The 114939-nt window shown below is 60.0% G+C and carries 106 protein-coding genes, 1 tRNA gene and 1 pseudogene; 49 read left to right on the plus strand and 59 right to left on the minus strand.

Annotated features, from left to right (window positions below; genetic code table 11):
• A partial coding sequence (locus IE127_RS07925; RefSeq protein WP_189425036.1) for a FecR domain-containing protein occupies nucleotides 1-795 on the minus strand: 795 nt, incomplete at its 3' end.
• 111 nt (nucleotides 796-906) lie between these two features.
• Nucleotides 907-2232 (minus strand): aminotransferase-like domain-containing protein, encoded by a 1326-nt coding sequence (locus tag IE127_RS07930; protein ID WP_189425038.1) that lies wholly within the window; start codon nucleotides 2230-2232, stop codon nucleotides 907-909.
• A 199-nt stretch (nucleotides 2233-2431) separates the two neighbouring features.
• On the opposite strand from IE127_RS07930, the gene IE127_RS07935 reads away from it, so the two are divergent.
• The gene (locus IE127_RS07935; RefSeq protein WP_210310459.1) at nucleotides 2432-2695 is read left to right on the plus strand and encodes a YjiS-like domain-containing protein; all 264 of its coding nucleotides are present in this window, start codon (nucleotides 2432-2434) and stop codon (nucleotides 2693-2695) included.
• On the opposite strand, the gene IE127_RS07940 is transcribed toward IE127_RS07935, so the two are convergent.
• Nucleotides 2682-3293, minus strand: coding sequence for a LysE family translocator (locus tag IE127_RS07940; protein ID WP_189425040.1), 612 nt, complete (start codon nucleotides 3291-3293; stop codon nucleotides 2682-2684). The two genes, IE127_RS07935 and IE127_RS07940, sit on opposite strands and share 14 nt — an antisense overlap.
• Nucleotides 3294-3369: 76 nt before the next feature.
• Here IE127_RS07940 and IE127_RS07945 point away from each other — a divergent pair, with 76 nt between their 5' ends.
• The 3 genes from IE127_RS07945 (at nucleotide 3370) to IE127_RS07955 (ending at nucleotide 7170) form a co-directional block, all read left to right on the plus strand.
• Nucleotides 3370-3918: an AAA family ATPase gene (locus tag IE127_RS07945; RefSeq protein ID WP_244640037.1), complete on the plus strand. Its 549-nt coding sequence runs from the start codon at nucleotides 3370-3372 to the stop codon at nucleotides 3916-3918.
• A gap of 78 nt (nucleotides 3919-3996) precedes the next feature.
• Nucleotides 3997-5262 (plus strand): diaminopimelate decarboxylase, encoded by a 1266-nt coding sequence (gene lysA, locus IE127_RS07950; RefSeq protein WP_244640039.1) that lies wholly within the window; start codon nucleotides 3997-3999, stop codon nucleotides 5260-5262.
• 72 nt (nucleotides 5263-5334) lie between these two features.
• Nucleotides 5335-7170: a DEAD/DEAH box helicase gene (locus tag IE127_RS07955; protein ID WP_189425043.1), complete on the plus strand. Its 1836-nt coding sequence runs from the start codon at nucleotides 5335-5337 to the stop codon at nucleotides 7168-7170.
• A gap of 21 nt (nucleotides 7171-7191) precedes the next feature.
• Here the strand turns inward: IE127_RS07955 and IE127_RS07960 are convergent, their stop codons facing one another.
• Together IE127_RS07960 and IE127_RS07965 are read right to left on the minus strand one after the other, a co-directional pair.
• A complete protein-coding gene (locus IE127_RS07960; RefSeq protein ID WP_189425045.1) occupies nucleotides 7192-8250 on the minus strand; it encodes a Gfo/Idh/MocA family protein in 1059 nt (352 codons plus the stop codon).
• 16 nt (nucleotides 8251-8266) lie between these two features.
• The gene (locus tag IE127_RS07965) at nucleotides 8267-9751 is read right to left on the minus strand and encodes a GMC oxidoreductase (RefSeq protein WP_189425047.1); all 1485 of its coding nucleotides are present in this window, start codon (nucleotides 9749-9751) and stop codon (nucleotides 8267-8269) included.
• Nucleotides 9752-9920: 169 nt separating this feature from the next.
• Between IE127_RS07965 and IE127_RS07970 the strand changes: the two genes are divergently transcribed.
• Nucleotides 9921-10811, plus strand: coding sequence for a sugar phosphate isomerase/epimerase family protein (locus IE127_RS07970; RefSeq protein ID WP_189425049.1), 891 nt, complete (start codon nucleotides 9921-9923; stop codon nucleotides 10809-10811).
• Here IE127_RS07970 and IE127_RS07975 read toward each other — a convergent pair.
• Nucleotides 10801-11622 (minus strand): sugar phosphate isomerase/epimerase family protein, encoded by an 822-nt coding sequence (locus IE127_RS07975; RefSeq protein ID WP_244640041.1) that lies wholly within the window; start codon nucleotides 11620-11622, stop codon nucleotides 10801-10803. The genes IE127_RS07970 and IE127_RS07975 overlap by 11 nt on opposite strands.
• A 537-nt stretch (nucleotides 11623-12159) precedes the next feature.
• Here IE127_RS07975 and IE127_RS07980 point away from each other — a divergent pair.
• The 7 genes from IE127_RS07980 to IE127_RS08010 all read left to right on the plus strand — a co-directional run bounded on the left by IE127_RS07980 (nucleotide 12160) and on the right by IE127_RS08010 (nucleotide 19447).
• Nucleotides 12160-13515 carry an extracellular solute-binding protein gene (locus IE127_RS07980; RefSeq protein WP_189425052.1) on the plus strand — a complete coding sequence of 452 codons (1356 nt, stop codon included), beginning with the start codon at nucleotides 12160-12162 and terminating at the stop codon, nucleotides 13513-13515.
• Between the two features lie 140 nt (nucleotides 13516-13655).
• Complete coding sequence (locus IE127_RS07985) at nucleotides 13656-14936, plus strand: carbohydrate ABC transporter permease (RefSeq protein WP_308430303.1); 1281 nt, start codon at nucleotides 13656-13658, stop codon at nucleotides 14934-14936.
• 12 nt (nucleotides 14937-14948) lie between these two features.
• Complete coding sequence (locus IE127_RS07990) at nucleotides 14949-15773, plus strand: carbohydrate ABC transporter permease (protein WP_189425055.1); 825 nt, start codon at nucleotides 14949-14951, stop codon at nucleotides 15771-15773.
• The gene (locus tag IE127_RS07995) at nucleotides 15773-16831 is read left to right on the plus strand and encodes an ABC transporter ATP-binding protein (RefSeq protein ID WP_189425057.1); all 1059 of its coding nucleotides are present in this window, start codon (nucleotides 15773-15775) and stop codon (nucleotides 16829-16831) included. Before IE127_RS07990 ends, IE127_RS07995 begins: the two co-directional genes overlap by 1 nt.
• Nucleotides 16828-17601, plus strand: coding sequence for a glycerophosphodiester phosphodiesterase (locus IE127_RS08000; RefSeq protein ID WP_189425059.1), 774 nt, complete (start codon nucleotides 16828-16830; stop codon nucleotides 17599-17601). The genes IE127_RS07995 and IE127_RS08000 overlap by 4 nt, the downstream gene beginning before the upstream one ends.
• Nucleotides 17598-18602: a LacI family DNA-binding transcriptional regulator gene (locus tag IE127_RS08005; protein WP_189425061.1), complete on the plus strand. Its 1005-nt coding sequence runs from the start codon at nucleotides 17598-17600 to the stop codon at nucleotides 18600-18602. The genes IE127_RS08000 and IE127_RS08005 overlap by 4 nt, the downstream gene beginning before the upstream one ends.
• Complete coding sequence (locus tag IE127_RS08010) at nucleotides 18602-19447, plus strand: inositol monophosphatase family protein (RefSeq protein ID WP_189425063.1); 846 nt, start codon at nucleotides 18602-18604, stop codon at nucleotides 19445-19447. The genes IE127_RS08005 and IE127_RS08010 overlap by 1 nt, the downstream gene beginning before the upstream one ends.
• A 9-nt stretch (nucleotides 19448-19456) precedes the next feature.
• Here the strand turns inward: IE127_RS08010 and IE127_RS08015 are convergent, their stop codons facing one another.
• Nucleotides 19457-19900, minus strand: coding sequence for an Rrf2 family transcriptional regulator (locus IE127_RS08015; protein WP_189425065.1), 444 nt, complete (start codon nucleotides 19898-19900; stop codon nucleotides 19457-19459).
• Nucleotides 19901-20134: 234 nt separating this feature from the next.
• On the opposite strand from IE127_RS08015, the gene IE127_RS08020 reads away from it, so the two are divergent.
• Nucleotides 20135-21031 carry an NAD(P)/FAD-dependent oxidoreductase gene (locus IE127_RS08020; RefSeq protein ID WP_189425066.1) on the plus strand — a complete coding sequence of 299 codons (897 nt, stop codon included), beginning with the start codon at nucleotides 20135-20137 and terminating at the stop codon, nucleotides 21029-21031.
• An 81-nt stretch (nucleotides 21032-21112) separates the two neighbouring features.
• Here IE127_RS08020 and IE127_RS08025 read toward each other — a convergent pair whose 3' ends face one another.
• Nucleotides 21113-21274, minus strand: coding sequence for a DUF1127 domain-containing protein (locus IE127_RS08025; protein ID WP_189425068.1), 162 nt, complete (start codon nucleotides 21272-21274; stop codon nucleotides 21113-21115).
• A gap of 181 nt (nucleotides 21275-21455) precedes the next feature.
• The gene (locus tag IE127_RS08030; RefSeq protein WP_189425070.1) at nucleotides 21456-21665 is read right to left on the minus strand and encodes a hypothetical protein; all 210 of its coding nucleotides are present in this window, start codon (nucleotides 21663-21665) and stop codon (nucleotides 21456-21458) included.
• A 231-nt stretch (nucleotides 21666-21896) separates the two neighbouring features.
• Between IE127_RS08030 and IE127_RS08035 the strand changes: the two genes are divergently transcribed.
• Nucleotides 21897-22937 carry a response regulator gene (locus IE127_RS08035; protein ID WP_189425072.1) on the plus strand — a complete coding sequence of 347 codons (1041 nt, stop codon included), beginning with the start codon at nucleotides 21897-21899 and terminating at the stop codon, nucleotides 22935-22937.
• 2 nt (nucleotides 22938-22939) lie between these two features.
• Here IE127_RS08035 and IE127_RS08040 read toward each other — a convergent pair whose 3' ends face one another.
• Together IE127_RS08040 and IE127_RS08045 are read right to left on the minus strand one after the other, a co-directional pair.
• Nucleotides 22940-23149: a hypothetical protein gene (locus tag IE127_RS08040; protein WP_189425074.1), complete on the minus strand. Its 210-nt coding sequence runs from the start codon at nucleotides 23147-23149 to the stop codon at nucleotides 22940-22942.
• Nucleotides 23150-23433: 284 nt separating this feature from the next.
• Complete coding sequence (locus tag IE127_RS08045) at nucleotides 23434-24837, minus strand: FAD-binding oxidoreductase (RefSeq protein WP_189425076.1); 1404 nt, start codon at nucleotides 24835-24837, stop codon at nucleotides 23434-23436.
• A gap of 232 nt (nucleotides 24838-25069) precedes the next feature.
• On the opposite strand from IE127_RS08045, the gene IE127_RS08050 reads away from it, so the two are divergent.
• Together IE127_RS08050 and IE127_RS08055 are read left to right on the plus strand one after the other, a co-directional pair.
• A complete protein-coding gene (locus IE127_RS08050) occupies nucleotides 25070-25621 on the plus strand; it encodes a putative pterin-binding protein (protein ID WP_189425078.1) in 552 nt (183 codons plus the stop codon).
• Nucleotides 25618-26985, plus strand: coding sequence for a sensor histidine kinase (locus tag IE127_RS08055; RefSeq protein WP_189425080.1), 1368 nt, complete (start codon nucleotides 25618-25620; stop codon nucleotides 26983-26985). Before IE127_RS08050 ends, IE127_RS08055 begins: the two co-directional genes overlap by 4 nt.
• 17 nt (nucleotides 26986-27002) lie before the next feature.
• On the opposite strand, the gene IE127_RS08060 is transcribed toward IE127_RS08055, so the two are convergent.
• From IE127_RS08060 to IE127_RS08100, 9 genes are all read right to left on the minus strand, one after another.
• Nucleotides 27003-28688 (minus strand): mechanosensitive ion channel family protein, encoded by a 1686-nt coding sequence (locus IE127_RS08060; protein ID WP_189425082.1) that lies wholly within the window; start codon nucleotides 28686-28688, stop codon nucleotides 27003-27005.
• Nucleotides 28689-28912: 224 nt separating this feature from the next.
• Nucleotides 28913-29113 carry a hypothetical protein gene (locus tag IE127_RS08065; protein WP_189425084.1) on the minus strand — a complete coding sequence of 67 codons (201 nt, stop codon included), beginning with the start codon at nucleotides 29111-29113 and terminating at the stop codon, nucleotides 28913-28915.
• A gap of 182 nt (nucleotides 29114-29295) precedes the next feature.
• Complete coding sequence (locus IE127_RS08070) at nucleotides 29296-31545, minus strand: glycoside hydrolase family 95 protein (RefSeq protein ID WP_244640046.1); 2250 nt, start codon at nucleotides 31543-31545, stop codon at nucleotides 29296-29298.
• Between the two features lie 12 nt (nucleotides 31546-31557).
• Nucleotides 31558-32628 (minus strand): ABC transporter ATP-binding protein, encoded by a 1071-nt coding sequence (locus IE127_RS08075; RefSeq protein WP_189425086.1) that lies wholly within the window; start codon nucleotides 32626-32628, stop codon nucleotides 31558-31560.
• A gap of 15 nt (nucleotides 32629-32643) precedes the next feature.
• Complete coding sequence (locus tag IE127_RS08080; protein ID WP_189425088.1) at nucleotides 32644-33687, minus strand: LacI family DNA-binding transcriptional regulator; 1044 nt, start codon at nucleotides 33685-33687, stop codon at nucleotides 32644-32646.
• 109 nt (nucleotides 33688-33796) lie between these two features.
• Complete coding sequence (locus IE127_RS08085) at nucleotides 33797-34618, minus strand: carbohydrate ABC transporter permease (RefSeq protein ID WP_189425090.1); 822 nt, start codon at nucleotides 34616-34618, stop codon at nucleotides 33797-33799.
• The gene (locus IE127_RS08090) at nucleotides 34615-35532 is read right to left on the minus strand and encodes a carbohydrate ABC transporter permease (RefSeq protein WP_189426055.1); all 918 of its coding nucleotides are present in this window, start codon (nucleotides 35530-35532) and stop codon (nucleotides 34615-34617) included. Before IE127_RS08090 ends, IE127_RS08085 begins: the two co-directional genes overlap by 4 nt.
• 50 nt (nucleotides 35533-35582) lie before the next feature.
• Complete coding sequence (locus IE127_RS08095) at nucleotides 35583-36881, minus strand: ABC transporter substrate-binding protein (RefSeq protein ID WP_189425092.1); 1299 nt, start codon at nucleotides 36879-36881, stop codon at nucleotides 35583-35585.
• A gap of 233 nt (nucleotides 36882-37114) precedes the next feature.
• Nucleotides 37115-38233, minus strand: a complete 1119-nt coding sequence (locus tag IE127_RS08100) for a zinc-binding alcohol dehydrogenase family protein (protein WP_189425094.1) — start codon at nucleotides 38231-38233, stop codon at nucleotides 37115-37117.
• A gap of 115 nt (nucleotides 38234-38348) precedes the next feature.
• On the opposite strand from IE127_RS08100, the gene IE127_RS08105 reads away from it, so the two are divergent.
• Nucleotides 38349-39275 (plus strand): AraC family transcriptional regulator, encoded by a 927-nt coding sequence (locus tag IE127_RS08105; protein WP_189425096.1) that lies wholly within the window; start codon nucleotides 38349-38351, stop codon nucleotides 39273-39275.
• Here the strand turns inward: IE127_RS08105 and IE127_RS08110 are convergent, their stop codons facing one another.
• From IE127_RS08110 to IE127_RS08125, 4 genes are read right to left on the minus strand one after another with little or no spacing between them, the layout of a single operon-like run.
• On the minus strand, nucleotides 39276-40589 hold the full coding sequence (locus IE127_RS08110; RefSeq protein ID WP_189425098.1) for a sensor histidine kinase: 1314 nt from the start codon (nucleotides 40587-40589) through the stop codon (nucleotides 39276-39278). It abuts the gene before it with no gap.
• On the minus strand, nucleotides 40586-41260 hold the full coding sequence (locus IE127_RS08115; protein ID WP_189425100.1) for a response regulator transcription factor: 675 nt from the start codon (nucleotides 41258-41260) through the stop codon (nucleotides 40586-40588). Before IE127_RS08115 ends, IE127_RS08110 begins: the two co-directional genes overlap by 4 nt.
• Nucleotides 41241-41819, minus strand: a complete 579-nt coding sequence (locus tag IE127_RS08120) for a cytochrome b/b6 domain-containing protein (protein ID WP_189425103.1) — start codon at nucleotides 41817-41819, stop codon at nucleotides 41241-41243. The genes IE127_RS08115 and IE127_RS08120 overlap by 20 nt, the downstream gene beginning before the upstream one ends.
• Nucleotides 41812-42084 carry a PepSY domain-containing protein gene (locus tag IE127_RS08125; protein WP_189425105.1) on the minus strand — a complete coding sequence of 91 codons (273 nt, stop codon included), beginning with the start codon at nucleotides 42082-42084 and terminating at the stop codon, nucleotides 41812-41814. Before IE127_RS08125 ends, IE127_RS08120 begins: the two co-directional genes overlap by 8 nt.
• A 189-nt stretch (nucleotides 42085-42273) precedes the next feature.
• Here IE127_RS08125 and IE127_RS08130 point away from each other — a divergent pair, with 189 nt between their 5' ends.
• Nucleotides 42274-43257: a purple acid phosphatase family protein gene (locus IE127_RS08130; protein WP_189425107.1), complete on the plus strand. Its 984-nt coding sequence runs from the start codon at nucleotides 42274-42276 to the stop codon at nucleotides 43255-43257.
• Here the strand turns inward: IE127_RS08130 and IE127_RS08135 are convergent.
• Nucleotides 43242-43415, minus strand: a complete 174-nt coding sequence (locus tag IE127_RS08135; RefSeq protein WP_189425109.1) for a hypothetical protein — start codon at nucleotides 43413-43415, stop codon at nucleotides 43242-43244. The genes IE127_RS08130 and IE127_RS08135 overlap by 16 nt on opposite strands.
• Nucleotides 43416-43606: 191 nt before the next feature.
• Here IE127_RS08135 and IE127_RS08140 point away from each other — a divergent pair, with 191 nt between their 5' ends.
• Nucleotides 43607-45895: a glycoside hydrolase family 15 protein gene (locus tag IE127_RS08140; protein ID WP_189425111.1), complete on the plus strand. Its 2289-nt coding sequence runs from the start codon at nucleotides 43607-43609 to the stop codon at nucleotides 45893-45895.
• On the opposite strand, the gene IE127_RS08145 is transcribed toward IE127_RS08140, so the two are convergent.
• The 9 genes from IE127_RS08145 to IE127_RS08185 all read right to left on the minus strand — a co-directional run bounded on the left by IE127_RS08145 (nucleotide 45892) and on the right by IE127_RS08185 (nucleotide 54522).
• Nucleotides 45892-46566 (minus strand): ROK family protein, encoded by a 675-nt coding sequence (locus IE127_RS08145; RefSeq protein ID WP_189425113.1) that lies wholly within the window; start codon nucleotides 46564-46566, stop codon nucleotides 45892-45894. The two genes, IE127_RS08140 and IE127_RS08145, sit on opposite strands and share 4 nt — an antisense overlap.
• A 2-nt stretch (nucleotides 46567-46568) precedes the next feature.
• Nucleotides 46569-47945 carry a glucose-6-phosphate dehydrogenase gene (zwf, locus tag IE127_RS08150; RefSeq protein ID WP_189425115.1) on the minus strand — a complete coding sequence of 459 codons (1377 nt, stop codon included), beginning with the start codon at nucleotides 47943-47945 and terminating at the stop codon, nucleotides 46569-46571.
• A gap of 9 nt (nucleotides 47946-47954) precedes the next feature.
• Nucleotides 47955-48953 (minus strand): phosphogluconate dehydrogenase (NAD(+)-dependent, decarboxylating), encoded by a 999-nt coding sequence (gene gnd / locus IE127_RS08155; RefSeq protein ID WP_189425117.1) that lies wholly within the window; start codon nucleotides 48951-48953, stop codon nucleotides 47955-47957.
• Between the two features lie 200 nt (nucleotides 48954-49153).
• Nucleotides 49154-50038: a polysaccharide deacetylase family protein gene (locus IE127_RS08160; RefSeq protein WP_189425119.1), complete on the minus strand. Its 885-nt coding sequence runs from the start codon at nucleotides 50036-50038 to the stop codon at nucleotides 49154-49156.
• A gap of 9 nt (nucleotides 50039-50047) precedes the next feature.
• A complete protein-coding gene (locus IE127_RS08165) occupies nucleotides 50048-51037 on the minus strand; it encodes an asparaginase (protein WP_244640050.1) in 990 nt (329 codons plus the stop codon).
• 34 nt (nucleotides 51038-51071) lie between these two features.
• Entirely contained in the window at nucleotides 51072-51935 is an 864-nt protein-coding gene (locus IE127_RS08170) for an alpha/beta hydrolase (protein ID WP_244640051.1), read from the minus strand.
• Nucleotides 51932-52711: an ABC transporter ATP-binding protein gene (locus IE127_RS08175; protein WP_189425123.1), complete on the minus strand. Its 780-nt coding sequence runs from the start codon at nucleotides 52709-52711 to the stop codon at nucleotides 51932-51934. The genes IE127_RS08170 and IE127_RS08175 overlap by 4 nt, the downstream gene beginning before the upstream one ends.
• Complete coding sequence (locus IE127_RS08180) at nucleotides 52704-53555, minus strand: ABC transporter permease (RefSeq protein WP_189425125.1); 852 nt, start codon at nucleotides 53553-53555, stop codon at nucleotides 52704-52706. Before IE127_RS08180 ends, IE127_RS08175 begins: the two co-directional genes overlap by 8 nt.
• A gap of 4 nt (nucleotides 53556-53559) precedes the next feature.
• A complete protein-coding gene (locus IE127_RS08185; protein ID WP_189425127.1) occupies nucleotides 53560-54522 on the minus strand; it encodes an ABC transporter substrate-binding protein in 963 nt (320 codons plus the stop codon).
• A 183-nt stretch (nucleotides 54523-54705) separates the two neighbouring features.
• On the opposite strand from IE127_RS08185, the gene IE127_RS08190 reads away from it, so the two are divergent.
• A complete protein-coding gene (locus tag IE127_RS08190; protein ID WP_189425129.1) occupies nucleotides 54706-55614 on the plus strand; it encodes a LysR family transcriptional regulator in 909 nt (302 codons plus the stop codon).
• A 49-nt stretch (nucleotides 55615-55663) separates the two neighbouring features.
• Here IE127_RS08190 and IE127_RS08195 read toward each other — a convergent pair whose 3' ends face one another.
• Together IE127_RS08195 and IE127_RS08200 are read right to left on the minus strand one after the other, a co-directional pair.
• Nucleotides 55664-56899, minus strand: a complete 1236-nt coding sequence (locus tag IE127_RS08195; RefSeq protein WP_189425131.1) for a spinster family MFS transporter — start codon at nucleotides 56897-56899, stop codon at nucleotides 55664-55666.
• Between the two features lie 149 nt (nucleotides 56900-57048).
• Complete coding sequence (locus tag IE127_RS08200; protein WP_189425133.1) at nucleotides 57049-57708, minus strand: DUF4386 family protein; 660 nt, start codon at nucleotides 57706-57708, stop codon at nucleotides 57049-57051.
• Nucleotides 57709-57869: 161 nt separating this feature from the next.
• Between IE127_RS08200 and IE127_RS08205 the strand changes: the two genes are divergently transcribed.
• The 6 genes from IE127_RS08205 to IE127_RS08230 all read left to right on the plus strand — a co-directional run bounded on the left by IE127_RS08205 (nucleotide 57870) and on the right by IE127_RS08230 (nucleotide 63015).
• The gene (locus tag IE127_RS08205) at nucleotides 57870-58901 is read left to right on the plus strand and encodes an AraC family transcriptional regulator (RefSeq protein WP_189425135.1); all 1032 of its coding nucleotides are present in this window, start codon (nucleotides 57870-57872) and stop codon (nucleotides 58899-58901) included.
• A 312-nt stretch (nucleotides 58902-59213) separates the two neighbouring features.
• Nucleotides 59214-60224, plus strand: a complete 1011-nt coding sequence (locus tag IE127_RS08210) for an AraC family transcriptional regulator (protein WP_189425137.1) — start codon at nucleotides 59214-59216, stop codon at nucleotides 60222-60224.
• A gap of 138 nt (nucleotides 60225-60362) precedes the next feature.
• Nucleotides 60363-61265, plus strand: a complete 903-nt coding sequence (locus IE127_RS08215) for an alpha/beta fold hydrolase (protein WP_189425139.1) — start codon at nucleotides 60363-60365, stop codon at nucleotides 61263-61265.
• A gap of 46 nt (nucleotides 61266-61311) precedes the next feature.
• Nucleotides 61312-62052 (plus strand): NAD(P)-dependent oxidoreductase, encoded by a 741-nt coding sequence (locus IE127_RS08220; RefSeq protein ID WP_189425141.1) that lies wholly within the window; start codon nucleotides 61312-61314, stop codon nucleotides 62050-62052.
• The gene (locus IE127_RS08225) at nucleotides 62049-62756 is read left to right on the plus strand and encodes a DUF4386 domain-containing protein (RefSeq protein WP_189425143.1); all 708 of its coding nucleotides are present in this window, start codon (nucleotides 62049-62051) and stop codon (nucleotides 62754-62756) included. Before IE127_RS08220 ends, IE127_RS08225 begins: the two co-directional genes overlap by 4 nt.
• A 64-nt stretch (nucleotides 62757-62820) precedes the next feature.
• Nucleotides 62821-63015 carry a hypothetical protein gene (locus tag IE127_RS08230; RefSeq protein WP_189425145.1) on the plus strand — a complete coding sequence of 65 codons (195 nt, stop codon included), beginning with the start codon at nucleotides 62821-62823 and terminating at the stop codon, nucleotides 63013-63015.
• Nucleotides 63016-63145: 130 nt separating this feature from the next.
• Here IE127_RS08230 and IE127_RS08235 read toward each other — a convergent pair whose 3' ends face one another.
• Both IE127_RS08235 and IE127_RS08240 read right to left on the minus strand, forming a co-directional pair.
• Entirely contained in the window at nucleotides 63146-64174 is a 1029-nt protein-coding gene (locus IE127_RS08235) for an FUSC family protein (RefSeq protein ID WP_189425147.1), read from the minus strand.
• Nucleotides 64175-64180: 6 nt separating this feature from the next.
• Nucleotides 64181-65173 carry an HlyD family secretion protein gene (locus IE127_RS08240; protein WP_210310461.1) on the minus strand — a complete coding sequence of 331 codons (993 nt, stop codon included), beginning with the start codon at nucleotides 65171-65173 and terminating at the stop codon, nucleotides 64181-64183.
• 321 nt (nucleotides 65174-65494) lie between these two features.
• Between IE127_RS08240 and IE127_RS08245 the strand changes: the two genes are divergently transcribed.
• Nucleotides 65495-65911 (plus strand): MarR family winged helix-turn-helix transcriptional regulator, encoded by a 417-nt coding sequence (locus IE127_RS08245; RefSeq protein ID WP_189425149.1) that lies wholly within the window; start codon nucleotides 65495-65497, stop codon nucleotides 65909-65911.
• Nucleotides 65912-65976: 65 nt separating this feature from the next.
• On the opposite strand, the gene IE127_RS08250 is transcribed toward IE127_RS08245, so the two are convergent.
• The 8 genes from IE127_RS08250 to IE127_RS08285 all read right to left on the minus strand — a co-directional run bounded on the left by IE127_RS08250 (nucleotide 65977) and on the right by IE127_RS08285 (nucleotide 75930).
• Nucleotides 65977-66333 carry a hypothetical protein gene (locus tag IE127_RS08250; RefSeq protein WP_189425151.1) on the minus strand — a complete coding sequence of 119 codons (357 nt, stop codon included), beginning with the start codon at nucleotides 66331-66333 and terminating at the stop codon, nucleotides 65977-65979.
• A 263-nt stretch (nucleotides 66334-66596) separates the two neighbouring features.
• Nucleotides 66597-67910, minus strand: coding sequence for a sensor histidine kinase (locus tag IE127_RS08255; RefSeq protein ID WP_189425153.1), 1314 nt, complete (start codon nucleotides 67908-67910; stop codon nucleotides 66597-66599).
• Between the two features lie 35 nt (nucleotides 67911-67945).
• The gene (locus IE127_RS08260; protein ID WP_189425155.1) at nucleotides 67946-68614 is read right to left on the minus strand and encodes a response regulator transcription factor; all 669 of its coding nucleotides are present in this window, start codon (nucleotides 68612-68614) and stop codon (nucleotides 67946-67948) included.
• 356 nt (nucleotides 68615-68970) lie between these two features.
• Nucleotides 68971-70056 (minus strand): ABC transporter ATP-binding protein, encoded by a 1086-nt coding sequence (locus IE127_RS08265; RefSeq protein WP_189425157.1) that lies wholly within the window; start codon nucleotides 70054-70056, stop codon nucleotides 68971-68973.
• Entirely contained in the window at nucleotides 70053-72761 is a 2709-nt protein-coding gene (locus tag IE127_RS08270; RefSeq protein ID WP_189425160.1) for a DUF8487 domain-containing protein, read from the minus strand. The genes IE127_RS08265 and IE127_RS08270 overlap by 4 nt, the downstream gene beginning before the upstream one ends.
• Nucleotides 72762-72826: 65 nt before the next feature.
• On the minus strand, nucleotides 72827-74110 hold the full coding sequence (locus IE127_RS08275) for an ABC transporter substrate-binding protein (RefSeq protein WP_189425163.1): 1284 nt from the start codon (nucleotides 74108-74110) through the stop codon (nucleotides 72827-72829).
• Nucleotides 74111-74179: 69 nt separating this feature from the next.
• Nucleotides 74180-75022, minus strand: a complete 843-nt coding sequence (locus IE127_RS08280; protein WP_189425164.1) for a carbohydrate ABC transporter permease — start codon at nucleotides 75020-75022, stop codon at nucleotides 74180-74182.
• A complete protein-coding gene (locus IE127_RS08285) occupies nucleotides 75019-75930 on the minus strand; it encodes a carbohydrate ABC transporter permease (RefSeq protein WP_210310462.1) in 912 nt (303 codons plus the stop codon). Before IE127_RS08285 ends, IE127_RS08280 begins: the two co-directional genes overlap by 4 nt.
• Nucleotides 75931-76056: 126 nt before the next feature.
• Between IE127_RS08285 and dgoD the strand changes: the two genes are divergently transcribed.
• The 6 genes from dgoD (at nucleotide 76057) to IE127_RS08315 (ending at nucleotide 81651) form a co-directional block, all read left to right on the plus strand.
• Nucleotides 76057-77229, plus strand: a complete 1173-nt coding sequence (dgoD, locus tag IE127_RS08290; RefSeq protein WP_189425167.1) for a galactonate dehydratase — start codon at nucleotides 76057-76059, stop codon at nucleotides 77227-77229.
• 1 nt (nucleotide 77230) lies between these two features.
• Nucleotides 77231-77989 carry an SDR family oxidoreductase gene (locus IE127_RS08295; protein WP_189425168.1) on the plus strand — a complete coding sequence of 253 codons (759 nt, stop codon included), beginning with the start codon at nucleotides 77231-77233 and terminating at the stop codon, nucleotides 77987-77989.
• A gap of 29 nt (nucleotides 77990-78018) precedes the next feature.
• Entirely contained in the window at nucleotides 78019-78786 is a 768-nt protein-coding gene (locus IE127_RS08300; RefSeq protein ID WP_189425170.1) for a FadR/GntR family transcriptional regulator, read from the plus strand.
• Nucleotides 78787-79031: 245 nt separating this feature from the next.
• Entirely contained in the window at nucleotides 79032-79922 is an 891-nt protein-coding gene (locus IE127_RS08305) for a LysR family transcriptional regulator (protein ID WP_189425173.1), read from the plus strand.
• 355 nt (nucleotides 79923-80277) lie between these two features.
• On the plus strand, nucleotides 80278-81030 hold the full coding sequence (locus IE127_RS08310; protein ID WP_189425175.1) for an SDR family oxidoreductase: 753 nt from the start codon (nucleotides 80278-80280) through the stop codon (nucleotides 81028-81030).
• Nucleotides 81031-81123: 93 nt separating this feature from the next.
• Nucleotides 81124-81651, plus strand: coding sequence for a cupin domain-containing protein (locus tag IE127_RS08315; RefSeq protein ID WP_189425177.1), 528 nt, complete (start codon nucleotides 81124-81126; stop codon nucleotides 81649-81651).
• A 438-nt stretch (nucleotides 81652-82089) separates the two neighbouring features.
• On the opposite strand, the gene IE127_RS08320 is transcribed toward IE127_RS08315, so the two are convergent.
• Nucleotides 82090-82974 carry a formylglycine-generating enzyme family protein gene (locus IE127_RS08320; protein WP_308430294.1) on the minus strand — a complete coding sequence of 295 codons (885 nt, stop codon included), beginning with the start codon at nucleotides 82972-82974 and terminating at the stop codon, nucleotides 82090-82092.
• A gap of 114 nt (nucleotides 82975-83088) precedes the next feature.
• On the opposite strand from IE127_RS08320, the gene IE127_RS19905 reads away from it, so the two are divergent.
• Entirely contained in the window at nucleotides 83089-83259 is a 171-nt protein-coding gene (locus tag IE127_RS19905) for a substrate-binding domain-containing protein (RefSeq protein ID WP_189426058.1), read from the plus strand.
• Nucleotides 83260-83435: 176 nt separating this feature from the next.
• On the opposite strand, the gene IE127_RS08330 is transcribed toward IE127_RS19905, so the two are convergent.
• Nucleotides 83436-84719, minus strand: coding sequence for a sulfatase family protein (locus IE127_RS08330; RefSeq protein ID WP_189425181.1), 1284 nt, complete (start codon nucleotides 84717-84719; stop codon nucleotides 83436-83438).
• 65 nt (nucleotides 84720-84784) lie between these two features.
• Nucleotides 84785-86068, minus strand: a complete 1284-nt coding sequence (locus IE127_RS08335) for an ABC transporter substrate-binding protein (RefSeq protein WP_189425184.1) — start codon at nucleotides 86066-86068, stop codon at nucleotides 84785-84787.
• 298 nt (nucleotides 86069-86366) lie between these two features.
• Between IE127_RS08335 and IE127_RS08340 the strand changes: the two genes are divergently transcribed.
• From IE127_RS08340 to IE127_RS08370, 7 genes are all read left to right on the plus strand, one after another.
• Complete coding sequence (locus IE127_RS08340; RefSeq protein ID WP_189425186.1) at nucleotides 86367-87296, plus strand: LysR family transcriptional regulator; 930 nt, start codon at nucleotides 86367-86369, stop codon at nucleotides 87294-87296.
• Between the two features lie 929 nt (nucleotides 87297-88225).
• Complete coding sequence (locus IE127_RS08345; RefSeq protein ID WP_189425188.1) at nucleotides 88226-89062, plus strand: phytanoyl-CoA dioxygenase family protein; 837 nt, start codon at nucleotides 88226-88228, stop codon at nucleotides 89060-89062.
• A gap of 123 nt (nucleotides 89063-89185) precedes the next feature.
• Nucleotides 89186-90475, plus strand: a complete 1290-nt coding sequence (locus tag IE127_RS08350) for an ABC transporter substrate-binding protein (protein WP_189425190.1) — start codon at nucleotides 89186-89188, stop codon at nucleotides 90473-90475.
• A 68-nt stretch (nucleotides 90476-90543) separates the two neighbouring features.
• Nucleotides 90544-91437, plus strand: coding sequence for a carbohydrate ABC transporter permease (locus tag IE127_RS08355; protein WP_189425192.1), 894 nt, complete (start codon nucleotides 90544-90546; stop codon nucleotides 91435-91437).
• 2 nt (nucleotides 91438-91439) lie between these two features.
• On the plus strand, nucleotides 91440-92333 hold the full coding sequence (locus IE127_RS08360) for a carbohydrate ABC transporter permease (protein WP_189425194.1): 894 nt from the start codon (nucleotides 91440-91442) through the stop codon (nucleotides 92331-92333).
• Between the two features lie 10 nt (nucleotides 92334-92343).
• Nucleotides 92344-93402: an ABC transporter ATP-binding protein gene (locus tag IE127_RS08365; RefSeq protein ID WP_189425195.1), complete on the plus strand. Its 1059-nt coding sequence runs from the start codon at nucleotides 92344-92346 to the stop codon at nucleotides 93400-93402.
• A complete protein-coding gene (locus IE127_RS08370; RefSeq protein ID WP_189425197.1) occupies nucleotides 93399-95045 on the plus strand; it encodes an MGH1-like glycoside hydrolase domain-containing protein in 1647 nt (548 codons plus the stop codon). The genes IE127_RS08365 and IE127_RS08370 overlap by 4 nt, the downstream gene beginning before the upstream one ends.
• A gap of 633 nt (nucleotides 95046-95678) precedes the next feature.
• On the opposite strand, the gene IE127_RS08375 is transcribed toward IE127_RS08370, so the two are convergent.
• From IE127_RS08375 to IE127_RS08395, 5 genes are all read right to left on the minus strand, one after another.
• Entirely contained in the window at nucleotides 95679-96764 is a 1086-nt protein-coding gene (locus tag IE127_RS08375) for an ABC transporter ATP-binding protein (RefSeq protein WP_189425199.1), read from the minus strand.
• A 19-nt stretch (nucleotides 96765-96783) separates the two neighbouring features.
• Nucleotides 96784-97611 (minus strand): carbohydrate ABC transporter permease, encoded by an 828-nt coding sequence (locus IE127_RS08380; RefSeq protein ID WP_189425201.1) that lies wholly within the window; start codon nucleotides 97609-97611, stop codon nucleotides 96784-96786.
• Complete coding sequence (locus IE127_RS08385; RefSeq protein ID WP_373297317.1) at nucleotides 97608-98453, minus strand: carbohydrate ABC transporter permease; 846 nt, start codon at nucleotides 98451-98453, stop codon at nucleotides 97608-97610. The genes IE127_RS08380 and IE127_RS08385 overlap by 4 nt, the downstream gene beginning before the upstream one ends.
• Before the next feature lie 141 nt (nucleotides 98454-98594).
• Nucleotides 98595-99884 (minus strand): ABC transporter substrate-binding protein, encoded by a 1290-nt coding sequence (locus IE127_RS08390; protein ID WP_189426059.1) that lies wholly within the window; start codon nucleotides 99882-99884, stop codon nucleotides 98595-98597.
• 65 nt (nucleotides 99885-99949) lie between these two features.
• Nucleotides 99950-102259, minus strand: coding sequence for a family 78 glycoside hydrolase catalytic domain (locus tag IE127_RS08395; protein ID WP_189426060.1), 2310 nt, complete (start codon nucleotides 102257-102259; stop codon nucleotides 99950-99952).
• 216 nt (nucleotides 102260-102475) lie between these two features.
• Here IE127_RS08395 and IE127_RS08400 point away from each other — a divergent pair, with 216 nt between their 5' ends.
• On the plus strand, nucleotides 102476-103525 hold the full coding sequence (locus IE127_RS08400; RefSeq protein ID WP_189425205.1) for a LacI family DNA-binding transcriptional regulator: 1050 nt from the start codon (nucleotides 102476-102478) through the stop codon (nucleotides 103523-103525).
• Between the two features lie 151 nt (nucleotides 103526-103676).
• Here the strand turns inward: IE127_RS08400 and IE127_RS08405 are convergent, their stop codons facing one another.
• Together IE127_RS08405 and IE127_RS19695 are read right to left on the minus strand one after the other, a co-directional pair.
• Complete coding sequence (locus IE127_RS08405; protein WP_244640157.1) at nucleotides 103677-104240, minus strand: DeoR/GlpR family DNA-binding transcription regulator; 564 nt, start codon at nucleotides 104238-104240, stop codon at nucleotides 103677-103679.
• A gap of 42 nt (nucleotides 104241-104282) precedes the next feature.
• A pseudogene (locus IE127_RS19695) lies at nucleotides 104283-104420 on the minus strand (DeoR family transcriptional regulator); the annotation flags it as partial.
• 432 nt (nucleotides 104421-104852) lie between these two features.
• Here IE127_RS19695 and IE127_RS08410 point away from each other — a divergent pair.
• From IE127_RS08410 to IE127_RS08430, 5 genes are read left to right on the plus strand one after another with little or no spacing between them, the layout of a single operon-like run.
• Nucleotides 104853-105605: a transketolase gene (locus IE127_RS08410; RefSeq protein ID WP_373297318.1), complete on the plus strand. Its 753-nt coding sequence runs from the start codon at nucleotides 104853-104855 to the stop codon at nucleotides 105603-105605.
• Nucleotides 105605-106564: a transketolase family protein gene (locus tag IE127_RS08415; protein WP_189425210.1), complete on the plus strand. Its 960-nt coding sequence runs from the start codon at nucleotides 105605-105607 to the stop codon at nucleotides 106562-106564. Before IE127_RS08410 ends, IE127_RS08415 begins: the two co-directional genes overlap by 1 nt.
• Entirely contained in the window at nucleotides 106561-108060 is a 1500-nt protein-coding gene (locus tag IE127_RS08420) for an FGGY family carbohydrate kinase (protein ID WP_189425212.1), read from the plus strand. Before IE127_RS08415 ends, IE127_RS08420 begins: the two co-directional genes overlap by 4 nt.
• Complete coding sequence (locus tag IE127_RS08425; protein ID WP_189425214.1) at nucleotides 108057-109043, plus strand: TIM barrel protein; 987 nt, start codon at nucleotides 108057-108059, stop codon at nucleotides 109041-109043. Before IE127_RS08420 ends, IE127_RS08425 begins: the two co-directional genes overlap by 4 nt.
• A gap of 6 nt (nucleotides 109044-109049) precedes the next feature.
• A complete protein-coding gene (locus IE127_RS08430) occupies nucleotides 109050-109955 on the plus strand; it encodes a nucleoside hydrolase (protein ID WP_189425216.1) in 906 nt (301 codons plus the stop codon).
• Nucleotides 109956-110852: 897 nt separating this feature from the next.
• Here IE127_RS08430 and IE127_RS08435 read toward each other — a convergent pair.
• Nucleotides 110853-110942, minus strand: a tRNA-Ser gene (locus IE127_RS08435).
• Nucleotides 110943-111187: 245 nt separating this feature from the next.
• Here IE127_RS08435 and IE127_RS08440 point away from each other — a divergent pair.
• Together IE127_RS08440 and msrA are read left to right on the plus strand one after the other, a co-directional pair.
• Entirely contained in the window at nucleotides 111188-111511 is a 324-nt protein-coding gene (locus tag IE127_RS08440) for a hypothetical protein (protein WP_189425218.1), read from the plus strand.
• 57 nt (nucleotides 111512-111568) lie between these two features.
• A complete protein-coding gene (gene msrA / locus IE127_RS08445; protein ID WP_189426061.1) occupies nucleotides 111569-112225 on the plus strand; it encodes a peptide-methionine (S)-S-oxide reductase MsrA in 657 nt (218 codons plus the stop codon).
• 55 nt (nucleotides 112226-112280) lie between these two features.
• Here msrA and IE127_RS08450 read toward each other — a convergent pair whose 3' ends face one another.
• Nucleotides 112281-114113 carry a hypothetical protein gene (locus IE127_RS08450; RefSeq protein WP_189425220.1) on the minus strand — a complete coding sequence of 611 codons (1833 nt, stop codon included), beginning with the start codon at nucleotides 114111-114113 and terminating at the stop codon, nucleotides 112281-112283.
• A 128-nt stretch (nucleotides 114114-114241) separates the two neighbouring features.
• Nucleotides 114242-114877, minus strand: a complete 636-nt coding sequence (locus tag IE127_RS08455) for a peroxiredoxin (RefSeq protein WP_189425221.1) — start codon at nucleotides 114875-114877, stop codon at nucleotides 114242-114244.
• Between the last annotated feature and the right edge of the window lie 62 nt (nucleotides 114878-114939).

Below are 114939 nucleotides of genomic sequence, written 5' to 3' on the forward strand. Positions count from 1 at the left end.
GTTACCGGAGTTTCCACCGCCATTGCCGTTGCCGCCACCATTCTCATCTGAGCCCACCGCACTGGATCCGCGCGAACCGGAGCGATCCGAGCTCGAACGGGCGACACTGGGCCGGATTTGCGTGCTTGTGCCGGAACTGTTGCTGGCGGATCCGCCCGCCGCAGACGCCTGGGAAATCTGTTCCAGCTGCGCTGGGGTCGCGGCAACACCGTCGAATGTATAAATTTGCGGGGTCTCACCGCGGCTTTCGACGCGCAGCACTTCACCTTCCGACACCCTGGCGGATTGACCGCGTGTGATGTCGACCCGCACACGGTGGACCGTATCATCGACCTGGACCCGTCCGCGCTCGACCTCGACCTCGGAGCGGCCATTGCGTGAGATCACGGTGAAGCGGGTTCCCTTGACCACGGCTGCAAGGTACGGCGTCTGGACTGCAAAGTGCTGAACGTTCTGAGCCTCGGCATCGATCGTGACCTTGCCGTAGTATTGCTGAACAGTGGTGAACTTACGCTGGCGTGCTTCGCGCACGGCGAGCTGGGTCTCACCCGCCAGTTCGATCCGCTCGGCATCACGCACCAGTTCCACACGCCCGCTTGCCAGTGTGCGGATGACCTGATCGTCAGTGATCACATCGCCAAGCTCGAGCGGTGTCCACGCGGCATCCTGATGAACGAAAACCAGCCCGCGCAGGCTATCTACCCGCCATTCGCCGGCCAAAGCGCCGCCACACAGTGCGGCGACGAACGCCGCTACGAAGACAAGGCGTGAGAGAATTGTGCGCGGAATGGACATGGGGGCCTCAATATTACTACTTGGCTCAACCCTACAGCGCATCCATTTCGCCATGATTAATCTTCGATCTGGAATTGTCGACGATCGACAGACGAGGCCTGGTGGAAGGCCCTAGGAGTTTAATTCTTCGCGCACTATCGCCATCGCCTGTTCCAGATCGGGAATTGATACGCCACCGAATGCGAGCCTGATGGCTTGCGGCACTGCCTCGCCGATGGCAAAGGCGCTGCTCGGGGATACCGCGACGCCCTTTGCTCTCAGGCGCGATACAATCGGCTCGGTACGCTGCCGGCCGGCATTCGGCAGCCAGGCAAAGCCTGCATTGCGATGCCCGATCAGTTCAGACCCAGCCAATATTTCGCGGCAAAGCGCCTGTCGTTTGGCGCCGTCCACCCGTCGCGCCTCTTCAGCACGTGAAACGGTGCCGTCTTCTATCCAGCCGGCGAGCAAACCGCTCATGACGGCCGGCGTGTTCCAGGTGGTTGCCCGCATCACTGCGACCAGCCTTTCCGCCAGTTCCTCCGGCGCGATGACATAGCCCACGCGCAGGCCGGTGCCGAGGCTCTTGGAAAAGCTGCCGACATAGATCGTGCGCTCTGGGGCAAGGTGCAAAAGGCTCGGCGGCGGATCGGGCTCGAGAAAGGCATAGGCACCATCCTCGATGATCAGCAGATCGTGCTGCCGCGCGATGTCGACGATCCGCTGTCGGGTGGTCTCGTCCATCACCGAGCCGAGCGGGTTCTGGACGGTTGGCATCAGATAGAGCGCCCGAAGTGTCCGCTCGCAGCAGATGCGCTCGAGCATCTCGGTGTCCATCACCATTTGCGGTGTTGCCGGCACCGGCACCAGCGACAACCCCTTCAGCGCCGCCACCGAGGCGAACCCGGAATAGGTCAACAGATCCGTGCCGATCTGATCGCCTCGGTCCATCACCCCAAGGACGGAAAGCGCCAGCCCATGCTGCGCACCCGAGGTGATAATCAGCCGCTCCGGATCGACTGGCCCAAGCGATCGCGCCGCGTGTCTTGCAAATAGCGATCGCTCGTGCTGGCGACCGGCATGAGGCTGGTAGCGCATCATCGCTTCCAGATCGCCCCCCGCCGCCAGCCGCTTGAGGCCCGTTCGCAACATTTCGGCATCTGCCGGGTTCGCCGGCACATTGAACACCAGATCGATCAGGCCATCGGCCGCGGCCTGCTGCATGCCGAGCTTTGCCGGAACACCCGGATCGCGCACAAACACGCCCCTGCCTGCCTCACCGACCACCAAACCTCGCGCCTCGAGCTCGCGATAGACGCGGGTCGCTGTGGCGAGGGCGATGGTGTGCTCCTCTGCAAACTGACGGTGCGTTGGCAAGCGCGTACCCGGTGGCACTCTGCCGCTGGTAATCTCTTCGGCGACGGCATCGGCGAGAACACTGAACGGCGGCTTGGGCATCTCTCCTCCGTACTTAGTACAATAAAGTAATTGTACTATTTTTGGTTTGATGTCAAACCGAATGGACCGCTCAGCAAAGGAGTACCGCCATGGCGTTTTCAGCATCACCGACTTGCATTTCGTATCCGCACGAGGCTGCCGCCCTGGCGCGCGCACGCCGGACCGCGCGCCGCGGCCTCTGGCCGAGGAGATGCCTCAGATGAGCCGGTTTCCATCTCTCGCACGTCTGGTGAAGCTCTTACGCCTAGCCCACTCGATTCAGCGTCAGCGCAGTGCCTTGCTCGATCTCGACGATCACCTTCTCGACGATATCGCAGTCAGCCGAAAAGCCGCCCGCGCCGAGGGTCGGCGCAGAGTGTGGGACCTGCCCGAGGCGGTGCGATCCCGCGATGAGGTTGGCGGCTCGGCAGAACGTTTCGGCCAAAGCGCCCCAAACACTGATCCCGCGCCTAGCGCTCGCTAAGCGCCAGCTTTGCGCCAAGGGCAACGAACGCCGCGGCAAAGCTGCGGCGCATCCACGCCATCACTGCCGGCCGCGTTATGATCTGCGTGCGCATCGCGGCCGCGAATATCCCGTAGGCGGCAAAAACCAGAAACGTCGCCAGCATGAACACGGCGCTCAATTCCAGCATGCGCAGCATGGCGTTCGGGGTTGTCGTCGGCACGAACTGCGGCAGAAACGCGAAGAAGAAGATCGACAGCTTGGGATTGAGGATGTTGATCAGGATCGATTCAACGATCACCTTGGCTGCAGGCTTTTCCGCCTGATTCGCCTCAACGCTGAGCCCGCCCGTCTCCTTTAGTGTCGCCCATGCCGTATAGAGCAGATACGCGACCCCGAGATATTTGATGATCTCGAAGGCCAGGGCGCTGGTATGCAGAATCGCCGCCAATCCGGTGATCGCGGCGAGCATGTGCGGCACGATGCCGAGTGTGCAGCCAAACGCGGCCCACAGGCTCGCCCGTCGGCCGCGTCCGAGCCCCGCCGCAATCGTGTAGATCGCGCCAGTTCCGGGCGCGGCCACCACCACCAGAGTCGTAATCAAGAATTCGATGCTCATGTCAGCCTATCGGTGTCGATCAACCGCATCTAGGGGCGAAGCAATGCAAGAATGCAAGCCGCAGGGAGACAAAGACGTGCAATCAGTTTCTGACGCGTCCCAACACATCGTGCTGTCCGGCTGCTCGGGTGGCGGAAAATCCACTTTGCTCGTCGAACTGGCACGACGCGGCTACGAAACGGTTGCGGAGCCGGGCCGCCGGATCGTCGAGGACGAGCTGAGCGGTTCAGGAGATGCGCTGCCATGGGTGGATCTTGCGGCCTTTGCAAGGCGCGCCATCGCGCTGGCCCGACATGATCGCGCGGCGCATGCGGCGCAGTACGGGCCGGTCTTTTACGACAGGAGCCTGATCGATGCCGCAGCGGCCCTTGAGTACGCAACGGGCGAGCCGGCGGTCCGCGCGCTTGGCTCAAGAGCGCAGTACCATCGGCAGGTCTTCATGGCGCCACCCTGGCCTGAGCTCTTCGCCCGTGACGACGCGCGCCGACATGACCTCGACAGCGCAGTTGCTGAATATCAGCGCCTGCTCTCCGCCTATGGCAGTCTCGGTTATCAGACGATCCTCTTGCCCAAGATTAGCGTATCGGAGCGCGCCGACTTCGTTCTGTCGCATCTCGAGCAATGAAGGGCGGTGACAGAGCTTTCCCTTGCCACGCGGATGCTCTAGACACGCGCCGCAACAGTGGCGACGAAAGACCGTAGCGTGACACGACCAACCATCCTGCAACCGGAGACGATCGAGGCGGCGCTGACCGCCGTCAGCCGCGTTGGAACACCGCTCTGGCTTTATGACGCTGAAGCCATCCGGCAACGGGTACGGAAGGTCTCGGCGTTCGAATGCGTTCGCTATGCACAAAAGGCCAATAGCAACACCCATATCCTTCGCCTTCTGCGCGAAATGGGGGTGATGGTCGATGCGGTGTCGCTGGGCGAGATCGAGCGCGCGCTGCGCGCCGGCTACGTGCCGGGCACGCCAGCGCACGAGATCGTCTTTACAGCCGACATCATCGATGAAGCGACGCTGGCCCGGGTAATCGAGCTGCGCATCCCGGTGAATTGCGGCTCGCCGGACATGGTGAAACAAATTGGCGAGGCGGCGCCCGGCCATGCGGTCTGGCTGCGGCTCAACCCCGGGTTCGGGCATGGGCACAACCGCAAGACCAACACTGGCGGCCCCTCCAGCAAGCACGGCATCTGGCATGATGAGCTCGAAGAGAGCCTGAAGCTCATCGACAAGCATGGCCTCAAGCTTGTCGGGCTTCACATGCATATCGGCTCCGGCGTTGATTATTCGCATCTGCATCGCGTCTGTGACAGCATGCTGGATGCGGTGCGGCAGGCCAATCGGCCGCTAGAGGCGATCTCGGCGGGCGGCGGGCTTTCGGTGCCCTATGCGCCCGGCGAGCCGGAAATCGATATTGCTGAGTATCATGCATCCTGGGAGAAGGCGCGCGCCGAGGCAGAACGCATCACCGGCAGCCCGATCAAGCTGGAACTCGAGCCCGGCCGCTACCTCGTCGGCAATGCCGGTGTCCTTATTGCCGAGGTTCGTGCCATCAAGCGCGTTGCCGACAAGCATTTCGTCCTGATCGATGCGGGCTTCAACGATCTGGCGCGGCCCATTCTTTATGGCAGCTACCACGAGATCTGCTTCGTCACGCCCGAGGGACACGAGGTGACGGGGCCGACGCATCCTGTCGCCGTCGCCGGGCCCTTATGTGAGGCCGGCGATGTGTTCACCCAAAAGGATGGCGGCTTCGTCGAGTTTCGCGAGCTGGCTCTGCCAAAAGTCGGAGATATCGCAATCCTGCGCGATACCGGCGCCTACGGCGCGACGATGTCCTCGAACTACAACACCCGGCCGCTTGCGGCCGAGGTGCTGCGCGACAATGGCGTGCTCACGCTGATCCGCAAGCGTCAAACGGTCGCGCAGCTGCTCGATCTCGAGGATAATGGCGGCCCGCTCTAGGCGCCCCCCCGCAAGTTATTAGGTTTCCGCACTGGTGCTGTGGTATGCGGCGCGTTCACAGAGGTCGCAGATATGGCACTACCCCCCGACGCCGGCTCGATGCCGGCTCCCGTTCATCCCGCACTTTCATCTGCGCTCGAGGCGCGCGGCTACAGCCAGCTGACGCCTGTGCAGATGGAGATGGCGCATCAGGGAGACAGCGCTGAGGATCTGTTGGTCTCGGCCCAGACTGGTTCGGGCAAGACCGTCGCCTTCGGCATCGCCATTGCCGCAACGCTGCTCGGCACGGATCAGGCGTTCGGCCCTGCCGGTGCTCCGCTGGGACTGATCATCGCGCCGACACGCGAGCTTGCCATACAGGTGCAGCGCGAACTCGATTGGCTCTATCACGATGCCAATGTGCGCACCGCAACCTGTGTCGGCGGCATGGATGCGCGCGATGAACGCCGGGCCCTCGCCCATGGCGCACATATAGTTGTCGGCACGCCAGGGCGCTTGCGTGATCATATCACCCGCGGCGCGCTCGATCTCGGTGCGGTGCGCGCCGTGGTTCTCGACGAAGCCGATGAGATGCTCGATCTCGGGTTTCGCGAAGATCTCGAATTCATCCTTGGCTCCGCTCCTGAGGAACGCCGGACGCTGATGTTTTCCGCGACGGTGCCGCGCGGCATCGCCGATCTCGCCAAGACATTCCAGAAGGACGCGCGGCGGGTCGCAGTCACCGCGGCAACCGATCAGCATGCCGATATCGAATACCAGTTGATGTTCGTTCGCCGCGACGAGCGCGAACACGCCATCATCAATACGCTGCTGAATTCCGACAGCGGCAGCGCGCTGGTTTTCTGCCACACGCGCGAAGCGGTGCGTCACCTGACAGCACGCCTCGGGAACCGTGGGTTCTCGGTCGTGTCGCTGTCCGGCGAAATGGCGCAATCGGAGCGCTCCAACGCCCTACAGGCCATGCGCGATGGGCGTGCCCATGTCTGTGTTGCGACAGACGTTGCCGCGCGCGGTATCGATCTGCCCAATCTCGACCTGGTGATCCACGCCGATGTGCCCAGCAATCCAGCGACCCTGCTGCACCGCTCCGGACGCACCGGTCGTGCTGGCCGCAAGGGCATATGCGTTCTCATCGTCCCGGAACACCGCGGCAACGCAGCACGCCGGGTGTTGTCGCTGGCCAAGCTGACAGCCACGGAACGATCGGCACCGGGCATCGCCGAAATCGAGGCGCGCTACCGCCGCGACATCATGGAGACGGCGCGCTCGACAAATGAGCCCGACGAGGATGAAGCCGTGTTCGTTCGGGAACTGCTCGGCACGGTCTCGCCCGAGAAAATCGCGGCCGCCTTCGTGCGTCAGCAATTGCTGGCCCGGCCGGTGCCGGAGGATCTCGCGCCGTTGCCGCTTGCCGAACTCAAATCCAAGCGCTCGAAACGCGAGCGCACGAACGAATTCGAGCGCGGCGCCAAGCACGATACCAAACAAGTCCGCGAGCCGCGCCCCGCCGACATGCAGGGTGGTGTCTGGTTCACGCTGTCGATCGGGCGCAAGCAGCGGGCCGATCCGAAATGGCTGCTGCCGATGATCTGCAAGGCTGGGGGCGTCACGAAGCGCGACGTCGGCTCGATCAGGATCGAGGATACGCAGACCCGGTTCGAGATTGCAGCCGACAAGGCAGCTGCCTTCACGGCAAAGGTCAGCCAGCCCGGCGTTCTTGAGCGCGGTGCCGTCATTACCCCGGAGGGTGGCGTACAGCCCGACCGTTCAACCAAGCCGAAGCCTTACAAAGGCGCAAAACCAGGTGGCAAGCCGACCGGCAAGAAGCCGCAACATCGCGGCAAGGCCGCTTCGCCGGCCGGCGAGCAGCCACGCAAGCAGAAGCCCAAGGCAAAGCGCCCGCGCTAGGCCCTGGGATTCCGCGCCTTGCTATAGCTTGACGGAGACGCCGGTTCTGACGCTTTCGTCGGCGGCCAGGCAGATGTTGAGCGAGGTCACCGCATCGTTCATGTGCCGCTCGAGGTCTATATCCTCGGTGATGGCGCGATACACGAAATCCTGTTCGCGATCACACAGGCCCTGATGATCCGGCTCGCCATGCATGTCGAGCCAGTCATCGGGCTGCGCCGGCTGGTTGTCGGCATCGAGCGCTGCGTGATGAACGCGAATGCGCGACGTCTGGGTGTGCGCGTTTATGTCGGCAGAGGCAGCACCCTCTTCCATGACGATCGAGACCGCGCCATTGGGGGACATGACATCTTTGACGAAAAAGGCCGTCTCCGAGATCATCGGCCCCCAGGCCGCCTCGTACCAACCGACGCTTCCATCATCGAACAGCACCTGGAACTGGCCGTAATTGTACATGCCTGGGGGCAGCCCCGCGGCAAGCGTTGCGCCCATGCCGCGCACTTCCACCGGCTTGGCATCGGTGATCTGGCACATCACGTCGACATAGTGCACGCCGCAATCAACGATAGGCGATGTCGTCAGCATGATCGATTGATGGATTTCCCATGCCGCCCCGCTCGACTGCTGGTTGAGATTCATGCGGAAAACATAGGGCCCGCCTAGCTTGCGCGATTCCTCGATCAGCCGCATCCAGGACGGATGGTGGCGCAGGATATAGCCGACGATCAGCTTGCGCCCGTGTTGCTGCGCCGCATCGACGACACGCCTGGCATCCTCTACCGTTGCCGCGAGCGGCTTTTCGACGAACACATGCGCGCCCGCCTCGATCGCTGCGACCGCATAGTCGGCATGGGTGTTGGTGTGCGTCGAGATCGACACCACGTCGGGCTTGAACTCCTCGAGCGCAGCGAGGAAATCGCTGCGTACCGGGTAGCCAGATAGCGCCTCAGGCAGCTTCGGGGCCGAGCGGTTGACCAGCCCAACCACTTCGAAGCCGGGATGGGTGTGATAGGCGGTGGCGTGGCTCTTGCCCATCTGGCCCAGTCCGACGACGAGCACCTTTAGCGGCGAATTGGTCATAGTTTTGCTCCCGAGTTCAAACGGTTCGGCGGGCGTGCGCGATCTCACGCGCACCGAAGGTTGCGAGGGCGACAGTGTAAAGCGTTGGATTGGTGGCGGTCATCGTGGGAATGACGCCATTGCCGGCAACATAGAGATTATCGAACCCCCAGACCCGGCTATTGCGGTCGCAAACGCTTGCACCATCGTCGGTTTCGCCCATGCGGACCGTGCCTTGATAGTGCAGCGAACTGCCCACCGGCAGCACGATGGTGGCGAACCCGGGAGCCGGCCGACCGATGATCTCGGCGATCCGCAAGCCTGTCGCCTTGGCCTTGTCCAGCCGCTCAAGATCGCCGGCGGATTGCTTCCACCTGATTGAGATCGCCGGCAGGCCGCGCCAGTCCCGTCTTGTCTCATCGAACAGCACGCGGTTCTCGGCGCTTATGTCAGAGGGGCAGAACACGCCCATACCTACCGGCTGTCCGGACAACTCGGGCGGCTTCGGCATGGTGGCAAGGCTTGTCGGCGCGATCGTTACGGAAAACGGGAACTCGTCGGTTGCGGGTATCCAACTCATCGCCTTCATCGGAGGCTCATCGTGCATCTCGGCGATCTGCGAGACGATGTAGTGGTCGTTGATATGGCGACCAAGCGCCTCGGGGCGAATACCGGATGCGTGAAGCAGTTGCGGTGTGTGCAGCGCATCGCAGGCCACCACAACTGTTGCGGCGTTGACGACCCAGCTTTCGTCGGTGCCGGCACGGCAAAGCTCGACGCCTGTTGCCTTGCCATTTTCGTGGATGATGCGGCGGCACACAGTCTCGGCCATTATGACAAAGCTGTCTTCGGGCTCACCGATCATGTCGGCGATAATCACATCGGTGCCGTGAAACGTCACGCCCTCGGCAGTCGGCGTGACCGCCATCGGCATCGGGCGGACGCGCCGCTCGGGGCTGCGGCCTTCGTTAAAGGCGGCACCGAGCCGCTCGCGCAGTTTGATCGCGGTCTGGTCGCCGGATCGCGGGTCCTTATGGACGCCAAGCAGGCCTTCGGCCTCACAAAGCGCTGCCTCAAGCGCATCGGCCGCAATGAACGGCACGCGCTCGGCCATTGAGGGGCTCGGGCAGCCGGTCGACCATTTTGTGCCCATGCCGCCAACATTGGCAGCGGAGAAGCCGGCAAACAGGCTTTCGCTCGGGTCCGCCTCGTTGGCGATGAACAAGCCTGAACGACGAAGCATCGAGGCATCGAAACCACCGGCGCGTCGTGCCTCCCACTCTTCCTTGCTGATCGAGGGACGCCGGTTGCGGTCGCCGCCCTGCGCCTTGACTTCGAGAGCGCTGCGCTCCTCTGGGTCTGCGATGTTGTCGAGATGGGCGCCCAACTCCGGCAGGATTTGTGGACCCGCTTCGACCATCAGGATGCGGGCCTCGGGCCATTCGCGGCGGATGGTGCGCGCATAAGCGCTGCCTGCGGGGCCACTGCCCACAATAACGACGTCCTTGGAGAGAGGGGGCATGATGTGTCCGGGTGTTCGAGGCTGGTCGTTAATTGGTATCAACGCCTGCCCCGGCCATCAATGCCCTGCGGCGCATATCTAATGTCCTTTCATGAGGTTGTGGTGCTCGTCACACCACCCTATGGTCTAGATTGGTATTTCCTGCTGTCATGCTTGCGGAGCAAACCTCATGAAGATTGGTGTATCCTCCTACAGTTTCCGGCCGCTGCTTGCGGACGGAAGCCTTGAGATTGAGTCGATGTTCGACTGGCTGGCTGCGCATCAGGCGGAACACCTCGAGATCGCAACCTTCTCCTTCGCCGAAACCGGCAAAGAAGCCGCTCACGAACTCACCGAAGAAGCCGCAATACTCGAGCGGCTCGAAGCAGCATCGGCGAGGACCGGCATACCTGTATCGGGCTTCTGCATGGGGGCGAGCTTCATCGGCAAGAGCGCTGCCGAGCGCGATGCCGAAATCGAACGGGTGAAGCGTTACGTCGAGCTTTGCAGCCGGTTCGGCGCGGGCTTTTTGCGACACGACGTGGTGCCGTGGTCGTATCGACTCGAGCACACCGCGGAGTTCGAGCGTGAATTTGACGGCATTGCAGATGCCTGCCGCCAGGTAGCGGAATTCGCCGCGTCACATGGCGTCGTTACCAGCGTCGAGGATCACGGCTTCTTCATGAACTCGGCGGAGCGCATCCTGCGCCTCATGCATGCTGTCGATCATCCGAGTTTCAAGCTGACCGTTGATGTCGGCAATTTCCTTTGCGTCGACGACAATCCGGAGGTTTCGACGCGCCGCACGCTGCCGCACGCGGCCTTTGTCCATCTCAAGGATTTCTATGTGCGCCAGACAGAGCCCGGACCGGGCTGGCTGAAGACCTCCGGCGGCCAGTATCTGCGCGGTTCGGTGTTCGGCTTTGGCGACCTCAACACCAAAGGCTTCATCGAAAGTGTTGTAGAATCCGGCTATGACGGCTTCGTATCGCTCGAATATGAAGGGCAAGAGCCAACGCTGGCCGCCTGCGAAACAGGCCTCGCCAATATCAGGCGCATGCTGGCCGAAGTCAGAGGCTGACAATCCGGTCCAGGCGCTCCTTGAGATCTGCGAGGTGTCGGCGATCACCAGCCGGCATCTCGACAGAGACCCAGCCTGAATAGCCGATTGCCGAAAGCGCCTGATTGACCGCTGACCAGTTGACATCGCCTTCAGACAGCGCAACGTCAAACCCCTTCCAGGGCCCTTCGGCGTTCATCTTGGCGAGGCTGAACTCCTTGATGTCGACGCGCAGGATCCGCTTGTCAAGCGCCTCGATCCAATCGGTGGGGCGGCCATAGCGCATGACGTTGCCCACGTCGAAATACCAGCCAAGGCGTGAGTTCTCGAACCCATCGATCAGGTGCGCGGCTTCCAGCGGGCTGAGCAGGAAATTGTTCCAGACATTCTCTAGCGCCAGCGAGACACCGATTTCATCGGCGTATGGCAGCAATCGGTCGATACCTTCGACGGCGCGATCATAGGCCGTGGCGTAGCTGGTATTTTCATCGACAACGCCCGGCACAAGCAGCACGGTTTCGGCCCCATAGGCCTTTGCCTGTTGCAAAGCCTCGATGGTCGCCTCGACACAGGCATCGCGCACCGCCGCGTCGGGATGGGTCAGCGGATATTTCCAGTGACGCGAATTGATGACGCCGGGCAGAGCAACACCCGTCGCGTCTCGACCCGCTAGAACTTCATCGAGCGGCAGATCGTTGGGCGCATCCAGTTCCACACCGTCAAACCCGAGATCGGCGATCAGCCGGAACGTATCCATGATCGACAGATCTTCCTTGATCATCGACCATTTGAGGCTGGTTCTGGCCATCGGGCGTGCGGATTTGTCGATCATGGGTGGCATACCTTTGTCGTGCGACGCGGCGCCATTGCTGGCGCGGCAAGTCGATATCTGAGTTTTCCGTGTCACCCTAGAGCAATAGTCGACGCGTATCGAGGCGCCGCGGAATTCTGACCAAAGCGGCTTGTTGCCAACACGATGTCTCCATCTTCGACGCGCTCGTGGGCTTCGTCGCCGGGGCGAAAGGATCAGGTCGCGCTAGCGGTCACGGCGCGCACGGAATTCTCAGCCTCTTCATTCGCATTTAAAGCGCCAGATCCGGGGCAGCGCAAATTGTCATGTACACGTGTACAAAATGTCATGTAAGCTTCATTTGGGAGGCTTAAGTCACAGCTCGCGTCCGATCGGCGACGCCTGTTTTCCCGCGTTCTCAGGGCGCGCGCGGGCGGCTGTCGCTACACCAGCATCGAAAGAAGCCGGCGCGTCCGGCTTCGATCCTGATGATGCGAAAACGACAACTTGAACAGAGCCTCTGGGGCAAAACAGAGAGGCTCCTGTTCATGATCATGAGCTCGCAAGGGAGAGACTCACATGACAATTCTTGCCAAGGCACTGCGCAGCACTGCTGCACTGGCCATCGTGGCCGCCGCTTCCGGCGCGGCTTTCGCTGAGGAATACACGATCACCGTATGGTCGGGCGGCACGGGCGATGATTCACATTATCGCGTCGATGCCATCGAAATGGCCGCGGATCTGCTCGAGCGTGAAGCTGCAGTGCGCGGCGAAGAGCTCGATATCACCGTTGAAAAGCAGGTCTGGTCCGGCTGGGACGATTTCAAGCAGGCGGTCACGCTCGCTGCTGAATCCGGCACCGCCCCCAACATCATCGTCTCAGGCCACGAAGATATCGGCCCCTGGTCGCAGGCCGGTATTCTGCGCCCGATCGAAGACTATGTCGATTTCGATGCATGGCCGCTGAACCAGCTCTATGACAACCTTGTCGACGTTTCGAGCTATGACGGGCTGATCTGGGGCGTGCCGCAGGATGCGGAATCGCGCCCGTTCTTCATGTCGAAGGCTCACCTCGCGGAAATCGGTTACTCGGAAGACGAGATCGACGCGCTGCCGGGCAAGATCCAGAGCGGCGAATATACGCTTTATGACATGCTCGACGACGTCAAGACGATGCAGGACGAGGGCGTAGTCGAAGCGGGCATGGGCTTTGCTCCGCGCGTCAACAACGGCACCGACTACTGGCAGTTCTATCAAAGCTTCGGCGGCGAGATGGTCGACGAGGAAACCGGCAAGCTGGTCTTCGACAAGCAGGCCCTGACCGACATGTACCAGTTCTTCGCCGATGCGGTTGAGATGGGCGTGACCCCGGCCACCTATCTCGGCGGCGATTGGGATGTGTGGCACGGCAATGTCGCAGCTGATGCATACGGCGCCTGGCACGGCGGCACCTGGCATAAGTCGCAGTGGGAGCGCCAGTTCGGCGTCGACGATTTCTTCGGCCAGATGACGTTCTCGCTCATTCCGGCTGGTAACGAAAACGGCGAAGCCAACACCATCACCCATCCGCTGGTTTATCTGATTTCGACCACCGGCAGCGATGACGAAGCCGCAATCTCGGCAGAACTCGTGGCCATCGCCTCCGAGCCGCGCATCAACTCGCTGCACGCCGTCGAATCCGGTCACCTGGCAATCGGCTCAGCCCAGGCTGACGTGCCGCTTTATGCCAATGACCGCTGGACCACCGAGGCTACCGAGCAGCTTCTGCCCTACGCCAATCCGATCCCGAACAATGCTGATTTCGGCATCTTCTGGGACGCGATGTACCAGGGTCTCGAGGCGGCATGGACCGGCACGTCTTCGGTCGAAGACGCGGTGAACCAGGCTCAGTCGGCGGTCGAATCCGGCCTCGGCGACGGCATCATCATCCGCTGATCGGTGTGATCGTGTCCAACACCACGTCCGCTGAAAGAGGTATCCGGTCGAGCGCGCTGACGCGCTCGACCGAGCCGGCAACCGACACCGTCCGCGCCGCACGCAAGGGACGCGCCCGCACCAGCCCGCTCGGCCTCGTCATGCTGGCGCCGGCCCTCGCTCTGCTGGTCGCGTTCTTCTTTGCGCCCGTGGTGCTGACGACGATTTTTTCGTTCACCAACATGACGAGCGCCACCGGGATCTCTGGTGGCGCTTATGTGATCACGCCCAACCTGCTGCGCGACCTCGAGTGGCAGGGGATGGCCCCCGAGGCGGCGCAAAGCCTGAGCGGCGAGACAATCAGCGTCGATGAAGCAGCGCTCGAGCGCGCAGCCGCAGCCGGTGTCGATCCGGATTTTCTCGAGGAGATCGAAGACGAACTGCTGGGCGACGAGTTCGACGATGCGCGCAGCTTCGAGCGTGAACTCAAGACACTTCCCAGCCGTCCGCGCCGGGTGCGCGACCTGAAGCTGGCGGCCGAACCATTCAGCCAGTCGATTCTCAACACACGGTTCGCCACCCGCGACGAGGCAGCCACGGCAATTGCGTCCATTGCACCAGATCTTTCCGCCGAAGACCGCAATACCGTTCTGTCTGCCGCCTATACCGGCTGGGTGTGGACGACGGATAATTTCGAAAGGCTCGCAACAACGCCCGAGACGGCGCGGCTGATAACCAATACCGCACTTTATGTCGGCTTCACGCTATCGCTGTTCAATGTCGGGCTCGGGCTGTTTCTCGCCATCGCCATCTTCTACATGCCGAAAACCAGCGGCACGATCTTCAGTGTCCTTTGGCTTCTGCCGCGCATCACACCGGTGGTTCTTTATACGGTGATGTGGAAATGGTTCACCTGGGATGACGGCTTCCTGCCTGTCGTGGCCGAGAATCTGGGGCTTCCTGCCTTCAACTACATGAAGGGCTCGGTCCCGACTGCCTGGGCGACCATCGTCTCGCTCAATGGGTTCATCGGCGCTTCGTTCGGCATGATCCTGTTCAGCGGTGCCCTACGCGCCATCCCGCAGCAGCAGCTGTGGGCCAGCGAGGTCGACGGCGCCAGCCGTTGGCAGCAGGTGCGGCGCATCATCCTGCCGCAGCTCAGGTGGCCGATCCTGTTCGTCACCTGCTATCAGTCGCTGTCGCTGCTCTCCTCTTATGAACAGATCTGGCTGACGACCAATGGCGGGCCCGGCAACACCACCAATGTGTGGGCGCTCGAAGCCTTCCGCGTCGCATTGTCCAATTACACCGGCAATCTGCAATACGGCTATGGCGCCGCCATGGCGCTGGTGCTGGTTGTTGCGGGGCTGGCGCTGTCCATCATCTTCCTGCGGCTCTTCCGGTTCAATGAACTGGTCGAAAAGCCGAAGATCGAATTCTAGGAGCCCGGCGCAATGACACGCAATTTTTCTGCCTGGCCGGTCCTGTTGGTGCTGAGCCTGATCAGCCTGCCGCTGGCGATCATGTATGCGTCGGTGTTTGTCGACAGCTTCACCAATACGCCCCCGGGCGCGATCCTGCCGAACGAGTTCACGCTCGCGCATTGGCGGTTTCTCGTCGACCCGAGCATTGCCGGCAATATCTGGGTGGCGACACTCAATACGTTCATCTTCGCGCTGTCGATGGTGGTGATCGTCACCACGATCTCGGCAATGGGCGGCTATGCAGTCTCCCGGCTCAACCTGCCCTATCGCCGCTTTTTCCTCGCCGGCATCATGGTGATGCACGCCTTTCCCTCGGTGACGCTGATCATCGGGGTGTTCCTGGTGCTGCAGTTCGCCGGGCTCTACGACACCCTTGCCGGCGTGATCATGGTCAAGGCAACGCTGATGCTGCCATTCGGCATCTGGATCATGAAAGGGTTCTACGACGCCGTTCCCTGGGAGATCGAGATGGCCGGCGTGCAGGATGGCGCTTCGCGCTTCACCGTCTGGCGGCGGCTCATCCTGCCGCAGGTCAAGCCGGGCCTCATTGCCTTGGGCGTCTTCGCTTTTCTCGATGGTTGGGGCGAGTACCTGCTGCCGCGTATTCTCGCGCCCACGTCCGAATTCCGTGTGCTGTCGGTCTACCTGCAGCAGATCTCGGTCACCGACTCGATCAACTACGACTTCAATCTCTTCAAATCGGTGGGGCTCTACTACACCCTGCCTGTCCTTATCGTGTTCATCGTCTTCCAGAACCGGCTGATGAATATCTTCGGCGGAGGCACCAAGGGCTGATGCCTATCCAGCTTCAAGATTTTACCAAACGCTTCGACAACACCACCGTCATCGAGAGAATGAATCTCGAAGTGCATGACGGCGAGATGCTCGCTCTGCTCGGCCCCTCGGGCTGCGGCAAGTCGACGACACTGCTTGCGATTTCCGGAATTCATCGGGTCAATGGAGGGCAGATCCTGTTCGGTGAAGAGGATGTCTCCGAGCAGCCCAGCCAGAAGCGCAATGTCGGCGTCGTGTTCCAGAACTACGCGCTATACCCGCACATGACGGCCTACCAGAACATCGCCTTCCCGCTCGAGGTGCGTGGCATGGGACGCGAGCAGATCGACAAGGAAGTTCGCGCGATCGCGGCACTCGTTCATATCGAACAATATCTAGAGCGCCGCCCCGGCCAGCTTTCCGGCGGCCAGCAGCAACGCGTGGCGTTGGCGCGCGCCCTTGTGCGCAAGCCGGGCGTTCTTCTGCTCGATGAACCTCTGGCCAATCTCGATGCCAAGCTGCGTCTCGAGATGCGCTCGGAAATCCGTCGCATCCAGCAGGAAACCGGCATCACCGCCATCCTCGTGACCCATGACCAGGTCGAGGCGATGTCGATGTGTGACCGTATCGCGATCATGAACGAGGGCCAGATCATCCAGATCGACACCCCCACGGAGATGTATCGCAACCCCAAGACCCAGTTCGTCGCAGGCTTTCTCGGCAATCCGCCGATCGCGTTCGTCAATGGCCGCGCTTCCGGCGAAGCGATCCGGCTGGATGCGGATGAGGTGACCCTGCCATTGCCGACCGGCGCACGCCGGCCCAAGGACGGAGAGCCGATCGTCGTCGGCATAAGGCCCGAGATTTTCGGCGTTAACGGCGGCAGCCCGATCGGCGGGCGGGTCAGCTTTGTTGAAACCCAGGGCCGCGAGAACCTTTATGACGTAGCGCTGCCTTCGGGTGCGGTTCTCAGATCGATCCAGCCGGTGCGTCATGACATCTCCGTCGGCGACCAGGTCACCTGGGGCGTCAATCCGGATGCGCTGATGGTGTTTTCTCAGGACGGGACGCGGCTATGAGCGGCGCATCGGGGCTGGCAGACTTTCAACACCGTTTCTCCTGGCCGAGGACCGGCGCCGCATTACCGCTGTGCATCGCCCATCGCGGCGCCAGCGATCATGCACGCGAAAACACACTCGCAGCCTTTCGGCTGGCCTCCCAGCTTGGCGCTGATATGTGGGAGATCGACACGCAGCTGACACGCGATGGTGTCGTCGTCATCTCGCATGATGATCATCTCTTGCGCGTGTTCGGCGTCGATGCCCGCATTTCGCAGCTTGATGCAGCAGAGCTTGCCGCCTTGAAAGACGTCGACGTGCCGACTTTCGCTGAGGTTGCCGCCCTCGCCCGCGCTTTGCGCACCGGGCTTTATATCGAACTCAAGGCGCAGGGTTCCGGTCTGAAGTGCTGGCGCGAACTACTGACTCACGATCAGACCTACGCCGCTTTCGGCTCCTTCGATACCGCCCAGGTGCGCGAACTACGCGATGCAGGGTGCCAGTGGCCTCTCGCGGTCCTCGTGCGCATCGGGTGTGGTCCGCTGGCCTTCGCCGACAAGGCCGGCGCCGATCTCGTTCATCTATGCTGGGAAAAAGATGGCGAACGTCCGCAGGATAAGGTGACAAACGATCTGTGTGACCGCATCTTCCGCAGCCAACGACATATCGTTTTATGGCATGAGGAGCGTGCGGACATCTTGAAGGACATGCTCGATCTGCCGGTCTTGGGGATCTGCACCAACCGACCGGAGATGATGCGGTCCGGCGAGGCATCTCGCGACATTGCATGACGGACCAACCTTCCTGGAAACGAGCCGTCACATCGCATGATGTGGCACGGCGCGCCGGCGTTTCGCGCGCCGCTGTTTCGCGCACCTTTACTCCCAATGCCTCGGTTTCCGAGCAGACCCGGCAAAAGGTCATGAAGGCGGCCGAGGAGCTCGGTTATCGCGTCAACTTCCTGGCACGAAGCCTCATCAACCAGCGCTCGGATCTCGTCGGCCTCGTTGCGGCAGGGCTCGATAACCCTTTCCGCACGATGCAGATCGACCAGTTGACCCGCGGACTGTTGGCGCGTGACCTGAGGCCGATCCTCCTGCCGACCTCGCGCTCGGAAGATGTCGGCCGGTTCATCGAGCATTTGCTGCAATATTCGGTCTCCGGGGTGATCATCACCTCGGACGCCCCGCCCACGCAGCTTTGCGAAGAATGCGCCAGTAACGGCATCCCCATCGTCCTCATCAACAAGGGCGAGGATATCGCAATGGTCGACCGGGTGGTGAACGATGACGCGGCAGCCGGACGCGCGGCGGCGGATTATTTCTTTGATGCAGGGCATCGCCGGCTGGCGGTCATGGCTGCACCGCATCTGTCCTATACTGGTCGGCAACGGCGCAAGGCCTTCATTGCGCGCAGTGATGAGCTGGGCGCTGCGCTCGATGTGATCGATGTGCCGATCAACGACTATCAATCCGGTTTCGAGAGCGCTGAAACCCTCGACCGGCGCGGTGTCGAGGTGTTGTTCTGCGTCAACGATTACATGGCCTGTGGTGTCGTCGACGGACTGGCGCGCCTCGGGCGCGACCGCTCCGAGGCGGGGGTGAAGATCATCGGGCACGATGATATCCCGCAGGCGGCTTGGGGTGCTTACCAATTGACGACCTTCGCCCAGCCATGTGACCTGCAGGCCAACGCGGCAATCGATTTTCTCGCCAGTCGTATCGCCGACCCGAGCGTGCCGGCGCGGCTGGCAACCACCCCAATCCATCTGATCCAGCGGGCCTCGGCATAATGACAACCCTGTCGGACACGAATATCGAGAAACGCTACATATTCGCCATGGCCCTCGCCGAACGGGCCGGAGCACATGCGCTAAAGCTCCAGCAGGCGGTGGGCGCGCAAGGCCTGTCCGTTGAGAACAAGGGTCTGCAGGATTTCGTCACCAACGCCGACCGCGAATGCGAGGATCTGATCCATCGCGCGATAAACCAGGAATTCGCAAGCGACCGGTTTATTGGCGAAGAAACAGGCGGTGAAGCGGACGGTGGGCCAGCATGGGTCATCGACCCAATCGATGGCACCAACAATTACATGCGCGGCCTGCCAAACTGGGGCGTTTCGATCGCCTTCATCGCCGATAACGCAATAGCCTGCGGCGCCATCTTCGACGCTAGCACGGGGCTGGTCTATCACGCCCGCAGCGGCGGTGGCGCCTATGCGGGAAAGCGGCAGATCTGCGCCTCGCAATGCGCGGACCCGCAAACTGCGCTGGCAATCACCGGCCATTCGCGGCGCACCCCCATTGCCCCCTATCTGGCGCTCCTGTCAGACCTGCACGAACTCGGCTTTGATCACCGCCGTCCGGGTGCTGCCGCGCTCGGGCTGTTGCGGGTGGCCGAGGGCAAGGCGGAGCTGTTCCATGAGGCGCACCTCAACAGCTGGGACGTCATGGCCGGCATTCTGATCGCCCGCGAAGCAGGAGCGGTCGTCGAACATCCGAGCCTTGATGCACTGCTCGATGCTGGCGGTCCTGTCCTCGCTTGCGCGCCCGCTCTCCACCCCTCGATAGCCCACCTGTTCGGCCCTGAGACGACGGGCGAGCCGATGGACAACGTTTCCGTTCAAACGGCGCTCTAGCCTGCTTGCTCATCCGGCCTTGCGGCAATGGCGCGACAGCGGCTCCATCTTGTCCGGCTCCAGCTGGTCGAGCGTGATGCTGGCGAAGCGCTCGACGAACAATGCCTCCGCTTGCGCCATGGTGTCGAAGAGCGCCGCGTTGACCTTCTGCTCGATCAAACAGTTCGGTCGCTCGCTGCGATTGCCGATAGCGAACAATGTCGGCCGGTTGAGGGCTTCGTAGACTGCCAGCAAGGTAATTTCGTTGAGCGGCTGGTTCAGCTGCCAGCCGCCGCCATGGCCCTTGCCGGATCGCACATATCCCGCCTCGCGCAGCCCTGCCATCGTTCGACGGAAAACGGCCGGGTTGGTGCCCATGCTCGCCGCGAGCACCTCCGAAGTGAGAGGTTCATCGAACTGGGCCATGTGCAGCAAGACATGCAGCACATCTGAAAGCCTAGTGTCCTTATTCATCCAAGCTCCCGTGAAGTGGGTGTCAGCGCTTTTGCCGCGCGTGCTTATGATCTCTGACGCAGAGCCGAAGCGATTGACGCCAAGCAACCAGTTATGTATCACTTGATGATACATATACTGCACACGACCGATTATGCAGCTCCATCTGATACATTCTTGCGCTCCCATGTCCAGTCTTGACCGGTCATTTCCCCTTCCGATGCCGGCCATCGCGCAGACCTTGAAGGACTTTCCATGCATTACGACACGATCATCATTGGCGGCAGTTTCGCCGGTCTTGCGGCGGCACTCTACCTGGCCCGAGCCCGCAAATCGGTCTGCATCCTCGATAACGGCAGGCCGCGCAATCGCTTCGCCACTCACTCTCACGGGTTTTTCGCGCATGATGGCAGCGTCCCGGGCGAGCTTCTTTCAACGATGCGCAAACAGGTGGCCGCCTACCCGAGCGTAACGTTTCTGGAAGATGCTGCGGTCGACGCCAGCCTGGATGGCGAGATCCTTTCGGTGCGTCTACAAAGTGGCGCGGTTATTACCGCCCCTCGCACACTGCTGGCCTTCGGCATCTCCGACACACTCCCGGATCTGCCGGGTGTTGCGGAGCGTTGGGGGCGCTCGGTGCTCCATTGCCCCTATTGCCACGGCTACGAGTTCAGTGACCAACAGCTCGGTGTCCTCAACCTTATGGAGATGTCGCACCATCAGGCGGCACTGATTTCGGAGTGGGGACCGACCACCTTCTATCTCAATGGCGGCACGCTGGAGCCTGAGGCGGCTGAGGCACTCGAGCGTCGCGGCGTCACCATAGAGCCCGCGCCGGTCGTTAGCCTTCATGGCGAGGGGCACAGCCTGTCGGGGATCGAGCTCGCGGACGGTCGAAGCCGAGCGCTCAATGCCTTGTTCATCGCGCCGCGCAATCACTTCAACAGCCCCATCGCCGAACAGTTGGGCTGCGAGGTCGAGGCAACGCCTCTCGGCTCCACAATCACGGTTGATGCACTGCAGATGACCAGCATCAGGCACGTCTACGCTGCAGGCGACATTACCCGGCAGGGCCACAGCATAACCTTTGCCTGTGCCGACGGCGTAATGGCCGGAACAGCGATCCACCGCTCCTTGGCGTTTGACGCTTGAACGGGTGCTTCCCGCTCCTCATGCCCCGGCCCCGGGTGAGCCCAAAGGCTTGATCCGAGGTCGAGGTCGTCGATCCGGGCACTAGAGCTGGCCGCGGCGTGGCAGTCCGTTGCGCCCGACACGCGCGATCTCGTCGCGGGTGAGGCCAATATCGTCGAGCAGCCTGTCGCTAAGTCCGTAAAGCTGCTGTTGCGTCATGCGAATGTGGCGCTTCTCGCGCCAGGTGTCGAAAGGGTTGATCATTTTTGAGCTCCATTGAGGATGCCGGCTTCTAGACCGCCGAAAGTCCTGCCGCCCCACCCGTTTGGGCGGGCTTTGCGACGCTCTTGAAAGAAAAAAGCCGCCCGGCAAATGCGCGGGCGGCAAGTGATTTGGAGGTCAGGAGCCGCATCAACGGCGCTGATATCGTGACGTTAACGTGGTGTTAACGTGAGCGCCCCACCCGTTTGCGGGGGCCGGGGCACTTGAGACGGCGCATGACCGGAGGCGCCAGCATCGAAACGATGCATGCGAGAACAGCGAAACCGATGGCCAGAAGCAATGCTGCGCGCAGATCTCCCAGCTCCTGGCCAATGGCGAGCATGCCAACAAATACATAGACGGTAATGGGAAGGTCGTGGTCGACGCTGGGCATGATCTTGATCCGCTCTTACTTGAATGCGCCTGATGACCACATCGGCCGCTGCGTCGTCGCCACCCAAACGAGTGGGTGCGCAAGTACCGAAGGCAGCAGCTTTATTGCTGCATCAGAGAAAAAGCGCCGACGCCGCACTTTTTCTTGGATTTAGCCGCCAAGCTGAGCAATACGCTATAGTGATCGGGCCAAAGCCGGGCCCTTTTGGGGGTGTGCGGACGCCGCAGGCTCATGAGCGCGAGAATACTTTGCGTCGAAGACGAAGCCGATCTTCGGGCTGATCTATGCGAAGAACTGGTCGCCAACGGGTATGTGGTGGACGAGGCCGGCAACGGGCACGACGCCCTGGCCCTGCTGCGCGCTCAGCGTTACGATCTTGTGCTGTGCGACATCACCATGCCGCGCATGTCCGGGCTTGAGCTGTTGCGGCAGGTCCGACAGGAGCAGGGCCTTGGCGAACTGCCCTTCGTCTTCCTGACCGCCCTTGCCGGGCGACAGGATATTATCGCCGGCAAGCAGGCAGGCGTTGATGACTATCTGACCAAACCCATCGACTTCGATCTGATGCTGATCACCATCGCTGCGCGGCTTGATCAGGTAGCGCGGATCAAGGGCGTTAGACAGCACGACGCGCAAGGTCCTGGCGAAGGCAAAGGCCTGCGCGCGGGTCTGCTCGGCGCCGACGAGGCCCTTAATCGCATGGCTGTCGGGGTGTTTTTGATAGATGCTGAACGGCGGGTGCTGTTCCGCAACAGGCGAGCAGATGAGCTGCTCGACGAGGCCGATGGCATCAGCCTATCGCGAGAGGGCTTGTTGCGCGGGGAAAAGCCGCAACAGACGCAGGCGCTACGTCACATCATTGAGACGGCGATCACCCGCGCCAGCGCTGGCAACCGGCAAGGCAGCGAGGCGGTGGCACTAACGCGGGACAGTGGCAGGCGACCGTTGATCGCTGTTGCCTGTCCTCTTGGCCGCGGGCCGGCAGAAGCCGGGGAACCGGTGGTCGGGCTGTTTGTGACAGACCCGGAATGGCGCTCGAGCGACGCCACGGCGGCCATAGCGCAACTCTACGGCCTGTCGCCTGCCGAGACCCGCCTGGCGCTTGCGCTGGTGCGCGGCTTGCGGCTCGATGAGATCGCTGACGAGTTCGGCCTGTCCCGCAACACGGTGAGCTATACGCTCAAGAACCTGTTCCGGAAAACCGAGACCGATCGCCAGGCCGACCTCATCAGTTTGTTCATTTCGAACCCCGTTGCGCTGGGCTCGAACTGACATCAGGCGGCCTTGCGCTGCACGCGGGTCCTGCGCAGGGCGGCACGACCCGATTTGGCGATCCGCATACGCCGCCTGTGCGCGCGTTTCGGTCTGAAAGCCGGGTCACTCGCGACAAGCGCCGCGATCCCGGCATCAATGGCAAGAAAGACATCACGGAGCTCAGGGAACTGGCGTTCGTCGACTTCGACAATTGGCGGCAGGGTGGGCATTGCTATCTCCAAGGGTGTCAGGCGGCCATGCCGTAGGGTAGGGCGATGAGGGCAAGGGCGAGCATATAAAGGCCCGCCAACAGGACGGTGCGGTGCATGATTGTGATATCCGATGATCCAGGATGCAGTGTGCATCGATGGCGCCATTAACCACTTGTTCACCCCTGCTTCGCCCCCCAAACGGGTGGGCGGGCATGGAAAAAGCTCGCTTTATGAAACCCACGCAAAGAAATGCGCCGGTACATTGCTGCACCGGCGCACGTGACCCTTTCGATCGACTGGCTTCAGGCCGGCGAAATGTTCTGGTTCAGCCGGAACAGATTGGTCGGGTCATAGGTCTTTTTGATCTTGCGCAGGCGTTCCCAGGTTTCGCCGGGATAGGCCGAACGCACCATCTCCTCGCCTTCATCTGCGAGAAAATTGACATAGGTGCCGCGCGTCGCGCCGCCCATTGCCTTGACGCAGTCGCTTGCCCAGTTGTCGTGCCGTGCTGCGGCCTCGACGCTGCCATCCATGGCAAGAAAGCCCACAAGCATCTGTGCATCGCGATGCGCATAGGCCGTGGCTGCAGCCGGAACGCGCGATGCCGCTCCCCCCAGCACCCGTATTTGCGCCATGCGCATCGGGGCATCGCAGCGCTCAAGCTGCTTGAGGATTTCAGCGGCTTCATCGCGGTTGATCTCATCCTTGAACAGCGTCCTGATCGAGATAGTCGGACGCATCGACGGATCTTCCGGCAGATACATCATGCTGTAAGGACCGGGGCGCACGAGATCTGCAATCGGCGTGGCGAGAGACCGGAACGGCTCAAGTGCACTTTGTGCATCGGCTTGCGGACCAGCATAAGCCATCATGCCCAGCAGCACCGTCTTGCCGATGAGGTCAGCTGGCAGAAACGGCAAGGGCGGCGCGGGCATGGCAAGGAGAATGGTCGTCAGTTCATCCGGCGCGGCCTTGGCGCAAGCAATGAAGCCGGCGAGAACCTCTGGCGTTGCCGGCAGGATCAGTGGTCCGCCAGTGAACTCCGGTAGCGGATTGAGGCGGTAGCAGAACCGCGTCACGATGCCGAAATTGCCGCCGCCGCCACGCAACGCCCAAAACAGATCAGCGTGGTGGGTTTCGTCCACCGTCAGGATGCTGCCCGATGCAGTGACGATTTCAGCCGCGATCAGCATGTCGATGGTAAGGCCGTGCTTGCGCGCCATATAGCCGACACCGCCACCCAGTGTGAGCCCGCCAATACCAACGGTGGCGGAATCTCCAAAGCCGACCACGACATTATGCTGGTCGAGCGCGGCACAGACTTCGCCGGCTGTCAGCCCCGCCCCTGCCCACACCGTCATGCGTTCGAGATCGATATCAAGGCTCGTCATCTCGCGCATGTCGATCACGACGCCGCCGTGGCTGGCACTGTGACCGCACACTGAATGGCCGCCGCTGCGCACCGCAATCTCGAGCTGGTTGCGCCGGGCAAAGTCGACGACGTCGGCCACGTCAGGAGCGTTCGCTACACGTGCGACGAAGATCGGATAGTGGTCCCAGTTGCTACTGGCCAGGCAGCGCAGTTCATCATAATCGGCGCTGTCGGCCGTCACCAGCCGTCCTTCCAACCGCGACGCAAGCGCTTCGATGCTCAATGCCAGTAAGGGACTTACCGTGGGGCTCCCCACGCGCAAATGGACGTTCATTTTATTGCTCCGTTGAACAGCGCCATCCGGCGCTTCTGGGGGGCGTGATAATGAACCTTCGAATTGCCTTCCCCACCCGTTTGTGGGGGCGTGGTCGAATTCAGATCTTCCGGTTTTGACGGCGCCTCACAAAGTGCTCCTCAATCGGCTGCTGTTAAAGATTCTTGATGCAGTCGGGTTTGCTACGTCGTAAATAGTCGTTCTCACCCAAACGACTGTTGAGGCGTTGGTTATGTCTTTCACGAACAGGATACGACGCCTGCTGGGGGCGCTCACCAGCAGGCGGTTGGGCATCGCCCTGGGCCTGCTCCTGGCGGCCAGTGCGCAGGCATTGGCGCAAGCGGAGCCCCTGCCCGCGCCCACTGGACCGGTGCTGCTGACGGTCAGCGGCAATATCGGCGTCACTAACAGCGAGGCCGGTGCCGTCTTCGACCGCGAAATGCTCTATGCACTCGGCATGACGGAAATCAGCACATCCACCCCGTGGACCGATGGTGTGCCGGTGTTCAATGGCGTTCTCGCCCGAACGGTTCTCGAGCGTGTTGCGGCCGAAGGAACAGTTGTCGAGGCTTCAGCACTCAACGATTACACCGTCTCGGTGCCTATCGACGATTTTCTGAATTACGACGTGCTTCTGGCCACCGAGATGAACGGGCAGGAGATGCAGGTCAGTGACAAGGGACCGATCTGGATCGTCTACCCGCGCGACGATCAGCCAGCGTTGCAGGACAGGCGTTTGCACGATCGCTGGGTTTGGCAGCTAAAGGCCCTGAACGTGCAATGAGACGCAGGCCGTGGGCGTCGCGGCCTTTTCTCGCCGCGGCATTGGCGCTGACTGTCCTTTTTGCGCTGCTGCTGGCGGCAGTGACGAGGCTGTCCCTCAATGAGAGCCGTCTGGCGGGCGAGCCGGCAGAGGGTGTGATCTGGTTCTCGAGCCAGGGTCAGTATGAGGCGATGCGCCTCGCCGATTCCGCGCTCCTGTTCGATCTTGGCCGCGCCTCGCGCGAGGACGTGGTGCTGCGTTTCGACCTGCTCGATAGTCGCCTTCGCCTCTTCGAGGAAGGCCAGATGCCAGCCCGTGTTGCCGCCATGGGGTTTGACGAGCAACTGATGGAGGCACGGCGTCAGTTCGAGGCACAGCGCCCACAACTTGCGCAATTGGGCGAACCGGGGGCCGCGAGCGCACTGCACGAGATGGGTAATTCCATTGCCCTGGTGATGCGCGACTTCGCCAATGCCGGTATGCTCGATGGTCGGGAACGGCAGGATACGGTACGCGAAACGCGTCGCCAGATATTGTTCGAACTTCTCGCCTATCTCATCGCGACGATCGCTGCAGGGATCCTCGTCGCCATAATCGTGGTGCGCGGTCTTCGCACGGCGGTTCGCGCGGAGGCGGCGCTGCAGCACGAGCGCGAAGTCTCAAGGCTTCACCGCGCTTTTACCTCGGTTGTATCGCATCAGTTCCGCACGCCGCTGTCGATCATCGACGCAAGCGCCCAGCGCATGCTCCGGCGCGGCGCTTCGATGACACAGGACGAAATCTCGGAGCGCGTCACCAAGATCCGCCGTGCCTGTCAGCGCCTGACACGCCTGATGGAGAGCACGCTGAATGCCGCGCGCCTCGATCAGGGCGAGATCAGCTTCCATTCGCGTCCGTTTGACCTGCACCAGCTCGTCACCAGCGTGCGTGAAAATCAGCCGGAGGAAGACCAGACGCGTATCGAGCTGGTACTGGCAGGCTTGCCGCGGCTCGCCAATGTGGATCCGACCTTGTTGGAACAGGCTCTTCAGAACCTTGTCTCCAATGCTCTCAAATACTCGGATGCGAGTACGCTCGTGATCATCCGGGGCGAGCATCTGGCCGGGGACGTGGCGATCAGTGTGGAGGATAGCGGCGTCGGCATTCCCGCAGACGAGATTGATTACGTCACCGAGCGGTTCTTCCGGGCCCGCACCGCCGAAGGCATACCAGGAACCGGAATCGGGCTGAATTTCGTGGCGCAGATCATGGCGCTGCATGGCGGCCGGCTGGATGTATCAAGCATCGAGGGAAAAGGCTCGACGTTCACGCTCTCGTTTCCCTTTCGCCAGACGCCACAAGCAGGCTCGCACAGTGCCAGCAGCGACCTTCTCGGGTCCAAGTGACGCAGCATTTGCCTAGATCAGGATGCACTCGAGCTCATCTGCATTTCGCGTTCGCGGGGCAGGAAGCCGGCCTCGCTCTTGCCTGCAGCCACGGCTTCATCTTCAAGCCGTGAGATTGTCTTGAGCATGAATTCGCGGGCGCGGCAGTGCAGGTTCCAGGCCTTCGTCGGATCAGCGGCGCCCATCATCAGACGTATCTGCATGGTGCGCGCGTCCTGGCTGACGACCTGAATGGCGCAGGACTCCTCATCGAGCACATCCTCATCCTCTGCCACAAACTCTTCGAAGGGCTTGCGCAGCTTGTCGACATCGGCTCGATGATCGAGGTTAAGTACCACGAGCCCCATCATGCTGGAATCTGATTTCGACCAGTTTTCGAAAGGCTCGGAGGTGAATGTGCTGACCGGGACAATAACCCTGCGACCGTCCCAGCTGCGCAACTGGACGTAGGTGAACTTGATCTTTTCGACATAGCACCAATTGCCCGCGAACAGCACGGCATCGCCGATCCGAGCAGATTTGGAGATGGCGATCTGCAGGCTTGCCATCACGTCCGCCAGGCCCTTGCGGGCGGCGAAGGCGAGGATCAGACCGATGCCGCTGGCCGATGCAATGAGGGAAAAGCCGAGCGTTTCATCGACGTTGAGCTGCAAGATGATCAGCCCCAGCCCGAACAGGAACGCGATGACAATGGCTGCCCGCCTTGCCGCCGAGATATTGGTATAAAGATCCCGCTCGTCGGCGTTCTCCTGCTCACTCATCGATTCAAGATTGCGTCGCGCCACCTGATCGAGAATGCCATCGACGATCCGGACTGCTATCAGCGCAACCGCGATGATGATCAGCACCGTCTGGATCGGACCGAGCACCGCGTTGACCGGGCCTGAGAAGGTGAATGCCGCCTCGCGTGTCACAACAAATGTCGCGACAAAGATCAGCAGCGCCATTGGAAAACGGAGCGTGTCGAGGATGACATTGGCCTGCTTGATCGTCGAGCGCGTGTGTACCGCCCCGATCGCACGATAGGTGAAAGCGGCTGCGAGCAGTGCCAGAAGGACAAGCACTGGAAGCGCAACGACCTCCCACCACGCGAGCGTCCAAAACGCCGTCTGCTGCAAAAAGCCGGGCAGCATCTGCTCAAAGCGCGTCGGCCCGTAGATCTCGTGCATTTGCGGGATGTTCTCGACGGTCTGCTGGGAGAACACCCAGGCAGGATCAGCGTTCTCCGGTTTGAGCCGGGCAACACGCACCGGCACGGCGTAGTTGTCGAGATCGATGAGGCTCAGCCTGATGCTGCGCCTCGGTTCGCCCGAAAGCGGCGCGCTTGAAGAGCTGAACGCGTCCAGCGCATCCGGACGGTCGGGCAGATTCCCCCAATCGATGACCATGCCGCGCTGCAGAATGTTGTAGAGCATTTCTGCAAGCCGCGGCCCCAGGCGCGCCTGCTGCACTTCGGGCACTGGAGAAAGATCGAGCAAATGCGCCGCATTCTGCCAGTCCTCGCGCTCGGCAAGGGCGTAAAAGGCTTCGAGGGTCGCTTGCGGGGTGTCGCGATTAAGCTGTTCCGGCGGCGGCGCAAGTCCCGCGTTCAGCTCTTCGACCTCAAAGAACCGCGTTCCGCTCCCCTCCTGCGCAACCGCCGCACCTTGGGCGCTTAGAGCCAAGAGGAACAACAGGACGAGGCGAAGCGCCGGTCGAAACATGAAGCAAGCCCTCGAAGTCAGAAACATAGATCGGTGGCCGCCGGATCGCGCACGCACCTGCTTCTAGACGCAAGGGCAAAGAATCGGTTCCCTCGACTGAATTGGCCACTCTCGTTCGGGCTAGTCTTAGCGCTTATCTATCAACAGATTCGCGTTCATCTTCGACAGGCTCAAATAACCTGCCTTACATTTATGATATACACAGCGAAAGACCGGCAGCAGCATCATGCAGCCCTGACTCGCTGCTGCCGCGCCCGCACCGGCGCATTGGAATCGACAAAGGACGGAGTGAGCGTGAACACCTCAACAGTCTGGTCGAGCAGGCTTGCCTGGGAAAGGCTGTCCTCGGCTATGGTCTTCATCAACCGCTCGCTTTCGCGGGCCCGATCCAGCAATAGCGTCAGCTTTTCGGTGGTCCCTGCCACGAGGCGTGTTCCGCCTTTCACTTCGTTGACCGACTGCTCGATGAGCTGCTTGATCTCTGTGGAAGCCTATGCGTCCGAGATGATGCCGTACGGCAGTTTCGATCAGCTCATCGAATTTGAGAGTTGAGAACGCCCGATCGCGTAACGCTCATTAGGCGACACGCCATCCCTGCCGTTTGTCCTCAACCCGCCAAACCTGCGCCGCGAATTTGATCCGAAAGATCGGTCCTGCCGGCTGTTAGTTCACACTTCAGCGTAGAGCCCGCGATAACCAGCGTAACCGATTTCTCGCTCTCGGCGTCGATGACGAGGGCTGTGGGGCGGCCATTTGCCCAGCTCATGTCGAGCGTCGCTCCGGCGCGCGTCCGCAATCCGCGAACGTGTCCTGATGGCCAGGCACTCGGCAGAGCGGGAAGAAGCTCGATCGTCTCACCATCGGATTGGACCAGCATTTCGAGGATGCCGGCGGCGCCGCCGAAATTACCATCGATCTGGAACGGCGGATGCGCGTCGAAGAGGTTGGCGTATGTCCGGTCTGGATGCAGCAGTCGTTCGACGACCTCATAAGCGTGGTCCCCGTCCAGCAGGCGCGCCCACAGATTGATCCGCCAGCCAATACCCCAGCCGGTGGCATCGTCACCGCGGATTTCGAGCGACTTGCGGGCGGCGGCGGCGAGCTCGGGGGTCTTGCGCGGGGTGATCTGACGGCCCGGATAGACGGCATACAGATGTGAGACGTGCCTGTGATGGATTTCAGGGGCCTGCATATCCCAGTCTTCCAGCCATTCCTGCAGTTGACCTTCCGCGCCGATGCGGTCTTCAGCGAGGCGGCCCCGCATTGCCTTGATCTCGTCGCTGAACTGCGCGTCGCGGCCAAGTCGGTGTGACGCGTCGCACACGGCATCGAACAGGTCGCGCAGGATCTGGGTGTCCATTGCCGGCCCGGCGCAAATGGTGGCGCCGTGCGGATGGATATTTTCCGGTGACAGCGAGGGGTTGGTCACCATCAGATCCGTGCCCGGCAGGGGCACGAGGGTATCGAGAAAGAACTCTGCCGATGCCTTCATTAATGGATAGAGCCGTTCGATCAGCGCCGGAGGGAAGCCGGCATAGGCGACATGGTCCCAGGCTTGTGCGCACAACCAGGCTCCGCCCATGGGCCAAAGGCCCCACTGTGCACCATCGATCGGGGCGGTTGCGCGCCACAGGTCGGTGTTGTGGTGCAAGACCCAGCCGCGTGCGCCGTAATGGTGTTTGGCGATTTGCTGGCCGGTCGTTGCGAGGTCTTCTATGAGCGCCAAGAGCGGCTCGAAGCACTCCGCAAGGTTGGCCGGGTCCGCCAGCCAGTAGTTCATCTCGAGGTTGATGTTGGCCGTGTACTTGCTGCCCCAGGGCGGCCGGATTTCCTTGTTCCAGATGCCCTGCAGGTTTGCCGGCTGGGTGCCCGGACGACTGCTGGTGATCATCAGATAGCGGCCATACTGGACGTAGAGCGCTGCCAGAGCAGGGTCCTGGCGCAGATGGAAGTCCTCGATGCGTTTCACGGTCGGCAGGCGCGCGGAGTCGGTTTCGCCGAGATCGATGGAAAACCGGTCGAACAGCGCCTGATGAGCGGCGAGGTGATCCTCGTAAAGGTCTTCGAACGATTTGTTGGCGGCGGCATCGAGCCGCTCTTCGATGCGCAAAACCGGATCGGCGGAGACGTCCTCATACGTCACATAACTCGTCGCGATGTCGAGCATCAGGACAACGCTGGTGGCATCGCGTACTTCAATCCGTCGCTCGCTGCAGCTGATCGTTCCGTCCTGTGCCTTGATGCGCCCCTGCAAGGCCCATTTCAGCGCGCCCGCCATGCCTTGTTCGCCACGGTTCTGGCCGGAGTAGTGGAGGCTCGTCTGGTCAGCGCGTGCTTCTCCCGGCTGTTCGCTGAAGAACTCAACGCCGAACGACAAACGCTCTGGCCCATCGCTACTGAGGCGGACGACCAGAACACCATCTGCAGCCGACACAAAGCTCTCACGGAGATAACGTGTCTCGCCGATCCTGTAGCTGGTCGTTGTTATCGCGCGCGCGATGTCGAGTTCGCGCCTGTAATCCGAGAACAGGGTGGAAGGGTAAAAATCGAACAACAGCCGGCCAGCAGGCTGGTAGGAGGTCTGCAGATATGGCCGCCCCATCGCCCGGCTGTTCGCGAGCACTTCGGCTTCAGCATAGCGCCCGCTGAAGATCAGATCCCGGATAGTCGGAAGCGCCTCGAGCGTTTCAGGGTTTACCGGCTGGTAGGGCCCCCCGGACCACAACGTGTCCTCGTTCAGCTGAAATTCTTCAGCGGCGACGCCACCAAAGACCATCGCTCCAAGACGGCCATTGCCAATGGGCAAGGCGTCCGTCCACTCCTGAGCCGGGGTGGGGTACCACAGGATATTCTGCATTATAAAGAGACCTCAAGGCTTGGCAGGTCGTGTCAGGTTCTGCCCGTGCTGGTCGAAGACGTGCAGGCGTTCGGTGGGAAACTCGAGCGGAACGGTGTCGCCCGCCTTGATGCCGGGGGTATCGCGTGCCTCAACGATCAGCGCTGTGCCGTTACTCAAGGTGCCGTAGAGGTAGCGAGTGCCCCCGAGGTTCTCGACGACGTCGACCTTTAGGTCCGCCATCTTGTTTGATGAACCTATTTGCACATGTTCAGGGCGCACGCCGAGCTGGACATCGCCCGAGTGATCCCCGAGCCCGTCGACGGAGAGTACTGTTCCGTCTCTTAGCTTTATTTGCCTGTTGGAGACCTGCGCAGACAGAAAGTTCATGCGGGGCGAGCCGATGAAGCCGGCCACGAATTCGTTGTTTGGATGATCATAGAGTTCTTCGGGCGTACCGACCTGCTCTACGACGCCGTCCCGCAGCACGACGATCTTGTCGGCCAGCGTCATCGCCTCGGTCTGATCGTGCGTGACATAGATCATTGTTGCGCCGAGGCGGCGGTGCAGCTTGGCGATTTCGAGACGCATCGAGACGCGCAGTTCCGCATCGAGGTTCGATAGCGGCTCGTCAAACAGAAACACTTCCGGATCCCGCACAATGGCGCGTCCGATCGCTACACGCTGGCGCTGCCCCCCGGATAGCTGCGCGGGTTTTCTGTCGAGCAGAGGCTCGATCTGCAGCGTGCTCGCTGCCTGGGTCACAAGCGTGTCGATCTCGTCCTTGCTGAGACCGGCCATGCGCAGGGAGAAGCCGATATTCTTGCGCACGGTCATGTGCGGATAAAGCGCATAGTTCTGGAACACCATCGCCACGCCACGCTCGATCGGGTCCTTATCATTGACGCGCACGCCATTGATATTGATGGCGCCCGCCGTGATCGGCTCGAGACCCGCGATCATGCGGAGCAGGGTCGACTTTCCGCAGCCCGAGGGTCCGACAAAAACCGTGAACGAGCCGTCGTCGATCGACAGGTTCATGTTGCTGATGACTTCAGCGCTGCCGTATTTCTTGCCGACGTCGTGAAGTTCTACCGAAGCCATAGTTTCCTCCCAAGGCTATTGCTGGACGGGGCCGGTCGATCCGCGAAGGATGATGTTGCACTCGACCTTGATCTCGCGGCGGCCCATCACGGCGGGATCCGCGAGACGGGCATCGAGCACGGAACTGAGCGTATCCGCTAAGCGCTCGATTGGCTGTTCGACCGCGGTAATCCCCGGGTTGTGCAGTTTGAAAGCAGGAACATCGTCGAAGCTCACCAAAGACAAGTCGCGCGGCAGCACGACGCCGTTTTCCTGTGCCCAGGTGAGGGCTCCGATGGTCATGTTGTAATTGGCGCTGAAGATCGCGGTGGGCGGTTCGGCAAGCTCCATCAGCGCGCGAATGCCGAAATAGCCACCGATTTCACCCCAGTTGCCGTGAACAACATATTCGGGAGGGACGACGACGCCCCGCGCATCACATGCCTGCCTGAAGCCGGCGAGACGCTCCCGGGCGGCATAGTCTCGCTCGTTGCCCCGGATGGTTGCGACCCGCCTGTGCCCCAGATCAATAAGGTGATCGACTGCACGCGCGCTCGCCCGGCGGTTGTCGACAAAGACGCGATCGACAGGAATGCCTTCGACATCGTTGTCGTAAAGGGCGACCACGAGGCCCTTTTCAATGTAGGGCAGCAGATCGGCGCGAACGACATCCTCGCCATCCATAACTACGGCGTCGACACGGTGCGAGGCGAAGAACTCCAGCCCCTCGCGCACCAGATGCGGTTTCATGTCATGGCAGAAAGAGAGCACCGCACGCCCGTTAAGGCGCATCTTGCGGGTCAACTGCTCCAGAATGCCAGCGTGGAACTCGCCAAGCGACGGCACCATGAATCCGACAATGTGCGACGTGTCGGTCTTCATCGCCACCGCAGTCGAGTTGCGACGATACCCAAGCTCGGCGATGGCGCGCTCGATCTGGTCGCGATTGGACATGCGGACCGACTGGCCGTTCAGATGCCGCGAGACCGTACCGATTGCCACCCCTGCCCTGTTGGCGACATCGACAATCGTCGGCTGGCGCTCATGTCTGTCGTCGCCTGGTTGCTGGTCTTGATACATGCACTCAGTGTCCCGTTATCCGTTGCCGGCCCGAAGGGGCCGGCAAACACAGGCGATAGCAGAACATGAAGATGCAAGAAGACTTTTGATCGGCCCAAGACCGCATGGTCTATTCCTTCGCCCCCGAACGGGTCTGCGAGCCGGCGGCGAACTGGCGCTGGAAAATCAGGAAGATAATCAGCGGAACCACCATCGTGACCACGGCCGCAACCGAGCGAAGGTCCCAGTTGATCTCATAGGTGCCGGAAACGCGCGTGAGCAGAACCGGCAATGGCACCTGTGTTCTCAGATAGAGCATGGGCAGCAACAGCGCGTTCCATGTCCACAGGAATTGCAGGATACCAACCGCGAAGACCGGGCTCAGCGAGTTTGGCAGCACCACGTGCCAGAAAGTCGACATGCTGCTGCAGCCATCGATCTTAGCCGCTTCGATCAGCTCTTTCGGGAAGTCTTCGAGGAAGTTCTTAACGAGAAAGATCGACCAGGCGAAACTCAGCCCGACATATGGGATGATGACCGACAAGAAATTGTCGATCAGCCCCAGATCGCGCCACAGCTGGAACAGCGGGATGATCACCACCTGCTGTGGCAGAACGAACGCATTGATGATGATGATCAACAGCAGCCGGCGAAACGGAAACTTCAAGAAGTGGAAGGCATACGCCGCTGCCGGGGTCATCAGCATCGTTGCAAGCGTCGAGGCGCCCGCCAGCACCGCAGTCACCAGAAAGGCCTGAGCGAGCGGATACTCGCTCCACACGCGTTGCCAGGCGCTGAGGGTGAAACTGACTTCATCGAGCCGCCACCACCCAAGCGATACTTCTGAGGGCGGCCTGATGGAGGTGACGACAATGCCGACGATCGGCATGATCCAGATAACAGCAACGATTGCGACCAGCAGCACCGGCCATAGGGGAGCGCGTCCGATCATTTCGCACCTGCTGTCCGTTGAATGATGGCAGGGATGGATATGATCAGCACGGCAATCAGCAACACCACGGTCGCGGCAGCGCCGTATCCGAGTTTGAACTGCGTCATCGACTCCCGATACATGAAATACCCGATGGTTTCGGTCGAGCGCACCGGTCCGCCGCCAGTCAGCACATAGATGATGTCGAAGGCGCGAAGTGCACCCAGAAGGTTGATGAAGATCGCAACGCGCACGCCGGGCAGGGAAAGCGGCACCATGATGTGGCGCATGATCGAGAGCGGTTTGGCGCCGTCCATATACGCCGCTTCAAGAACCGTCTTGGGGATAGCCTGAACAGAGGCGAAACAAAGCATCAGCGGCAGGCCGACCGCGCTCCACGAGGCCGCAATGATGATGGCCCACAATGCCGTGCCCGGATCTCCAAGCCATGCATGGGAGAAGCCAGGAGACACCACACCAACTATGGTGTTGAGCAACCCGCCCTCGTCCGGACGGAATATGCTGACCCACATGTAGCCACTCACCGCTTCGGATACTCCGAAAGCCGCAAAGATCATCACACGGAACGGAAGCGTTCTGCCTGGCGCGAATGCGCACAGCATGGCCAGAAACCAGCCGAGCGACACGGAAATCGCCGTGGTCGCCAGCGTGAAGACGAGCGTCGTGACGATGGTGTTTCTGAAGCCAGCGTCGAAGAACAGCTCGACGTAGTTTCCGGCACCGACATATTCGGCGGGGCGAAGCCCCTCTATGTCGAAAAAACTCAGCCTAATTGTTTCCACCAGCGGATACAGAACCGCGATGGAGAACAACACGATAACCGGCGTGATCAGTATCCAGGCGGCAGGCACGTCCTTGAGCCTTGGCCCCCTGGGGGCGAGCGATATGCGTCGCCCGCCCCCGAGACCAGCCATAGCCTGGCTATTGACCTCTGCCGCAGTACTGTGTGCAGCAGGGCGAGCCATCAGTATGAGCTCTGAGCCTGCTCTTCGAGAGCCTGAAGCACGGAGTCCACTGTGTCTTCAGTCGGGTCCTGCAGGAACCTTTGCAGCTGGACCCGGTACTCGTCGACGAAGTCGCCCGGCAGCAAGTCACCGAGAACGAACTGCACCTGCGAGCCGGAAACGGCCTCGGTTGCGATCTGCTGTGCTGGGCCAAGCAGCGAGGTATCGGCTTCGTTGCTTGGGGAGGCGTAGCCGTTCTCATGCAAGATGTCGGCTGCGGTTTCGGAGAGCATGAAGTCGAGGAACAGCTCTGCGGCTTCCGGATTGTTGCCGTTCGTCGTCAGCACCAGCTCCTTGGCGTCAACGCTTGCCGTATCGTCGTGGCCCTTGCCGAGATCCGGGAATTCAAAGAGCGAGTAATCAACGCCCTCTTCGAGCCCGTATTCACTCTTGGCACGGCCATTCATCCACATGCCGATCAGCAGGTAGTTCTTGTTGTCCGCCTGGAAGATCTGGTCGGCCTCGCCGTCCCAGTCATTGGCGAACATCTGCGAAGCCGACCCGCAGCAGCCCGCTTCGAGCATTTGCGCGTAGGTCATCAGCGTTTCTTTGACCTGCGGGTCGGTCCAGGGGACTTCGTGTACTGCGAGCTGCGCGGCAAACTCTACGCCGGCAGTACGCAACAACAGGCTTTCGAACCATTCGGCGTGCGCCCAGTACTTTGCCGGCATCGCCACCGGCGCTTCGAAGCCGGCCCCGCGCAACGCATCAAAGCTGTCGAGGAATTCCTCCCAAGTCGCTGGTGGTGCGTCGATCCCGGCCTGCTCCATATGGTCGGTTTCATACCAGATGCCTGAGCGATAGCCGTAAGTGTAGGTCAGGCCATATGTCTCGTCGTCAACGGCGCCAAGGTCCCGCCAGGACTGCGAGAGCTGCTCGTCCCACTGATATTCCTGCCAGAGGTCATCAATCGGCTGGATGATGCCGGATTCGGCGAGCTCGCGGCGGAAGGCCGGCCAGGTATTGATGATGAGATCGACGACTTCGCCGCTCAAGAGCGCGGTGCGCATCGGACCACGGGCATCGCCCTGCACGGTCACTTCAAGCTCGCGGATGGAAATTTCCGGATGCTGCTCGACAAACGCGTCTTCCAGCACCTCCCACATATCGCCTTCAGCGCCGCCCTGCCAATTGAGAATGACAAGTTCGCCACTGGCATCCTGCGCAAGGCTGGGCGTTGCGACGCCGGCAGCAAGTGCGAGCGTTGCAAGCAAATGGGTAGCGCGGCGCGACACGCCGCGTTGGCTTGTTCGGGTCATAGGTTTCTCCTCCAACCTTGATCGTCACTCCTTCGATCAAGTTATTTGAAACGATATCAACTTTGTTGCGCATTGCAAGTGGCTCGCGCCAGGAGCTTATCGAGGGCGGCTGGATCGGGGAGCCACAAGGATGGATTTAATTCTTAAGTCATCGCACCAGGCGCAGTTGACGGCCCGACGATTCTTGCCAGATTTTTCGTAGGCTTTGGCCATGCCCAGGCATGGGTCAAAGATCATAAAGTGACGACGATTTTGGCCGCTGAAACACCGCGCTTTTGCTGCTCGAATGCCATGGGAATCGCGTCCAGCCCATGGCCGGCTGTCTGCGCTAGCGGGGCAGCGATGTAAGCGCCATCGGCGAGCGCCTTCGGCAGGAAATCCCTGAAGATCATCGGTCCGACTTCGTTGGAGACGATCGCGCTTCCCCAGATGAATTTGGTGCGCACGCCGTGCCGCAGCGCATGCAGTTTCAACGCCGAATTGCCGGTTGCGACGCCGGCGAGTACGGGAATGATTTTCTGCCAATGACCAGTGCCTCTTGGAACATGGTCGAACGCGGCGGGCGGTGTCGCGAGAGCGACGAAGCGGCGACCTTTTGTGTTGCCGATGACCTCGATTGAGGGCGCCGAAGAGCCGGCGCCGATTGCGATCGCACCGGCCATCTCCTGGGCCCGAAGCGTCTCGATCATATCGGCAACGATCGTGCGGCTTCGGTAATCGAGCACGGCTTTTGCGCCAAGCTGCTTGAGGTAGGCGAAATTGTGCGGCGACGCCGTGGCGACGACCTCGTACCCCGCGGCAACAGCCAGCTGGATAGCATTCACACCCACACTGGTCGAGCCGCCCCAGACCAGGACCGTCTTTCCACTTCGCGGCGCGGCTCTCTCCGGTGCGGGCAGCGCCAGAAAGTCACGCTGGAACAACGCGCTGGCCGCAGTGCAAAGGGCCAGTGGCAGGACAGCCGCGTTTTCGCAAGACAGCTTCGGCGGGATCGGCGACGTCATGTGCTCGAGCAGCACAACGTAAAGCTGAAACGCGCCCTCGGATGCGCGATTGCGGGCTTTATCGCTGCCGGCCGCGTAGCCGACAACGCGGTCGCCGATGGCGAATCGCCTGACCCCTTCACCAACTGCCACCACGTCCCCCGCGACATCAGAGCCGATTACTGCGGGATAGCTGAGATACGGGACCATGATCTCGCCTGCGGTCTGGATCAGCCTGTCGAAGGGGTTCACCGCAACGGCGCGGACACGAATGACGATTTCACCGGCTTGAGGTTGCGGAACAGGAGCCGGGCCGACCTGCATTTCCGCTCGCTTGGCTGAGAGCCAGAGGGCCATATTCTGCGTCATTTTTGTGTCTTTCCAAGTCGTCGAATTTATCCCCTATCTCTGACGATATCGCTGCAGTTCTCGACTTTACAGCTTGTGACGTCCACAATACCGGCTCGATCGTCCACGAGTGGCTATGGATCCGCTGTCCCAGGTTTTGGCGCTGTTGAAGCCGAGTAGCTACGGCTTTCGCGGTCTTGATGCAGGTGGCGACTGGTCTTTGGCGTTTGCCCCGGCGGACGGTGTCAATTGCTTCGCGATCCAGTCCGGGCAGGCCACGATCGCCTTGAATGGCACGGAGGGGCTAACAGAACTTGGTGCCGGCGACCTGGTTCTGTTGCCGGGACGGCTGGGGTTTAGGCTCTATGGAGGCGCCGAAACGGCGTCGATCGATGCCGAGACGTTCTTCTCATCGTTTCCCATTGGTGAAACGGGAACACTGAATGGCGGTGGCAGCGCGTCTGGCGTTGGTGGTTTTTTCGGTTTCAATGGTCTTCATGCAGGACAGCTGCTCGGAATCCTGCCGCCGATCGTTCACATCCGCTCGCAACAGACCCGTGCCACGCTGAGCTGGCTGATCGACCGGCTGATGCGCGAATTGCGCGAGCCGCAACCCGGCGGCACGTTGATCGCCGGACATCTCGCACAAACCCTGTTGATCGAATCGTTGCGGCTTCACCTTGCCGAGCGCTCCGATGACAGTACCGGGTGGCTGTTCGCCCTCGCCGACACGCAGATGCGTCGTGTCATAGGGGCGATGTATGCGGACCCGGCTCGCCGCTGGACGCTGGCGGAGCTTGCTGCGATCGCAGGAATGTCGCGTTCAAGCTTTGCCGTGCGCTTCAAAGACAAGGTGGGGGAACCGGCGATGAACTTCCTTACACGGTGGCGCATGCTGATCGCGGCCGACAAGCTTGCAAACCAAGGCGCCACGGTCGCGAGGGTGGCGACTATGGTTGGCTATGACTCTGAGAGCGCTTTCCGATCAGCGTTCAAACGCATCATGGGCGAAGGTCCAAGGCAGTTCTCGGTTGGACGGAAGCTGTTCCACGACAACACCTGATCACGCCGGTGGTGGTGCCACTGGCAACTCAAGGCTTGCGCGCATTCCATCGGGATGCCGATCGACCACCAGGCGGCCGCGGTTGAGGGCGATGACGCGCTCGACGACGGCAAGGCCGATGCCGAGGCTGCCCTGATTGCTTTGCGGACGTGAAGTCGGCGGTACAAGGCCGCCATTGTCCTCGACGCGAATCTGACCGTCAGCGAGGCTGGAGACGGTAATCGTCGTGCCCGGCGGGGTGTGACGGACAGCATTTTCGATCAGATTGCGCAAAGCGTCCCGCATCAGGTTCGCGGAGACGTGAACGCTAGCGCTGCCTTGCACTTCGAGCGCAATGAAGTCTTTCTTGGCGAACACCCAGGGCGCAATCTGGGTGACGGCCTCTTCAGCGAGGGTGCTGTTGGACACCGTCGAGAACTCAGAGGCCTCGATTGCCTCAAGCCGCGCAAGAGCCGTGAGCTGGCCGATGAATTCGTTCAGCTCATCGAGGTCGGCCTCTGCCTTGCGGGCCCTCGGGTGGTCGATGTTTTCAAGTTCGAGCTTGATGATCGCCAAAGGCGTTCGTACCTCATGCGCGATCGCCGAGGTCAGAAGTTTCTGGCTTCTGATCAGATCGCCGATGCGAGAGAACGCACCGTTGACCGCGCTGGTGAGCTGCGCAATTTCGGTGGGCATGTTTGCGGTCGGCAGGGCAGCGTGGGCATCGAGCGGATCAATCGATCGCGCGGTTTCCGCTGCGGCGCGGACAGGGCGCAAGACCGTGATGATCGAGGCAATGGTGCCGCCCATGACGAAGACCAGCAGTAGCGTCATTGGAACGATCATGTGATCCAGCATCTCGTGCCGCAGTACATCCCACAGAAGCCCTTCCGGATCACCGAGCGTGGCGAACTCCACGACAATCGGTGTTTGGCCATTTTCGAATGTGGCGCCACCGGCGACGGACAACGGCTTGCCCGGCGCCAACAGCCGCGTCCAGAAATCAGGGGCACGAATTGAAGCCGGCAGAAAATGCGCGGCGCACGCATCGTCGCAGGCTGAAAACAGCACAGCGCCCGCTTCCGTGCGCACCCGTGCGTAGTAACCGGCCTCGCCATAGAGGTCTTGGCGTTCTGCCGGCATGTGGAATGTCGTGGTGCCCTGCGACGTCACGCCAGATGCGAGGATGCCGGTTTCCTGTTCGACCAGTAGCCGTGCCAGCTCCTCGTCATTCCAGTAGTAGTCTGCAAAGACGATGCCGACCTGCAGCACTGCTGCCAACAGCGCGAACAGCACGACCCGGATGGCCACAATCCGCCAGAGCGGGCCGATCATTGCGCTTCTCGCAACATGTATCCCACGCCCCTGATGGTCTCGATCGTGAAGCCAGTGGTCACGCCATCAAGGCGTTTTCGTAGCCGGGACAGGGTCAGTTCGACCGCGTTCGCACTGCTCTCGTCGCCGAATTCCGAGAACGAATGTTCGATCTTGCGTTTCGAGACGACGCTGCCGGCATTGCGCATGAGCAGTTCCAATAACTCGCGTTCGCGCGGCGACAGGTCCAGCATGATGCCGTCGCAACTGGCGGGCGTTCCACTGAGGGGAAGGACAACCGCTCCGACGCGCAGCTCCGGCATTACCGTGTTTGGCGAGCGGCGGGAGAGGGCGCGGAGCCGTGCGGTGAGTTCTCCATTGTTGAACGGCTTCACCAGATAGTCGTCTGCGCCCGCATCTAGGCCTTCGATCCGCTCGTCCACAGCGCCTCTCGCGGTCAGCACGAGCACGGGGATACGCGAACCCGACCCGCGAAGCCGGCGCAAGACCTCGAGCCCATCTGTGTCGGGGAGCCCTAGGTCGAGCACCAGCAAGTCGTATTCGGCGACAGCGAGCGCTGCCTCGCCCTCGCCACCGCTTTCGAAGCTGTCGACCTGCCACCCGGCCGCCCGCAAGGCTTCGGACACCAGTTCACGCAGGCGTTTGCTGTCTTCAATCAGGAGTATGCGCATCCGCAGCCCGTTTGCGTCCCGTGATCATCGACCAGACCAGATTTTCACGGTGACGATAGCTCTCTACAAGTGCTGCGGTGGCGTGGGCCAGAGCAACGGCAATCAGGGCATTCGAAAGCACTTCGTGAACCTGCTCAAGCCATTTGTCTCCCCAGAACGCATCCAGTCCCATCATCCAGCCGGTCAGCCCCAGCCCCAATAGCAAAAGCATCAGCGTCAGCATCACAACTGCACCGAGGGGGGAATGGCCGAGGCGTCGCTGATCGCGCCCGGACAATACCTGGCGGATATGGCGCACGACGCGGTTGGAAGACGGCACGAAATCCGCGAACCGCGCGTGGCGAGTGCCGATGAACCCCCAGATGATCCGGACCACAACCGCACCGGCAACCACATAGCCGACCACGCGATGCCAGTAGTGCCCATGTTCCAACACCCACAGGTTGAGAATGCATCCCGTCACGACGGTCCAGTGAAACAGGCGCACCAGTGGATCCCACACCCGCACCGATGCGGCGGATCGAGGATCCGCCGCTTCCGAGACCTGACGGTCAGCCATCGATTTCAGCCTCGACCACGTCGCCCGTCACGGGGTTGAAATAGACTTCGGCGCGCTTGTCGTCGGAGGTCCAGCCGTAGATTTCGTAGCAGTTGCCGGTGACCTCGAACGTCTTGATCTTGTAGCCGAGCTCTTCGATCTTGGTTTTCATGTCCTGTTTCGACATCCAGTTGTCGGACGACTCTGTCGTGCAGTTCGGGCTGGCGTAGGCAGCAACCGGCGACAGGGCGAGGGCGGCAATGGCAAGTGCGTAGCGAAGTTGCATTTTTGGTCTCCATGTTCCGACTGGCTTGTTCCAATCGATGAACATCCTCTAGCGAGCCGAAGCTGTCAGACGGCTGTCGGCGACATCAGATTTTCGACGTACTCAAAATGTCTGCCTGACAGCGTGTTGACAGGATGCAGATGCTAGCGCGGCCCTAGATCGTGCCCATGGACAAAGGCCAGATGTCAGATGCTGCAAACCAATGTGCTGGACCCACGCCGGCAATGGCGCCAAAATCGCCGGCAGGTACTGTTTTTCGGTGGTGCACTGGGCTTGAGTGTCATGGCGCGTGGTTCCCACGCCGCTGAAGCGTCGGAGGAGAGCCTCGGCATCCTCGTTGTCGGCGATTGGGGAAAGCCAGAGAATCTATCGGACCTTCAACGTGTGGCGCAGGCGATGGGCAGTGTCTATCGCCAGTCCGGCGCGGATTGCGTGTTCTCGACCGGCGACAATTTTTACGAGAACGGCGTGGTTTCGACGTCCGATCCGCTGTGGCTGAACGTCTTCGAAGATGTCTTTACCGAAATGCTTCTGCCTTTGCCCTGGTACGTGGTGCTGGGCAACCACGACCACCGCGGCAGTACGGCTGCGGAACTGAGCTACCATGAGCATGATGAACGCTGGAACCTGCCGGCGTCCTACTACACCCGCTCGTGGCCGCTGCCGGGGGGCGGGGACGCTGACGTGTTGTTCATCGACACACAGCCGCTCGTCGAGATGTCATGGTGGCGCGATGCGCTAGGTCAGGAAAGGGACGCGAGGAAACAGCTCGACTGGATCGAAGCCGAGCTGGCCGCCAGCACCGCTGAGTGGAAGATCGTCGTCGGACATCATCCCGTGTTCTCTGGTGGAGCCCATGGCGATTCACCGGCGCTCATCGCATCGCTCAAGCCTCTTTTCGAGCGTTATGGCGTCCAGCTCTACCTCAACGGCCATGACCACAACCTGGAACACGCCATCGTCGATGGGATCCACTATCTCACCAGTGGGGCCGGGGCCGAAACACGCGGGGCTACCGCTGGGGCGAACACGCAGTTCATTGCAGGCCAGACCGGATTTCTGCGTCTCCAGTTTACCGACGCTGCATTGATGATCGAATTTTTCGACAACGCAGGCGAGCGCATACACCAGCACCAGCTTGGGCGACCGGTTCGTAATCAGCTTTTTGGGTAAGCGGCCTGTCCGGGTCGCGCCATGGCACCAGACGCATATCCCATCAATGGAAACAGGATAAGCCAGGCAAGAACCACAAGCCATCCGGGCAGAGCAAGAAGCGACGACGATGGGACATCGTCGTCGAACGTCAGGCCCAGCATTGTAGGCAAGAGCATCTTTGAGACCTCGTGCGACTTTAACGCGCGACGGAATGCCCGGATCAAAATCTTCTCCGCGCACTGTCCAGGACCAGTCAGGGGGCGCTTCGCCAACGCTTGGGCCGACAATATCTGTAGCAAGAAGCTGGTGCGAAACATTGTATTGGGGCATGTTGTTCGCTGTCCGATCCCTTTGATGCAGTCTCGCGATGAGCCAGAACCTACCGCCCGGCGCACCGGGCCTTGCACCCACCTGGTCCTCCAGCGACAAGGACATGATCACGACCGGGCTCGGCGCCAGCCGCGTCTGGGCAACGCTTGGACATGGAATCGTCAACGAGGTCTACTGGCCATCTACCGGGCGCCCTCAGATCCGTGATCTCGGCTTCATCGTTGCGCACAAGGGCGGCTGGACCGAGATCAAGCGGGCCGACACCTATCTATTCTCTCTTCCAGAATCCTATATTCCGCTGCCGAGCGTGGTGCATGAAAGCGAGCATTACCGGCTCGAGCTCGAGATTCTGCCGCATCCACAGCGCGATTGCCTGCTCATTCGGTACGCTCTGGCCGGCGACGACGCGCGATTGTACGTGCTGCTTGCGCCGCACCTTGAGGGTGCTCGTGAGAATGACGCTGTGGCGGGGCAGGATCTTGCCGCCAGCCACAAAGCAACCGCTCTTTGCCTGAGGGCCGACTGCGGGTTCAGGCGCACCAGCGCCGGGTATGTCGGCACCTCCGATGGCTGGCAGGATTTCGCGAATAATAGCCGCATGACCTGGACCTACCCAGAGGCCGGTGGCGGGAATATCGCGCTGACCGGCGAACTGGCTTCGGAAAACGGCATACTGGCACTAGGCTTTTCCGAAACTGCCGAAGGCGCACGCACCCTCGCGCGGTCAAGCCTTGCTGATTCCTACGAAGAATGCCGCACCGCCTTCATCGATAGCTGGCAGGAATGGGCGCAGAACCTGCGCATTCCCTATGCCACGCCGGAACTCGAAGAAGCCGCGCGCCGCTCGGCAATGGTCATCAAATGCCATGAGGATCGCACCTATGCCGGCGCTATGGTCGCAAGCCTCTCCGTTCCCTGGGGCTCAAGCCATGATGACGCCGGGGGATACCATCTGGTCTGGACCCGCGATACGGTTGAAGCCGCCTTTGCGTTGATTACGGTAGGCCTATACGAAGATGCCGGCCGGACGCTCAATTATCTAGTAGGGACCCAGGCCGACGACGGCAGCTGGGCGCAGAACTACTTCCCCGATGGCCGCGGGTATTGGAGCGGCAAGCAGATGGACGAAGTCGCCCTGCCGGTGATGCTGGCAGCAAAACTGCGCGCTGTTGGCCACCTTACGAATTCGCCACTCGAGGAGGCCATGGTACGCAACGCCATTGGTTTCATCGTGCGGAACGGTCCGATGAGCGACCAGGACCGATGGGAAGAGAACGCTGGCGCCAGCCCCTTCACCCTGGCCATGCTAATCGTTGCACTCGTGACTTCCGCGGATTATTTCAGTGCAGAAGACCGAGACTACCTTTTGTCGCTTGCCGACTGCTGGAACGAGCGCATAGAGGACTGGACCTATTCGGTTGACGGTCACCTCTGCGCCGGGCTCGACCTGGAAGGGTACTATATCCGGCTCGGGCCCCGGCCATCTGAGGGCGGCATTGACAGCATTATCAGCCGCCGCAATGTCCTACATGGCGAGACCCCGGCCGGTGATCTTATCGGCCTCGAATTCCTGTATCTGGTCCGCACAGGGCTCCGCGCCGCTGACGACCCGCGCATTGCCGGCACCGTCAGACTGATTGACGCCAAGCTACGGGCCGAACTGCCAACCGGAATTGCCTATTATCGCTACAACGGCGACGGCTATGGAGAGCACGAGGACGGAGCACCCTTTGATGGTATCGGCATCGGTCGGCCATGGCCGCTGCTCGCGGGCGAGCGCGGGCACTATGCGGCGCTGAGCGGCGATGATCCCCTGCCCTACCTTGATTCAATGCAGCGCATGACGGGCAAGGGCGGACTCATTCCCGAGCAGGTATGGGATGGCGAAGCCATTGCGAAGCGCGGCCTTGTTCCCGGCGAACCCTCGGGCAGCGCAATGCCGCTCGTCTGGGCCCATGGTGAGCTGCTCAAGCTCCTTGCCACTCACGCCACAGGCCAGCCGGCAGAGCTTTTCGACCTCATCGCCAAGCGCTATGGCGGCAAACGACCATCGGCGGCGACCTGGCATTGGCGCGAGACAAGTCCCTTTGACAGCATCGCTTCAGGCAGGAACATTTCGATCGAAGCCAATCGAGACTTCGCCCTGCGCTTCGGGTTCGACGGATGGCAGGACGTTGGCGAACGCGAAGCCGTGGCAAATAGCTTTGGCGTGCATCGCATCGTGTTCACGGCAAGCGAGCTGGCGGATCACAAAGTGCTCAACTTCACCTTCCGCAGCAACACCGGTGAGTGGCGCGGCAAGGACTTCTCCATCGCCATCGACTAAATCACGAGCTTTTCGTCGGTCCACAAGGCAAAGCCGCCCTTGAAGGCGTTGGCGTTGTCGCCGCGTCGTGCGTTTGGCGGCAACTCCTTGAGGTGATCGACATTGCCGCCTCCAATGACGACGTAGTCCGGCTGCAGTGCGGCTGTCAGAGTGTCGACCGCGTCGAAAACGTGGTGTTTCCACTTCTTGTGCCCGCGCTTTTCAAGGCTGGCTTCGCCCAGATACTCCTCGTAGGTCCGGCCCTTCTTGAAGGGCAAATGCGCCAGCTCCATCGGTTGGGCGACATTCTCGACGATCATCGCGGCTCCAAGGCCGGTACCGAGGCCCAGAAAAAGCATTCGCCCGCCATCATAGCTGCCGATGGCCTGCATCAGCGCGTCGTTGATGATCCGTACTGGCTTGCCGAAATGTTTCTCGAAATCATAGCCCCTCCAGCCGGGCGCCAGATTATGGGGCTCGGCGAGTATCCGGTTGTGGATGACTGGGCCGGGATATCCCATTGAAATCGCGTCGAATTCAAGGCCTTCCCAAAGCTCCGGGAGAGCATTTGCCATTGTTTCGGCGGTCATCTCCGGCCCGGAAACAAACTTTCTGACCTGCCCTCCGGAATTCGCCATGATCTTCACGTGCGACCCGCCAATGTCGATGGCGATAACCTTTTTGTCTGCCATTCTCACTCCTTGGGATCTACCCAACCCCCGGGCGGCTCGAAGTCTTTCATCGCATCCTCCGGGCCCCAACTACCGGGGGCGTAACGCGGCGGTGCCTCCGGATCATCCAGTATAGGGTCGAAAACCTTCCAGGCCAGTTCCGCCGCATCCTGACGGGTGAAGAGCTGCCGCTTGCCTGCCATGGCGTCGCCGATCAGGCGCTCATAGGGCATCATGTCGTCAGAGGTATCATCGAGCGCCGTCAGTTCGACCGCCTCTCCCACCATGTCTCCGCCCGCTTTCTTGCGCCGCACGCCAATGCCGGTTTCTACCTCCGGCCCCAGCCGAAACCGAACGTAATTCGCCTGGTCCTTCGGGAAGCCGTCAAACACGGCGATCGGCGGGCGGCGGAAGCGAACGATCACCTCTGTCGCCTTTACCGGCAGATTCTTGCCGGCACGGATATAAAAGGGCACGCCCTGCCAGCGCCAGGTATCGATCGCAAAGCGCAATGCGGCAAAAGTCTCACGCGGCGAGTCTACGGCAACACCTGGCTCATCGAGATAGCCGATGAACTGACCGCGCACCACATCGTCTTTCTCAAGCGGCCTGATCGCCTTGAGCACCTGCACCTTCTCGTCGCTAAGATCGTCCGATTCACCATTGACGGGCGGCTCGACAGCAAGCAGCAGCAAGACATTGAGCAGATGGTTCTGCACGACATCGCGAATAGCTCCAACCTCGTCATAGAACCGCCCGCGGCCCTTGATGCCGAAATCTTCGGCCATCGTCACCTGCACGCTCTCTATATAGTTGCGGTTCCAGATCGGCTCGATGAAGGCATTGGCGAAGCGGATGTAAAGAAGGTTCTGTATTGCCTCCTTGCCGAGGAAATGGTCGATGCGGAACACTGCCTCTTCCTCGAAGACTTCGTGCAGCGTGGCATTGAGCGCCTTGGCCGACGCCAGATCCCGACCGAATGGCTTTTCCACCATCAGCCGGGCGCCTTGCGCAATGCCGGCAGCTTCGAGGCCTCTCGCTACCGTGCCGAAAAGCGAGGGGGGTATGGCGAGATAATAAAGCGGGTGCTTGTGAGTGCCCAGAGCATCCCGCAGGTCGCGAAAGGTCTGATCGTCCTTATAGTCGCCCGAGACGTAGTGCAGCAGGCCTAACAGCTTTGAGAAAACGGCCTCGTCTACGCTTTCGAATTGTCTCGTAACAGCATCTCGGGCGCGCTCGGCCAGTTGATCCAGGCTCCACTCATCGAGCGCCACCCCGACCACAGGCTTATCGAGATGACCGCGCCGAACCATCTGGTACAGCGAAGGCAAAATCATCTTGTGGGCTAGGTCGCCCGTGACGCCGAAGACGACGAGTGCATCAGAAGAAGCAGGCAACATGGCGCGCACTCACTTTTCCGAATGCCCGCCGAAGGCGTAGCGCATGGCCGAGATGATCTTGTTGGCGTATTCGTCACCATCGCGCGAGGCAAAGCGCCCAAACAGGGCCGAGGACAGAACCGGAGCCGGCACTCCTGTTTCAACGGCTGCACGCAGCGTCCAGCGCCCCTCGCCGGAATCGGACACCTTTCCACCAAACTCGGACAGATCCGCATCGGTTTTCAGCGCCGAGGCGGTCAGATCGAGGAGCCATGAACTGATGACGCTGCCGTGCCGCCAGACTTCGGCAACACCGCCGACATCGATGTCGAACTGATAATATTGCGGATCATGAAGAGGGGCCGTTTCGGCATCTGCCGCCCGTGCTTCGCTGCCAGCATCGGCGGCGCGCAGGATATTGAGCCCTTCGGCATAGGCCGCCATAAGGCCGTACTCGATGCCGTTGTGCACCATCTTTACGAAGTGCCCAGCACCGCTCGCGCCGCAATGCAGATAGCCGAGCGGCGCCGTGTCGCCCGTTCCTGGCTTTGCTCCACTGCCGTCCTTGCCCGGCGCGAGCGCAGCAAAAACCGGCTCAAGTCTTTCATAGCTATCCTTTGGCCCACCGACCATGAGGCAATAGCCGCGATCGAGCCCCCACACCCCGCCGCTCGTGCCCACATCGACGAAGCCTATCTGCCTGGGTTCAAACTCCCGGGAAAGGTCGACGGCGTCGCGGTAGTAAGAATTGCCCCCATCGATGATGGTGTCACCCGGCGCGAGGTGTTCGGCGACTTCGCGCGCAATCTTCGTCGTGATGGCCGCAGGCAGCATCAGCCAGACCGCGCGTGGTGTCTCGAGTTTTCCGATCATTTCGGCAAGGGATGTAGCGCCAATAGCGCCTTCTTGGACAAGAGCCGCGACATTGTCGGGGCTCAAATCATACACCACGCATTCGTGCCCAGCCTTGAGCAGACGCCGCACCATGTTGGCGCCCATGCGACCCAGCCCTACCATTGCTATCTGCATTGCCTATCCCCAATACCGACGGACGGATCCGACGCGTTCTGAAGTGAATCTCCACGCGCATGCGGTTCTTGCCGTCAGCACGCGCGAATGGAGCCGATCCAACAAAGCTATTGCCGAACGGCTTCGTCGGAAAGGCCCTTGCGGAGGTCGCATCGTCGCGGTCCCGTATTTGGCGCGCGTACGCATTGCCGGTCTGGCAGCTAATTTTGAGTGTTGAACCAGTCGAGAATTTCGGAACCGGTCATCATTGCCACGCCCTCATGGCGCAAGATGTAGTCGTAGAGCATCTCAAGGTACTTGATGCGGTGGGGCGCACCCGTCAGATACGGGTGAATGGAAATCGCCATGACGCGGGGCTGGTCCGCTCCCTCAAGATACAGCTGATCGAACTGATCGACGCCACGCCTGAAGATTTCGTCCGACCGATGCCCCTGGACAGCCGTCATTACCACATCGTTGATTTCAAGCGTGTAGGGAACCGAGACGATCGGGCCCGACTTGGTGCGTATTGCGACGGGCTGATCGTCAAAACACCAGTCACACACATATTCGATGCCTTCCGCTGCGAGCAGATCGAGGGTCTCGATCGTCTCGGTGAGACCTGGGCTTTCCCAGCCTCTCGGTGCCGCGCCCGTCAGGTCCTTGATGGCGGCCATCGTGTCGCGAATTGCCTGAGCCTGATCCTCCACCCGATGCATTGGCTGTTGGACGAAACCATGTCCGACAAAGTCCCAACCGGCAGCATGGGCGGCACGGCAGGCGGCCTCATAGACGCTGCAGGCCGAGCCATTCACCGCAAAGCTTGCGCGCAGATTGCGCTTCGACAACACCTCGAGAAACCGCCAGAAGCCGACGCGCATACCGTATTCGTGCCACGCCCAGTTCGGAACATCCGGCAGGAGCGGCTGACCCATTGGCGGCGGTAGAACGGCGCGCGGCATCGGCCCGGCAGGCGACCAGTTCTCGACATTGACGATGGTCCACACCACCACACGCTCCCCGTTCGGTAAACGCAGTTTGGGGCGGTCGACGATGGGCGAATAGTCGATCCGATCCCGGATCCGGCTTGGGTCGAACTCTGTCATGGGGTCTCTTTAGCGATATCGGCGGAACACACTGGTTATGGTGGCGTCGCTGTGCTCGTTCGCCACCAAAAACGCCAACAGCAGGCGCGCCTTGGTAGCAGTCAGCGCGCCGGCAGGAATAAGTCCTCTTTGGCGCAGATCCTTTTCGGACCCCGCAAAGCCATACGAGTTTTCAAACACCGGGCCTGCAGGCACACGCGACGTGAGGACGATCGGAATGCTGCCTGCGACCGCCTCAAGAGCAGGCAAAACCGCGGCAGGGACGTGCCCAGCGCCCATTCCCTCTATCACCAGGCCAGCGTATCCGAGGTCTATCGCACATTGAATGAGGTCGCCGTCATCGCCCAATCCCAGCTTGATGATGGCGATCCGCTTCAGTTCCGGCATCGGCCCCAGGGTTGGCAAACGGTCAGGACGCACCAGAATGCGAACCTGATTTTCAATGACTGCTCCGAGCGGGCCTGCCGAAGGGCTCGCAAAGGCCGAGGGCAAGGCTTTGTGGGATTTTTCGACAAAACGAGCGGCGTGAATTTCATCGTTGAGCACGACAAGGGTCCCGAGGCCCCGCGCCTCTTCGCTTGATGCGGTTGTGACTGCAGCGAGCAAGTTAGCAGGCCCGTCCGCGCCGGCAGCACTAGCGCCGCGCATCGCGCCGGTGACGACCAAGGGGATTTCGCCGTGGTACGCAAGCTCGAAGAGGAACGCAGTCTCGTCGATTGTGTCCGTCCCCTGAACAATGACAATGCCATCGGCGCCCTCTTCAAGGACGGCCGCGATGCGTTGCGATACAGCCCGTATATTGTCAAAGCTCAACGACGACCCGGGCACCAGGAACGGCGTCTCGACCGTCAGATCGGCAATGTCCGCAAGCGACGGAACACTTGCAATCAGATCATCACCGCTGAGGGTAGGCACAAACCCGCCCTGCGGCTCCGGCATCATGGTGATTGTGCCGCCAAGAACGATGATATGAACGCGTGGCAGTGCTTTGGACGTCAAGATGCGATTCTCTATTGGCATAAGGGGTAATTCGTCAGGTGTCCCGGGCGAGCCGGATGACTTGATCTGACAGCATGCCGCCCGGTTGAGCCAGCTGTTCGAGGATCGAAAAGTGATCTTCGTCGCTGAGCGGCAAAGCGCGCCCTGTGTTCTTGGCCTGTTGCCACGCGCGCGCATATTCTTGCGACTGGCGCTGCAGCTCGGGCAACTCGCCGGTGCCGTAGGCAACCACCAATGGTTTTGCCGAGCGTGTGATGGTGTGGATCGGGCTGAGCGCTTCGACATCGGCTTCAGTGAGGCCGAGCTTGTCATTCAGCCCTCCCAGCCGGATTGGCTCGAGATCGAAAATTCCCGAAATCGCCAGACCTGCATCGACCGCGGGAAAAGACAGCGCAGTGGCCGCCAGATGACCGCCGGCCGACCAGCCGGAAACAACAAGCCGGTTCTTGGCTACGCCGAAATTCGCGCCCTTGGTCCGCAACAAGTCGAGCGCCGTCGCGACCTCGTCCTTGATCTGGGTGAGACGCGCTTTCGGGGCCAGGGTGTAACCGATGACTGCGACGTCAATGCCTGCGGCCAGCACGCCTTCGGCCATGCAGGAGAACACCTCCTTGGAATTGCGCTGCCAGTAGCCGCCATGGATGAAGACCAGGAGCGGTGCGTTGGCGAGACCGCAGCGGAAAATGTCCACTTTGTTGCGCTCACCCGGACCATACGCCAGATCAATCAGCTCTGGCATGCGCGCACGCAGCGCTGCACTTCGTCTCGTCCAGTCTGCAATGAAGTTGCCGCTGGCGGCTACGGCGCCGGTGTTGTCGTAGGCGATGTCGAGTTCGGGTCGCCCCATTCCCCGCCAAAGCGCAGCCTTCGTCGGTTGCGCCATGTCTAGCTTTGTCACGCTGCCACCTTCGCATGATGGCTGTGCAGCTTGGTCGACAGCGAACGGCGCAATTCATTGAATTCGCCGCTAGAAACGTCCCGTGGCCGGGGCAGGTCAATTGCGATGTCGTTGTCGATCCGACCGGGGCCCGCGCTCATGACGATGACTCGCTTCGACAAAACGATCGCTTCTTCGATCGAGTGCGTGACGAACAGAACCGTCAGCTTGGTGCGCTCCCACAAATCCAGCAACTCGTCCTGCAACCGCTCGCGCGTCATAGCATCGAGCGCCCCGAAGGGCTCATCCATCAGCACCACCTCGGCCTCGTTGGCAAGCACGCGGGCAATCGCCACACGCTGCTTCATGCCGCCGGACAATTGGTGCGGATAGACATCGGCAAACCGTTTGAGACCGACGAGATCGACGAAATGATCGACCGTCTCCTTGATCTCGCGGCGCGGGCGTCCACGCGATGCCGGCCCGAACCCGATATTGTCGCGCACGGTCAGCCATGGAAACAGCCCATAATCCTGAAACACCATGCCGCGCGAGGGATCCGGCCCCTTGATTGGCTGGTTCCACATCAACACTTCGCCGGTCGTGGCGGTCTCGAACCCGGCGACGATCCGCAGCAGCGTGGACTTGCCGCAGCCCGATGCGCCGATCAGGCACACGAACTCGCCTTTATAGATTTCGAGGTTCGCATCATGCAGCGCCTCGATGCGCTGGCCCTGCATCTCGAATGTCTTGCCGACATTATTCAGCGTCAGGATCGGCGGAGTTGGTTCAGACATGGTTGGGGCTCCAGGACAGTAGCTTCCGCCCGATCATCAGGACGATCCGGTCGGAAATGAAACCTGCAACGCCGATCGCGATCATGCCGCAAATGACGATCTCGGTGCGGGAGAGCTGGCGCGCTTCCATGATGATCGCGCCGAGCCCGGTCGGCACGCCGGTCATTTCGCCGATGACAATGATCATCCACGCAAAGCCGAGACCGAGGCGCAGACCGGTAAAAATCGCAGGCAGGGCAGCCGGCAGCACTACCTTGGTGAACTGCGCCGATGGCGAACAGCCCAGCATGCTGGCGGCTTCGAACAGGCGCGGCTCAACCGAGCGCACCCCAAACACGGTATTGATCAGGATTGGATAAAAGGCGCCCAAGAACACCAGAAAGACTGCGGAGGTCGGGCCGATGCCGAAGATGATCATCGCAAGCGGCAGCCACGCGGTAACCGGAATCGGCCGCATGATCTGCAGCAATGGATCGAATGTCTGGCGTACCAGCGGGACGCGTCCGATCATCAGGCCGAGCGGCAAGGCCGCAACAACGGCGAGGAAGAATCCCCCATAGACCCGGGATACCGATGCGATCACATGGGTCAGCAGCGTGCCGCTGAAGAAATCGTTGCGGATACCGCCAACCGCGAGGTCCCAGAAGGCCAGCGCCACCTGGTGGGGCGGTGGAATGAGGCTATAGGCCTGCCATGACGTTGCGAAGTGCCATCCGATCAGCAGCAAGATCGGCAACACCAGCGCCAGAAGCGGTTGTTTGAGCCGCGTCCCATCGAAGGCGAACTGCCTTCGATGGGCCTTTGCGGCGGTCGGGTTTTGGGTCCGTTCAGCCGCAATACTCATTGGCCTAGACCTTTTGATTCAGCTCTTCGACAAAGCTGGTCGCGAACAGCTTGTCGAAATCGGGAAGAGCCTGGATCTGGTTCAGTTCGAGCATTTGCTCGGCGTAGGTCTTGGACTGCTCCAGCTCGGTTTCCCCGAAGTACCAGGTCAGCTCAACGTTCGGCACGGAGAGTTCGATCGCATCGCGCTGCTGGCCAAGCTTCATGACCGCCATTTCGGCCATCTCGTCGGGGTTGGCCATGGCGTATTCTGTAGCCTGACGGTGGATATCGAGAATGACGCTGACCAGTTCCGGACGCTCGGTCAGCGTGTCCTGATGAGCGCCGAAGATCATGTTGAGCGCGCCCATGGCCGTGCCATAGGGGTATTCCACAATCTTGCCGACGCCGGTGGCGAGGCTCACGCCGGGGGCCGGCTCGGCACCGACATAGGCGTCGACGTCGCCCCGTGCGAGCGCAAGGTGCATTTCGCTGAACGAGATACGGATGGGGGTGATGTCGGCGACCGACATGCCTTCCATGCGCAGGCGCTCGAGAATGAAGACCTCTTGCGTTGAGCCGGGCCAGATAGCGACCTTCTTGCCCTTCAAGTCGGCAATCGTGTTGATGTCGCTATCAGCGCCGGACACGACGCCCATGCCCTTGTTGCAGGCGCCACCGATCACGGCAATCGGCTCGCCGGCTGCGGCGCCGAGCGTTGCGGCCGCAATGCCGAACATGCCGAAATCGACGGATTTGGTGACGACGGCGTTCTTTCCCTCGGTCGGGCTCTCGAACGGGATGACTTCGACCCTGTATCCTTCTGGAGTGAACTGCTCATAAAAGTGCGGCGCAATGGAGTGGATCAGCTTGAGCGCGCCCATGCGGATGACCGTCTCGGACTGAGCCTTTACGAAAGGCATCGGCAAGACTGTCGCGGCGGCTGCCGTTGCGGCGGATGTAGCGAGGAATTTGCGTCTGTTCATCATGGCCCGTTCTCCTGAGCGGCTATGGTGGAAGCGTCTCCGGGCGGCTCATGCGGCGGTGCTGGTCAACAACTCGCGGCCATCGCGCTCCGATACAGAGAGCGTAGCGGCTAGAGCGTTGCCGTCTATTGCTTGTTTTTGATCGCCGTGTTGCAATATGAGCAACACCACCGAGGGTTCATCGCGATGAAACACCTTAAGACCTTGCGCTGCATCGAGGATGTCGCCAGTAGCGGGTCGATCAGAAAAAGCGCCGAGCAGCTTTCGCTCACCGCCTCGGCGCTGACGCGAAAAATCCAGGACTTCGAGACGGAGCTGGGTACACCGATCTTCGAGCGGATGCCGCAGGGCATGCGGCTTAACGCGGCAGGAGAACTCGTCCTGCGCCACATCAGGGCGCAATTATCCGACTTCGAGCGTTTGCGCTCGCAGATCGCCGACCTCTCAGGGGTCAGGCGTGGCCACGTTACCGTTGCCGTCAGCCAGGCGTTTGCGCACGGCCTAATCCCCAAAGAGATCGCAAGCTACCGGGCGCGGCATCCGCTTGTGTCGTTTTCGGTTCTCGTGCGTGACCACGTCCATGCCGTTCGAGCGGTCGCGGCATTCGAGGCGGATGTCGCGCTGGTGATCACGCCACCGCCGGCACCCGAATTTGAGCCGCTGCTTGTTATTCACCAGCCTTTGTGCGCGCTGATGAGCAAGGATCATCCGCTGGCGAAGGCAGAAACCGTACGCTTTCGGGATTGTCTGCAGTACCCCATAGCAATGCCTGGCCCCTCGCTTGCCATCAGGCACCACTTGCAAAGTGCTCTCGTGCGCGCCTCACTTCCGGTCAACACGGTAGTAGAATCGGATTCATTCGAAGTGCTGCGCAGCTATACCGGCGGCGAGCAGGTGATTTCTTTCCAGATTCGAGCCGGCATCCCTCAAGACAACAGCAATCTGGTCGCACGCGAGATCGACCACCGCGACATGCCACCGACGCAGCTCGTGCTCGGCCAGTTGCGCGGACGGTCACTTTCAGTCGCGGCATCCAAATTCGTTGATCAGATCTCGGGTAGTCTACACAGCCAATATGGCGTCAGGAGCGCGTGATCCGGCGATAAAGTGACAGGCTTTGCGGGGCGCCTCATACGAGGTCTTCTCACCGCTCAAGCGTCGCCGCGGGCAATGTGTTCATGGCAATCCAGTAGTGGAATGCACTCCACACGCCAATCAGCTGAACACTGACGATGGACCAACCAAGCGCCCGGTCTCCGGATGCAGCGAAAACCGTGTCGCTCAACACTCCAATTAGCGTTGGCCCCACACCCACGCCCACAACGGAAAAGGCGAACATGAATATCGCTGTTGCCATTGGGCGCATCGCCGGGTCCACCCGTCCATGCAGGAAGGCGAAGGTCGGCCCCCAGAATACGCTGGCCAATCCGATGGGCACCAGTAGACACAATAGTGCGGGAACGGTTGGCTCGATAATGGCGAAGGCGGCAGAAAAGGGCTTTCCAATCAAAATTGCCGCAACGACCATGCCCAAACGGAAGCGTGGGTTTTTCTGGCCAAATCTGTCCGCGAGTTGGCCGCTTGCCCAGGTGACAGCCCCGCCCAGAATTCCAGCGCTCAATGCGAGAAAGACGCCGGTCTGAATGAGCGACAGGCCGTGGGTCCGGATCATGAATGGGGCGTTCCAGGTAAGGCCGGCATGTGTCAGGACGGACGCGAGTGAAACCCCGATCAGGGCGTGGCGCAGCCCACGATCCCGCCAGATGGCATGCCAGGTTTGGAGGAAAAGGCTACCTTCCTGAACCCGCGCATCATGGTCGCGCTGCGGCTCACGAACAAAGACAAACAGGACCATCGAAAGGATGAGGCCTGGCACGCCGGCAATCAGAAAGGCTCCTCTCCATCCCAGAAGCTCGCCGGCAATGCCGCCGACCAGAAAGGCCAGCAGAACCCCGAGATTGGCACCCACGACAAAGCTCGCCATGGCCGAGGTGCGCCGCTCGGCAGGATAAAGATCAGAAATGATGGAATGGGCCGGCACGACCGCTCCGGACTCCCCGATCCCAACGCCGAAACGCGCCAGCATGAGTTGCCAGAAATTCTGTGCCGCTGCGACGGACAGCGTCAGAAGGCTCCACACAGCCGTCGTTAAGCCGATGATGTTGCGACGGCTTCCATGCGCGGACAGCTTGGCGATAGGGAAACCGAACAGGGCGTAAACGACAATCAACACGCCGCCCGACAGCAGGCCGAGTTGGGTGTTGTTCAGGCCGAACTCCTGCGAAATATCATCCAGCAGAATAGACAAGATCGTCCGGTCCATCTGGTTGACGGCGAGGATGGCGATCAGGATCAAGAGGACGGCGCGCGGGTTATTCATGTGGTTTGCCCAATTTCGAGAACACGAGCAGAACCCGCCGTCTCACTTTTTCCGCCAACCGCGTTCAGATCAACCCGCGCGCAAAAAGCGCCCCGCAGTCTGGGGCGCTTCGCACCTAATTGGGTCCGCAAAGGACGCTTGTTGCAGCGTCAGGCTTTCTGGGTCAGCAGCGCGATCCCGACCCAAACGAACCAGGCAATGTAGCCAAGTCCGAACACGGCACCGGCGGTATTATTGAGTGCCGGGATCAGGGTCAACAGACCGGATGCGCCAATCACAAGGCTGAAGTAACCGAGGGGTTTCGGCATCCTTGCGGTCCGCAGCATGGCGATACCCGCAACGAGCGCCCAAACGCCGCCAGCGATCTCATTGCCGCCGCCAAGGCCGTTTTCAACGCCCGAGAAAATCTGCCACATCAGCACGGCGCCTTCGGGGTCAGACGCATATTGTGCAGCGACGACTTCCTTGCCGACATTCGCTACCATACCTGCGCCGACCACCAGAGTTGCCCAGAGCGCACCGAAGACCTGGGTGAGGGTGGCGAGCGTTGGCGCATGTGGCTTGAAGATATCTGCGAGCGCGACAGCCAGCAGAGCAACCAGAAAGCCGTTCACCACATAGATGACAGTGTACCAGCTGGTCATAAGCGCCTGCTCACTGATCACGAAATCCACGACTGCTGCGGGATCGGCATCCGCTATGCCGTACCCGGATCCGGCTAAAACTGTGAGGAGGAGGATGAAACCGAAAATATAAGTGGCGGCTGCACCAAATCCGGCTATGGCGCCCCATTTTTGAAGAGAGAACATGTCTGTCACCTTTCTGTTTCAGGAGCGGCGAGATCGCTGTCCCCGTGTTGGAATGGTGTGTGTCTAGGCGACGGCTCTCCAGATGAGCATGACCGTTGGTTTCAACTTGTTGGCCTTGGGCGTCATGTTGACTAAGGTCCTGCCAAAACGAGGATGGTCAGGTGAAACGCGCAACAGTCGCCGCAGGATTGGTCCGCTCGCTCGCCGAATTTGCGGCACGTTCGGGATTGCACCAGACGGACATCCTTCGAGAGGTCGGACTGAGCGAGACTGACCTTGGCGATCAAGACGGCCGCATCGCCTTCGACACCTATCTCAGACTGATCGATGTGCTTATCGCGCAGACTGGCGAACCAGCTTTGTTGGCGAAGCACGCGGTTGAGACCCAACTCGAGAAGATCAGCGTCGTCGGGTTGATCGTTGGCTCCGCCGCCTCGCTGCCTGATGCAATGCAGCAGCTGAACCGCTATTCCACACTCATGGTGGATATCGACATTATGGAAAGTGGCCCGCGGTTCAGCGTGTCGCAGGAAGCCAGTGAAGTCTGGATCATCGACAACCGGCCCAATCCAAACCAAAGCCCGGCATTGACCGAGGCCGCTTTTGGACGGTTCATCGGCGAGTTCAGACGCAATCTTCCCGAACATCCGTTTGCGGTGCGGATTGAAATGACCCATGCCAAACCGGCACATGCGGACCAGTTGGAGCAATTGCTGCAATGTCCCATCACTTTTGGATGCACACGCAACGCGATGCAGATCGCACCGGAATGGCTTCTGCGCCCTTTCGAAAACACGTCTCGCTACGTGTTCGGCATTTTTGCCGATAAGGCGGATGCGCTGCTCAAGAACCTGGAAAAAGACGAGAGCATCCGTGCACGTGTCGAAGCTGGGCTGATGCCCGGACTTCACAAGGGCGAGGCCTCGATTGACGCCATCGCTTCCGAACTCGGCATGAGCCGGGCAACACTTTATCGCCGCCTCAAGCAGGAAGGCACGACCTTTGCCGAGGTCGCCGATGAACTGCGATGCCGCATGGCATCTGACTATCTGTCTGCCCGCAAGGTCTCTGTCAATGAAGCGGCTTATCTCGTGGGGTTTTCGGAGGCGTCCTCGTTTGTCCGCGCCTTCCGTCGCTGGACCGGTCAGACCCCGGCCGAGTATCGCGATCAATTGCTTACGGCTTCAGCCTGAAAGACCAGGGCCCGGCTCTATGTGTCCCAGCGACCGCAGCAACCTGACCGTGCTCACCTCCTGGGTGAACCACTCCACACACCGTTCACCGTCCGATCTGGCTCACCCCCATCGTGAGCTCAACACCTCGCGCGGGGTAGGGATGGTGTTCGACTTTCTGGCGGAGGGGCAGACGAGTGCGTGAGTTGGTTTTATCGCCTTAGAGGTCGGTATCGGTCACCGCCAGAACAGATCTGCCGAACCACAAGGTCGACCATGGGCGACCAACATGATACCGCTGTTGTTGGCGTACGTGTCCGCCTCTGATCGAGCATGGGAACCGTTACAGCAGCATTTGCGCGGGCCTTGGCGAGCGCAGCCGGGTTGAGATTGACCGAGGACGGAAGTCTGTTCGACGGCGATGAGCGTGTGCGTCAGCTTGAATGCGTCGGTGACCGGCTTACGGATACGGATTACTTCGACCTGACCGCCTGGATCGGCAGCAATCATCCCGATCGTGTTGGCCTGCCGTTCGCCTATGCCCTGGCCGTCGATATCGACAATCTGGGCGCCCTCGGCCTCGCAATGAAGACCGCGCCACGGCTAAGGGACACTTTGGAAAGGGCCGAGCGCTATTTCAGGCTGCTAACCGACACCGTGTCCTATCAGTTGGACGAAGGGGCCGAGCCAGCGCTGTTCATCCTTCGGCGGCAGACCAGCGAGCATCCTGCGCTGCACCTGCGCAACGAATGCGCCCTGTGTGGCTTTGGTCGTGTCTTCAAGCAGTTCGTCGGCCCTGATCTGTCCTACGACCTTGTGACCTTCCGACACGCAGCACCCGGGCCCATTGCGCGGTATGAAGATTTCTTCGGCGCCCCTGTCCACTTCAGCGCTGAGCGGAACTCTATTGCCATCCGTTCGGACATGCTGGACTTGCCGACACGGCTGGGTGATGCTGCCGTATCCCGCTTCCTGACCGAGCACCTGGACGCAGAGCTTGGCGCCGTGACATCCCCGGACAGTCTGGAGCGCGCCCTGGCCGAGCACCTTTCCGAAGCCCTCAGCAACGGCATACCCAAAGCCACCAATGTTGCCCGCGCCCTCGGAATGAGCGAGCGAACACTCTATCGGCGTCTGTCTGAGAGCGGACAGACCTATCAGGAGGTGCTGGAGAGCACGCAGCGTTCTCTGGCCGAACGCCTGCTGTCCCAGCCCGCCTTCTCAATTCCGGACATTGCTTTTCTCACCGGTTTTTCGGAGCAAAGCAGCTTCAATCGCGCCTTCAAGCGTTGGGTCGGCCAAACGCCCGGTGCCTATCGCAGGGCCACAAGCCCGGTCGCCTGACACCGATAAGAGACTGCCATTGCGGTCCCGTACAGTGTCTTTGGCAGGCTCGGCCAAAACCCTGGCAGTGTCGGCAAATACTGTAGACCTCGATCCGCATATTCCCTTGAACACCGCTTCAACAAGGGAGACCGAGCAATGCACACCGATCAATTCATCCTTGCAGCCACCGATCCAGTACGAGGCGGCAATCGCCTTGCCCTGATCGCGCCGTTGGCGTTGTCGCTACTGCTTTCTGCCAGCGCACTGGCCGAGGAGGGCGCGATCAGCTCAAACGGTGTTCAGATCCATTTCGTCGATGAAGGACAGGGCGAAACCGTCGTGTTCCTGCACGGCTTTGCCGGCTCCTCGGACATGTGGTCGGCCATCGGCCTGACACCAATGCCGGACTTCCGCACCATAGCCCTCGACGCGCGCGGTCACGGGAGCAGCGGCAAGCCGGACGATGCCAGTGCCTATGGCCTGACCATGGTTGACGATGTGGTGGCCGTGATGGAGGCCCGCGGCGTCACCAAGGCGCATTTTGTTGGCTATTCAATGGGTGCCGAAACTGCCCTGAAGCTTGCCGCTACCCATCCGGACCGCGTCGCGTCGCTCATCATCGCGGGATCCGGCTGGTCGGGTGACGCTGAAGCCGAAGCCTATGGCTTCGTCTCGGGTGCCTTGTCTGAAAATGAGACCTTCGGAAGCTTCATGGCAGCCATGGCGCCGCCCGACCAGGACATGCCCCCTGAAGCGCAGGCGGCAATGTTGGAATTGCTCGCCGCACACGGCATAGACCCGGAACAGCCAGCCCGGCCCCTCGCGGCTGTCGCTGCGGCGCTGCCCGAGATCATCGATCTCGATACTGCAGAACTGGCCTCCATCACCGTGCCCGTTCTCGGGCTCGCCGGCAGCGACGATCCTGAACATGACAATGTTGCCAAGCTGGCTGGACCGCTACCCGATTTCACCTTTGTCAGCATCGAAGGTGCCGACCACCTCATGGCACCGCTCAGCCCCGACTTTGCTAGCGCAGTCACTAACTTCCTCGGCAACTGACGCTCCGCGTCCGCAGCGGGCTGCCCGCACGCGGGAGACAACCATCATGAAACACATTGCAATCATCGGCATCTCCGGCAAGCTTGGCCAATTGATGGCTAAACACGCCCTGGCCCGTGGCTACCGGGTAACCGGCGTTTGCCGGCCAGAAAGCGTCAAAAAGCTCGACCCCTTCAAGGACCACATCACGGTCGTTGCCGGCGAAACGAGCGACGCCGACATCATCGCGAAGGCCATCAGGGGCTGTGACGGGGTTTTGACGGTCCTGGTGCCTTGGGGCACAGATGGCATGGCCACGAAGACGGCGCTGACTGTGCTCGAACGCGCCGACCCGAACGCCCGCCTGGTCTTCTCTGCCGGCTGGCATGTCCGTCGTGACGAGTATGACCGATACGCGCTCAGGGACCGCCTGACGACCTGGGCATTCGGCCGTCTCGCCCGTCTGACCGGCATGGCCGATATCCGTGACCATGCTCGGGCGGCGCGGCTCATTTTCGCATCCGATCTGGACTGGACCCTAGTGCGCGCCTCCGATCTCGAGGATGGCGACAGCGAAGGTTTGCCCGTCTGGTCACCGCATGTCGGTGACCCGGTCCTGCGGTCCAACCGCACCCGGCGCACCGATTTCGCCCTGTTCATGGTCAATGCCCTGACCGAAGACAGCCTGATCCACCAAGCCCCCGCACTGGTGAGCCGCGCATCTGCTTCCGCTCGCGCCGGCCACTCTGCCGTACAGCGGTCAATGGCCAGCACCCGGCCCACACCTGAAACTGGAGGACGACCATGAGAACCCAATTCACCCATGCTGACTTCAAGACGGCGCGTCTTGCGGGCCTGCTCTATCTCATCATTATCGTTTGCGGCATTTTCTCCGAAGTTGCCCTACGCGGCCCTCTGGTGGATTTTGCCAACGCAGGATCGACAGCCACCGCCATTCTTGGCGCTCTCGACGCCTACCGGCTCTCGATCGCGGCCGACATTGTCATGGCCATCGCCGATGCCGGACTTGCGATCCTGCTGTTCGTCTTGTTCCGTCCGGTGGCGCCGCGCCTAGCCCTGGCGGCGATGATCTTCAGGCTCATCCAATCGGTCATGATCGGCATCAATCTGATGAACATGCAGGCCGCGCTCTTGTTGATCGCGGGCGGCCAGGATCTGTCTGGCCTCGCATCCGGCACCGCGGAAGCACTGGCCCTGCTTTTCCTTAACATGCACGCACACGGCTATGACTTGGGCCTGATCTTCTTCGGCATCAATTCCCTGATGACCGGCGTGCTGATCTTGCGCTCAGGTCTGGTGCACAAGAGCATTGGCGTGGGCGTTGCCCTTGCCGGAGCCGTCTACCTGATGGGCAGCGGCCTGCGTTTTTTTGCACCCGAGTTCTACGACGTCTTTGCCTCGGCTTATGCCATCCCGGTGGTAACCGAAACGGCCTTCTGCGTAGCGCTCCTTTTGGTCGGCTTGCGTTCCCTTAGGACACAGGCGGCCTGATCCGCGCCCTCCGGGCCGGTCAACGACCGGCCTGATTTCACCAAACAGAAATGGAGACTTTTCGATGGCCTCACGAACGAAGCCCAGCGTCAACCGCCTTGTCGAGACGGCCATCTATTTCGACGACATCGCCACTGCCAGCGATCTCTATGACACGGTTCTTGGTTTTCCTGCCCTGGTCCGCGATAGCGCGTCGTTGCTTCGGTCTTCCTGCTATTCAAGCGGGGCGCTACCCTCTTTGGCGATCGCTGGAGCCTGATTATCCTGCGTTACGCCATGTACGGTCATGTATGAAATCGGCGGAAGACCGACATCTTCTATTCCGCATAGTTCTGCATGTCGTCAGTAATGCGAGGGCGACGGCAAAAAACCACGCGGCCCTAATTCTCTCATCGTGTGAACGATGAAGGTTCGCTATTTTCCTTGATCAACACCTCATCGAGTATCGTGACCAGCAAGGCTGCCGCAAGCGCGCCGAGAACGGTCAAGCAGGCACGCTGCATGAAAGCAAATCCCGGCTCCGATGATGCAAGGGCGCTTCCGACAAGAGCGATCACGGAGGCTGCATCTTGGTAGGCCATGGAAGGTAGACGCCCGGTCAGCATCTTGTTGCCCAGCCAGAGCGTGATCAGGAACACGAGGCCGAACAGGACAGCAAGATGACCAACCGCGTTCAAGATCGCGAGAACGCTCAGTGCCAGACAACCTCCCAACACGACCGAGAAACTGCGCTGGCCAGCTTCTACCCACAGCGATCGGCGTGTTGAATGCACGAGCACGAACATTCCCGCTACGGCCAGCATGACATTTGAAAAGTCGAGGATGGTGTAAAGATAAAGCGAGTAAGCCAGCATCACGCCGGTGCGAATTGCTGCTCTACGACCCCATCCGTAACTAAACGCTGGCGAGTAATGATCGACGTTGATTTCCTGCGTTCTGGTCGGCAGCAATGCGTAAAGAACGGGAACGACCAAGGCAGACAGTAGCGCGGCCTTCGTCATCTCGTTGCGTAGAAAAATCATGCTTGGATAGGAGCCAAGGCCCATTATCGTCATCAGTGCCGCCGCGACGATAATCAGCATGCCGAGGGCATTGCCGGTTCTCTGGATAAGATAAAATGCCAGAAAATATATGACACCCATCGTCACGACGAGAGCCAAGGGAACCCCTTGCAGCGCGATGACGACGCCCGACATCAACCACAGCATCGCGCTGAAGATTATTGGCGCGCCAAACACCCGCTTCGGGTCGAACGCTTTCCTGTTGCCAGCCAGTAGTGAGAACATCAGTGTCGGATAGACCATGGCCAGCGGTGAGCGCAGCGCCATGGCGAGTGACAGGCCAATAAGAGGCATGAACGCGACCCGCACCGCAAACAGCGGATCATCATCGATCGATGGGCGCGGAGCGATAAACATTGCCGGTCAATAAAGGTAGGAGAAGTAGGCGGAAGCCGTCTGCAAGGCACCTGCCAAAAGTGCCACAGGGCTGGAACGACCTTCAGCATAGACCAGCGCACTGGCCTTGGACCCGACTCGCACGTTGTGCGGCCAGTCTTGCCCTTCAGCCAATTCAATATGCACGGGGATGGTCCGGGCAGGCTCGAACCAACGCGCCATGGACTGGTTCTGCGGCAATCCATTGGCTGCTGTGCGACCAGGATCGATACCCCAGGCGACCCCTTGGACCCGAGCGGGAAACTTGCGACCGGGCACGCCATCGAAGACGACGTCCGCTTCGTCACCGACATCGACATTCGCAAGCTGGTTCTCGCGCATATCGACGACAATCCAAGAACTGCCGCTTTCGATAAACGTGAGTGCCGGGGTGCCGGCATTTACGAACTGGCCCACGGCAAGCCGCAGATTGGTAATCACACCATCAGCGGGGGCCACAACGGTCGCAAAGGAGCGGTTCAGTTGTGCCTGCTCAAGCTGCACTTGCGCGGCCATAAGCTGCGGGTTGGCGCCACTCACACCCGCTTTCAGACGTGCACTCTCAAGTTCCGCGGTTGCAGCGTCAAGATTTGCTTGAGCCGAGGTGAGCTGAGAGAGGGCCCCGTCGAGTTGAGATTGCGATGCAAGACCACGATCGAACAGAGTTCTCGTGCGCTCAGTCGCGGCCGTTGTGCTGTCGAGGTTTGCCTGCGCCTGGCTAACCTTTGCTTCAACGGACGTGAGCGACATTACCGATGCATCGACAGTTTGAGCCACCTGGGCCAGATTGGCCTCGGCCTGGCGTACGGCAAGCTCCAGTGGCGCCGGATCCAGAGTGAAGAGGGGCTCACCCGCCGTCACCGCCTGGTTGTCCTCGACGAACACCTCCTGCACCTGACCTGCAACACGCGGAGCAACAAGCGCGGTCAGCGCCGCTGCCGATCCCGTCGTGCTTGAAGGCGCGAGAAGATCAGTCGTCACATGCCAAGCAAGAGAGGCAACGAGAAGCAGGAGAATTACCAAGGCAACTTTTCGGGCAGGGTTGCTGCTCTCGCTAGTGGCTGGCTTCTGATTGTCGCTCGCGATCGGCTTCCGATCGTCGTCGCCGCTCCCTTGCGATGGGGACTCCGCTGGGACAGTAGTATCATGATGCCGAGAAGCGAGTTCAGTCACAGTGCCCGTTCGTCCTTGCAATAAAGCCGGAACGCTCCTAGTAAGCCAGAATGGTATATATCTCTATGATCGAGATAGTTTATGGTAGAGACACCGTCAAGAGAGTATGCCGTTCGTGAAAGGCGTCTGATGCGCATCGGCGAGGCGCTGCAAGATTTTCTGCGCAACGTCGAAGCGGCAAGGGATCAAGCGGCGCGGGAGCAGAATCTTCACCCGACCGACTTCGCTTGCATCGGGTACCTTTTTCGTGTCGGCGTGCCGGTAAGTCCCAAGCAGATTATCAGCCGCATGAACCTGAGTTCGGGGTCCGGCACAGCTCTGCTGGACCGTTTGCAGTCGCTTGGGTACACGCGCCGGCTACCCAATCCAGATGACCGGCGGAGCGTTCTGATCGAACTGGATCAGAGAGCCGCCGCCGAACCATTGAAGCGCTATCTCGAGCTGGAAGAAAGCTATCGACGCGCCACGGACCAGTTCTCAGATGAAGACCTGGAAGTAATTGCAGAGTTTGTCTCGAAGATCAGCACCCTGACTAGCGAGACGTAAGTCTGACACCGGTCAGTGTGGGAGGCGACCTGCCCTCCACAGCTGACCTGAAATCGGCGCCAGCCTTAGTCTTCGTCGCTGTAGGTAAGGCTCTGTGGCGCATTGGTAAAATCGGTGGCCGAAAAACCCGACCCGGTATTCCCGAGTTGGCTGCGATTGCCAGCAGAGATCGTGCTGAGTGGCTGAAGGGTGTCCTTGTCGACGAGCAGCACGCCGAGCGAACCATCTGCCTGACGTACATCAACGCGGATGGCTTCGCCCCATTCTTCAACCCGCTCGGCGGCAATACCGTTCTCGGCAAGTGCCGCGGTCAAGGCGAAGTCGGAACGACCGTGAACCTCGTGGTCATCGGAAGCAAAGGATGCTGCAGGGGCCAGAGAAACGGCAGCGAGGGCGGCAACAAGTGCTATTTTGATATTCATCGAAGTGTCCTTTCTTTTGAACACCCCCACTCTCGTCCGCACGGATTGCGCCAACATTGCGCGGAAAAAAAACGCTGGCACCTTTTTGGTCCTTCAGTTTTTAGCAAGGTCATTCAGTGTCTTAGCGTGATTTTTTCGGCCTCACCGGCGTCGTACTTGCCTTTCGATCGCGAGCCGACAATGGTTCAGTTTCGAACCGCATGCGCGCCAGAAGCTTCGAGGCCAGAGAACATCACGGACTAGGAAGTCTGCTATACGGGCCATCAAGCTGCGGGAGCCTGGGGAAGGCGTATTTCGAACAGGGCACCGCCTCCCTCGTTCGCCCCTGCGACGACCCTGCCATTGTGTCGATGCACAATGTCTCGTACCAGACTTAGCCCCAGACCTGCACCCTGGCGAAGGGGAGCAACACGATGAAAGGGCTCAAAAATCTCCTTCAGTTGCGAAGGATCGATCCCCGGCCCCGTATCGGCCACCTGCAATCGAGCGTCGCGACAGACACGAACGGAAATCCGCGCATGTTCGCCGCCATGCGCGATGGCATTCTGTATAACGTTCGTCAGGGCTCTCCCCAACGCTTCAGAATCCCCGAGAACTTCGATCCTGTCCGCCTCTGCCTCGAAGTCGATCTCGTCGCCGGCGGCTATCGCCAGGGGCGCAAGCTCTCCCGTAACGTTGCTGGCCAGTTCTACAAGATCCAGCTTTTGGAGGCGCATGCCGGACAGATCCATTCTTTGCAGATCAAGCAGCTGGTCCGCCATGCTGCTCAATCGCGCTACGTCAAGCAGCAACTGCTTGCCTTTCTCATCATCCGGCAGCAGCTCAAGTTTGGTGTGAAGGATGGCAATCGGGGTGCGTAGTTCGTGAGCAGCATCAGCCATGAAACGTTGTTGCCGAGCGACACCCGCATCGATCCGCTCAAGCGCATCGTTCACAGCCTGAACCATGGAGTGCAACTCGGTCGGCACGCGCTCGGCCGACAGGCGAACCCCGGGCTGGTCCACATCAATTGAGGCGGCTTCCGATGCCAGAGCTTCCACGCCACGAAGCTGGCGGCCAACGAAAACAGGTATCGTCAGCATTGTCGTCGTCGCGAGCAGCAGGATAAATCCCAAAAACCAGGGATTAGAAAACGCCATGAGCAGGACCGACGGACCGAGCGTCGGCCCGCCGGCGGTGATTATCCACAGCCTGCCCACCGGACTCGGATGATGGCGCACGATCGCGAATGGCGTGGAATCATCGCCGATATTGGAGATATTTGCCGAACTGATCCGGGTGATGTCGCTCGTCAGCGACTGGATGTGTTCCGGCACGTCACCAAGTTGCACCGTATCGCCTGCTTCATCAACAGCATAAAACCAGAAATCGGGATGATCAGCACTCACCCGTTCGAGCTCACGGGTAGACCTGACATTGAGGCCGCCCCCGATGGCAGGCCGCACCGCATCGGCGATCACCTTGATAACGCCAGAATCAAGCCGCTGCTCCTCGCTGAGGAAGTGGAACACCGGAAGCACAGCTGCAAAAGTGAAGCACAGCACCACGACCGTTTGCATAAGGATCATGCTGCGCATGAGCGCTCGTCGCAGTGACCGGGGCCTCGGGCTGCTCATCTGGATGCCTTCAAAAGGTACCCCAGGCCGCGAATACCGTGGATTTCTACAGCAGCCTCTGAGAGTTTTCGACGCAAGCGCGAAATATGCGCGTCTAACGTATTGGATGCAATCTCATCATCGAAGCCATATACAGCCTCCTCAAGAGCGCTGCGCGAAACGGTTCTCCCATTGCGTCGAGCAAGCAGTTCGAGCGCAAGCAGTTCGCGTCGTGTGAGCTCGATTGGCTCATCGGCCACATACGCGATCCGTTCGGTGAGATTGAATTTGAGCTTTCCTACAGTGACAACTGATGGTCCCATCTGTGCGGGTCGTCGCAGCACCGCCCGAAGTCGCGCCAACAATTCGTCAGTCGAGAACGGTTTAGGCAGGTAGTCGTCCGCACCAGTGTCGAGACCGTCGATGCGTTGTTCGAACGAGCCCAGCGCAGACAGCACGATGATTGGCAGGCCGGGTTGGCCGCTTCGAATGATCGGGATCAGCGACAAGCCGTCGCCGTCCGGTAGCTTTCGATCAAGCAGAACCGCGTCGTGGACGCCGCTCTTACTCGCTTCCTCGGCCAGTTCGAGCGTTGCGGCGTGGTCGACGATTATATCCTGCCGATGCAGCGCTGCAGTCAACGCCCCGGCCATGTCCAGCTCATCTTCAACCAGCAATATGCGCATCATCTACTTCCCGTTGATGCGCATAAAATAAACCGCGAACATTGCCGGTCCATTGCGGCGACCCGCAATGTTCGCGGTTAAGGGTCAGGATCCCGAGGTTGCGCACGCAGCGCGCGCCCAAGTCCGGAAGAGCGCTCGCTTGTATTGCATCGAAGTGAAGTCATGACAGTGCGTTCGCAGGATGTGGATGAACATCTAGGACACTGTGAGATACCCATTTTCAGTCTCCTTCGGCCATTATCGGCCAATCGGAGAACGATTGAGACGAACTATTCGACAGCAGGCGCCGCTCGTACGCGCCAGAATGTTCCTCGGCTCGGGCCGGACGGCTTCACACCCACCTTGGCCTCTGGACGCTATGCAATCACGCGCTGCTCTGCGTTGAAGAAGTGGCAAAGGTCCTGACGGACATAGGTCTGGATCACGTCCCCGCTCTTTGGCCGCACCTGGCCTTCCATGAGCATCGTGATTGGCTGGTCGCCGTCGAGCGATGCGTAGATGAGCGTCTGGGCGCCAAGATTCTCCACCAGCTTGACGTGCATCTTGACGAATTCGGCATAGCCTGGGCGGTCTTCGGCGCTGAGATGTTCAGGACGCACCCCGAGTTCCACCGCGCCCGTCAGATCCCCTGCGCCGGAAGGCGTCGCCCAGCGGATGGACTGCGTTCCGAGAGTGAGCTCAAGCCCGGTGTCCCCTTGCGTGACCGCATTGAGGGGCAGGAAATTCATCTTCGGACTACCGATGAAGCCCGCAACGAAGCGGTTTTCCGGATGGTTGTAAAGATCAAGCGGTTCGCCGTGCTGCTCCACCCGACCGTCGCGCAACACCACAATCCTGTCGGCCATGGTCATCGCTTCAACCTGATCATGGGTCACGTAGATCATCGTGCTGCCCAAGCGCTCGTGAAGCTGGGCGATCTCGACGCGCATCTGTACGCGAAGCTCCGCATCGAGGTTCGATAGCGGTTCGTCGAACAAGAAGGCGCGTGGGTGGCGTACGATCGCCCGGCCGATGGCGACGCGCTGGCGCTGACCGCCGGACAGTTGCGCTGGCTTGCGCTTGACCAATGGCTCCAGCTGCAGAATGCGCACAGCCTCGGCAACGCGTTCCGCGGTTTCCTGCTTGCTGGTCCCGGTCATCCGCAGGCCGAAGCTCATGTTCTGTTCGACGCTCATATGCGGGTAAAGCGCATAGGTCTGAAACACCATGGCCAAGCCGCGTCGCGCTGGCTCGATATCGTTGCACCGTTTGCCGTCGATGAGCAGATCGCCGCCCGTGATGTCCTCAAGACCCGCGATCATACGCAGCAAAGTTGACTTGCCGCACCCGGAGGGTCCGACAAACACGTAGAACTTGCCTTCCTCGACCGCCAGATCGACGCCGTGAATGACTTCGCTTGCTCCGAAAGACTTTCTAATGCCCTTGAGTTCGATCGCATTCATGCAGCAACCTTTCGCCACCAGGACTTGATCCCTTCAGCACGTGCAGAGGGGGCCAACGGTTTTTTAGAGCTGGCCGCGTAGCGCGCCAAACTCGCGCGGAGGCATCGTGCCACAGGCCTTTGGTTCAGATCCGTCGTCAAATCGATCGCACTGAGGATGAGGCGGCCCTTGCCCAGCGCCACCTCGGCGAGAAGAACAAGATCTCTATTGGCATTCCAATCATCTATGACCCGCATGAGGGCCCCGACATCGAAGCCAGCAACATCCAGCGCCCGGCGATGAAACGTCAGCTCCCAAAGATGCCAGTCTGAATGCCTGTCGATCGGGAATCCCGCGAACGCCGGGTGGTCACTGTCATTGAGCAGCCCCATAGTGTGCGGCTCCTGCCCCTGCGTCCACAACGTGTTCCAGAAGGCCGCCGTGTGACCGAGCGAGGCGTTGGGCTTCATCGCCTCGGGCCGTGGCTGGAAGACCACCGTCTCCCCGTCCTCGACAAGAGCGAGCACCTGATCATCGAGTTCATGAACGATCTTCGGGGGGGCAGGTGCTTCGTCAGCCGGCAGCACCCAGACGCCCCATCGATTGCGGTACTCGGTGCCGTCCAGCGAAATCACCAACTCATAGCGCTCGGCTGCAGGCAGATTGCTCGTATCGATTGAAATGCTGCCCACATCGTGCAGATGCCCGGTAGGCAGATTGCCCACCTCGATTGTCCCCTCGGCGGCGCATCCATGGGCCCCCAACAACTGCCAGCGAATTCGTGCGTCATGCAGGTGTTTCGGCCCGAACTGAGCGATCTGCACATCGGCTTCAAAGCCAGCACCCTGTTCAACGACAAATTTCGAAGCGCGCACCAGCGGCACGACAGGGCTACAAAACTCCGAGAATTCCTCTGCGCTCACATATGGCTTGGGATCCCAGAAAGCGTCGACGACCCCCACCAGAGCTGTCCCTTGACCTGTAAAATCCTGAAGGCCCAGCAATTGCGTACCAAGGAAATCCCTGGTGCGCAGCGCCGCCTCAATATCCTCTTTATAGAGCTGCGTTTGCAGCTTGCCGTTGTTGATGAAGTAATCGTGCCAGAGGTGCAAAAGTCCCTTCTTGTCTAGATCGTCACGAACAAGCTCGAAACTGCGCGCCTCTGTAACGCCGGTGTACTTGTCGATTTCATCAAGATTTGGAAACACGCACCACTGCCCGATCTCGTGACTGAGCAGGGGAAGTGTTTCCGCTTCCACGTAATTGCGCCAGTCGGTTCTGGTCTCGAGTGGGCGCGCATTGAGGCGAGCTTCCAGCCCTTCTTGCCAGCGTTGACTGCGAGCCTCCGGTTTGCTGGCGTAGTCTGCGCGTTGCGTGGTGGGCCAGCCGGAGCCCCCGGTATAGGCGCGGCGCTTGTCGCGGGCCTTCCATTCCCCAATAAACCGCTCCAGAAATGCGTGCAGTCCGTCGCCATGCACCTCGTTGCCGACGCAGAACATTACAAAACTTGGGTGATTGCCGTAGGCCTTGATGATGCGCTCCGCTTCGGCATGGATATACCGATCAAGATTCGGGTCCGCCCCCAGTACGGGCCAGACAGGCGTCTCCACATGCAGCAGAATGCCCATCTCGTCCGCGACATCAAAGGCGGCTTCCGGCGGGCACCAGGAATGGTAGCGCACGTGATTGAGGCCGTACGCTTTCACTGCTCCGAACACCTTGCGCCACCCTTGATGATCGGTGGGCGGATAGCCGGTGAGGGGAAAGATGGCGCAATCGAGCGTACCGCGCAAAAAGACGGGCCGGCCGTTCAAAAGAAGACGCCTGCCGTCTCGTTCGAAGCTGCGAATGCCGAAGCTCGTGGCGTGTCGATCCTGCTCGATACCGTCCCGTAGCCAGGTCACTGCCAGTCGATGCACGACGGGATCGAATTCATCCCAGCGCCGGGCATCCTCGGGAAGCGCGACTTCGATCTCTGCTTCAAGGAAGGCGCTGTCGAGCCGAAACGGATGCCGGATCTCGAGCGGCTGGGCGTCGTCGCCAAAATCAAATGAAAGCACCAACTCGTCGGTGTGTTCTTCGGTCCAGTATGTCGGCCAGCGCAGCGAAGGGTCGTAAGCTTCCAGTTCGATCTTTACCTGCGCCTCGTGGCTGCGCGCATCGATATCAAGCCGGGCGATCGATGCACGGGCGGCTTCGATTGCCATGCGGCCGACGACGCCGTTCCAGTTGGTCTGCGTGTGGTCCGATTGTGAGTGGGCAACATCAGACATCATCGAGTTTTCGCGGATGACCGCTTCGCCCACGGCCTCGTAGCGAGCATTGTCGATCATCATCACCAACCGGTGTTTGCCAGCCGAGAGCTGGCCGATCAGCAGACGGTTTGGTGTGGACAGGCTGTCGTCGCGTCCGAGCTTGTAGCCATCGACCCAGACATTGAGCTCACCATGGACACGCTCGAGAAACAGATGATGAAACAGCCCATGGGCATTTTCCGGTACTTCGAAATCCCGCGCATACCAGGCCTTGCCCACATAGGGATGCTTGCGGGACAGGAAGAACATGGTTTTTTCTGTGGTGAGGGGCGTTTTCGCTGCCTCGTCCACGCTGCCTGGCAACGCAATGGTCTCGGGGAGCGTGCCATCAAACCACTTCTCGCGTTCGCCGACGGATTCCGAATCTAGAGCGAATTCCCACTCGCCGGCCAAAGCCGTTTCAAACAACATCACATCTGTCCATTAGCTTGAGACAAAGGCGGGAGACGAGCCGCAGCCGCCTCCCGCCCCGAAGGTTACATGCGCGCCTGAACCGTTTCCTTGGCAGAAGCCAGGGCCTCGTCGACACTCATGATGTCCCGCGCGATATTGTCGACCGCTGTGCGCATCGCGTTCGCCGCAACACTATCGAGCGGATGCAGAACGAACGGGATCAGCTCTTTCTGAGCTGGCGCGAAGATCTCATTGACGTTCTGACCGTCATAATAGGGGTCTTCAAAGTTCATCCAGTCAGCGTCACCTGCCGGATTGTAGGCCGGGTACAAGTCATCACTCTGGAACTGCTGCTTAAGGCTCGCCTCGTCCGACACGATCCACTTCACAAAGGCCCACGCAGCTTCCTTGTTGTCGGAGGTCTCTAGGATGCCGATGTAGTCTCCGCCGCTGTTGAACGAACGGTTACCCTCCAGTGCCGGGGCCGACGCGACGCCCCACAAACCTTCCTGATCCGCCGCATAGGCGCGTTTCAGCAGACCGCCGAACCAGTTTCCGTACATCACAGTCGCGAGTTGACCGCGCTGGAATGCACCCTGCCACTCAGGCGTCCAGGCAGCGAATGGCGAGATCATTCCGGCATCGGCGGCAACTTCCACCTTCTCGAGCGCTTCCCGGAAGACCGGGTGATCGAACTGAAGGTTGCCCTCCTCGTCAAAATAGCTGACGCCAGCCTGAGCCATCATCGCCCGCACGATTTCCTCGCCATTGCCGATGACCCAGCGCTCGTTCGGCACGACCAGTTTCTGCCCCTCTTCGATGAAGGCATCCCAATCGCTGAACAATTCCGAGATTGCCTCGGGGTCGGTCGGCAGGCCTACTTCTTCAAAGATGTCGCGGCGATAGAACATGCCGCCGGGACCGGTGTGCTTGGGCATCGCGACGACCTTGCCGTCATCCAGGGTGACATTGTTCACCGTGAATTCGGCGAAGTCCCCCAGCATTTCGCCGGCATTATAGGGCTCTTGCGAGAGATCCACCCATTGCGGCCTGTCGCGCAGCAGTGCCATCATCCCGATTTCGATCATTGCAACGTCCGGACCACTGCCCGACAGCATCCCGCGCTGCAGCGTGTTGAGATAGGCGTCATTGGCAGTCGGGTAGCCCTGAATCTCAACATTGATGTTGGGGTAGGCTTCCGCGAACGCCGGCAACAACGCCTCGAAGGTGCGGTCGTTGTTTGGCCAGGTCCATACGCTGATGTCGCCGGAAATTTCTGTATTGGCCGTATCCTGCGCGATAGCGGGCAGCACGGTGATCAGCCCGGCTGAAAGTACAGCCATCGTCTTAAGCCAAGGTTTGGTCATTTGGGCCCTCCACTTCATGTTGTTATGCCGCTTTGGCGGCTTACCGACCCGGCGCGTTGCTGCACCGGGTCATTTGACGGCTCCTGATGTGAGACCGGCAATGAATTGCCTGCTGAGCAGGGAAAACAGGATGAAGACGGGCACCAGACCCATCAATGTCGCCAGCATCACGGCCGGCATGTCCGAATAATGCGTGGTCGACAGGGACGTCAGCGCCAGTGGCACCGTGAATTTTTCACTGGCGCCGAGAATGACCAACGGCAGCTGGAACTCGTTCCAGGTCTCGACCAGCGTCCACACCGCCAAGGCTGCCAAGCCCGGCCGGATAATCGGCACGACAACGAAGAAGAATGTCGCGATGCCCTTGGCGCCGTCCATTTCGGCGGCTTCATACAATTCGCGTGGTACGGTTGAGCCAATATAGGTGTACATCCAGACGACACCGAAGCCGGAGGCGGCCGCCGGCAGGATGAGCGGCCAATATGTGTTCAGCCAACCGATCCAGCTCATCTGCAGGAAGAACGGTATCAGCGCCAGTGACGGTGGGAAAAACAGCGTCGCAAAGCTCACTAGCAGTAGCGTCTTGTGCCCTGGCGCCCGGGTGTATCGAGATAGCCCGTACCCGGCCAGCGCACTGACGAAAACGAGCAGAATGGTCTTTGGTATCGCAACAGCCAGCGAGTTGATGATCGGCCGGAACGGCGGATAGACGCCGGCAATGTTCTCGAAGTTCTGAAAGATGTTGTCGCCGTAAAATAGCGGCGGCGGGAACTGGAATACCTCCGCCAGCGACCGTGTGGCGAAGACAGTCGTCCAGTACAGCGGCAGCACAAACAGCGCAGACAGAGCAAGGATGATCAGGGTTAGCAGCAGATTGAACCTGCGCTCGCGATTTGCCAGCAAGCGTTTCATTGCGCCCCCATCCTCGAGCGACGCAACGCTGCCTGATAGATTAGGGTGAGGGTTACGACACCTGCAAAGATGTACCAGGATACGGCCGCACCCAGTCCGAAATTGAATTGCGAAAATGCAGTGGCATACAGGTACATGCCAAGCGTCGTGGCACTGTTGTTGGTCCCGCCAGTGCCTTGGGTGAGCACAAATGGCTCATCGAACATCTGCACGCCGCCCAGCGTCGCGGTGATGACAGAGAACGCCAGGGACGGAATGAGCAACGGAACGGTAATGCGCGAGAAGATCGCCCACCGCCCGACGCCGTCCATGCGCGCCGCTTCATAAATATCGCGGGGGATCGACTGCAGCCCGGCAAGGAAGATGATCATGTGCCAGCCGGTCCAGCGCCATATTACGAGTAGCACGACCAGCGGCTTGATCCAGAACTCGGACCCCAGCCAGTCGAAGTAGCTCGGCGTGCCGGTAACGGCGCCGGTCATCAGGTTCACCAGGCCGCCATTCGACGTGAAAAACATGCGCAGGATGATTGCCGCGATGGATGGCGCGACGAGCAGCGGCAGGAGGAAGACCATGCGGAAATAGTTGCGCCCGAAAACGACATAGCTGTCGACGAGGACCGCCAGTGTCAGCGCCAGCCCCACGGTCAGCGCAGTCGACCAGAACCACAAGAAGATCGTGTTGCCCAAAGCCTTGCGAAAGATCGGATCACCGAGCGCGCGGCTGTAGTTTTCGAGGCCCACGAACACCGGCTCGCCAAATCCGTCCCAATGGTTGAAGCCCAGATAGGCCGAGAAGAACACCGGAAAGATGCTGAACAAGGCGAACAATACGAGGAACGGCGCGACGCAGATGTAAAGCGCGCTGTTCCGCTTGATATTCGCAGCAATGGAAGCCCTGTCGCTCACGACCCCTCCTCGGCAACCTATTCTTTTAATAATCAGATGATTTGTCGCGCTGTCAAGGATTGCCCTCGGCTTGACCGCACGGAATTTGCTCATTAGTCCTTTAATCATCAGATCAAAGGGCATTTCGTGAAGATTACATCCATCAAGACGAAGGTCGTGAATGCGGAGATGCGGAACTGGGTTTTCGTCAAGGTGGAGACCGACGAGCCGGGGCTGTTCGGCTGGGGCGAGGCCACGCTTGAGTGGAAAACCCGAGCCGTGGTCGGGGTCATCCAGGATCTGGCCCCTCTGCTGATCGGGCGCGACCCGCGCGACATCGAGCAGGCCGTCCGCGCCATGACCAAGCAATCCTTTTGGCGGCTTGGTGCCGTGGGCATGAGCGCCGTCTCGGGCGTCGAGCTCGCGCTATGGGACATCCTTGGCAAGCATCTGAACGTGCCGGTCTGGCGGCTTCTCGGCGGGAAAGTCCGCGACAAGGTGTCGGTTTATACCCATCTCGGTATGGGCGACATGCGTGCCGTTTACGAAACCAACGAAGCCAATGCCTTGGCCGATCGGGCGCTGGAAGTCATCGGCAATGGTTACACCGCGTTCAAGGCGGTGTTCATTCCCTACACGCACTACCATGCCCCGCTTCCCGAGATCGATCAGGTCGCACGCATGATGGAGGCTCTGCGCGGTGCTGCCGGTGATTCCGTCGAGATCATGGTCGACTTTCATGGGCGTCCGGCCTCCGCCGGCGCCGCCCAGGCCTATATCGATGCCCTCGCGCCGTTCCGCCCAATGTTCATCGAAGAACCGGTCCAGCCCGCAGATTTCAACAGCCTCAAGAAGCTGTCGCAGAAAACCCAGGTCCCGCTGGCAACCGGCGAACGTCTGATCGACAACAGCGAGTTCGATACGTTGTTGTCACTCGGTGCCATCGATATCGTTCAGCCGGACATCTGCCATTGCGGCGGGTTGCTGGAAGCCAAGAAGATTGCTGCCCGCGCAGCATCGGTTGGCGTTGGCGTTGCGCCGCACAATCCTCTCGGACCGATCGCTGGCGTTGCCGCGCTTCACTTCGCCGTCTCGACGCCCAATCATGTGATTCAGGAGGAAATGGTCGGCGCCGTGCCGTGGTATTTCGATGTGGTGCAGGGTCCAATCAAGATGATCGATGGGTTCTGGCAGGTGCCGGATGCGCCGGGCCTTGGCGTTCATGTCGACGAGGACGAGTGCGATCGTCATCCTTTCAAGCAGGAAGTCCTCCATACTCAAAACGCGGTAATGCCCGACGGCACTCTGGTGGACTGGTAGGATGCGGCTCAAGGAGAAGATCTGCATCGTCACTGGCGCCGGCCGCGGCATTGGCAAAGCGATTGCCGAAGCGTTCGTACGTGAGGGCGCATTCGTCATAGTCGCTGAACTCGACCCGGGGACCGCTGCTAGCACCGCGGAACTGCTCGGAGACAGCGCCGAGTCCTTTGTGCTGGACGTCACGGATCTGAGCAGCGTCGAGGCGCTGGCGGATCATGTTCGCACCAAACACGGTCGGCTGGATGTGCTGGTGAACAATGCCGGCATCAATGTGTTCTATGAGCCGCTTGAGACCACTGACGAAGAATGGTCCCGGTGCATGTCGGTCGACCTCGATGGCGTTTGGCGCATGTGCCGCGCCCACTTGCCGCTGATGCTCGACAAGGGCGGCGCGATCGTCAACATCGCCTCGTCCCACAGCTTCACCATCATCCCCGGCACCTTCCCATATCCAGTCGCCAAGCACGGCCTGTTGGGGCTGACCCGCGCCCTCGGGATCGAATATGCGCGCCGCAATATACGCGTGAACGCGATTTCGCCGGGCTATGTGGAAACCCAGCTCGCCGTTGAATACTGGGACGAGTTCGAAGACCCGGAGGCAGCGCGGAAAAAGACCTACGACATGCACCCGCCCGGCCGCATTTGCCAGCCCGAGGAGGTCGCAGCGACGGCGCTCTTGCTCGCCAGCGATGAGGCCCCGTTCATCAACGCACAGAACATTGTCATCGACGGCGGGCGCTCGGTTCTCTACCACGACTAGACAAGCCGGACTGGAACGGAGAGATAGCGTTGGATACGGTCGACCGCGTACTGGTCAAACCTCGCGTGCACAAGATCGTGGTGAAGGAACTTGCTGTACGCATTCTGGATCGGCGCTGGACCTCTGGCATGGCGCTGCCTACCGAACCTGAGTTGTGCGAAGAACTGAATGTCAGCCGCAGCGCCTTGCGCGAAGCCATAAAAGTTCTTGGTAGCAAGGGACTTTTGACGACCCGACCACGAGTGGGAACAGTAATTCAGCCTACCGAGAATTGGAATCTGCTCGATGAAGACCTGTTACGTTGGTCCATGGATCTTGCTCCCAGTCCTCAACTCGTGCTCAGCCTTATCGAGGCAAGGCAGGCTATAGAACCGGCAGCCGCACGTCTGGCGGCATCGCGAGCTTCGGCGAGGGATATCGACCCCATTGAGAGGGCTTTCGATGAAATGTCACGATACAAGGCAGAGCAGGATTTCGAAGCTTTCAATAATGCCGACATAGCCTTTCACACGGCATTGCTGAGAGCCAGCGGCAACGTCGTTTTTCATCAACTGGCCAACATGATAGGCACAGCCCTAGCCTACTCGTTTCGCGTTACGATGGAACGCGCGCGAGAACCGGGCGCCTCCCTTCCCAACCATGGCGAAGTGATTGAGCGCATCCGCGCCAGGGACGCCGAGGGTGCATTTGCCTCCATGTCGCGTCTTCTCAACATTGCAGTAGTGGATTTGGGTCTGGGTAGCGGTTCTTTCGGTACACGGTTTACTGACTCGGCAATCTCTCAAGAACCTACATGACATTCTGCCCAGCTGCGCCCATTTCGCGAGCCGGTTTTGCGACTTCCTCAGCCGTACTGAGTTTGCCTCCCACCGCCGGCGAAGACTTTGGGTGATCAGATATCGGTTGGTCCGCAGACAGGACGCGGGGGACACTGGGTCACCAAGGCCGGGCTTCATTGATCGCAGAAGATACTCCCGAAAAATGGTCCACAGACATACCAATAGCCGTTACACATAGAGCCACTGTCTCATAGGAGGAACGAGTGGACCTTCTTGCTCTTGCCGATTTCAATCTAGTCGCCCGCCATGGTGGCTTTGGAAGGGCGGCCCGTGCAGCAGGACGGCCCAAGGCTACGTTATCGCGCCGCGTTAGCGAACTGGAAGCCGGACTTTCGGTGCGGCTTTTCGAACGAGGAGCGCGCACCCTCAAGCTTACCGAGGAAGGTCGCGCGCTTTTTGAGCGCACGGGACAATTGCTCATAGAGCTCGACGAGGCTGCTACGTCTATCGCGTTTGGCGGAGCCAGCCCCCGTGGTCGATTGCGAATCAGCGCGCCGCTCTTATTTTCGCAGACGGCTATGGGAAAACTCGCCGCGGAATTTGGGATGAAGTATCCCGAAGTGCACCTTGAGGTGACGACCGATCGAGAAGTCGACATGATCGAAGAGGCCTATGACCTGGTCATCCGAGTTAACCCTCAACCCAATGAAGCCCTTGTTGGCCGGGCCTTCCTGCGCGACCGCCTAGTGGTCGTAGCCGGCCCGGCGCTTATCCGTCCGGCAGACAAGGTGGCTGTTCCGGCGGTCGTGCGGGGGCTTACCGATCGCGCAACCGAATGGAAAATAAAAACCTCCAACGGCAATGGTGTCATGACGGTCGAGCCAGTCCTGCAACTGTCTTCGATGATCATGGTCCGCGACGCGGTTCTGACTGGCATTGGCGCGGCGCGGCTCCCCATATCGCTTGTAAGCCATGACTTGGCCGCCGGGCGCCTTGTGCACTGGGGCGATGTCGATGCGCCGGACATCGCGTTATGGACACTTTATCCGTCGCGCCGCCTGTTGAGCGCGAGGGTCTCAGCCTTTCTTGAACATCTCAAGCAGTCCTTTCCAAAAGGCACGCCTGACGAACTATCGGCATATATCGGCCACTGAAGGCAAAATAGCCTCCGCGCTGTCTGACAGCATGGACGGCACTATTTCCTATTACCGAAATTTCCTGCGAGCGAAGGCCAAGGAACACGGGGTAGTCCTTCGAGCCTCGGGCGAATTGACGCCCGGCTCTTAGAGTCTCGACATCGCCAGGACTTGTCCGGCTCAACGCTGCACCGCCCACGAACCAGGACGACGCCTCTTCAGTCCAGCCACATCGATCCGCTGGTGAGACGCTGCGTCTAGATTTTGCGGCTATTGGCGTCAAACTTGGACAGCTACTTTCAAAGGGCACAGAGGCACAGCCACCGGCGCAAGGCGTCAGGTTCACCCAAAAGCACTTGAAAGGACAAGTTCCATGCAGACGACAGGAAATACCATTCTCATCACCGGCGGTGGCACGGGCATTGGCAAAGCGCTCGCTCACCGCTTTCATGATCTGGGCAACACAGTCATCATCGCTGGGCGAAGGATGGAGGTTCTGCAGACGGCAATCGGCGGACGGCCCAATATGCACGCTTTGACACTTGATCAGGATGATCCTGCCAGCATCGCAGCCTTTGCCGAAAAACTTGTGACGGAATTTCCCGATTTCAACGTGCTGATCAACAGCGCCGGCATCATGCGCATGGAGATGGGGATCGATAAAGCGCGCGATCTGAGTGATGCGGAAACCTCTGTCACCAGCAACCTGCTTGGGCCGATCCGGCTCACCAACGCACTGATCGAACATCTCAGCGCTCAGTCAAACGCCGTCATCGTAAACGTCACCTCAGGACTGGCTTTCGTGCCCCTGGTGATCGCCCCCACCTATTCGGCAATCAAGGCTGCCATTCACAGTTACACGATTTCGCTGAGAGCCGTGCTCAAGGGCAAGGTCGAGGTCATCGAACTGGTGCCGCCAGCGGTGCAGACGGATCTGACCCCCGGCCAGAAGACCAACGAGCGCTTCATGCCACTCGATGCCTTCGCCGATCAGGTCATGGCTCTCTTTCAGCACAAGCCGACGCCAGCCGAAATCCTTGTTGAAGGGGTCGACTTCATGCGCAATGCCGAGGCCGAGGGCCACTTCGATGCCACGCTGGCGGCGATCAACCCGTTCTTGAAATAGGTCAGGATCGTCTCCTCATCTCACCACCGAAGTCACCCAGGCGGGGTTCCTCGCGATGAATTCGGCTGGCCAAAAATCAGAAGGAAAATGCAAATGACGAACCAAACTGACGTTCTCCCCGCCGACGATCTAAGCCGCACGGCAACCATCGTTCATGCCGATGATCCCGGTCTCCTCCATCTCGGTATTGGCGCGGGTACCTACACGGTCGTGATCTCGGGAGACCTGACTGGCGGTCGCTACACCATGCTCGACATGTTCGTGCCGACCGGTGGTCCGCCGCCGCATCGACACGACTTCGAGGAGATCTTCCATATCCTGGAAGGCGAGCTTGAGATCACCTTCCGTGACGAGGTGCATCTCGTCGGGCCGGGCCAGATCATCAATATTCCCGCCAACGCTCCACATGGTTTCCGCGTTGTCTCTGCCACACCAGCCCGCTTCCTCTGCATCTGCCTGCCGTCCGGACAGGAAGAGTATTTCAAGCTGGTCGGCGAAGTCCTGCCCGCTCGCACTACCCCACCCACGCCTCCAAGCCCGGAAGTCATGACTGAAAGGCGCAGCATCATGCTGGCCAATGCGGCCCGCTTTCACAGCGAATTCTTGCCTCCTCGGGCTTGAGCCAAATACTCACACAAGGCAAATGAAAATGACGATCATCACCCATGCCCAGTACTCCGAAGACCACGCAGTTCTGGCCGCGATCTGCCATTCGTTCCCGAATGGCTTCCGGGAATTAAGAAGGGATAATTGGACGCAAACTGCTCTTTCTGGGCCATTATTGCTTGGCCGAGAGTTCCTTCTTTTCATCTCGGACGGCATTTATGCGAGCGGGGGCTGCACTGGTCGGCCAGTCTTTAATTGAACAACCATGGCCTTGGTTCAAATAAGAGGCCGAAGAGGGCCAACGGTCGAGGCCCCCGCTCACAACGATTGGGCCCACCATCGAGTGATCACCAAACTTTCAATAGAACGCCTGCTGGCGATGATCAGTCGTGAGCCAGTTAAGCAGCCGCCGCGACTTGTGGTGTCGCACCGGCTCCTGGGAAGAGAAAGCGCTTAAGTGGAGACAGAGTCGTAAGCCAGCCGGAAGCCGATGTGGCTGGTCGACGTATCCGTCGTGTTGGGATGGCGCGCCGCTATACGGTACCGATAGCAATACGAGCGGTGGCAAAGAAATGACCCACCCTTCATGACCCGTTCGTTGTGAGCCGTGGCATTGAAGTTGTCCGCCTTACTGGCTTTGGCCAAGGAGCGTACGCTCCATCGGTCCGCCGTCCATTCCCACGTATTACCAGCCATGTTGTAGAGACCGTACCCGTTTGGGGCGAAGGAGCGGGCGGGAGCTACCCAGCGGAAGCCATCTGCTCCGGTGTTACGGTTAGGAAACTGTCCTTGCCAGACATTGCAGGGCATGAAATCGACATCATCGGGCTCCTGGTCGCCCCAGGGAAACATCGGATCCGTCAGTCCACCACGGGCGGCGTGCTCCCACTCCGCCTCGGTAGGAAGTCTGCCACCGGCCCACTTGGCGAAGGCGGCCGCATCATTCCAGGTGACATGGGTGACGGGGTGATCTTCTCGGCCCTCGATCTTGGAGCCCGGCCCTTCCGGCTCCTTCCAGCAAGCGCCATCAACACAACGCCACCAATCTGTACCGACCGCGGCCAGGCTCGACATGTCAGCAGGCAGCATGTCGTAAAAGACGAACGACCAGCCAAACCGCTCTGTTTCCGTTTCGAAACCGGTTGCGTTGACAAATTCGGCGAAGCGTCTGTTCGTTACAGCGGCAGCATCCATTCTAAACGGCTTCAAACGAACCAAGCTTTGCGGCGACTCTCCGTCACCCTGGTGTATCGGTTGAGATGTGCCTAGTCTCGCCACGCCACCAGGTATCTCTACTGTCTCGACGAAGCGCGGCATGCCCCGAGCCGTCAGCGGCATCTCAGGGAGACCGACCGTTCCCCTACCGCTCGCTACGCTGCAGCAACTACCCATTCAGAATGTCCTCTTACCCGGCCGATGGTGATTGGTGCTTAAGGGAAGCAAGAGCCCTTACTGCAGGATTCTCTCCACCTCACCCGGCCCGACAGCGTTTTCTGCGCCAGCGACCACATGGCAAGTCGGCACCTGCGGGGTCTGGCTAAAGCAGGCGTTCAAGTCCCCAACACCATATCGGTTGTCGGCTTCGACATGACCCTTTCGCGCAATACCTTTCGTCACTCCTGACGACGATCTATGGGATAGGCCGCAAGGCCTTGAACATCTGACCGATCGGCATGAGGGTCGGCTTCCCGAGCACGTCAACGGGATCGTCTAACTGCCATTCCCCTGCCTTGCCCGAGAAACTGCCACAAGACCCGGCATAGCCCCGCTCTCTAGCCTAGCTCGGGTCTCGCACCCTATCAGCTCTGTCCACTGCTACGGTCTTCCAGACGAAAATTGGCCGGCGGTTTCCAGTGCGGGTCGAGAAGAGGATCATTCGTTTCTTCCATCCACTTCTCCAGGCGATCTCGTAGGTCTGCAACGATATCGCTGTAGTCTGGATCGTTCACCAGATTAACCTGCTCATGCGGATCAAGCACCGAGTTGTAGAGCGCCTCCCGGTCTGGGGCCTGTTTGTGCCAACCGTGCGATCTCATCAAGGTTTTGGCATCGCCATCATCCACATTCGGAAGGATCCGAAACTCCGCGCCGTCAAATCGGCGCATGAAGAGCCACGCTCCGCGGCGAATCGAGCGCATCGGTTCCGCAGCTGCATGGCAGGTAACCTCGGCAAACAGTTCATCGCGGATGCTCTCCGACTCGCCCGCTACAAGCGGACGCAAGCTCGTCCCGCGCAGCCATTCCGGCGCGGCAATTTCTGCAAGCTCGGTCAGGGTAGGAAAGATGTCGATCTGCGAGACCATGGCATCAACGACCTTCCCTCCGGAAAAGCCCGCCGGTCCCCGCATTATGAGGGCAACACCCGTGCCGGCATCACCCACCGTACATTTGGCATTCGGCCAGGGTAGCCCGTGATCTGTTGTGAATATAACAAGCGTATCTGCGCTGAGCCCGGTTTCGTCGAGCGCCTGAAGAACGTCTCCGACCGCATTGTCTGCAATGCGCAGGCTTGCATGCAAACGCGCAGTGTCCTCGCGGATCTCGGGGGTATCGGGATAGCCGGCCGGAACCGCGATATAGCGTGGATCATCGGCCTCTGTTGCCTCAGGGTAAACGCGATGCGTCTCGCTGAAACCCACCGACAGAAAAAAGGGCTTCTCGCTACGCCGGCTCCGCAGCCAGTCCGCTGCCGCGGGTCCGACGTCGTAACCATGAAAGCTACCCGGAAAAACCACTTCGCCGTAGCCCAGTTCGGAGAGTTCATCCTCGGGCGCAACGTGCTGAAAACCAACCAGGGCGCTTTCGTAGCCGGCAGCGTTTAGGACATTCGCCAGATGCTGCGAGGGATCGCTAAGCCTCGCCCCGCGATGGACCAGTCCGATCATTCCATTTTCGTGCGGCCAGTTCCCAGTGAGCAAGGCAGCGCGGCTGGGGCTGCACGTAGGCGCAGCAGAGAATGCCCGTCTAAATAAGACACCCTGACGGGCAAGACCCGCAATATGCGGGGTTGGGACGGCATAGCCGTACGGTGATACGAACCGGCCCGTGTCGTGAGTGTGAATATAGATGATGTTCGGTGCCACCCGCCCCTCCTCGCATTCAAATAGTTCAAGGGGGCAGACTGCCCCCTCGGTCCTTGCAAACCGCGCTAACCAGCGCGGTCCAGAGCTTCGTTGCCGGCCGAGACAAGAGCAGCCCCGGCATCTTCAGGTGATCGAGCCCCGAAGGCAACTTCCTGGCTTGTCAGAACCAGAATGGATTCGTTGATTTCGCCGGCACCACTCGGCGAGGTCACCGGAGGGGGACTAAGTAATGGCCCAAGCCCGCCGACATACTCCACCGCTGCTCTACCAGCCTCGTCCATGCTTGAGGCAATGCCCTCGCGCACAGCGGCGGAACACGGAATACCACGCTCAGCATTCAAAATGCGGTTGGCCTCAATGTCGTTGACGAAATAGCTGACGAAGCGCGCCGCCGCTTCCTTGTCGCTGGAGTTGTTGCTGACTGAAAAGAACATGGATGGACGGCGGTAGTGTCCACCCGGGGCGTCTGTGGCGATCCGCGGCAAATTGGTCAAAACGAGCTTGTCAGAATTGAGCGCCTGGTAAGCGACCAGCAGGTTCGAGAATTCCGCAGCCATCGCGACTTTGCCGGTGGTGAGAGCCGATGTTGCAGGGCTCGTATCCAGAGCTTGCAGTTCTGCGGATAGACACACACCGTCATCGCGCATGCGCTGCCACAACGCAAACCACTCAGCAGCATCCTCGACTGAGAACCCCATACGGCCTTCCGCGGTGTAAAGTGATTTGCCTCGCTGACGCAGCCAGTTCTCGAGTGCCGACCAAGATCCAGAGGCGTCTGTGATGACCGCTATATCCTCTCCCGCCGCAGCAAATGCCTCTCGCATATCCCACAAATCATCATACGTTGTCTGCTGCCCTGGCAGCTCGATCCCTGCCTGTTGGAACTTGCTCGTATTCGCTATCAGGCCAGCCGCATTAGCGCCGAGACTTATCGCATACAGCTTGCCGTCGACGCGCCCCGCCTCGAGCTGATCTACATCGAAATCGTTGAGCTTGAGAACGTCTCCAACGAACTCGTCGAGCTCGGCTATTGCGCCACGGCTCGCATACTCGGCGACGTATCGCCCTGCGCCATCCATTTGAAGCACGTCAGGCGCCTCACCAGCAGCGGTCTGCGTAGCGACCTTGGCCCAATAGTCGGAGAATGAAAGAAATTCACCGTCAATTGTTACTCCGTGCTCAGCTTCATAAGCGTCCAAGACCGCATAAGTGCGATCGGCACGGTTCTGCCCGCCCCAGAATATGAGCCTTAGCCTAGCGTCCTGGGCGAGCGCCGGGCTCAAGTGTCCCGCAGCCAGTAATGCCGAACAGGACATCAAGAACTGCCGGCGCCTCATCGTGATATTCATAAGAATCTCCTCTCCAGAATTCGACAACCCAGTCACCGCCCGTTTCCTCGCCAAGGCGCGCAGGATACTACGTGCCCATCGGGGCGTGACAGCAGCCGACTGGGCCGAAAAGCACTGTCATGGGGCCATGGATCGCAAAGATTTGTCGAACCGTTCGCCGCCCCTGCTTCTTCCGGCGGGTGTTGGCGGCGTCGGCTTGTCCAACCTTCGAACGGAACATAAGCACAGGCGCGGCCATCTTTAAAAATACGAAAGATCGGCAGCAATATAGACGTAATCTATGAGCTGAGGAGCCATTATGGATCGATCGTTGCGCCAATTCCTGGCTATCGCCGATGCTGGGAGCATCACTGCGGCAGCTCGTGCGCTCAATGTGACGCAGCCGACATTGACGGTGAACATGCAGCGTCTTGAAAGGGAAGTTGGCGTACCGCTGCTCACGCGGACTTTCGAAGGTGTACGGCTAACCAGCTACGGAGAAATGTTCCGCGACAAGGTGCGCCAGATGCAGCGCCTTTACGACAATGCGGTGATTGATCTGCGCGATACCAGAGAACGGGCGCAGACAGGCATCTCCATGGCCTGCGGATATACCTGGTGGTCTCTATTCGTGCGACTTATGGTGAGAGAATATCATGCTGAGCATCCGAGCGCCCCGATCAAGGTCAATATAGGCGACCAGATCCAATGTATGGATCAACTTATCTCGGGCGATATCTCCTTGTTCGTCTCCAATGAGTTCGACGGGCTCAAGAGCAACGTCGGAGCGAAGTTCATTCCCCTCAGCCAGTCCCGCACCGGCTACTTCGTACGCGCCGGACATCCACTGCTGGCAGCGCCTCAGTTGCGCGCCGATATTCTCAGCCACCCTCTCGCTATAACCGCGCCTCCGGAAAATCGTTTTCGCGGCTTCATGAATGAAACGCAGCGGCTCGAGAGTATTTCTGTGGTTTTCGAGCACAGTGCTTTCTCATTCGCGTCCAACTCAATGGCTGCATGTGTCGACTACGTTCAAAATACCGAAGCTGTACTGGCCCACACCCGGCTAATGGCCGATACCTTCCGGGAGCTGGGCCTTCACGAGATTGAACAGTTGGAGCCAAAGCGTCCGCAGACGGTCGGAATATACCTTTTGGCAGAGCAAGCGAACGATCGGAGAGTTCACTCACTTGTTGAACGTGTCATTTCAGCCGGGCGGTCTGTACTTCCGCCGCTTGAGGGTCGTTAACCTGCAACACCGACTTCTGAGTACCGAAGCCCGTGAACCTCGCCAAAGCCTCCCATTGAGGTTCGTTTATCATATTCGTCAACTACGCAGCGCCTCGGCCCATTAGTCGCTCACCTCGACGATCGATGACTTGGCCCACCGAACTTGCAAAGACCGTCGATCGATGTGCTTCAAGCTCGAGGTGAGTGCTCGAAACAGAACAGAGCAACGAGGACCATCGATGTCCGCGCGGAAGGATGTCGTCCTGCGATATCCTTAACTTCGCCCTGGCTGCGCACCGCAGTTGGCGCGAGTTCAAGGGAAAGATCTACGCCCTGCACAGGCAGATCTACGCCGCGCCGTCAGTTTTGACGTCAGGCAAGGCGAAAAGCCTGCGCCCGAAGCTGCAAGACGCCAAACGCACAAGGACCTTTCGGCCGTGGTTTCGGCAATCGAAGCGCGCGACGGCAAGCAAGCCGAGGAACTCACATCGGATCATCTGATGCGTACCTTGTCGACCATCAATATCTGGCACTGAGAACTGGCGCCGGTCGCCGCTTAGTCTGCGCGCTGCGGTTGTTCTAACTGCTGCCCCATCTGGGTGAAAGCCCGGCCTGGGCAAGGTCTCCGAACGCCGCTTCAGCAACGACACGAACATCTCTTGACTTGTATGGAAGACGAGGCGATCTTGTGATCCTCTGAGCGGGATAACCTCTCAGGAACGGCCGGAGACACGTCATGGGCCCAAGGGCCCAGCCAGGGTATGTGGTAAAGCGTGAGCTACGCGGTACGTCTTCTGTCTGACCGATGCCGACCCACGGACAGTTGCTCGTATCGACCTTCTGAGTTGCCTGCCCAGTAAACAACCGTGCGGTCGCGGTTGGCGGGAACCAACACCCTCCCAGCAACGCCGCATCTGGTGACCCTGAATGGGGCAGTGGGGAGGCGAAATGGCAGAAGCGGCAAGCGAACTCGAGCAGTATCTGTTCGACCTCAACGGGTACATAGTGATCCGGGGTGCGCTGTCTGCTGATGAGTTGGCGGGATGCAACGCGACGCTGGACGAAGTCCAAGATTTTGTCGGGGACGGCTGGCAAGGCAATGTTCGGCTCTACAACAACGTCGAACGCCAGGAAGGACTGATCCTTCAGCAGGTCTATGAGGCGGGCCCTTCTTGGGAAGCGCTGATCGACCACCCTGCCTGGTTCGCCAAGGCGGTCCGTTTCATCGGCTCCGACGATCCCGAGAATTTCGACGGCTTTCATGGCCCCGCATTCATCGACGAGTGCTTTGCCTCTGTGCGCGGCCCGGGCCAGGCATTGCGTCTGCATTCTGGCGGACATGTCGGCACAATCCGCACGCAGTATAGATTCCACGCCGGCAAGTTTCATTGTGGCCAAGTGAACGTATTGGTGGCGCTCAACGATATCGGTCCCGGCGATGGTGCCACCATGGTCATTCCAGGCAGCCACAAATCCAATTTGCGGCATCCACAGACGGTGGCGGTCGACAAACGCGACGAGCCGACCTCGGTCGACGGCATTGCAGGCGCGGTCGAGGTGCATCTCAAGGCCGGCGATGCGCTGATGTTTGTCGATGCGATCATGCATGGATCGGCGCGCCGGACGAACCCCGGCCAGAGGCGCATGACGGTTTATCGCTATGGGCCGAGCTGGGGCTATTTCCGGCATGACATGGTGCCAAGCAAGGGGCTTCTGGAGCGCCTGACGCCCGAGCGCCGCCGCATCGTAATGCCACACAAATTGCCGGTGACCGCCATCGCTTGAGGAGGAGTGGCGACCGCACACCGGTGCCACCAAGAAAGAGGTGCGTTCGTCAGCGGCAAGGTTGGCCCCACGGCAGAGGAGTCCGGGGGCGAGACAAGACTAAAGCGATCAAGGGAGGAACACATGAACAAACTGAACAGAAGGCATTTTCTGGGAGCCTCAGGCTCCGTACTGGCCTTGGCGGCCATGGGACGACCGGCATTTGCCCAAAACACCCAGATCCGCCATTTCTGGTGGGGCAATCCGGAGCGCGACAAGCGCACCTTCGCCGTCATCGACATCTATAATGAAAAAACGCCCGGTGTGACGGTCGTGGGCGAAACGCTCGGTTTCGCCGACTATTTCACAAAGCTGACGACCCAGATCGCCGGCGGCAACATGCCCGATGTGATCCAGCAGGGGTACGGAGTGCTGTTCGAGTACATCGCCAACGGCGCTGTTGTGCCGCTCGACGAGTACATCGGCAACAGCCTCGACATCTCCAAGATCGACCAGAGTGCCATTGATGCCGGCACCGTGGACGGCAAGTTTTATGCCCTATCCATCGGCGCCAATTCGCACATGGCAATGTACAATACCCGCATGTTCGAAGAAGCTGGTGTCGTTCCGGGCGAGACCTTCGATCCCTATGCCTACACCTATGATGAGCTGGCCGAGTTCGCCGCGACCATCAAGGATGCAACCGGCGTACCAGGTACTGACGACAACACAGCGGACTACCAGAACTTCTCCGACTTCGTCGTCCAAAAGGGGGCGATGCTCTATAACGAAGACGGCTCGTACGGTCCTACCCAGGAGATCGTCGAGGAATACTGGTCGACTTGGGAGAAGATCCGCAATGCCGGCGGCACACCGCCCGCTCAGGAAACCGCCGGCCTTGCAGGCGTCTCCGAACTCAGCCAGATGGGCGTCGTCACCGGCAATACGGCCATGACCTATCTGTGGAGCAACCAGCTGGTTGGTGTCCAAAGCCTGATGGAGGACAAGCTCGGCGTTGCCACATATCCCAACACGCCGGATATGGTGCCGGGATCGGTGATCCAGCCAAGCCAGTTCGTCTGCCTCACCCGTGACAGCAGCGATCCTGAAGCCGCCACTGCCTATATGAGCGCCTTCGTCAACGACCTCGAGATGACCAAGGTACTTGGCCTCGAACGCGGCATCCCCAGCCAGAGCGAAGTGCGTGCGGCCCTGCAGCCGGATCTGACCGAAGTCGAGGCGCTGTCGGTCGAGTATTTCGACAAGATCCAGGGCAGTACGGCCGCGTTGCCGCCGCCGCCGCCCAGCGGCTCCAACGAAGTCGAGCAGACATTCGAACGTCTGGCCGTCGCGGTGCTGCTCGAGCAACGCTCCATCCCGGAAGTCGCCAGCGACTTCCTCAGGCAGGCCAACGCCATTCTGCGACGCGCCTGATAGCGACGATGCGACCCGCCGTCCTCTGGGCCGGCGGATCGCTCCCGGTTTAGCGTTTGGAGCCAGACGTGCTGAAATTCTTGCGCCGCAACTTTGCCGGCTATGCGTTCCTGTCGCCTTGGCTGGTGGGCTTTTTCCTGCTCGCTATCGGGCCGATTCTGGCTTCGCTGTATCTCAGCTTCACGAAATACAATGTCGTGCGCCCGCCCCAATGGATCGGCCTCGAGCACTATTTCTACATGTTCGAGTTCGACGACCGCTTCAAGAAGGCCCTGCAGGTCACATTCACCTTCGTTGTAATTTCGGTGCCGCTGAAACTGATATTCGCCCTTGGCGTCGCCATGGCACTGGACAAGGGGATCCGCGCCATCGGCTGGTATCGGGCGCTGTTCTACCTGCCCTCGATTCTGGGGGGCTCAATCGCTGTAGCGATCCTGTGGCGCCAGCTCTTCAATTACGAGGGCGTGGTCAACTCGGTGCTGAGCCTCATAGGCATTCAAGGGCCTTACTGGCTCGCCGATCCTGACTATGCGCTGTGGACGCTGATCGTCCTCGCCGTATGGCAATTCGGTTCGCCGATGCTGATTTTCCTCGCGGGCCTTCGCGCCATTCCGCAGGACCTCTATGAGGCCGCCGAGATCGATGCGGCGGGACCGGTGAAGAAATTCTTCGCCATTACCGTGCCGCTTCTGGCGCCCGTGATTTTCTTTAATCTGGTGCTGCAGATGATCGAAGCCTTCAAGAGCTTTTCGGGCGCCTTCATCATTTCCGGTGGCTCGGGCGCACCACTCGACAGCCTGCTGTTCTTCACCGTCTATCTCTACAACGAGGCCTTTTCCTTCTTGCGCATGGGCTACGCCTCGGCGCTGGCCTGGGTGCTGCTGCTCATCATTGCGCTGTTCACCATCGTCGCATTCTGGACCAGCAAATACTGGGTCCACTACGAGAACGAGAGAGGCTGACGATGACAGACGTTTCCGCCTCCACTACCGCCGAGATCGCTCGCGAATACCGCGCAGAGCGGGCCCGCCGCGCCAAGCGTGCCGCTGTTCTCAAACATATCTTTCTGGCACTCACTTCCCTCATCATGATCTATCCGCTGATCTGGATGCTGGCCGCATCGCTCAAGCCGGACACGCAGATCTTCGGCGATATTGGGCTTTGGCCGGGCACGTTCGAGTGGCAGAACTACGCACAGGGCTGGAACGCGCTTCCGGTCAGCTTCACCACGTTCTTCTGGAACTCCACCGTGGTGACGGTGCTGTCGGTAGTCGGCAACGTGATCAGTTGCTCTTTTGCCGCCTACGCTTTCGCCCGGCTCGAATTCAGCGGCAAGACCATCTGGTTCGCATTGATGATGATGACGTTGATGATCCCGTATCACGTGGTGCTCATCCCCCAGTACATCCTGTTCATGAACCTGGGATGGGTCGATACTTATCTGCCGCTCATCGTGCCGAAGTTTCTCGCGGGGGACGCCTTTTTCATTTTCCTGATGATCCAGTTCTTCCGGCAATTGCCAAGGGAACTGGACGAGGCGGCGATGATCGATGGTTGCTCACCGTTCAAGATCTACTGGGCGATCATCATGCCGCTGTCGCTGCCGGCGATGGCCACGGCGGCCATCTTTTCGTTCATCTGGACCTGGGAGGATTTTCTGGGCCCCTTGGTCTACCTCAACGACCAGGCCGACTACACCGTGCCGCTGGCGCTGCGCAGCTTCATCAGTTCGGACGGTGTCAGCCAGTATGGGCCGATGTTCGCCATGTCGATCCTGTCGATCCTGCCCATTCTCCTGTTTTTCATTGTTTTCCAGCGCCTGATCATTCGCGGCATCGCGATGAGCGGCCTCAAGTAAAAGGACGCTCATGGCTTCCGTCACGCTCTCTGAAGTGCGCAAGGCCTATTCCGGCTTCGCGGTTATTCACGGCATCGATCTCGAGGTGCAGTCTGGTGAGTTTTTGGTGCTTGTCGGCCCTTCCGGCTGTGGGAAATCAACACTGTTGCGCATGATTGCCGGGCTTGAGGAGATCACCGACGGCACGATCTCTATCGCCGACCGCATCGTCAATGATTTGCCGGCCAGCCAGCGCAATCTGTCGATGGTGTTTCAGTCATATGCGCTTTACCCACATATGAGCGTGCGCAAGAATCTTGCCTTCGGGCTATCCAACCTGCGCATGCCAAAGGACGAGATCCAGCGTCGCGTTGCCGACGCGGCGCGCATCCTCCAGATCGAGGAATTGCTGGAGCGCAAGCCGCGCCAGCTGTCTGGCGGCCAGAAGCAGCGCGTTGCCATCGGGCGCGCCATCGTGCGCGAGCCGCAGCTCTTCCTGTTCGATGAACCGCTCTCCAATCTCGATGCCGAGTTGCGGGTGCAGATGCGCGTCGAGTTGGCCGGGCTCTACAACCGCCTGGGCACGACGATGATCTATGTCACCCATGACCAGACGGAAGCCATGACCATGGCGACCCGGATCGCGGTGCTCAACAAGGGCAATCTTGAACAGATCGGGACCCCCTACGAACTCTACAATGCGCCGAAAAATCTGTTTGTCGCCAGCTTCATCGGTTCACCCAAGATGAACCTGCTTTCGGGCAAGGCAACAGGCAACAAAATCGAACTGCCGGGCTTCGGCGCCCTGGCTTTTGTCGGCGCGGCTGGTGAGATGACCGTGGGCGTTCGCCCGGAGCATCTCTCGATCGGCGAACCGGATGGTCGGAGAGCCGAAGGCACGGTGACGCTGGTGGAATATCTTGGCAGTGAAGTGTTCATCTACGTCGCCCTCATCGACGGGCAGACGCTGCTGGCGCAGGCGCCGGGAAATGCCAGCTACAAGCGCGGCGACAAGGTTCATCTGAGCTTTCGTGGCGCCGACGCACATTTCTTCGACAGCAAAGGACTGCGCATCGAGGCGCCGCGTTGACGCATCCTCTGCTCGAAAAGCTGCGCACCACCACCGTAGGCGATCATGTCGGGCGGCGCGCCGACCCGTCTCGGCGAGCGCTTCTAGAAGAGTGGAATCGGTCTGGTGTCCGCTTTGTTTCAAGTAGCGATCGGCTGACCGAGCGCTACTATCAGGCCGTCAGCGAGCTGTTCGATTGCATCGGGCCTGCGGACGATGACACGCCGATCCTCCACGAAGGTGGCATCTATCATGGCTGCTGGCTCGAGAGCACCGGGACCATCAATGCCGAACTTCTCAGCCGCTTTCTACCATCGGTAACCACCGCGACCTATTCCGCGTTCGCCAACCACCAACGCGAAGACGGTCTCTTCCCCTATAAGATTACCGCAGGGGGGCCGGCATTCAGCCAGATCCAGCTGGTCAGCCCTCTGGCCCGCTCGGTCTACAACCATCATCGTCTCAACAAGCTCGACAGCGGCTGGCTGAGACACATGTATGACGCCATGTCGCGCTACGATGGCTGGCTGGCGACGCACCGGGATTCACTGGGAACTGGTGCTGTCGAGGCATTCTCGACCTACGACACCGGCCATGATCTGTCCTCTCGGTTTTGGCATGTGCCGGATAGCCCTTTTGGCAACGATCCGACGCGCTATGATCCGCAAAATCCTCTCCTGCCGTTTATCGCACCGGACCTGACGGCCAACGTGACGTGCCAGCGCACGTATCTCGGCCTGATCAGTCAATCGCTCAGCATCGATGGAACAGAGTGGCACAAAAAGGCGGAAGCCAGCCGCGAAGCCCTGTTCGCGCAGTGCTTCGAGGCGGAGGACGGTTTTTTCTACGACCGCGACCGGCATGGCAGGTTTGTGCGTGTTCAGTCGGAGGTGCTGCTGCGGGTGCTGGCCTGCGAAATCGGCGATGCCGAATTGTTTCGATCGGCACTCGAACGCTATCTGCTCAACACCCGCAAGTTCTTTGCCAAATTTCCATTGACGTCGATTGCACTGGATGACCCGCGGTTCGACCATAACTTTGCCCAGAACAGTTGGGCAGGGCCAAGCAATTTCCTCACACTCATCCGCACGCCACATGCCTTTGAGCATTATGGTCACTATACTGAACTGACGTGGATCATGCTGCCAGTTGTTGCGGCGCTCACCGATGCAGATCGCTTCCCGCAAACGCTCAACCCGTTCACTGGCGCCGCCGGATTCACAGAGAAATACTCACCCGCAATCCTCTGCCTGCTCGATTTCGTTGAGCGAATGTCCGGTATATTGCCGCGTCCCGACGGGACGGTCTGGTTCACCAGCGTCCTGCCGAAGCCTGTGCTGCACAAGCACGAGACCTGGGAGGCCGCCTACGCACGAACGATCGACGGCGTGACGTTCGAGCTGGTCAACACCGAGGCTGGTGGAGAAATCTATCGCGACGGCCCCCTGCTTTGCCGCTTTCCGCCAGGAACCCGCGTTGTTTTGAGTCGATCTGGTCAGATCGAAGGCGTGGTAAACTTGGTGAGCGTGAAGATTGATGACAGCATTTGGTACGAAGGCCAGGAGTTGGCTATCTCTATCCTGCCAAACCAGACGCTGGCCATAAGAGGCGGCGCTCCATTCTCCGCTCAGGGCCCCGAACTGGTGCTGCCGCAGTACGCCTAAGAAGACGTTTCGCATCAGTGGAGGCGGGACCGTTGTCTTGAGGCATGACCGTGCTGATATTGTCGGCAATGCGGTTAGCCCAAATGTTCAGGGCGGTTCTCGTGGAAACCCAATGATTCCTTTCATCGCAGGCGCTCGCGCCTGACACCGCAGGGCTGATGGTCAAATCGAGTTTGCAAGCTCCCCTGGATAGACGACGGCCATGCAAGAGCCTTGGCGGGGCTGGCTCACTTCAAGAATGTCGCACAGTGCCGAGAGGCCCTACTCGGAACGGCTGTCTCTTGATCTCTTTGGCGAGAACCGGAACGTCTCGTTTCCAACCCGAATTCGACGCCTGTGCCGCTACAGGGTAGTGCGATTTGGTCGCGAGGCTTTGAATATACGAAATGAGGGCGTTGAGGCCGGCCAGCCTCAAGTCAACAGAAACACATCCGCCGAGAAATGGAGGGCAGCTCGTCTGATACGCTTGCTACATTTAACTGAAGTCAGAGGTGCCCATTCAGCCATTGAAGCCGAACCGCCCGCTCCGGTATCGCCCCTAAGCGCGCTCTATCTCAATCAGGCTTCCCTACTCCGGTCGTCCGACGCGTTTACCTTCGCCGATCGCGTACGCAGGCATCGCAGGTTCTCTGGTTATGAGGCGGTCGCCAAGTTGCGCCCGTCAGCTCCGAACAGCAGGATGTCCTTCGACTCCGCAGCAAAATTCACTGCCTCTCCCTGCTTAAGCACAATATCGCCGGAGAGCACCGCGAGCCACTGCGCACCTGTCGCAAGACGGAAATTTACGATTGTCTCGTTGCCCAGCCGCTCAACAAGATCGACCGTGCCTTTCAACGCGCCGATACTGTCAGTCGTAAGCACATGCGGACGGATTCCCAGCGTCAATTCGTCGCCGACGTTCAGCTTTCTGCCCGATAGGGGGACCATCACGTCCACCAGCTCGTCCGAGCCAACTACCACGCTCGTGGCATCCGCCGAGCGCACCTTCACCTTGGTGAAATTCATCTTCGGTGAGCCGATGAAACCGGCCACGAAGAGGTTGGCCGGCGAATTGTACAAATCGATGGGCGCACCTTGCTGCTGGACCTCACCGCCGTTGAGAACCACGATCCGGTCCGCCAGCGTCATGGCTTCGATCTGGTCGTGGGTTACGTAAATCATGGTGGCGCCAAGCTGCTGGTGCAGCTTCGAGAGCTCCATGCGCATGTCGACGCGCAGCGCAGCGTCAAGGTTGGACAACGGCTCGTCAAACAGGAACACTTCGGGCTGGCGCACAATGGCGCGGCCAATGGCGACACGCTGACGCTGACCACCCGAGAGCTGCGATGGCTTGCGATCCAGCAAATGCTCCATCTGAAGGATCTTTGCCGCGTCCATCACCTTGCGCTCGCGCTCCTCTTTCGGCGCGCGTGCCAGCGTCAGGCTGAAGCCGAAATTCTCGGCGACGGTCATATGCGGATAAAGTGCATAGGATTGGAATACCATCGCGATGCCGCGATCGCGTGGCTCGACATCATTGCACAGCTGATCGCCGATCCACAATTCGCCCGAGGTGATATCCTCGAGCCCCGCCGTCATTCGCAGCAAGGTCGACTTGCCACAACCCGATGGGCCGACGAACACCACGAACTCGCCATGCTCGATCTCGAGATCGACGCCCTTGATCACGTCCACTGCGCCGAAACTCTTGCGCAGATCCTTCATCTTGAGTCCGGACATTGCTCGAATACGCTCCGTTTCAGCCCTTGATGGCGCCAGCGCTCATGCCCGCCACGATCTGGCGGTTGAAGAACAGGAAGACGACCAATGGGGGAATTGTGATCAGCAGGATGTTCATGAAGAGCAGGTTGTACTCGGTCACGAACTGGCTCTGAAAATTGTAAAGGGTGAGCTGCACAGTGGCGTTTTCGCGTCCTGGCAGATAGTACAGCGGATTGACGAAATCGTTGAAGATAGCAACGGTCTGAACAACGATTACGGTGACCGTAACCGGCTTCAGCATAGGCAAGATGACTCTGAAGAAGAGGCTCAGCGGGCGTGCGCCGTCGATGATCGCCGCCTCATCGAGTTCTCTCGGGATGGTTGCAATGAAATTGCGGAAGAGGATCACCGAGAACGACATGTTGTAGGCCACCTCGATCAGCACGAGGCCGTGGATCGTCTTGAAAATCCCCAGTTGCTGCATCAGCGTGATGGTGGGCACGACCGCCGGCGGCATCATCAGGCCGGCGAGGATGAAAAAGTCGACCCAGGGCGTCCACCACGTCACCCGACGCTGAAGCACGAACCCGACAAGCGCCGAAAGCACCACCAACAGCGCAACCGAGGTCACCGTGATCACGGTCGAGTTGATGTAAGCCGTGATCAGCATGAAATCACGGGCCTGAATCACCTGCACGAAGTTCTCGACGACGTGAAAGCTCGTCGGCCAGGAAAAATCCATCTGGGCGGACTGCTGCTGATCCTTCACCGCCATGAAGATGATGAAGATGAACGGCACGACGAAGACAACCAGAGATATGGCGATTGCCGCGGCGCTTAGGCCGTATTTCTTAACCCAGCTCATCGCGTCACCACCTTGCGATTCAAGAACATGTTCAGTGGCACCGCAAGCACTGCAATCAACACGAACAGCACGACATTTCCGGCTGTGGAAAGACCATAGAAACCAGACTGGTACTGCTTGTAGACAACAGAGGCCATCACGTCAGACGAGAAGCCTGGCCCACCTTTGGTCATCGTCCAGATCAGATCGAATAACCGCAGGCCGCCGATGAACGAGAGAATAATGACGGTGAACATCGCGGGGCGCACAAGTGGCAGCGTTATATGCCGGAACTGCTGCCAGCGCGTTGCCCCGTCAATGCGTGAGGCTTCGTAGTAATCTGCAGGAATCGACACGATACCGGCGATATAGATGACAGTTGCGAGACCAACGCCACGCCAGACATCGACCAGCGCCACCGAATAGAGCGCAAGGTTGCGGTCGACCAGCCAACCCGGTCCGTCGATGCCGATCATCGCCAGTGTCTCGTTGATGACGCCTTCCGTCGGGTGCATCAGAATCGTGAAAGTGATGCCAACCCCCACGGTGCTGACCAACACGGGGAAGAAGACTACCGAGCGCAGAAAGTCCCGTGCGATTAGAGGCGAGGTCAGCAGCACCGCCAGCGCCAGCCCGAGGACCACCTTCAGGCCGGAGGTCACAAAGGCGAAGATGACGGTATTGATCAGCGCCTGGTAGAGGAATGGCTCCTGGAAGAACTGGATGAAGTTGTCGAAGCCGATGAACTCAGAATTGAAAAGCGTCCACCGGGTGAGGCTGTAGTATAGCGAGGTGATGGTCGGCAACAGGAACAGAATGCCGTAGATCGCGGCTGCAGGATACAGCAGCCAGATCGGATACATGGACGCCTGGCGGTCCTTGACCCTCGATTTCTTCGGCGCATTCACTGCGCCCGCCGTTGCCACTGCCATCGCTTCTATCCAAGCCCCATGCAGAAATAGACATGCCGCCCCGCGCAAAGCGGGGCGGCACTCGGGACGATCTTACCAGCCTTCTAGGCCAAGCTGCTGCGCCTGCTTGCGCACGTCCTGGTCGTAGAGTTCGGCAGCGCTTGCAGGATCGCGGAAACCGGAGCCAACTTCGACTGTGATCTGCTCAAGAGCTGGCCCCTTGATCGGCGACAGGAACTCGAGAGCAGGCTCGACACGCCCTTCTTCGAAATAGGGCAGCATGTCACGCACGGCGGGCACCACATCATCAGGCAGACCGCAGCCTTCGATCAGGTACGGCCCATTTGCGCCGACCGCATCGATCATCGCCTCGCAGCCCTCGACGCTCGCGATGAAACCGAGGAAGTCCATCGCAACTTCAGGATTTGAGGTGGTCTGGGGCACGTACACACCAGCCGGCATCCAGGTGGTCAATCCGTTGCTATCAGCATCATCGCCAGGCAAGGCAAAAAAGCCGATATCGTCGACCTGATCCGGATAGTTGGTTTCCAGCGAGGGGATAGCGAAGGTGATCATCGGATAATGCGCACCTTCCTTGTTGGCGAGCATTTCCAGGCCTTCCTGGTAGCCGAGGGCGTTGAAATCCTCGTTGGTGTAGCCGGCCTCATGGATCGCCGCGAGCCGTTCGAAGCCCTTCTGCGCCGCTTCACTAGTGGCGTATTTGGCTTCGTTGTTGGTGTAGCGCTCGGCAAAGTCCGGCTCTGCCTGCAGCACGTTGTAGAAATCGGCCAGAACGAAGATCTGCGATGTCCAGCTCTCGCGGAAAGTCTGAATTACCGGAATGTACCCGGCCTCATCGATCGCGGAATTGTTCTCCATGAAGGCATCCCATGTCTGCGGGACTTCAAGACCAAGCTCTTCATAGATTGCGCTGTTATAAAGGATGCCGCCGCCTTGTGCTGCGCCATAGGGCACACCGAAGACCTCGCCATCAGTCGAAACCACGCTCTGGAAGGCTTCCTGAACGTTGTCCATGAAAGGCTGGTCGGTGAGCGGCATCAAGGTCTGCTGCGGCGCGATGGCCTGTAGGAGCGAACCCGAGTTATAAACGAAAATATCGGTCATCTCGCCGGTTGCCAGGCGGGTCTTGACGATATTGTCACCCTCGCCGCCACCCGGACGGATTTCCAGCTCAATGCTTACGTTGGGGTTCTTTTCCTCATACGCCGCGACCAGCGCCTCTGCGATATCGACAGTGCTCGGGCCATTGTCGACGAGCCAGGTCAGTTCGACCTGATCCTGCGCATATGCGGGCGCGGCCAGTGAAAGGGCCAACGCGGTCGCGCCGCCCATAGCCAGTGTTGCGTTCAACTTCTTGAGCATCATTTTTCCTCCCTTGGTGGCACCCGCAGCACAGGCCACGAGCACAGATGCAAAACTAGTGCGAGTTACGGCGTGTTGTTTGAGGGCGCAGCCACGTCGAGCCCCTCTCGTAGTGGCGCGATCTCAAAGGTTACCTTGTGCGACCCCGGAGAAAGCAGGACGTCAGACGAGGCATCGACAGCCTCTCCATCGACAGTCGCATTCGAGTATTCGGGGCGCAGACGCAGCACGCCGCGGCTCTCTGCAGGCACAGCCACATCATATGTCACGGTGCTGGCACTCAGCGTCCAACTGGCAGCGATGTCGCCGCGCTTGCTCGTGTGCCGAGCGGAAACCGGCGCCAGTTCCGGCAAAATTACCGGCGAAAACACAATCTCCTCAAAGCCAGGATTCTCTGCAGTGGGGCTAAACCCGGCTACTGCCTCGAACAACCACTGGCAAACCGCCCCATAGGCATAGTGGTTGTAGGAATTCATCTGCGGATTAAAGATCGAACCATCTTCCTGGATCGCATCCCAGCGCTCCCAGATCGTCGTGGCGCCGCGCTTGACCTGATAAAGCCAGCCGGGAACCTCCTCCTGCAAAAACATCTGCTGCGCCAGTCCCAATTCGCCAAGCTTGACCAGAGCGGGCAGCAGTGCCGGCGTTCCGATGAACCCGGTGCCAATACGGCCACCGCAGCGGGCGATCGCGTTACGGAAATGCTTGCGCACACCGTCGAGCTTGTCTTCCGGCACGAGATCATGGACGACCGCAAGGGCGTACGAAGTCTGATCGTCTCCACCAACGCGGCCCGAGGGGGTGATAAATTCATCCTGGAAGGCGGATCTCACCTTGGCTGCCATTTCGGCCATGCGCTTGGCGATTTCGTTTTCGCCAACGCGCTTGGCAATCTGCGAGACGAGATCGGTGCAGATATACAGGTAGATCGTTGCCGAGGCTTCATCGCTGATTGTCGGTAGCGGCTTCGCACTCGGGCCTTTCGGCTGAAGCCAATCGCCGAAAGAAAACCCACGCTGCCCCCATGCACGCGGCGGCGAGACGATCGGTCCATCGCTGATCGACCAGACGAAATCTGCCCATTTCACCATGGCCGGCAAAGCTTCGCGCAAGATCGCCTCGTCGGCATAATGCAGGAACAGCGTGTGCGGGATGATTTCGATCGCATCGCCCCAACCGGTGCTGCCGAAGAATCCGGGGTAGAGGTCCGGACGCATGCGAGTCGGATCAGGCGAGACGTGCGGAATCGCACCATCCTCGCGCTGATCAGCCATCAGGTCGCGGACATACTTGGTCAGAAAACCATGGCTGTCGTGCAGGTAGCATGCGGTCGAAGAAAACACCTGCGCATCGCCAGTCCAGCCGAGACGCTCGTCGCGCTGCGGGCAGTCGGTCGGCACTTCGATGAAGTTTGCGCGCTGCGACCAGATCGTGTTTTCGACAAGCCGATTGACGAGTTCGTTCCCGGACGTGAACGAGCCGATCAGCGGATAGACGGAGCTGATGGGCACCGATTTGACGTCGGTGACATCCGCCTTGCCTTCAATCGTTATGCGCGCATACCGAAAGCCCTGAAACGTAAAGTGCGGCCGGTAGGATTCGGGCACCCCGCCCTTAAGCGTGTATTCCAGGCGGCATTCAGCGGTACGCAGATTGCCATTGTAGAAATTGCCGTCCTTGTCGAGGATTTCAGCGTGCTCCACGATCACGCGTGCGCCAGCCTCGCCGATGACCGTGAAGGCTACATAACCGCCGGCATTCTGTCCAAAATCATGAATGGCGCGGCCTTCTTCATCCTGCCAGCTTTTTACGGAGGCCAGCGGGTCAAGCTCATGCACCGGCTTGCATTCGTGCGGCACCAACAGGGAGGTGTCGAAGCTGATGACTTCAGCTCCCTGCTCCGCCGCTCCGCCTTCCAAACGGGCGTCATAGATCTCGCCGAAATAGATTCCCGACTTACGAATCGGAAGCTCGCCGCTTTTCCAGCTCTCGTCGGTGGCAACCACAAGATCATCACCCGAGGTCAGCTCGGCAATCGCTGCGATCTGATCACCCCAGGTGTTGTGGATGGGGCGCTTACCCCACATCAGCTGCGAGCGGTACCAGCCATCGGCGAGCCAGATCTCGATTGTATTTTCGCCTGAGACCAGAGACTCCGAGACATCATAGGTCTGATAGGAAATGCGCTGATCGTACGCCGTCCAACCCGGCGTCAGAATGTCGTTGCCGACCCTCTTGCCATTGATGAAACAGATATAAGCTCCGAGGGCGCTGATACGCAGTTGCGAATCCGCCGGCGAACCTTGGAGCGTGAACGTCTTGGTCAGGAAGCTCGCGGGCCGCTCGACGCCCTTATCACTCAGCGGGCGAACCATCTGCGCCTGCCAGGATGAAGTTTGCGTCTTCTGCGCTCCAAACGAACGCTCGCCAGCCAATTCCACTTAACCCTCCCACGGCCAGGCCGTCTTGGTGCGGCCATGACCTGTATGTATCGTTCTACGTATAACCTTATACATCCACGAACGGCGTGCAATCGCTTTTTTGGAAAAGTGATGCCATAAAGGCCTTTTCCGCATGAGACCGGCCGATTCATGGACAACACTTTCGCGCCCCCGCTAAAGAAATCGCGCGCCAAGCCAGCCCCGGCGCGCGTTACAATTCGCACTGTCGCGGAGGATGCCGGCGTTTCCGTTTCGGCGGTGTCGAAGGTTTTGCGCAATGCCTATGGCGTCAGTGACGGCTTGCGCGCCAGGGTCATGGCTTCGATTGAAAAGCTCGACTACCGGCCGAGCGCTTCGGCACGCGGCATGCGCGGACAAAGCTACACGCTCGGTGTACTGCTAACCGATATTCGCAACGTGTTTTTCGCCGAGATCATGGAGGGTATAAACGATACTCTCGCTCCTACCCCCTATCAGCCCTTGCTCGGCGTCTCGCAACTGCGCAGACGTGTCGAGCGGTCACTGGTGGACGCGATCATCGACCGACAAATGGATGGTTTGATCCTGGTGGCGCCCCGCATGCCGTTGCCCGAGATAGAAGACGTCGCCAAGCGCCTCCCTACGGTGGTGATCGGCTCGCATCCGGCAGGAACGTCTCGTTTCGACACCGTCAACAACGACGACATCCTGGGCGGAGAAGCGGTGGTCGATTATCTCAACGGGCTTGGCCTGCGGCGCATCACCTTCTTCACGCTCACCGAACCCGATGACGATGACGACGAAAACACCGTGATGATGCATCGCGAGCGCGGGTACGTCTCTGCGATGACACGGCTCGGCCTCGATGTGAACATCGAGCGCGCGGCCCACGATACAGTGGCGGAGGCCGCCAGACGACTCGTTGCATCAAAGGACCGCCCCGAAGCCATTTTCTGCTGGGGTGACGCATGGGCACTTCGCGTTATCAGTGCAGCTACCGATTTGGGCGTGCGTATCCCGCAAGACATCCGCGTCGTGGGATATGACAACAATCAATACTGTGAGCTGGCACAGAACAGCCTGACCAGCGTCGACCAGTCTGGCCGTGAGTTGGGCAAGCAGGCCGCCAGGCTCCTAATTGAGCGCATAGAGGGCCGCCGCGAACCCTATCATTTTACTGTCACCCCAAGTCTGATCGTTCGCAACAGTACCGGTGGGTAGTAGTCTCACTCATTGGCGTGGGCGGCTACGGCTTCGTCGCGATGCTGATGCTGATGCTGATGCTGATGACGCTACCGCCGCCGCGTGACGGCTAAACACTTCGCTTTATTTTTGGTTTTTTCGAATTCTGGCGATTTAGTAAGGAGCACCGTTAACGGGCGACGATAACTTCAACGCCGCGCCGCTCGAACTCGGCACGGTTCTCGGCTGAAATTCCATCGTCAGTAATCAGCGTGTGCACCATCTCGACGCCGCCGAGAGCCGAGAAGGCTACCCGGCCGATTTTGGTTGAGTCTGCCAGCAAATAGACATGCGAAGCGGCCTTCACCATGGCGCGCTTGACGTAGATATCGCCAATTGAGGGGTAAGTCAGACCAACATCGAAGGAGACACCGGCAGTCGCGAGGAAGAGCTTCTCGGCGTAGATCCCGACGAAGAACTCAACGGATTTCTCGCCACTGAGTGAAAGCGTTGGCGCCTTGAACTGCCCAGCGGGCATATGCACCGTGTTCGTCGGCATTGCTCCCAAGATGAGTGCGATATTCAGGCCATTGGTGATGATATTCAGTTCTTGGCGGGTGCGCAGGTTTTCCGCGAATTGGGTAGTTGTCGATCCTGAATCGATGATCAAGGTTTCGTTATTGCCGACCAGGGACGCAGCAACCTGACCGATCTTGCGCTTTCGCTCCATGTTATCGACGTGCTGCAGGGACATAGACTGCACTTGGTGCGGAACAGATCGCAGGTATGCACCGCCGTGCTCCCTAGTGATGAACCCTTCCGCGTCAAGTCGCTCCAGGTCCTGCCTTATGGTGGCTTCGGAAACATGGAAGGCCCCCGACAAGTCACGAACCCGAGCGCTACCCTCTTCCTGAAGCCACTCCAGTATGCGCATGCGGCGCGGCTCAGCCAATAGCTGTGGCTGCGCACTCTGCTCAGTTGCCCGTTTGCGTCGAGCCCTTCGAACTCTATCCACCCCACCTCCGGCAATCTTGTCGAAAACGCGTTAGATGCCTTTAGCATGATCCGGTGCCTGTCAGACAATGAAAACAGGCTTCCAAACGCACACATGCACATTATAACGCAGAAAAACGCATAAATCGAACAATATCGCCATTGCGTCGCCATCCTGAGCGCTGTAGCACTCGGGACAATCTGGGAAACGCAAGCTAGCAGCCATGACGCCGTGCAACACACGACTAGCTCTGCCAGCGCCACCAAATTGATAGGGAGGCCATTGATGTCATCGTCCACAAAAGTGCCAAGGAATGACGCCGTAACCCAGATCGCGTCCAAATCGCTCTGGATTCGCAGGCGCAGCTTTCAAATGGTCTATGAGGCTCAGCAGGGACACCCCGGCGGTGATTTTAGTGCCGCAGACATTCTCGCAACACTCTATTTCGGTGTGATGCGGTTTGATCCGCGAAAGCCGAATGATCCCGGTCGCGACCGGTTCGTGATGAGCAAGGGACACTGCTCCGGCGCCTTTTACGCTGCGCTGGCCGCCGCTGGATATTTTCCGGAGGATGAGTTGAAGACCTACATGGAGCCGCTCAGTAAGCTCAACGGTCACCCGAACCGCAACTACCTGCCAGGCGTCGAGACCAACACCGGTCCTTTGGGCCATGGACTACCTGTCGCGACCGGCATCGCCATCGCCGGCCAGCTTGACAACGCCGATTTCCGCACGTTCGTTTTGACAGGCGATGGCGAGTTGCAAGAAGGCAGCAACTGGGAGTGTGCACTGACTGCTGCTCATCGCAAGCTCGAGAACCTCACGCTGATCGTCGACCGCAATCGCCTGCAGCAGGGCGCGCGCACCGAGGACACGGCGACACTTGACCCTCTCGACGAAAAATGGCGCGCCTTCGGTTGGCATGTCGAAATGGTCGACGGCCATGATCATGCCCAATTGCTCGATGTGCTCTCGGCACCAGCGAAAGGGCGGGGCAAGCCGCTTTGCGTCATTGCCAATACCTTTAAGGGCAAGGGCGTCAGCTTCATGCATGACAACGTGTCCTGGCACCACGGCGTGCCCAACAAGGAACAGTACGAACAGGCGATGGCGGAACTGGTCTGATGAGCGCAGTTGAACAAACAACGGATGAGCTGTTCGACTGCCGCGAGAGCTTCGCGCAGACGATCGAGGCGCTCGCTGCGGAAGATCCGCGTATTGTTACAGTAGTAAGCGACAGCGTCGGATCCTCCAAACTGGGTGGCTTCCGCACCAAGTTTCCCGACCGCATGGTCAATGTCGGGATTGCCGAGCAGACATTAGTGGCCGTCGGCGCCGGACTCGCCAATGGCGGCAAGGTGCCCTTCGTTTCCGCCGCGTCATGCTTCATCACCGGCAGGGCGATGGAGCAGGTCAAGGCCGACATCGCCTACTCCAACGTCAATGTGAAGCTCATTGGCCAGTCGAGCGGTGTTGCCTATGGTGAGCTTGGGCCGACCCACCATTCGATAGAGGACCTGGCCTGGCTTCGCCTGTTCAACAACATGAAGCTGATCGTGCCAGCGGATCCCTGGCAGACAAGCGAGGCCATTCGGGCCGCGGCTGCTCATGACGGGCCGGTTTTTGTTCGTATCAGCCGCATGAAGGTCCCGGCCCTAGAGCGGTCCGCTGATGCCCGATTCGAGATTGGCAGCGCGGAAACCCTGGTCGAGGGCGACGACGCGACGATTATCGCCAACGGCACCATGGTGCATCGCGCCGTCGCTGCTGCTCGTCTTCTTGCTGACGAAGGCATTGCCACCCGCGTCGTGAACATGGCGACCGTCAACCCGCTCGACGAAGCGGCAATCGCCGCAGCAGCCGACACCGGAGCCATTGTCACCCTCGAAGAACACTCCGTCCGTGGTGGGCTCGGGGGCGCAGTTGCCGAACTGGTCGCCACGACCAATCCCGTTCCCATGCGCATACTCGGCTTTCCGGGCTTCGTGCCCACCGGCTCTGCAGAATTTCTGTTCGATCATTTCGGGCTCAACCCCGCCGGTATCGCCGATGCCGTTCGCCAGACTGTCGCGCGCAAGAGATGACAAGCGAGTTGATCCTCGCCATCGACCAGGGCACTACCAACACCAAGGCGCTGTTGGTCGATGCCGCAGGTCAGATTCGGCACCAGGCTTCGGTACCGAATCTGGTGAACTATCCTCAACCCGGTTGGGCGGAACAGTCGGCAACGGCGCTGTTCGATGGTGTCAGGCAGGTGATCGCAAAGGTGCTCGACAGCGCCGGCGGTGCCACCATTGCCGGCATCGGCATTTCCAATCAGCGCGAATCTGTTCTGGTCTGGAATGCGCAGACCGGCTCGCCGATAGGCCCGGTCGTCGTCTGGCAATGTCGCCGTTCGGCGCCCAAATGCGATGCGCTGCGCGCTTCAGGGCATGAAGACCTGATCGCGGCGAAGACCGGATTGGCGCTCGATCCCTTGTTTCCCGCAGCAAAGATCGCGTGGCTCCTCGACAATATACCGGGCGCCCGAGAGCAAGCCGAGCGTGGTGACCTGCGTGCGGGCACCGTGGATAGCTGGCTGTTGTGGAATCTCACCGGCGGTACGACGCACGCAACGGACCATTCAAACGCGGCGCGTACCCAGCTCTTCAATACCGAGACCCTGAGCTGGGACGAAGAGCTGTGTGCGTTGTTCGAGGTTCCGGTCGCGATGCTGCCAGAGGTGAAGGCATCCGAGACCCGCTTTGGCGTGACAGCCGAGGGGGCGACCGCCCTGCCCGCCGGAACACCGGTTCTGGCAATGATCGGGGATTCACATGCCGCTCTGTTCGGTCATGGCGCGCGCCAGCCCGGAGCAGTCAAGGCAACCTATGGTACGGGCACCTCGCTTATGGCGCTTACGCCATCGCGCCTGCACTCGCGCAATGGCATTTCAAGCACGATTGCCTGGAGCCAGAAGGACACGATCCAATATGCACTCGAAGGCAATATTTCCGTTTCCGGACAGGCAGCTGCGTTCATCGCAGAGCTGCTGGGTCTGGAGAACGCCGCAGCGCTCACGGCGCTGGCGCGGACGGTACCGGACAGCAATGGGGTCGCCTTCGTACCGGCCCTAGTCGGCCTCGGGGCGCCTTATTGGCGTTCAGACGCGCGCGGAACGGTCACCGGAATGAGCCTTGGCACCAAGCCGGCCCATATGGCGCGCGCAGCACTTGAGGCCATCGCCTTTCAGGTTGCCGATGTCTATTCAGCCATGCAGGCGGACATGGATAGTGAACTTGGAGAGCTTCGGGCGGATGGCGGCGCATCGCGCAACGATCTGCTCATGCAGTTTCAGGCCGATATCCTGTCTCGACCTGTCGCGGCCGCGGCCGCGCCGGAAGTGAGCGCCCTCGGCGCTGCCGCGCTGGCATTTTCGTCGCTGGGCCACGACCTGCCGGCGGTTGCAGCAGCCAAGCACTTTACGCCTCAGATCAAGGCGAGCTTTGCGCAACAGCATCGTCAGCGCTGGCAAATAGCCGTGGCACAGACCTTGGCTGGCCACCCGCAAGAGCATGAGACTTCAGGAGGAAACCAATGACAACACAGCGTTTTGGCGCCGGCATCTGGCACTTCGCGACCTATCTCGACCGCTATGCCACAGATGGCTACGGGGCGCCGCGCAGCGTCATCGATGCAATCGATCTGGCGGGCAAAGTACGCGACCTTTCGGTCGTCGACATCAACTATCCTTTTTTCGGCGGCGACTTCTCCAACGCCCAGATCAAGGAAGCGCTCGAGCGTAACAATCTCGGTGTCATCGGCATCACCCCCGAGATCTACACGCGCGAGTTCACCAAGGGTTCGTTCACCAATCCCGACGCCGGGATCCGCCGGCGCGCGCATGAACTCGTAACCGAGGCCTGCGATGTGGTACGCGCGTTCGATGCCGACTACGTCAAGCTATGGCCCGGCCAGGATGGCTGGGATTATCCGTTCCAGGTGGACTATGGCACGCTGTGGAAGAACTCCATCGACGGGGTCGCTCAGCTAGCCAGCGAAAACCCCGATCTCAAGTTCGTAATCGAGTACAAGCCGCGCGAACCACGGGTTCGCATGAGCTATGGCTCCGTTGCCCGGACGCTGCTCGGCATCGAGAAGATGGGTCTGCCCAATGTCGGCATCCTGCTCGATTTCGGGCACGCCATCATGGCCGGAGAGTCGGCAGCGGACAGTGCTCAGCTTGCCATCGACTATGGCCGTCTGTTCGGCATGGACGTCAACGACAACTACCGGTCATGGGACGATGACCTCGTTGCCGGCAGCTTGCATCCGCTGGAGCTTTTCGAGTTCTTCTACGTGCTCAGGAAGAACAACTGGGAAGGGGTCTGGCAGCTCGATCAATTTCCCTTCCGCGAGGACAGTGTTGCCACGGCCGATCACGCCATCGACTTTTTGAAAGCCGCAGCCAAGGGCCTCGATGCCCTCGATGTCGATGCACTCAGGGAAGCGCAGGGCCGCCACGATGCCATTTCCGCCCTAAAGATCGCACAAAAGGCGCTCTTCGGCGCCATGGGAGAGTAAACCGACATGACCAATCTGCCCCGCGAGAAGCGCGCCCGCCTCATCCTCAATACCGACGCGAAGAACGAAGCGGACGACCAGTTCACAATCGTTCATGCCTTGCTCACACCGACATTCGATTTCCACGGCCTGATACCGGCGCATTTCGGCGATCACCGCTCGAAGACGGCAATGGAAGACAGCCGCAAGGAGATCGACCATCTGCTGGCGCTGATGGATCTGTCCGGCCGTATCCCAGTTGCTAATGGCGCGGCAACCGCCCTGCCTGACGAGCAGACGGCCGTCCCCTCGCCCGGCGCGCAGATGATCATCGACGAAGCGATGAAGGATGACGACCGGCCACTGTACGTCGCGTTTCTTGGCCCGCTCACCGATATGGCCTCTGCCCTCCTCATGGAACCCAGACTGAATGAGCGCAACGTCATCTGCGTCTGGATTGGCGGCGGCGTCTGGCCCACCGGCGGCCGAGAATTCAACCTGATGAACGATATCGCCGCAGCCAATGTCGTCATGCGGTCGAATGTCGAGGTCTGGCAGATTCCCTCCACCGTTTATCGCATGATGTCGGTAAGCTATGCCGAATTGCAGGAACGCTGCGAGGAGAAGGGGCCGATCGGCAAGTACCTCGTCGACCAGCTCATCGAGTGGAACCTGCGCGTGCACAAGGGGCCGATCGAACATCGCTCGCTGGGCGACACCCCATCGCTGTCTGTCATTCTTAACCCGATGGGTGGCACCTATGAATGGCGCCCCGCCCCTGAGTTCAGCCCGCATATGCACTACGTTCACACCGGGCAGCACCGGCCGATCAAGGTCTACGACACGATCGACATCCGCTACATCCTCGAAGACTTCTACGCAAAGCTCGCCCGTTTCCATCGCGGCGTGCAGGAACTGGCGAACTTCGGTTGATTTTCCCCTGCTGGAACCGGCCAGGTCCATCCTGGACGGTCCTGCCCCACTCTTTTTGACGGTGCGATCGTAGGCATACCCTACAGCGCATCGTCATATGCACCTCGAGACATTCGAATGCCTAAAGGCAGCACCGACCAGCGGCGCATCTCCAGTAGGTTAAGTCCTACGCCCGAAAAAGTGAAGTGGTCACTCCCCCGACCAGCAAGCGCATGTCATACAGCCAGCGGCTGCTAGACCACTAAGCGATTGATCAAGAAGTCCTCAGAACACAAACCGCGTTGCGGCGGGAGTGACCAACACCCTGCTTGCTGGCCCATCCTGTCAGCATTGTACAATACAATGCGACCGGCCGTCGAAACCTAATGTCTCCAACCGTCTGATCGCCAGGCGTGTCAAACGGCAATGTCCGCTTTTTCGAGTACCGAAAGGCGCGTCTAACGGCCAAAGTGGGCGCGTTGCTGACCGGCAGCTGCCGACCCAGATCTGGCCAGGCCGGCGCAGCTGTCTGCGTGGGCCATGTCGAGCACGAGACTGCACAGGAGCGCAGCCCTGCGTCCCGCGATCCGTGCCCGCCGCCGGGACATCTGTCCCATCGACACGCGGATGCTAGGGCAGGAGTTAGCAAGAAAAGAATCTGATCTGAGAGATTTCGGAATCCGCATCTGGAACCGCCAGCCCTCTCGCGTCAGGGTCAGGTGCGGAATCCGTGCCGAGCCGGGGGTTTTGGCTCCAGGCGCGCCGGGATCCCGGATGGTTCCGGGCAATGGGCCGACTGGTACATTTGCTGGTACATTTGGCGTTCGCGACATGAACACTCTCCATTTGGAGACGTCCGATTCGCTATAAACCCTTGAATTACAAGGGTTTGAGAACTGCCGGTAGAGCGGAAAGTAATGGCGGAGAGAGAGGGATTCGAACCCTCGAGACGGTTCCCCGCCTACACACTTTCCAGGCGTGCGCCTTCGACCACTCGGCCATCTCTCCGCGATGCCCTTTGGGTCATGAGTCATGGACCCGGGGCAAGCGCGGCGCACTATAGTCAGGAATGGCTTTGGTGCAAGGGATCACAGGGCCGATATTGGCTATTGTTTTGCCGCCTGCAGCGCTTATCTCGTTGATCATGCCCCGTGGCGCCATTTCTGGCAACGTTTCTGCAAAGTGTGGCATTGCAGAATGGATGGTGCCGGCACTGGCCTAGTGCGGCACGAGCGGAACGCGCCGGGGATACGATGCGGCTGATATTTCGGATTGTTGGGACCTGGCTGATTGGTCTGGCATTGGTGGTGGTCGTCATCGACGGTACCAAATCACTGGCGTCCGATGCCATTGTGACAACGCAAATGGCGGATATGTGGATGCTGGTGCATGCACCAAGTCTTGAGGCGGTTCGCGAGTTTTTCGCAACGCGGCTATTTGCGGAGTTCCTCGGGGGCCTGTTCGCGACCCTCCTGACATGGCCGGCCTTTGTGGTGATTGGTGTGCCGGGATTGGTTCTGGCCTTTCTGGGTCGTCGCAAGCGGCCTTACCGGCTGGTGCGGCAGGATGATTATTGAGCTGCTACAGATTTCTGCGTTCGCTCACCGTATGACGGTGAAGAAAGGATTATGACGATGTTCTTCAAGCGCAAACCTTCGAGCGTTCCGGCACTTGGCGAGGCTCTGGCAGGCCGGGACAAGGAGATGCCGGTTGCCTCCGAGCACTTCGTCAACGGAGCCGCTCTCAAGGGTCCCTACCCCGAGGCCAGCGAGACCATCTATTTCGGTATGGGATGCTTTTGGGGTGCCGAGCGCCTGTTCTGGCAGCTGCCCGGCGTACTCGTCACCGCCGTTGGGTATCAGGGCGGGCAGACGCCAAATCCCGACTACGACGAGGTCTGCTCGGGCCAGACCGGGCACACGGAAATCGTCAAGGTGGTCTACGATCCGGCGAAGATCTCGCTCGAAACCCTGCTGAAAACGTTCTGGGAAGAGCACGACCCGACCCAGGGCATGCGCCAGGGCAATGATGTGGGCACACAGTATCGGTCCGCGATCTACACCACTACGGATGCGCAGGCTTCGGTTGTTGCTGCGAGCAAACAAGCCTACGAGGCTGCTCTGGGTCAGCGTGGGCTCGGGCCCATCACCACCGAGATCCGGCCCGCGCCTGACTTCTACTATGCCGAAACCTATCACCAGCAATATCTCGCCAAGAACCCGCGCGGATATTGCGGACTGGCAGGCACCGGGGTCAGTTGTCCGGTCGGCGTGGGTGTTGCCGCCGAATAACGCATAGGGACTGTATTGAATGGGCCCCGCCGCCTTCGTGTCGGCGGGGCTTTTTTCATGCGCCAGGCTGCGTATCGACAGGGGTAACGCGGTAAAGGTCGAGAGGCCCTTCGGATGGTATCGGCACCAGCCAGTCAGGCAACGTGCCGTCGCGAAGCTGTCGCACCAGCGCCTGTGCGTCGGCCAGAAACAGCCCCCGCATTTCCGGCATTTCGGGGCAGATTACCACGAGGTTGATCTGGCGCTCCCTCAAGATCTCAAGTGCAATATGCGGATCCTCATTGAGGAACCGGAAGACATCGTGCACGCCTTGCTCATTGCGATGGTAGGGGGCCCCGACAACACTGTGCGGAGTCTCTAGCAGCAGATGTGAGCCGAGATCGATCGGGGCCATCACTCGTTGCGCCGGCATTTGCGCCAGATCGCGGAAGGCTTCCGGCGCCATGCACTGAGCACGATCGGCGCGGGCCTCGCGTACTTCGCTCACAGAGTTCGGCAGCACGTTGACGAACGCCGTTACCGCAATCACCACCACCACGCCGGCAAACGCAATCCACCCACTCAGTAGTGCTACGCCGCGCATCACGGTCTGGCGTGCAATAAAGCGCTCGCGCAAGATCGCGATCAGCCAGGCGGCGGCGGGAATGGCCAGCATCGTCGTCAGCCGGGCGCCACGCACCTGTGCCAGCATGACAAGGGCCGCAATACCGAGGAACAATGCCAACAGCCCCCAGGCCGCGCGATCCTCTGGCACACGCAGCAGCCTGAATGTGATGATCGCCAAGCCGAAGAGCGGCGGCAGGCCCACCGCAACCGTATAGGCGGGCAGGTTCGACAGGCTCTCCCACCAGGGCTTAGCCTCGGCGATGGCATAGATCCAGTTCTCGCGCAGCCAGGGGTCAACGCCTGCGTAAGGGCCGTCGAGACATTGCGGAAACAACATAAAGACTATGGCGACGCTGGCTGCGCCGGTGCTCACCCCTATCAGCAGCCGCCAAGGCCACTGGCGTGGCGCCGGTATGACACAGAGCAAGAGAAGGGCCGCACCAGCAATGAGGGCCGCTGCGACATAGTCGATCGAGAGCGCATCGCAGGTTGGCTGCAGCCAACGCTCCGGCGGCAAGGCAATGACGAGGTGCAGCAATGTTGCCGCGGCAAAAGAGATGGCGAAACCTCGAACCGGACGCAGATTGTCCGGTGCGAATATCCACACAAGTCCGAAGGCGAGAATAGAAGCAGCAATTGCGGGCAGGCTTTCGGTGGCAATGGCAAGCGCCGTGGCAGCCAGAATGCCGGTCCATACCGCAAAACCGGGTCGCTTCAGCGCCTCGATCGTGGTCCAGGCGATGGCCAGCGTCAGAATAATCTGGACGTTGTGATGATCGACCCGGCCGGGCCCGAACTCGTTGGTAACTGCCGGGCTCACGATTGGCAGAACCAGCGCTGGTAACAGCCCCTCCGGACCGACCAGCCGAAGCACAAGGCGTCCGCTCACCCACAAAAGTATGAACAGCAAGAGGAGCGGCCAGATATGGCCAACCGCCGCCATGGTGCCCTCGCCCAGAAATGGACGCAGCAGCAGCGACAGGCCAGCCAGCGGCAGGTCGATCAGCCGGGACCAGTGAATCTCTGCGCCGAAGGGCGTGTTCAGGCGGTGCTGGACATGATCATACCAGCCCTGCCCGTTGAGAAGATCGGTAACCACCACCATACGCATGGCGTCGTCGGTGTCGGTGAACAGCGTACCGGTGCTGTTTCCCCAGTGCGCGCGCAAGAGCGTTACAGCCAGTGCCGCAAGGTAGACGAATGGCAGCACCCTCCATAGCGGAGCGGTGTTCTTTCGCCCCTCGAAGTGCTGATTTGCGGCGATGTGGTCTCGGCTGCCCAAGGTGCGACCCCTGCCCCGGTGTACTCCGCAAAGTCTTAGATCGGCTTGATTAAGATCGCTTGAAGCCACGAAAAAGGGCGGCGAAACACTCGCCGCCCTTTTTCGTCAGGGGAGAAACATAAGGCGTTTTAGCCTCGGGGCTGCGGTACAACACGCAGATAAGGCTTGAGTTCCTTCCAGCCGCCAGGAAACTTCACCTTGGCATCTTCATTGGAGACCGCCGGGACGATGATGACATCCTCGCCATCCTTCCAATTCACCGGCGTTGCGACCTGGTGCTTGGCGGTGAGCTGAAGGCTGTCGATGACGCGCAGAACTTCATCGAAATTACGCCCGGTCGAGGCGGGGTACTCGATCTTGAGTTTCACCTTCTTGTCGGGCCCGATGACAAACACCGAACGCACGGTCAGCGTGTTGTCGGCGTTGGGATGAATCATGTCGTACTTGCGCGCGACCTCGCCGTCCCGGTCGGCGATCAGGGGAAAGTTCAGCGCTGTTCCTTGAGTCTCCTCAATATCGGCGGCCCAGCCGGCGTGATCCTCGACCTTGTCGACGCTCAGCCCGAGAACCTTGACGCCGCGCTTTTCAAACTCCGGCTTCAGCTTGGCAGTATAGCCGAGCTCCGTGGTGCACACGGGCGTATAGTTTTTCGGGTGCGAGAACAGCACCGCCCACGAACCCTCGATGTAATCGTGGAAGTGGATGGTGCCTTCGGTCGATTCGGCGGTGAAGTCCGGGGCGGTATCACCAATCAGGATTGCCATTGTCGTGTCCTTTGCTCGCTCTGTCAGCGTGCCGTTTGTTATCTCGACAATATCGTTGCAGC

Source organism: Devosia pacifica, from assembly GCF_014652635.1.
GTDB classification, from domain to species: domain Bacteria; phylum Pseudomonadota; class Alphaproteobacteria; order Rhizobiales; family Devosiaceae; genus Devosia; species Devosia pacifica.

Bases quoted from the DNA above. Each gene is read 5' to 3' on its own strand.
- zwf (WP_189425115.1), bottom strand. From the start codon at position 47,945: ATGTTGCCTGCTTCTTCTGATGCACTCGTCGTCTTCGGCGTCACGGGC.
- IE127_RS07975 (WP_244640041.1), bottom strand. From the start codon at position 11,622: ATGATCGACAAATCCGCACGCCCGATGGCCAGAACCAGCCTCAAATGG.
- IE127_RS08350 (WP_189425190.1), top strand. From the start codon at position 89,186: ATGAACAAACTGAACAGAAGGCATTTTCTGGGAGCCTCAGGCTCCGTA.
- IE127_RS08175 (WP_189425123.1), bottom strand. From the start codon at position 52,711: ATGTCTGAACCAACTCCGCCGATCCTGACGCTGAATAATGTCGGCAAG.
- IE127_RS08080 (WP_189425088.1), bottom strand. From the start codon at position 33,687: ATGTATCAAGACCAGCAACCAGGCGACGACAGACATGAGCGCCAGCCG.
- IE127_RS07965 (WP_189425047.1), bottom strand. From the start codon at position 9,751: ATGCCCCCTCTCTCCAAGGACGTCGTTATTGTGGGCAGTGGCCCCGCA.
- IE127_RS08120 (WP_189425103.1), bottom strand. From the start codon at position 41,819: ATGGCTGACCGTCAGGTCTCGGAAGCGGCGGATCCTCGATCCGCCGCA.
- IE127_RS08035 (WP_189425072.1), top strand. From the start codon at position 21,897: ATGAGCGCGAGAATACTTTGCGTCGAAGACGAAGCCGATCTTCGGGCT.
- IE127_RS08400 (WP_189425205.1), top strand. From the start codon at position 102,476: ATGGACAACACTTTCGCGCCCCCGCTAAAGAAATCGCGCGCCAAGCCA.
- IE127_RS08145 (WP_189425113.1), bottom strand. From the start codon at position 46,566: ATGGCAGACAAAAAGGTTATCGCCATCGACATTGGCGGGTCGCACGTG.
- IE127_RS08130 (WP_189425107.1), top strand. From the start codon at position 42,274: ATGCTGCAAACCAATGTGCTGGACCCACGCCGGCAATGGCGCCAAAAT.
- IE127_RS08040 (WP_189425074.1), bottom strand. From the start codon at position 23,149: ATGCCCACCCTGCCGCCAATTGTCGAAGTCGACGAACGCCAGTTCCCT.
- IE127_RS08045 (WP_189425076.1), bottom strand. From the start codon at position 24,837: ATGAACGTCCATTTGCGCGTGGGGAGCCCCACGGTAAGTCCCTTACTG.
- IE127_RS08050 (WP_189425078.1), top strand. From the start codon at position 25,070: ATGTCTTTCACGAACAGGATACGACGCCTGCTGGGGGCGCTCACCAGC.
- IE127_RS08345 (WP_189425188.1), top strand. From the start codon at position 88,226: ATGGCAGAAGCGGCAAGCGAACTCGAGCAGTATCTGTTCGACCTCAAC.
- gnd (WP_189425117.1), bottom strand. From the start codon at position 48,953: ATGCAGATAGCAATGGTAGGGCTGGGTCGCATGGGCGCCAACATGGTG.
- IE127_RS07985 (WP_308430303.1), top strand. From the start codon at position 13,656: ATGCTGGCGCCGGCCCTCGCTCTGCTGGTCGCGTTCTTCTTTGCGCCC.
- IE127_RS08070 (WP_244640046.1), bottom strand. From the start codon at position 31,545: ATGCAGAATATCCTGTGGTACCCCACCCCGGCTCAGGAGTGGACGGAC.
- IE127_RS08125 (WP_189425105.1), bottom strand. From the start codon at position 42,084: ATGCAACTTCGCTACGCACTTGCCATTGCCGCCCTCGCCCTGTCGCCG.
- IE127_RS07980 (WP_189425052.1), top strand. From the start codon at position 12,160: ATGACAATTCTTGCCAAGGCACTGCGCAGCACTGCTGCACTGGCCATC.
- msrA (WP_189426061.1), top strand. From the start codon at position 111,569: ATGTTCTTCAAGCGCAAACCTTCGAGCGTTCCGGCACTTGGCGAGGCT.
- IE127_RS08075 (WP_189425086.1), bottom strand. From the start codon at position 32,628: ATGGCTTCGGTAGAACTTCACGACGTCGGCAAGAAATACGGCAGCGCT.
- IE127_RS08340 (WP_189425186.1), top strand. From the start codon at position 86,367: ATGGATCGATCGTTGCGCCAATTCCTGGCTATCGCCGATGCTGGGAGC.
- IE127_RS08390 (WP_189426059.1), bottom strand. From the start codon at position 99,884: ATGCTCAAGAAGTTGAACGCAACACTGGCTATGGGCGGCGCGACCGCG.
- IE127_RS08095 (WP_189425092.1), bottom strand. From the start codon at position 36,881: ATGACCCGAACAAGCCAACGCGGCGTGTCGCGCCGCGCTACCCATTTG.
- IE127_RS08310 (WP_189425175.1), top strand. From the start codon at position 80,278: ATGCAGACGACAGGAAATACCATTCTCATCACCGGCGGTGGCACGGGC.
- IE127_RS08270 (WP_189425160.1), bottom strand. From the start codon at position 72,761: ATGTTGTTTGAAACGGCTTTGGCCGGCGAGTGGGAATTCGCTCTAGAT.
- IE127_RS08230 (WP_189425145.1), top strand. From the start codon at position 62,821: ATGGCCTCACGAACGAAGCCCAGCGTCAACCGCCTTGTCGAGACGGCC.
- IE127_RS07935 (WP_210310459.1), top strand. From the start codon at position 2,432: ATGAGCCGGTTTCCATCTCTCGCACGTCTGGTGAAGCTCTTACGCCTA.
- IE127_RS08235 (WP_189425147.1), bottom strand. From the start codon at position 64,174: ATGTTTATCGCTCCGCGCCCATCGATCGATGATGATCCGCTGTTTGCG.
- IE127_RS08260 (WP_189425155.1), bottom strand. From the start codon at position 68,614: ATGCGCATATTGCTGGTTGAAGATGAGCTGGACATGGCCGGGGCGTTG.
- IE127_RS08030 (WP_189425070.1), bottom strand. From the start codon at position 21,665: ATGCCCAGCGTCGACCACGACCTTCCCATTACCGTCTATGTATTTGTT.
- IE127_RS07995 (WP_189425057.1), top strand. From the start codon at position 15,773: ATGCCTATCCAGCTTCAAGATTTTACCAAACGCTTCGACAACACCACC.
- IE127_RS08250 (WP_189425151.1), bottom strand. From the start codon at position 66,333: ATGAATATCAAAATAGCACTTGTTGCCGCCCTCGCTGCCGTTTCTCTG.
- IE127_RS08160 (WP_189425119.1), bottom strand. From the start codon at position 50,038: ATGACAGAGTTCGACCCAAGCCGGATCCGGGATCGGATCGACTATTCG.
- IE127_RS08090 (WP_189426055.1), bottom strand. From the start codon at position 35,532: ATGGCTGGTCTCGGGGGCGGGCGACGCATATCGCTCGCCCCCAGGGGG.
- IE127_RS08360 (WP_189425194.1), top strand. From the start codon at position 91,440: ATGACAGACGTTTCCGCCTCCACTACCGCCGAGATCGCTCGCGAATAC.
- IE127_RS08320 (WP_308430294.1), bottom strand. From the start codon at position 82,974: ATGCCGCTGACGGCTCGGGGCATGCCGCGCTTCGTCGAGACAGTAGAG.
- IE127_RS07970 (WP_189425049.1), top strand. From the start codon at position 9,921: ATGAAGATTGGTGTATCCTCCTACAGTTTCCGGCCGCTGCTTGCGGAC.
- IE127_RS08135 (WP_189425109.1), bottom strand. From the start codon at position 43,415: ATGCTCTTGCCTACAATGCTGGGCCTGACGTTCGACGACGATGTCCCA.
- IE127_RS08335 (WP_189425184.1), bottom strand. From the start codon at position 86,068: ATGAATATCACGATGAGGCGCCGGCAGTTCTTGATGTCCTGTTCGGCA.
- IE127_RS08200 (WP_189425133.1), bottom strand. From the start codon at position 57,708: ATGTTCTCTCTTCAAAAATGGGGCGCCATAGCCGGATTTGGTGCAGCC.
- IE127_RS08410 (WP_373297318.1), top strand. From the start codon at position 104,853: ATGGTCTATGAGGCTCAGCAGGGACACCCCGGCGGTGATTTTAGTGCC.
- IE127_RS08380 (WP_189425201.1), bottom strand. From the start codon at position 97,611: ATGAGCTGGGTTAAGAAATACGGCCTAAGCGCCGCGGCAATCGCCATA.
- IE127_RS08195 (WP_189425131.1), bottom strand. From the start codon at position 56,899: ATGAATAACCCGCGCGCCGTCCTCTTGATCCTGATCGCCATCCTCGCC.
- IE127_RS08005 (WP_189425061.1), top strand. From the start codon at position 17,598: ATGACGGACCAACCTTCCTGGAAACGAGCCGTCACATCGCATGATGTG.
- IE127_RS08415 (WP_189425210.1), top strand. From the start codon at position 105,605: ATGAGCGCAGTTGAACAAACAACGGATGAGCTGTTCGACTGCCGCGAG.
- IE127_RS08020 (WP_189425066.1), top strand. From the start codon at position 20,135: ATGCATTACGACACGATCATCATTGGCGGCAGTTTCGCCGGTCTTGCG.
- IE127_RS08220 (WP_189425141.1), top strand. From the start codon at position 61,312: ATGAAACACATTGCAATCATCGGCATCTCCGGCAAGCTTGGCCAATTG.
- IE127_RS08395 (WP_189426060.1), bottom strand. From the start codon at position 102,259: ATGGTTCGCCCGCTGAGTGATAAGGGCGTCGAGCGGCCCGCGAGCTTC.
- IE127_RS08245 (WP_189425149.1), top strand. From the start codon at position 65,495: ATGCGCATCGGCGAGGCGCTGCAAGATTTTCTGCGCAACGTCGAAGCG.
- IE127_RS08025 (WP_189425068.1), bottom strand. From the start codon at position 21,274: ATGATCAACCCTTTCGACACCTGGCGCGAGAAGCGCCACATTCGCATG.
- IE127_RS08425 (WP_189425214.1), top strand. From the start codon at position 108,057: ATGACAACACAGCGTTTTGGCGCCGGCATCTGGCACTTCGCGACCTAT.
- IE127_RS08295 (WP_189425168.1), top strand. From the start codon at position 77,231: ATGCGGCTCAAGGAGAAGATCTGCATCGTCACTGGCGCCGGCCGCGGC.
- IE127_RS08375 (WP_189425199.1), bottom strand. From the start codon at position 96,764: ATGTCCGGACTCAAGATGAAGGATCTGCGCAAGAGTTTCGGCGCAGTG.
- IE127_RS07955 (WP_189425043.1), top strand. From the start codon at position 5,335: ATGGCACTACCCCCCGACGCCGGCTCGATGCCGGCTCCCGTTCATCCC.
- IE127_RS07990 (WP_189425055.1), top strand. From the start codon at position 14,949: ATGACACGCAATTTTTCTGCCTGGCCGGTCCTGTTGGTGCTGAGCCTG.
- IE127_RS08385 (WP_373297317.1), bottom strand. From the start codon at position 98,453: ATGTATCCGATCTGGCTGCTGTATCCTGCAGCCGCGATCTACGGCATT.
- IE127_RS08015 (WP_189425065.1), bottom strand. From the start codon at position 19,900: ATGAATAAGGACACTAGGCTTTCAGATGTGCTGCATGTCTTGCTGCAC.
- IE127_RS08000 (WP_189425059.1), top strand. From the start codon at position 16,828: ATGAGCGGCGCATCGGGGCTGGCAGACTTTCAACACCGTTTCTCCTGG.
- IE127_RS07960 (WP_189425045.1), bottom strand. From the start codon at position 8,250: ATGACCAATTCGCCGCTAAAGGTGCTCGTCGTCGGACTGGGCCAGATG.
- IE127_RS08060 (WP_189425082.1), bottom strand. From the start codon at position 28,688: ATGTTTCGACCGGCGCTTCGCCTCGTCCTGTTGTTCCTCTTGGCTCTA.
- IE127_RS08440 (WP_189425218.1), top strand. From the start codon at position 111,188: ATGCGGCTGATATTTCGGATTGTTGGGACCTGGCTGATTGGTCTGGCA.
- IE127_RS08280 (WP_189425164.1), bottom strand. From the start codon at position 75,022: ATGAAACGCTTGCTGGCAAATCGCGAGCGCAGGTTCAATCTGCTGCTA.
- IE127_RS08100 (WP_189425094.1), bottom strand. From the start codon at position 38,233: ATGACGCAGAATATGGCCCTCTGGCTCTCAGCCAAGCGAGCGGAAATG.
- IE127_RS08210 (WP_189425137.1), top strand. From the start codon at position 59,214: ATGGGAACCGTTACAGCAGCATTTGCGCGGGCCTTGGCGAGCGCAGCC.
- IE127_RS08430 (WP_189425216.1), top strand. From the start codon at position 109,050: ATGACCAATCTGCCCCGCGAGAAGCGCGCCCGCCTCATCCTCAATACC.
- IE127_RS08255 (WP_189425153.1), bottom strand. From the start codon at position 67,910: ATGCGCAGCATGATCCTTATGCAAACGGTCGTGGTGCTGTGCTTCACT.
- IE127_RS07930 (WP_189425038.1), bottom strand. From the start codon at position 2,232: ATGCCCAAGCCGCCGTTCAGTGTTCTCGCCGATGCCGTCGCCGAAGAG.
- IE127_RS08110 (WP_189425098.1), bottom strand. From the start codon at position 40,589: ATGATCGGCCCGCTCTGGCGGATTGTGGCCATCCGGGTCGTGCTGTTC.
- IE127_RS07940 (WP_189425040.1), bottom strand. From the start codon at position 3,293: ATGAGCATCGAATTCTTGATTACGACTCTGGTGGTGGTGGCCGCGCCC.
- IE127_RS08055 (WP_189425080.1), top strand. From the start codon at position 25,618: ATGAGACGCAGGCCGTGGGCGTCGCGGCCTTTTCTCGCCGCGGCATTG.
- IE127_RS08190 (WP_189425129.1), top strand. From the start codon at position 54,706: ATGAAACACCTTAAGACCTTGCGCTGCATCGAGGATGTCGCCAGTAGC.
- IE127_RS08115 (WP_189425100.1), bottom strand. From the start codon at position 41,260: ATGCGCATACTCCTGATTGAAGACAGCAAACGCCTGCGTGAACTGGTG.
- IE127_RS08010 (WP_189425063.1), top strand. From the start codon at position 18,602: ATGACAACCCTGTCGGACACGAATATCGAGAAACGCTACATATTCGCC.
- IE127_RS08275 (WP_189425163.1), bottom strand. From the start codon at position 74,110: ATGACCAAACCTTGGCTTAAGACGATGGCTGTACTTTCAGCCGGGCTG.
- IE127_RS08140 (WP_189425111.1), top strand. From the start codon at position 43,607: ATGAGCCAGAACCTACCGCCCGGCGCACCGGGCCTTGCACCCACCTGG.
- IE127_RS08225 (WP_189425143.1), top strand. From the start codon at position 62,049: ATGAGAACCCAATTCACCCATGCTGACTTCAAGACGGCGCGTCTTGCG.
- IE127_RS08185 (WP_189425127.1), bottom strand. From the start codon at position 54,522: ATGATGAACAGACGCAAATTCCTCGCTACATCCGCCGCAACGGCAGCC.
- IE127_RS08265 (WP_189425157.1), bottom strand. From the start codon at position 70,056: ATGAATGCGATCGAACTCAAGGGCATTAGAAAGTCTTTCGGAGCAAGC.
- IE127_RS08215 (WP_189425139.1), top strand. From the start codon at position 60,363: ATGCACACCGATCAATTCATCCTTGCAGCCACCGATCCAGTACGAGGC.
- IE127_RS08180 (WP_189425125.1), bottom strand. From the start codon at position 53,555: ATGAGTATTGCGGCTGAACGGACCCAAAACCCGACCGCCGCAAAGGCC.
- IE127_RS08420 (WP_189425212.1), top strand. From the start codon at position 106,561: ATGACAAGCGAGTTGATCCTCGCCATCGACCAGGGCACTACCAACACC.
- IE127_RS08105 (WP_189425096.1), top strand. From the start codon at position 38,349: ATGGATCCGCTGTCCCAGGTTTTGGCGCTGTTGAAGCCGAGTAGCTAC.
- IE127_RS08365 (WP_189425195.1), top strand. From the start codon at position 92,344: ATGGCTTCCGTCACGCTCTCTGAAGTGCGCAAGGCCTATTCCGGCTTC.
- IE127_RS08405 (WP_244640157.1), bottom strand. From the start codon at position 104,240: ATGTCCCTGCAGCACGTCGATAACATGGAGCGAAAGCGCAAGATCGGT.
- IE127_RS08455 (WP_189425221.1), bottom strand. From the start codon at position 114,877: ATGGCAATCCTGATTGGTGATACCGCCCCGGACTTCACCGCCGAATCG.
- IE127_RS08315 (WP_189425177.1), top strand. From the start codon at position 81,124: ATGACGAACCAAACTGACGTTCTCCCCGCCGACGATCTAAGCCGCACG.
- IE127_RS08085 (WP_189425090.1), bottom strand. From the start codon at position 34,618: ATGATCGGACGCGCTCCCCTATGGCCGGTGCTGCTGGTCGCAATCGTT.